Genomic DNA, 115,343 nt, shown 5'->3' with positions numbered 1-115,343 from the left:
CTCACCTTCTGAAACGATCACAGAAGAATTTGGCGAAATTTCTGGAACCAACCCGATGGTATCGTCCTCTGGGGGCTCGTGGACAGCAACCAAAACCTTTCCATCAGTGACCATCAGTTCGATCTTCTGATCACTGTTAATCTCAATATTGAAAGCCGTTCCCACGGCCTGAACCACTTTATCTCCAACAACCACGCTGAGGGGGCGAGACTTATCGTGGGCTACCTGGACGTGAATCTCCCCTCGTTCAAGGATCAGCAGTCGGTGCCGATCGGTGTAGCTTACCTTTACCTGACTGTTGGTATTGAGCACCAGTTGGCTACCGTCTGGTAAATTAACCGAGGAATGCTCTCCGATTGCCGTTTCGTATATTCGGTCGACGACTGCGGCCAATACCTGTTGCTGTTCGGTGAACCGCTCAGCAACCATGGTGGCCGCCCAGGCGCAAAACAAAGCAAGTACCACCAGTGCGGATGCCGCCACGGCCCTATAGGGCCGCGAAGCCCCCGCCGTGGGCTTATGGATATTGGGAAAGAGTTCCGATAACCGCGACAGTGCGTCCATTTTGTCCCAGATTTCAGCCATCTTAAAAAGTACCTGGCGATTTTTGCCACTGCCCGCCAGCCACTGTTTCAGGGTTTGAACTTCTTGTACATTCAAACCCCTGTCCAGTTTCGCAATCCACTGGCTGGCCTGTTCGTAGCATTCTTGCTGCGTTTCCAGTTTGTAGACAACTTTACTCATGTGAGCTTCCCTTGCCCGATACGGAGGACGAAGTGGAGGCCCGGGGCCACTGTCTACTGCGGCCATTGTTGTTTGACTCAGAACTACTTCTCTGCATCATAAAATAGGTACACCGCTTGATGCCGGTGGCAATGTGTTTTTCTACAGTGCTTTCGCTCAAATTCAATTCTTTTGCTATTTCCCGCTGGGAGTAGCCATAGACTTTCTTGAGTACAAAGACCCTGCGGCAACGCAGGGGCAATTGACGAACGGCTTCGCAAAAATGTGAGAACTCCTCGTCTAACGCAACCCGCTCGTAGGTTTCGTCAGAAAAATAGTCAGTTTGGCTATAGGCTGTTTCCGGGTCTTCATCAGCGCTTACGGTCATCCGTGTTTCCGACCGCTTCAGGTAGTCCAGCGCCAGGTTTCTGGCCGTCCTTAGCAAAAAAGAGCGCGGATACAATATCTCGCCTTCCCGCTTAACCTGGCAAACCCTGACATAGGTCTCCTGAACGATATCCTCTATCTCTTTAGGTGGCACAATACGCGATACCGCCCGCACAAGGGTCGCCCGCAGTGCGATATATAAACCGCTTATAGTATCTTTTTCTGACATCTCTCCCTTACACCGTGACTATTCAGCGGTTTGCCAAATTGTTCAAATTTTGCCCTTCAAATTCAGTGTTTGGAACCGAATCCACTCTATTTTTTGGTTAAAAGTCATTTGAGTCATTTGTCGCTGATCACTGCGGCCGGGTGCTTATTCAGTTATGCTCGGCCCTGTTAGTGATCAATACCCCTCTATAGTAAGTCCAGACGAATGGAGAGAGGTTTTCCGCTATAGAGAAGCGATTTTTATATGTTTTGGGGAGCCCTGTCCCAATGGAACTGTCCACCCTTGTAATTGGTTAACGGTAGGTCATGAGTGAATCTCAAGCGTCACAAACCGCAGAAAATTGTCACCAAATTGCTGTAAGTTGAGTTGCTATATGGCCAAGAGATTACTGTCTCGCACCATGAAACCAGGGCTGTGCACTATGTGGAAAAGGAGTAGGGTAAGTATCCTGAATAGCCAACCGGGATAAGGAGTGATAAAAACCACAAGGGTCAGTGCACTCAGCTGGACCACAAATGCTATGAAGGCAGGGCTGATAGATGGATGGCTGAAATACGATGATATTTTCAACCACCCTCTTGGAACGAAAAAATGCACCGATGTAAATCGCTATTTGGCTGATCCAAGATTCATTCAATTGGCTCCAAACAGGGTTCAGTGCGGCAGCCACCGTCGCTGTCCTGCAATACTACAGAACAAGTCATGTAGTCCCTATTTCAAAAGCCGTCAGTTACAGTTAACCGAGCTGTATGTGTGGAGTAGCTTTTCTGAAAAGGCGCATAAAATGTGGATGAAAAAGGACCCTTACCAGTAAAACTTGAGTCATTTGATAACACCCAATTGTAAGACGTCGAATCTGTACCACTTCGACTAAAAGAACCGTTATCCTGAAAAGTCACATTAACGACGGTACCCTCAATAAAAGAAGGCGTTATTATGCATTTCGCCTCTGGAGGCATAGTTTGCTTTCGTAAAGCAGAAAAATTTTGATTAATATCAACCAAACTATTGTAAATAAACCAAGTATTCAAACTTGCCATGCCTGCATGACTTCTATCAAACCAATACTTCCGATACCAGTCGCTTATGCCTCCGAAACTGACGCCATTTGTATTTAATTCAGCAAGAGCACGGATTTTATGAGTCGCGGTTTCGGATAATAAGTGCAATTGGATAGGGAGAGGGGCCAGCTGGTAGACTCCGCGCTTCTCCCGACCAAGAGACGAAGCACTGATGAGTTACCACCGACTGAACGAAGAAGAAAGATACCAGATTTACGTATTATTGAAAGCAGAACATAGCCAGAAAGAGATCGCTGCTTTGTTGGGGCGCTCACCTTCAACGATTAGTAGAGAATTGAAGCGCAACTGCGGTTTACGAGGTTACAGACCCGCACAGGCGCAGCGGTTCAGTAATAATCGCAGAACGACGGCCCATAAAGCGATCAAAGTGACCGATGAAGTGAGAGACTGGATAGAGAAGCTGCTTCGCCAGGAGCTGAGCCCTCAACAAGTAGCGGGCTACTTATTGAGACACAAGCAGGTGTCGTTGCACCATGAGACGATTTATCAAATTGTTTACGCTGATAAGGCTGAGGGTGGCGACCTTTACAAACATTTACGAGTTCTCTCCAGGCCCTACCGAAAACGCTATGGCCATTATGACCGGCGTGGGCAGATCAAAAACCGAGTAGATATCGATGATCGTCCAGGGGTAGTTGATAGTCGTTGCCGAGTCGGTGACTGGGAGGGCGATACCGTCATGGGTAAGGGGCGCAAAAGCGCATTGTTTACCATGGTAGAGCGCAAAACGCTGCATACAGTGATCACCCGGTTAACCGGCAAGCGGGCAGACTTAGTTGCAGAGGCGGCTATCGTGGCCATGAAGGCCCTGAAATCTAAGGTCAAAACCATTACCTTTGATAACGGTTTGGAGTTTTCGGAACACGGGAAAATTGGCGATGGACTTGGTGCCGATGTCTACTTCGCTCATCCGTATGCTTCCTGGGAGCGTGGGATCAACGAAAATACCAACGGCCTAATCCGACAGTATTTTCCTAAAGGCACCGACTTCAATGAAGTCACGGATGAAGAGGTGCAAGCGGTGATGAATCGACTCAGCGACCATCCGAGAAAGACGAGGGGTTGTCGATCGCCAAACGAACTATTGATGGGGCATCGAGCAGATTTACTCGCTACGTAACGAAATTGCAGTTATTACTTGAAACCGCAAGCTGGATATTATTAGATTCTTAACGTTAACCCGACTTTACATATCTAATAAAGATTGGGATAATTGCGAGCGCAACCAGTATTAAAGAATCGCTTATTTTGGATAGAGTGAAGATGTATGAGCCTATTAATAAAACATGCCATCGTAGTTTTTATGGCATTTTTCGCAATTATGAATCCTATAGCAAATACGACTGTATTTGCGGGCCTTAGCGGTGATAGAAATAAACTGGAAAAGACTAAAATTGCGCTAAAGGCGTTAACAATCACGTTTATTATTATTTTATTGTTTGCTCTCCTTGGAAAATCTATTTTCCACTTATTTGGCATCACTCTCCCGGCACTACGTATAGCGGGAGGAGTTATAGTTTTCCTGGTGGGATATCATATGCTCCAGGGGGCAAATTCAAAATTGCATACGTCTCAAAGCGATGAAAATTCTGATATTGCTGTATCACCTATGGCCGTACCCCTTCTGGCCGGTCCGGGCACTATAGCCACAGCAATGAGCTATTCGGCAGCAGGGGGTTGGGCAGAGGCTATTGTAACGATCGTTGTATTTGCAATTTTATGCGTTATTACTTTTTTCTGCTTTATTTCTAGTTCCAAGATTTTATCAATCGTTGGCAAGAGTGGTCTTGACATTATTACTCGCCTGATGGGGCTGATTTTGGCGGTAATTGGTGTGCAGATGATGATCGTAGGTGTACAGGCTGCAATGCACAGTCCACTTCTAAATTAATCTTTTGCAGTACTAGTGACTCGGCAAATAAATTCGGCGTTAATGGTGCACAAGGGTAAGCCGCCCCCGAATGAACTCCGCACGAGTCACTGAATAGAAGTAATTCCATGTCATTGCACGAGCTTTCAGGAGTGACATTTCATTCGTTGAAGACCATCCTTAGCATTGCCAGGTCAAGTAATGTACCAATGTATAATAGAGCGCTTGTGGTTTAGGAGGCTCGCCGCTAGCGAAACGGCAGTACTAAACCTGCCTCTCTATTGTATATTCATAGGACTCCCCTATCCCTACTGCTGGTCCTGATTATGAATCCGGTGATAATTGCCGTCTAAGTCAAGTAACCGCAGAAATTTAGAGACTAGAGGAGTGAAGTCTGGTCATGCACAACACTTTTAGTCCAGCTTGGGAGCCGGCAATGGCTACTGAATGGCCAGTCAGGTCACTTGCGTCTAATCTTGAGCCTAGGTGGCATCTATTTCTGCCATACGGTTTCCATCCCTGATCGCTGTTCCTGTGAGGTTTGCCATGAGGAAGACGGCAATAGAAGCACTGCGCACCAAAGAGCATGCTCTGCTGAATACTCCGACCGATTTAGGCGAAAGCGCTCGCATTGATATTAGCGCTGCTGTCAATTTACTGCTGGCTGATACTTTCGCCCTGTTTATCAAAACCAAGAATTTTCATTGGCATGTAAGCGGTCCGCACTTCCGCGATTACCACCTGCTGTTTGATGAACAAGCGGATGAAATTTTTGGTATGACCGACATATTAGCCGAGCGGGTACGCAAGCTGGGTGGCTCTACGCTTCGCTCTATTGGCCATATCGCCAAACTACAGCGCTCTTCTGATAACGACGCTGAGTATGTGGATCCACAGGATATGCTGGCAGAATTGCGCGAGGACAATCAGGCAATGATCGCTCGCATGCGCGAGGTACACAAACTCTGCAGCGATCAACACGATGTGGCAACCACCAGCCTACTGGAGGAATTTATCGATCAGGCCGAAAGACGTACCTGGTTTTTGTTCGAGGCAAGCCGCAGCCCTGGCTCGGTCCGACATTAGGCCTGACGTTACCCCCTGAGTGTCACAAGCATATCCATACGACGGAATTATGGTCAATTCAGAGAAATTAGCGCTGTCAAGTGGAAAGATACCGGATTAGATAAGGGTAGCCCAAACCCTTAGACGGTATTATGCTGCAAAGTAGGCAGTATATTGACCATTGCCTGGCGTCAGGTGACATAGGTACAGCCAGTTCCCCCGCGCCTCCCCAGGCCTATCAAGACATCTGGCCTGCCCCCCAGTTTCAGCCTGCTGGTGCAGTGTCTGTACTAACCTTTTGCGCCTCTTCGGTAAGTTGAATCAGATTGGTTTCGATCGGCCCATGCTGTTTGAGCATCCTGGCCATCCAAACGGTACTGCTCGCAAGAAAGCGAGCTGTGCGATTTGTATAGAGATGTCCCTGCCCCTGCTCGATATAACTTGGCCCCGGCCCGGCATCACCGACCCAATAGCAATCGGCATTTGGCGGAACTGTACATCCGTAGTGGGTGAAATTGTAGAGTGTGGTGGCGCAACAATCGTGAGCGCCATCCTCATTCCCGGTAACGATAACACCCACCACCTTGCCATACAGTGGATACTGGCCAGTTTTGGGATCAAGATCCCGGTAGGAGCCATCCAAGCGTTCACACATTAGCTGGCAAGGCGATGCCCTGACGCCCATCCATATGGGCATCGACGGCACCAGTATGTCGGCTTGCTTGATCTTGTCATAAATCCTGGGCCATTCATCTCCGTTCCCCATGTCGGATTCAACGCCATACTCAATTCTGTAGTCGACCAGGCGGAGCGTCTCACACTCAACGCCCATTGGCGTCATGAGATCTGCGACTTTGTTGATTAGCGCCTCTGTATTTGAAGTTTCCGGAGATTTTTTGAGGGTACAGTTGATAAATAGCGCCTTGAGTTTCACAGACTCCTCCCTGGATTGAATGAAAGTCACTTGCTATGGGCTCTCGTTTGATAAGGATGATTCGATATATTGAAGTGTTTTGTCAATGGAACTTCTTCGAATCGCCCAGGCCAGTCAACTACCTGACAGCTAATACCACCAATTTTCACAATGACGGCCGCAGAAGCTAAATTGTCCGCAAAGGGCTGGTCAATCTTTGAGCAATATATTGCCTTAGACAAATATGGATTTAAATATTTATTTACCCAAAGCAATGCAATATTTCGACCAGGGTATAAAATAGATGAATCGGTTCCATTAGCGTTAAAAATAGCGTTGGCTTGTGAGCGCTTTTTAAGGCGGGAATATCCACTATTTATGTTTAAAGGAAGTGCCAACCCGGCAGGTTTTATTTTTATCAGGGAGAGACACCATGGGCAGCTACCCGAGGACTTTTTCACATATAGGTATCTCCGTTCCCGATGTGGATAGAGCTGTTGACTTCTACAGCCAGGTAATGGGTTGGTATTTGATCATGAAGCCCACTGTTATCGACGAGGAAAATAAGACAGCAATAGGAAAGATGTGCATTGATGTATTCGGTACTGGCTGGAAGTCCTTCAGGATTGCCCATATGTCAACCGGTGATAAAATCGGCATCGAAATGTTTGAATTTTTGAATAACGAGAAGCCGGAAGCATTTGAGTATTGGAAAACGAGCACCTTTCATTTTTGTATCCAGGACCCGGATATAGAAACACTGGTGGAATCTATAGTGGCTCATGGAGGTAAACAGCGGATGCCGATCCGGGAATATTATCCCGGGGAAAAACCCTATAGAATGTGCTATGTGGAGGACCCTTTTGGCTTGATCTTTGAAGTGTATTCGCATAGCTATGAACTCACCTATTCTCAGGGCGCCTATTAGAGTAATCGATTTTCAAATTGCCACTCGTAGTTCATATAGATGTCTTTATCGTCCTAACGGTATGCGACATGATGATTGAAGACGCACATTGCTGAATATTTTGTTCAGCCGGTCTGAATCTATATTACAGTCATGACATTCCGCTATAATTACTATATTTGGGAGTCAGTCCTCAAGTCTGAAGGAATATAATCTGCAAGGTGGCAACAGTACAAATTTTTATCCTGTCGGGTCACGAATTTTTATCGCGAATCTTCTTAAAAATCTATTGCACGGTAATACAAAATCATACAAAAAGAAATTAGGGCTGCAGTTCGACAACCAGCTATACGATAAATACTTCCTTTCACGGTATAAAATTAGATCCAGTTTCCCCAAATTGATTGATATTACTGGTCCTTCAGATATTTTAAAAACACGTATTTTTCTGAGGAAGCCAAGACATGCAATACCTACCGTTCCCAGGGTTAAATGAAGCATTGAAAAATTGACCCGCCAGATTGGATAAATAATTTAAGCTCAAAGCGATTGGCGCGTTTTTATAATACCAATTATCGAATTGTAGGAATTAATTCTATTTATTTCATCAAGCCCAAGCTGTACAATTGCCCAATCATGAGATTAGCTATCTTGTTAAATGACCTTTTATTTACTGAAAATGAGATTGATTTGCATGTTTAGGTTTGTTGGCAGTTATTTTGACAGTAAATTTTCACCTGTTACCAAATACCTACATTTTTCTTTAATAGTTTTGGTAATTTTACAGATAGTGATCAGTAATTTTATGGAAATCCACGCCGATGGGACCATTGGTCAGAATTTAGTTGAGTATGTTTCCACCTGGCTTCATATAGGTGTCGGCCTGCTGGTTCTGGGGTTATCTTTTATTTTTGTCACCGTAGAATTGAAAAGACGAGGCTTCCTTTATTTTTTTCCTTATATTAGTGGTAATTTCCACCAGCTGAAATCAGATGTAAACAGGTTAAAGAAAGCTGAGTTACCTGAATCCGCTCCGGGAGGTTTAGCTGCAATAGTCCAGGGCCTTGGTTTCGGCGCAATCCTATGTGTTGCCACCTCTGGTTGCATTTGGTTTGTCCTTTGGCTTAATGATGTGTCTTTTTCTGATACATTCAGAGAAATTCACGAGGTGTTAACCGGGTTAATTGAGGCTTATATTGTTGGCCACGGACTACTAGGGGTAATTCATATAACCTCAAGCTATCTGAAGAGAGATGCTATTGACACCCCATCCTAGTAAATGGAAAGTAGTAAAGACTAAAAACTTTGAAATTTGAAAAAATTTTTTCAAATTTTATATTTACTGTTTTTATCTGACAATATAAACTACAAATGCTAACTGCGAGTAAAAATTTTAACTGTTACTCTTGATTTGATTAACTTTAATCAATTAAAACTTTCCAACTAATTAATACAGTCAGCGATAATAGTATTCTCTGTATGAGTGAAAAACTGTGCAGAAGCGTTGATTTTCTAAGTGTAAAATTCAAACTTCCTACTGCTCTCTATTTTTTATAGCAGGAGTCGATAGAGATCAGTTCTTGGGCGTGTCTATTCTTTCTTTTTACCATTCAATTTGAAGGAGAAAACAGCTTCTTACTGGTTGCTGTATATTCATATGCGATTCTGTATGAGTATATCGAAATTTTAATTAGGAAAAGTTCTGACAATTATATCACAAACCAAACCCGTATTGTTTCAGTCTTATTTCAGCTATGCTAGTGTTTGCCCTGCCAGCCAACCGGATGGCCAACACTAGCTTATTTCCCAACGCGGCCAAGCGTTTAAATAATAAAAATAAATCTGGATGGCCAAAAGAATAGCTTTGTTTCAGGTCGAACCTCTAAATTTGTCCAGCTTATTATTATTTAAATTTTTTTGATGTCTTGTATCGCTGTTTTGTCAGTTTTTACAGGCGTTATCCAATCTGGGTAGTTTTAAAAACAACGATTTGCGTAGGGAGTAACTTTTACACTGGAGAGAGTAATGAAAAAAATAATTTGTACACTGCTAGTAGTTTCTTTTGTAACCCCCGCAGCATTATTGGCGCAGGAACTATGGATAACCATCGGTAGCGACGGTTACCAGACTCTTAGGGAAAAGCCTGAATTTATAGCCCGGCAGGCGCTGGAGGCTCATGGAGAACGCAATGGCATTACAATACTCAAAGTGGACGAAAGCAACCTGTCCGGCATTTCCACAATCATGCACAAGAGTCACAATCGCTGTGGTGGTTTTATGGTGCATCAATCCCTTGCGGAGGCCCAGGCAGCGCAGCTTTCTCCGCCACCCACCGCGGCCAACCGGCTCGCGAGTTATACGATAGACAACTCTGCTACTGTCAGCGCATTGCAAAGCCAGATCACAGAGGCAAATATCCGCGCTACCATACAGTCGCTTGCAAACTTTACCAACCGTTATTACACCACTTCGACCGGCGTTGCCGGCGCACAGTGGATCAGGGATAAGTGGCAGTTGTTGACCAGTTCCCGCAGCGATGCCTCAGTGCAGCTCTATGGCCACAGCTGGGCGCAACCTTCGGTGATCCTCACCATTCAGGGGCAGGTGCAGCCGGACGAGATAGTCGTGCTGGGCGCACATCTGGATTCCACGGCTGGGTTTGGCACCGGGGAGGGAACCCGGGCCCCCGGAGCCGACGACGATGCCTCGGGAATCGCGACGCTGACCGATGTCATCAACGCCATAGTGGCAACAGGCTATCGGCCGGACAAAACCCTCAAGTTTATGGGGTATGCGGCTGAAGAGGTGGGTCTGAGAGGATCTGCCGCTATCGCCAGTAACTACCGGAGCCAGGGCAGCAACGTGGTGGGGGTCTTGCAGCTGGATATGACCAACTACTTTGGCTCCAACAGCGACATTTACATGACGATCGACTATACCAACAGTGCCCAAAATACCTTTCTCAGAGATCTGGTGCAGACTTACCAAAGTCATCTAAGTGTCGGTAACGTCAACTGTGGTTACGCCTGCTCAGATCACGCGTCCTGGCACAATCAGGGTTTTGTCGTATCCTACCCGTTTGAAGCTGACAATAGTGGCTACAACCGCTACATCCATACCATCAATGACACCCTGGCCAATAGTGGGGGAAATGCCAACCATTCAGTCAAGTTCGGCAAGTTGGCGGCAGCTTACGTTGCGGAGCTGGCCAAGGGCAGTATCGGCGGCAGCCGGCATTCCAGTGCCTGGTAAACTGAGTCAGTTTTCAGCAGCTTGATCTACGGGGACTGCCGCTGTTGAAGGTGTGCAGTCCACCGCTTACCTCACAGCCCTGGATGGCGTTACCTCCCAGTGACGGCCCTCCCCTAGCGACCCCGCTTTTTTGGACCCTACAAGCCTTCCCGGGGCCCGAAGTGTCCAAACCGCCTTATACCTATCACGAAAAATCAATCAATAGCCTGTTTCTATCTATTGGAATAAAAAAGACTATTTCAGCCCCCGACTTCCCCTCGCTACTATGCTGCAAATGCATTTAGCTGGAGGGGAAGATGCAAACCATTGTTACCTTGATCCATAGATTCTTTGCCACAGAGAGGTATGTCTCAATCCGTTGTGAGGAGTGTAACTATTTCGACGACTACTATGGCGATCAGAGCTGCCGGCCTATAGCCAATCTATCGACAGGAACAGCGCAAAAATTGGCCACTGGGAATACCAGAGCCCGATAATCCATGCGATCATTTGCCTGCACTATCCGGCTTTAAAACCTATAGATACGTCGCTCTCGGCCAAAGCATTAAATTCGCCAACAGGCCTTCCCAGGTATCTGCTACCTGGGCCCTTAAGTCCCCGGACCGACAGGTTCCTAGCCGACTGACGTAGATGGATGTTGGGGGCGGCAATCCAGTCGCGGAAGGGTCATTTACTGGATTGCCGGGTTGGCAGTCCGGTGAATAATCTGTAACTGTCTGACCAAGGGTCATATTTCCATCGTTTCCGGCCGCATATGTGGAAACAACAGCACATCGCGGATGGAGGGCGAGTCAGTCAGCAACATCACCAGGCGGTCGATACCGATACCTTCACCGGCCGTCGGCGGCAAACCGTATTCCAGTGCGCGAATATAGTCGGCATCGTAGTGCATGGCTTCGTCATCACCGGCCTCCTTCTCCGCGACCTGGGCCTTGAAGCGTTCCGCCTGGTCCTCCGCATCGTTCAATTCGGAAAAGCCGTTAGCAATTTCCCGGCCGCCGACAAAGAACTCAAAGCGGTCAGTGACGAATGGATTCTCATCATTGCGCCTTGCCAGGGGCGAAACCTCGGTCGGATACTCGGTGATAAACGTGGGTTGATCGAGGCGGTGTTCCACAGTTTTTTCAAAGATTTCGATCTGTATTTTGCCCAGTCCCCAGCTGCTTTTCAGCGGAATTCCAAGCTTTTCCGCGACCGCGCTGGCACTCTGCAGGTTATCAATATCCCCCGGGTTTAAGCCGGGGTTGTACCGCAGGATGGAATCGAACACGGACAAGCGCGCAAACGGCTTGGCGAAGTCATAGCAACTTCCCTGGTATTCAACGGAGGCACTGCCCAGCACGTCCTCACAGATCCCGCGCAGCATTTCCTCCGTAAGGTCCATCAGGTCATTGTAATCGGCGTAGGCCTGGTAAAACTCCAACATGGTGAATTCGGGATTATGGCGGGTGGAGAGGCCCTCGTTGCGAAAGTTCCGGTTGATCTCATAGACGCGCTCGAAACCGCCCACAACCAGGCGCTTCAGGTACAGCTCTGGTGCAATGCGCAGGTACATATCGATGTCCAGCGCATTGTGGTGGGTGATAAACGGACGTGCCGTAGCGCCACCCGGAATCACCTGCAGCATAGGCGTCTCCACCTCCATAAAATGGTGCTGATTCAAAAACTGGCGGATATAGTCAATGATCATTGAACGCAGGCGAAAAACTTCACGGGATTCCGGCGTGGCTATCAAGTCCACATAACGCTGGCGGTAACGCAATTCCTGATCGGCAACACCGTGAAACTTTTCCGGCAGGGGACGCAACGCCTTGGTCAGCAACTGATAATCTTCGCAAGTGACATAGAGGTCGCCTTTACCGGATTTGTGCAACTGGCCGCGCACGCCGACAATATCACCGATATCCCAGGCACCGTGACGCTCTTTGATCTCCTTTTGTGCCGCCTTGTCTGCGTACAGCTGGATGCGCCCGCTCACATCCTGGATCACCATAAAGGGGCCCCGTTTGGCGAGAATGCGCCCAGCGACACAGACCTCTTTGCCCAGTTCCTGCAACTCCTCCTTGGATTTTTCCCCAAATTCCGTTTGCAGTTCCGCCGCTAAGTTTTCGCGACGAAAGGCATTTGGAAAGGGATTGCCTTTCTCCCGCAGGGCCGACAATTTGGTCCGGCGCTCGGCTATCAGTTTGTTTTCATCTTGCTGGGTATGGGTATCGGTCATAGCGCTTTTTCGCTTGCGAGTTTTCAGCCCTCTCTTTCACGCGAGGGCCGGTTGGGAATAGATCTGGATCAGAGACCGGCTTTGAGACTGGCTTCAATAAACTGGTCCAGTCCGCCATCCAGTACCGCCTGGCAGTTACTGGTCTGCACCCCGGTGCGCAGATCCTTGATGCGCTGGTCATCCAGCACATAGGAACGGATCTGGCTGCCCCAGCCGATGTCGGACTTGCTGTCTTCCATCGCCTGCTTTTCAGCATTGCGTTTCAGTATTTCCTGCTCGTAGAGTCTGGCACGCAGCATTTTCCAGGCCTTGTCCCGGTTCTGGTGCTGGGAGCGTTCGCTCTGGCAGGCTACGACAATACCGGTTTCTATATGGGTCAGGCGCACGGCGGAATCGGTTTTGTTCACATGCTGCCCGCCGGCACCGGAAGCGCGGTAGGTATCTTCCCGCACCTGGGATTTGTCCACCTCTATCTCGATGTTGTCGTCGATTTCCGGCGCCACGAATACGGAGCTAAATGAAGTGTGGCGGCGATTGCCGGAATCGAAGGGCGATTTGCGTACCAGGCGGTGCACACCGGTTTCAGTACGCAGCCAGCCGAAGGCATGGTCGCCGGAGAAATGGATGGTGGCACTTTTGATCCCCGCCACTTCCCCGGCAGAGACTTCTTCCAGGGTGGTCTTGAAACCGTGGGCTTCGCCCCAGCGCAGGTACATGCGCAGTAACATTTCCGCCCAGTCCTGGGCTTCGGTACCGCCTGAACCGGCCTGGATATCCAGATACGCGTTGTTGGCATCGTTGTCGCCGGAGAACATACGGCGGAATTCCAGTACACCCAGCTGCTCCTGCAAGTGCTGAAGTTCCTGCGCAACGTCGCTTACGGAATCCTCATCGTCCTCCTCGGCGGCCATTTCCAGCAGTTCGCGGCAATCCGCAATGCCGCTGTCCAGGGCTCCAATGGTATTAACAACGACTTCCAGCGAGGCCCGTTCGCGCCCAAGTTCCTGAGCGCGGGCGGGATCATCCCATATACTGGGCTCCGCCAGTTCCAGTTCGACTTCGGTCAGGCGTTCTTTCTTGCCAGCATAGTCAAAGATACCCCCTGAGAACGCCAGTGCGCTCTTCGAGGTCTTTCAACTGGTTCAGTAGAGGATTGATTTCCATGGATTCCGGGCTTCCGAGCTAACTAAAAGCGGCGCGCATTCTACCCCAGCGCGCCCGCTTCAATCCAGTTGACCCAACAGGGCACGGGTCGGCCTGTGCAGCGCCCTCCCCAGCCTAGTTTTAGTAGCGCTCGCCCTTTGCGCCGGCGGGGGCACAGCTGCGCCGCTGATACTCTATCCGGGATACCGGGTCGAAGCCGAGTTCCAGCGACGCGTCCAGGGAATCCCGGTGAATCAGGTGCAGCAGAATATCGCCGGTAGGCCCGCCACAGACAGAGGGATACAGTCTGTCGGTGCGACCTCCGCAGCTGGACTCCTGCACCGCTATACCATTTTCGGTCAATTTGCCGGCACTCTCCTCCAGGGATATACCGCCCCCTTCGCACTGGCGATTGCCCCGCGCCTGATAGACCCAGAGCATTTGCTCCGGCGAAACCGCCGGGGCCGCCGTCACCTCGGACTTATCGATGCTTTCAGCCGCCTCCCCTATTGGCTCTTCAAGCGGCTCTTCACCGTCCGGTTGTTTACAGCCACTGATCAGGACCAGCACCGCCAGCAGGTACCACCAGATACGTCTATCCATAAAAATTCCTCCCCGGGAATACACACTCTGCCGGCGTCCCCGCCTCAGCCAAGCGCCAGCCAGGCTCCGACGGTGAGCATCAGGCTACCCGCCACACGGTTGATCAAGCGTACATTGGCACTACTTTGCAGCAGGCGGCCAAGTGTTTTGCCACCGCACGCATAGATCATCATGCAGACGGTTTCCAATAGCAAGATGATAGCAACCAATATTGTCAGTTGCGGCAACAGGGGCAAACGATCATTGATAAAGGGTGGCAAAAGGGCCACAAAGAAGGCCCAACCCTTGGGATTGGCAACGGCGGTGACAAAGCCCTGCAGAGCCAGGGCGGCCCGAGGGGGTGCTTCCCTGTCGGCCCCCTGCTCGGGTGCAACCATCACCATACGCCCGCGGGCGCGCCACATCTGAATGCCCAGCCAGGCGAGATAGGCACCCCCGGCATATTTGAATAATTGAAACCCTTGGGGATACTTGAGCATTAGCGCGGCGATGCCGAGAACCGCGGCCACCGCCACCAGCGCCACACCCACCAGCTCCCCCAGCATCATCCACAAGGTGCGGCGTATACCCAGCGTCATGCCCATGGTCAGCGCCAGGGTCATGCACAGGCCCGGTGTGGCCGACACGAAGAAAAACGTGGGTACGAACAGCGCGAGTACCGACAGATCGATTGCGCTCATTTAGTGATGGGTCCCCGAATGGTTGCCGTAGTGGCTCACCAGCATACCAGCCAACATAAACGCACAGCCAAGCAGCTCGTGCACCGTCAGCAGTTCGTGTAGGAACAGCCAGCCAGCCGCCAGTGCAAACACGGCTTCGAGGCTCATGATGACGGTGGCGTGGGATGGGGCCGCATGGCGCTGTGCCAGCAGCTGGAAGGTAAATGCTATGGCGGTGGAGAAGACCGTCATGTAGGCGATGGGCCAGGCCGCGTCCAGTGCCGAACCCAGGTCGGGGGTTTCGGCAATCGCTGAAGCCACTGCCGACAAAATTCCACAAACCAGAAATTGGATACAGGCCAGACGCAGCGCATCATACCGGCGCACAAAGTGGTCTGCCGACAGCACCTGAACCGCGAATACAAATGCGCTGGCGAATACCATGAGATCGCCAATCAGCTGTGACTTCTCACTAAAATCGGCCAGCTGGTATAGCCCCAGCAAAGCCAGGCCAATCCCCCCCCAGGTCCAGCGGCTGGTGCGGTGGCCCAGCGACAAGCCTATCACCGGCACCAGCAGCAAATAGAAACCGGTGATAAAGCCGGCGCGGCCGGCGGTGGTGTAGAGCAGGCCGGCCTGTTGCAGGGCCGCCCCCAAAAACAACCAAAAGCCCAACACTGCCCCACCCGGCAGGCAGGCGTACCAGCCGCGTTCAAGCCTTTGGCCACCGGTCGCCACAGCTGGCTGGTCGCGACGCGATGACAACCAGCTGACTATGGGTATCAACAGCAAGCCGCCGAGGATAAAGCGCCATGCATTGAATGCCAGAGGCTCCATATGCCCCATGGCGATTTTTTGCGGTACAAAGGCCAGCCCCCACAACAAGGCCGCCACGAGCAGCAATAATTCCGCCCGCAATTGGTTGCGATTCATCGATTGGGTTTCCGTTACGGCTGGAAGTTGATCGGGAACACTCTGTTGCGACCCAGCAGGTTGCTAGGCCGGCTCCAGATAGTCCACCAGCAGTTGCAGCGACCGGCGGCCGCGATATTCATTGATGTCCAGCTTGTACGCCAGCTTAACTTTCTTCGCCTCCCGCGGCCACTCTTCAGTGTCCACATTGAAGGCGATGGCGTCCAGCGGGCACTGCGGATCCGCCTGCGGAGCCACCACCATTTTCAGGTGGCGCTCACCGACAATACGCTGCTGCAGCAACAGGAAATCCCCATCAAACAGTGGCTCGGGAAATGCCTGTCCCCAGGGTGCGCAGCTGCGAAGCAACGCGGCGGTTTCCAGGCTGATCTCCGCCGCCTCCAGCTCGCCGTCGGATTCGAGCACGGCCTGCAGCTGCGACGGATGCAGCCGGTCGCGCACGGCCTGTTCGAAGGCGTTGCGGAATTCCGCCAGATTCTGCAACGGCAGACTCAGCCCGGAAGCCATGGCATGGCCCCCGAATTTGCTGACCAGTCCCGGATTGCTGGCGACTACGTCGCTGATGGCATCGCGAATATGCAAACCGGGAATAGAGCGCGCCGAGCCCTTGATAAGTCCATTGTCCCCGTCGGCAAAGGCAATTACCGGACGGTGGAATTTGTCTTTGATACGGCCGGCCAGAATACCCACCACGCCCTGGTGCCAGCGCGAATCGTGCAGACACAGACTCCAGGGAATTTCCCCCTCGAGCCGCAACTGTTCCATCGCCGCCATGGCTTCCCTTTGCATGCCCTGCTCTATGGCTTTGCGGTCGCGATTCAGAGCGTCCAGTTCCGCGGCCAGAGCGCGGGCTTCCCCGGGATCGTCGGTCAACAGGCAGCGAATACCGGTACCGATATCGTCGAGGCGGCCGGCGGCGTTGATGCGGGGTCCAAGTACAAAGCCGATATCGCTGCTGCACAGCCGGCGCTGATCGCGCCCGGCAATTTCCATCAGTGCGCTGATTCCCGGACGGCAGCGGCCTGCGCGAATACGCGCTATGCCCTGGTGCACGAGAATGCGGTTGTTGTGATCCAGGGGTACCAGGTCCGCGACGGTACCCAGTGCCACCAGATCCAGATACTCGGCCATATTGGGCACCACTATGCCGCTGTCGCGGAACCAACCGCTCTCCTCCAGGGCGGTGCGCAGTCGGCTCATCAGGTAAAAGATCACCCCCACCCCCGCCAGATGCTTGCTGGGAAAATCACAGCAGGGCTGGTTGGGGTTGACGATGGCATCCGCGGCGGGCAACTGCTCCCCCGGCAAATGGTGATCGGTAATGACGACTTGCATACCCGCCGCCTTGGCGGCAGCGACACCGTCCACACTGCTGATGCCATTGTCCACGGTAATCAGCAGGTCCGGCTGAAAATCCCCGGCCACCGCGACGATTTCGGGGCTGAGACCATAGCCATGGTCAAAGCGGTTGGGCACCAGGAATTCCACCTGCCCCCCCATGGCGCCCAGTGCCAACACCCCCAATGCACTGCTGGTGGCACCGTCTGCGTCAAAATCGCCGACGATCAGGATCTTCTCCCGCTTCCTCACTGCCCCGGCCAGCAGCTGCACGGCGGTTTCCAGGCCCCGCATGGCACCGGGCGACTGCAGTTTTCCCAGGCTATGTTCCAGCGCTTCCGCGCCGGTGACGCCGCGGCCGAGAAGTATCCGCTGCAGAATCGGCGGGGTGCCAGATGCAAAACGGCCAGCGCACAAGTCCACTGGCCGTCGTTGAATTATTCTTTTCATTTTCACTCGATCTTGGACTGTGAAATCAGAGGGCCCCGGCTATCCATCGGTGTACAAGCGCCAGGTCCCCTGGCAGTACCTCCAGGCGCTCCTCGCGCTGCAACAGGTCCTCCATGTGCGACGGCAGTGCTACCTGGTGGGATGGCAGTGCCTGGGCCACGGCTGCGGAGAATTTTGCCGGGTGCGCGGTGGAGAGGCAAACCATCGGTTGTTCCCGCGAGCAGCGCACTTGTCGCGCAGCCTCCACACCGATGGCAGTATGCGGATCCAACAGATAACCGTTGGCTTCATAGAACTCCCGAATCACGCTGACGGTACGCTGGTCATCGACCCGGTGGGAGGAAAACAGCTGCTGCGCCCGCTGCAGAACGGACTGGGGCAGTTGCACCGCGGCACTGCGATCAGCCAGCAGCGCCGCTACCGCGGCGCCATCCCGATCATAGAGGTCGAACAGCAGCCGTTCAAAATTGCTGGATACCATTATGTCCATGCTCGGTGACAGGCTGTGTACCAGGGGCCTCGGCGAGAGGTCATTGTCACTCAGGCAGCGATGCAAAATATCGTTGGCATTGGTGGCAATCACCAACTGGTTGACCGGCAGGCCCATTTGGCGGGCCAGGTAACCGGCATAGATATCACCAAAATTACCGGTCGGTACGGAAAAATTAACGCTTCGGTCCGGAGCCCCGAGATTGAGCGCGGCGTAAAAGTAATAGACGATCTGGGCCATGATGCGCGCCCAGTTGATGGAGTTGACGGCCACCAGCCGGCGCCCGGGGGGCAGGAAAGACTGATCGGCGAAGCTGGCCTTGACCATATTCTGGCAATCGTCGAAGTTGCCCTCAATGGCAATGTTGAACACATTGTCAGAAAGGACGGTGGTCATCTGCCGGCGCTGAACCTCCGACACCCGATTGTGGGGGTGGAGGATAAAAATATCGATATTGTCACAGTGGCGACAGCCCTCAATGGCCGCCGAGCCGGTATCCCCCGACGTGGCACCCAGCACCACTGCGCGTTCACCGCGCTTGTTGAGCAGGTGATCGAACAGCTGCCCGAGAAACTGCAGAGCGAAGTCCTTGAATGCCAGGGTGGGTCCGTGGAACAACTCCAGTATCCACTCACCGGAGGCGGACTGCACCAGCGGCGCCATCGCCTCGTGCCGGAAACCGTCGTAGGCCCGCTGGACAATAGCGCGCAACTCAGCTTCAGTGAGGTCTTCGCCCACAAACGGCTGCATAATGCGCACCGCCAGCTCCCGATATTCAAGTCCCGCCATCCCGCGAATCTCCTCCTTGGAGAATGTCGGCAGGGTTTCCGGCACATAGAGGCCCCCGTCACTGGCCAGGCCGGTGAGCACAGTGTCGGCGAAAGAAAGGGACGGCGCACGGCCGCGGGTGCTGATGAATTTCACAGTCTACTCTGCTTTGCTGGCAGTTCAGGAATTCCCGCCGGATCACCGGCGGGGGCGGGTAGGAATGGCTCAGCCCAGGGTTTCGACGCGAATGCGCACAACTTCACCCTGGACGCTATCCAGGGCCTGGATCTCCGCCACCGCTTGATTCAGCCGCACTTCCCTGGCGCGGCTGGTGAGTATCACCACCGGGACCAAAGTTTCCCCCGGCTGTGGCTCATGCTGGATCAGGGCCTCGATACTGATGCCCTGATCACTGCAGATTTGTGCCACTTGGGACATCACCCCCGGCTTGTCCTGTGCAGAAATACGCACATAGTAGCTGGTGACCACGTCTTCCATAGGCAGGACCCGGGTTTCACTTCTGCAGCCCCCCTGGGCCACCCCGGCGGAGGGCACCCGCTGGTGGGGTGCAGCTTCGAGGGTGCGCGCCAGATCGACGATATCGGCAATCACGGCCGAGGCCGTGGCCTCAGCGCCGGCTCCGGGGCCATAGTACATAGTGGGGCCGACGGCATCCCCCTGTACCAGTACCGCGTTCATTACGCCATCGACATTGGCGATCAGGCGACGCCGGGGGATCAGGGTCGGATGAACCCGCAGTTCAATCCCATCCTCGGTGGCTCGGGCAATACCCAGGTGTTTGATACGATAGCCGAGTTCATCCGCATAGCGGATATCCTCGATGGCAATACCACTGATGCCCTCGGTGTATACCTTGTCGAATTGCAGCGGCATGGCAAAGGCCAGAGAGGCCATAATCACCAGCTTGTGGGCCGCGTCGACGCCTTCAACATCGAAAGTGGGATCCGCCTCCGCATAGCCCAATACCTGCGCCTGTGCCAGCGCCTCATTGAAGCTGCGGCCCTGGTCGCGCATTTCGGTCAGGATATAGTTGCCGGTACCGTTGATGATGCCCGCCAGCCACTGGATGCGATTACTCACCAGCCCTTCGCGCAGGGATTTTATGATGGGAATACCACCGGCTACGGACGCCTCATAGGCAATAGACACCCCCCGCTCCGCTGCGGCGGCAAACAATTCATTGCCAAACTCGGCGATCAGCGCTTTGTTGGCGGTGACCACATGCTTGCCATTGGCGATAGCGGCAAGTACCAGCTCGCGCGCTACCGTGGTGCCACCGATCAGCTCCACCAGCACGTCCACCTCCGGATTGCTGGCGACATCGAAGATTTCCCGGGTGACATTCAAGGCGCTGGTGTCACAGTCGGGATTGTCACGGCGGGCACCTATCTGCACGATTTCCACCAGGCGGCCGCAACGGGCGGCGATCCCCTCGCCATTGCGCGCCATGACATTTACCGTACCGCTGCCCACGGTGCCAAGGCCACAAATGCCAACGCGCACCGGACGACGGCGGCTGTCCGCCGGGATCTCCTGTGATTCTTTAACAGCTTGTTCGATGGCTGCGCTCACTAGACTCCTCCGCGCTGCTGGCCACCCATTCGGCGGCGGTACCCGGCCTTCCCGGGATTACACTATCGCCGAATTCAGACCCGGCGCCAGGGCAACAAATAGTAACAAAAACGAAAAAGCGACGACAGTCTTACCGAGGCAGAGGGCAAAAGACCAATTAAATTGCGCGACGACCGCAGTCAGTCAGGCGGGAAAAGGAATGGAGGGGCCCGGCGGGTCACACAAACCCGCCGGGCATAAACGCTATTGACCCGGCAAACCAGTTGCCGGGTCAATGCGGAACAGGGATGTAGCGTCTCTGGGCGAAGGCCGGCTCAAGCCCATCCGCTTGATTGCGCAGGTTTTCAAGGGCCGCAATCCAACGGATGAGGGACCATCAATTGGATTGTCGGGTTAACAAGAGAAAAAGCTTCAGATCCCGAGTCCCTTGCTCAACAGTTCCGGTGGCTGGTAGCCGGGGATCAATGTACCGTCTTCCAACACTATGGTGGGCGTGCCGCGAACCTTGATGGCCTCACCGCCCAACTTGTATTGGGCCGCCACCGGATTGTCGTCGCATACTTCTAAGGGCACATTCTCACGATTCTTCAGCGCCGTCAGGGTACCGTTGGGATCCTTGGCGCACCAGGCGGTGGCGAGTTTGCGGTAGCCGAGAGAGTCCAGGCCCGCGCGCGGAAAGGCGAGATAGCGCACCTCGATACCAAGTTTGTTCAGCTCCGGTACGTCATTGTGCAGTTTGCGACAGTATCCGCATTCCACGTCGGTAAACACGAAGATATGCGCTTTGGTCTCACCCTTCTCGGGGGAAAACACGATCATGTCGTCAATATCCTGCTCTTCCATCACCCGCGCCCGCTGTTTGGCACGATTCTCTTCGGAAAGGTTGACGACACCGGCGTTGTCGACGCGATAGAGATCACCATAAACGAAATGACTGCCATCCGCGGACACAAACAGCGTGCTCCCAGAAACTTCCACTTCATAGAGCCCGGGGATGGGGCTCTGGCGAACTTCGCCATAGGTGGCTTGAGGGTTACTGGCGGAGAGGCGAGCCTTGATGGTCTCGGCCACTTTCGCGTCCACCTGTGCATTGGCACCGGCTGCTACCAGTGCCAGTAGCGCACCAACCAGCACCAGCGGTTTGTTGAAATAAGTCATTCCCAATTGCTCCTTGTTCTGCTCCCTGGTTTCGACTTGCAGGTCTCGGACCGGTTCCCGCCAGTAGCAAACCGGTTGGCGGCAATTGCCCGCCGATGGCGGGCCCAGCGCCTTTTTACCCCATTCTCCTCCAAAGCACCAGCGCCGCCCGCAACTCGACAGCTAAGTGTAGGACCTGTGTCACAGACCCGGAGACAAGGCACCTCCCTGTCTGACAATATACGACCAAAACGCCCACCCTCGCGGGTGTGTTGAGCGCCATCCACCTTTTGGCAGCCCGCAGTTTTCCCGCGAACAAAAAAAAGCCGGAGCAATAATGCTCCGGCTTTTTTGACCAGCAATGCCAGTCTTATTTGAGTTTTTCCTTAATACGCGCCGCTTTACCGGTAAGATTGCGCAGATAGTACAGCTTGGCCTGACGCACATCCCCGCGACGTTTGACAGTAATAGTTTCCACCAGTGGGCTGTGGGTCTGAAAGGTGCGCTCGACACCGACGCCGTGAGAGATTTTACGCACGGTAAACGAAGAGTTCAGGCCCCGGTTGCGACGGCCTATAACGACACCTTCAAACGCCTGCAGGCGCTCGCGGTTACCTTCCTTTACTTTTACCTGGACAACGACAGTGTCACCCGGGGCAAAGGCGGGAATTTCTTTTTTCAGCTGTTCCTGTTCCAGGCTCTGAATCAGTTTGTTGGTCATTTGGAAGACTCCCAAATCCAGTTTATGTAGCTTCTCAGCTAGGTCGCCGGACCTCTCCCGCCTCCCGGCGAGTCCGACCTGTTCTCGACCGCCCAGCGGGCTCAGCGGTCATCGTCCTGTGCGGCGCCTTGCCGCCGGATTTCATCCAGCAGCTCGCGCTGCTCGTCATCCAGCTCCAGCCGCTGCAGCAAATCCGGGCGGCGGTGCTGGGTGCGCGCCAGTGCCTGCCTCAGGCGCCAGCGGCGAATTTCTTCGTGGTTGCCGGAAAGCAGGACATCCGGCACCTTGCTGCCCCGGTATTCCTCCGGGCGGGTGTAGTGCGGGCAATCCAGCAACCCCTGTGCAAAGGAGTCCTCCACGGCCGACCGGTCATGACCGAGCGCGCCGGGAATGAAGCGGGTAATGGCATCCACCACCACCATGGCGGCAAGTTCCCCGCCAGTCAGCACATAGTCGCCGATGGACCACTCCTGATCTATCAGCAGGTCCGCGATGCGCTCGTCGATCCCTTCATAGCGACCGGCCAGCAATACCAGATTGCCAGCCTGTGCCAGCTCTCCGACACCACCCTGGTCCAGTTGCCGCCCCTGGGGCGAGAGATAGATGGTCTGCGCTTCGGCGCCCCCCTCCTCTGCCCAGGTGCGGGCCTCACTCAATGCCCGGAACAGCGGCTCTGCGAGCATGACCATACCCGGACCGCCACCGTAGGGCCGGTCGTCCACGGTCCGGTGCCGGTCACTGGTGAAGTCCCGTGGATTCCAACAGCGCACTTCCAGCAGGCCATCCCTCACCGCTCGACCGCTGATACCATAATCGGTCAAAGCGGCGAACATCTCCGGAAAGATAGTGACCAGCGCGATTCGCTTAGCCGCCATCAGTTCAAAATTCCGGATCCCAGTCCACGGTGATCACACCGGCTTCCAGGTCGATATCAGTCACAAAGTCACCCGGCAGATAAGGGATCAGGCGCTCGCGCCGATCACTGCCGCCGCGCACCACCAGAACATCGTTGGCACCGGTTTCCATCAATCGGAACACCCTGCCAAACTCGTATTCACCACCGCCAAATGCGCTGATCACACGCATTCCCTCCAGCTGGTGCCAGTAGTACTCGCCTTCGCCCAGCTGCGGCAGGTCCGAATTGATGACGGCGATATCCCGCTGGCAAAAACGCGCCGCCGAATCGCGGTCATCGATACCCTCAATATGCGCGATCAGCCCCTTGCCGTGACGCCGGCAGGCATCGATGTGGAGCCTCTCCCAATCCCCGTCCCCACGCAGAAACCAACGCGAAAACTGCAGGACATTATCCATCGGCTCCGTAAAGGACTGGATTTTCACCCAGCCGCGCACACCGTAGACCGAGGTTATGCGTCCAACGGTGACCAGCCCGGCTGAATCCGGCCCCTTTTGCACCACAGACGCACTCTTTGTCCGCAAGCCGTGCCTATGCGGATTCTTTCAGCAGCTTGGAAACGCGATCGGATACCTGTGCACCCTGACCTACCCAGTAGTCGACACGCTCACGATCTACACGCAGACGCTCTTCCTGACCACGGGCAATCGGATTGAAGAAACCGACACGCTCAATAAAACGACCGTCGCGGGCGTTGCGACTGTCGGTAACGGTCAGGTGATAAAACGGGCGCTTCTTAGCGCCACCACGAGCCAAACGAATGGTTACCATGTAGCTTTCCTGTATGTTCACACATCGGACTGCCGCACTGTGATCCACACATCAAGCGGACAGCCGACCCGGCTGAAAGGCGGCGTATTCTAATGGAATGCCCGGGCTTTGTATAGCGTCCAAAAGCGCCCCATCGACGCCCTGCGCTTACCCCTCATTTCTTGCGAAAACCCGGCGGCAGGCCACCGGGCATGCCACCCACACCACCAGCTCCGGGCAAACCGCCCATGCCCGGCATACCGCCCATGCCGCGCATCAACTTGTCCATGCCGCCGCCCTTGAGCTTTTTCATCATCTTGCCCATCTGCTTGTGCTGCTTCAGCAGGCGGTTCAGATCCTGGACCTGGGTGCCGGAACCGGCAGTAATGCGGCGTTTGCGGGAACCGTTGAGAAGATCCGGGTTGCGCCGCTCGGCCACTGTCATGGACCCGATGATGGCGTCCATGCGCTTGAACTCTTTGCCCATGTCCGCCTGCTGCGCCATCTGCGCCATGTTGCCCATACCGGGCATTTTGTCCAACAGGGAACCCAAGCCACCCATATTCTGCATTTGCTGCAACTGATCGCGCAGATCCTCCAGGTCAAAGCCCCTGCCCTTCTGCACTTTCTTGACCAGCTTTTCCGCCTTGGCCCGGTCGATCTTCTGCTCCGCCTCTTCAATCAGCGACAGAATGTCACCCATACCGAGAATGCGGGAGGCAATTCGGTCCGGGTGGAAGGCCTCCAGGGCATCGACCTTCTCTCCGACTCCAACAAATTTGATCGGCTTGCCGGTCACATGACGCACCGACAAGGCCGCGCCGCCGCGGGCATCGCCGTCGACCTTGGTGAGGATGACACCGGTCAGCGGCAGGGCGTCATTAAACGCACTCGCGGTGTTCACCGCATCCTGGCCGATCATGGCATCGATGACGAACAGGGTCTCGGCCGGGTCCAGTGCGCTGTGCAACTGGCTGATCTCGTCCATCAATTCCCGGTCTATGGCCAGGCGGCCCGCGGTATCCACGATCAACACGTCGGCAAACTGCTTGCGCGCGGCGTCTACAGCGCCCCGGGCGATATCCAGCGGTTTCTGCTCGGGAGCCGAGGGGTACAGCAGTGCGCCGACCTCATCCGCCAGGGTCGCCAGCTGCTCGATGGCCGCGGGGCGGTAAACGTCCGCACTGACCATCATCACTTTCTTTTTCTCTCGGGTCTGCAGATAGCTGGCCAATTTGGCTGCAGTCGTGGTTTTACCGGCCCCCTGCAGGCCCGCCATCAGAATGACTGCCGGTGGCTGGGCGGAGAGGTTGAGTGGGACTGCCGCCTCTCCCATCACCGTAACCAGTTCATCCTGCACCAGCTTGACGAACTGCTGGCCGGGGTTCAGCGCCTTGCCCACCTTCTGCCCCACCGCCGCAGTGCGCACCTGCTGCACAAACGTCTTGACTACCGGCAGGGCCACATCCGCCTCCAGCAGCGCCTTGCGGACTTCGCGCAGGGTATCGCGGATGTTTTCGTCGGTCAGCCGCGCCTTGCCGGTGACTTTTTTCAACGCCCCTGACAGGCGGTCGCTCAGGTTGTCGAACATAGCTACGTCTTGATCCCTTTCATATTGATCCGACCGCGCTCACCACACCGGGTTTCCGGGTTGCGCCGGGGTTCCGAAGCGCGGCAGTATAGCGTAGAGTGGCGGCCTGCTGAACACGGGTGCCGCAACGGTATCTGGCGGGGAAATAGGCCCGATGTCGGGCGTCGCTGCGCAAGCACGGACAGTCTTCCCAGCTTCGGCGCGCTGTGCCACACTGCCAAGCCAGGGCCTGTTCACACTAACCGGGCTGGCCCTAAAGCAACCGGATACGGAATCATCGATGGCGACTTTTGCCCACTGGACGGCAATCGCTTTGTACCTGGCCACTGCCGCAGTGGCCGCACTGAGCCTTAAGCCGCACATCAGGCCGAATAAAGTGCTGCTGCTGGCCCTGCTTGCGGGGGCTGTAGTCCTGCACGGCTGCTCCCTGGTCACCACTCTGGCCGACCCGTCCGGGTACCGTTTCGACCTGCTGGCAATGCTTTCGCTGGTGGCCTGGACAGTCAACCTGCTGATTCTCATCCTGGCCATCCGCAATCCCCTGCAATTGCTGATCCTGGTGCTGGCGCCCGTCGGTGCGCTGACGGAGTTTGTCTCCGGCCACCCCTGGGGCGCAGCCGCAGTGCGCCACCAGCTGTCAGCGGGACTGGCTGTGCACGCGCTGCTGTCCATCTGTGCCTACTCACTACTGACCATCGCTACCCTGCAGGCCATCTATCTCCACTACGTCAACCAGCAGTTGCACAATCACAATCCGGGCCTGATCACCCGGCGGCTGCCACCCCTGCAGACCATGGAGTCGCTGCTGTTCGGCCTGATCACCTTTGGGCAGTTGTTGCTTACTGCATCCCTTGTCACCGGCTTCCTGTTCGTCGACGACCTCTTTGCCCAGCACCTGGTTCACAAGACAGCACTGTCCATACTGGCTTGGCTGCTGTACAGCATCCTGTTGTGGGGGCACTGGCGGTTGGGCTGGCGCGGCAACACCGCGGTGCGCTGGGCGCTGTCCGCTTTCGCGGCGCTGCTGCTGGCGTATTTTGGCAGCAAACTGGTACTCGAGGTCATTCTGCAGCGCGGCTGAGATTGCACACCCCCACCCTAGTCGCCGGCATACTTGCGGTGACAGGAAATCTGTTTCACTATTTCCACCTGCCAATAACTAGAGTTCCCCCTTGAACGAGATGCCCCCGGGTCTGCTATTCTGTCTGCTGGCCCTACTGATCGTCATTTCCGCCTTTTTCTCCAGCTCCGAAACCAGCATGATGGCGCTTAACCGCTATCGCCTGAAACACAGGGCCAGGAGCGGACACCGTGGGGCCAGACGGGCCGCACAACTGCTCGAGCGCCCCGACAAACTGATCGGCTCCATTCTTATCGGCAATAACCTGGTCAATGTCCTGGTGTCAGTGATTGTCGGATCGGTGTTCGCTCACCTCTATGGAGAAATCCTCACTACCATTGTCCTGACCCTGGTGCTGCTGGTATTCGCTGAAGTCACCCCCAAAACCATCGCCGCTCTGCATCCGGAAAAAGTCGCATTCCCAGCGTCGCTGATTCTGCGCCCACTGCAGTGGCTGCTAACCCCACTGGTGTTACTGGTCGGTGGAATTTCCAACGGACTGGCCCGTCTGGTGGGGGTTGAGGCAACAGCGGCACAGGATGTGGAGCACCTGGCCCCGGAGGAGTTGAGAACTGTGGTGTTTGAGTCCGGCGCCCTGCTACCCAGCAGGCACAAAGGTATGCTGCTCAACGTGCTGGACCTGGATCAGGCGACGGTAGAGGACATCATGATCCCCCGCAACGATGTGGCCGGTGTGGATTTGCAGGATAGTGCCGAGGAAATCCTGCAGCAACTGGCGGACAGTGATTACACCCGCCTGCCGGTATTCGAGGGGGATATCAATCGTGTAGTGGGCATTCTGCATCTGCGGCGAGCGACGCAATTTCTGCGCAAAGGCCCTACGGCCTTTGCTGCAGAGGAACTCAAGCGCTATACCGATGAACCCTATTTCGTCCCCGAGGCCACACCGCTGCCGACGCTGCTGATGAACTTCCAGAACAGCAAGCGGCGCATGGCGCTGGTTGTGGACGAGTATGGGGAGGTGATGGGTATCGTAACCCTCGAGGATCTGCTGGAGGAAATTGTCGGTGACTTTACCACCAGCTCCCCTGCGGTTGAGAGTGAGGAAATCGCCTCCCGGGGCGGTGGCTGGTATGCGATCCAGGGGAGCACTTCTATTCGCGATATCAACCGCACCCTGGGCTGGGAACTGCCCACCGAAGGCCCCAAAACCTTCAACGGCCTCGCGGTTGAGCACCTGGAAAGTATTCCCGACGGCAATATCTGTTTTTACATTCTCAATTATCTGGTGGAGATAGAAGAGGTCTCAGACAAGCGGATTACGCGGGCGCTGGTCAGAAAAATAAATCCCTGAGGGACCCTTTCCGCCAGTGGCCAGACCAGCCGGCAACAGCAGTCAGGCGGGATCCGCAAGCAACCGCCTGACCGGAGCGAAGCTGCGCCGGTGAATGGGGCTGGGGCCCAGGCGCTTCAGCGCCTCCCGGTGCACTCTGGTTGGGTAGCCTTTATGCCCCGCCAGACCATACCCCGGATATTGATCGTCCAGGGTGATCATCTCCCGGTCGCGGGTCACCTTGGCCAGAATCGAGGCGGCGGCGATAGCCGCCACCCGGCTATCACCTTTCACCACTGTCTCGCACGGGTAGGACCAGTCCGGCTTGCGATTCCCGTCCACCAGCACATACTCGGGCTGAGTATCCAGCTGCTCTACCGCGCGCCGCATCGCCAGCAGACTTGCGTGCAATATGTTGAGCCGGTCAATCTCCGCCACCGACGCCCGCGCTACGGCAAAACTGAGGGCGCGCTCGCCGATCAGCTCAAACAGTTGCTCGCGCTTTTTTTTACTCAGTTTTTTCGAATCCGCAAGCCCCTCGATAGGTCTGTCCGGATCGAGCACGACTGCCGCCGCAACCACATCCCCTGCCAGTGGCCCGCGACCCACCTCATCGACACCGGCGAGCAAAGTGCCACCATAGGCGCACTCATAGGGACCCGGGCCCAATACACTGGATTGAACAGCCATTTCCTCAGTTGTCCTTTTGACTGCCTCGATCAACCAACTGGCACAGCGCCTGAGCCGCGCGGCTGGAGGCATCGCGACGCAGCTGCTGGTGAAGGTCGTCAAACTCCCGCTGCAGCTGATCGCACAACAGCGGATCGTCAAAATAATTCAGCAATGCGGCGCCGAGATTTTCAGCGGTGGCGTTCTCCTGCAATATTTCGGGCACCAGCTCACGCTGTGCCAGGAGATTCGGCAATGCCACCCAATCGGTGTGCAGCATCCGGGAGAAAATAGCGTGGGACAAGCGGGCCATCTTGTAGGCCACCACCATGGGTTTCTTTAGCAGCAGGGCTTCCAGGGTGGCAGTACCGGAGGCGATCAATATATTATCTGCCGCCGCCAGTGCCTTGTGCGACTGACCCCGAAGCAGCGTCACCGGCAGGTCCGCAAACGCTTCCAGCTGCGCGGCCAGCTCCCGGTAGCGCTGTTCACTGGCGGCGGGCATCACGAACTTCAGTTCCGGCCGCCGCTGGTGACACCAGCGGGCACTATGCAAAAACAGCGGTCCCAGCAGGCGCACCTCACCGCCGCGGCTGCCCGGCAACAGGGCGATCAGTTTATCATCGACGGCAAAACCCAGTTCGCGCTTCGCCACCGCCGCATCCACGTGTAAAGGTATGTCATCGGCCAAAGGGTGGCCGACAAAGGTCACCGGTACCTTATGCTGGCGGTAAAAATCCGCCTCAAAGGGCAGCAGTGTCAGCATATGATCGACGGCGCGGGAGATTTTTTTGATGCGCCCGGCACGCCAGGCCCAAACCGACGGGCTCACATAGTGGACAGTGGGAATTCCCGCTGATTTCAGCGACCTCTCCAGGGAGAGATTAAAGTCCGGCGAATCGATACCCACAAACACATCCGGAGGATCGGCGAGAAACTGCTCACGCAGTGAGCGGCGAATCCTGAGCAGCTCCGGCAGACGCTTCAGCGGTTCCACCAACCCCATCACCGACAGGCGCTCCATGGGAAACAGTGTCTCCGCACCCAGCTCCAGCATGCGCGGCCCCGCTATCCCTCGCACCTCTACCCGGGCGAAGCGCCGCTGCAGGGCAGCGATCAGTCCGGCACCGAGAATGTCACCGGAAGCCTCACCGGCTACCATACCGATACGCAAGGTGTCGCCAGCTACACTCATGGGCACATCAGCGGACAATGCCGCGACTGGAGGAAGTCAGGGAATCGATCCAGGGCTGAATCACCGGTGATTGTTCGCGCAGCTCCCCCAGTGCATCCAGTGCTTCCTGCATGGTGAGCCCACGGCGATAGACGACTTTGTAGGCCTTGTTGATCCACGCAATGTCCTCACGTGAAAAACCGCGGCGGCGCAGCCCTTCGGCATTGATGGTTTTCGCCTCGGCGGGATTGCCGGCCACCATCACGTAGGCGGGAACATCCTTGCCGATGGCAGCCCCCATGCCGGTAAATGCGTGTTCGCCGATAGTGCAGTACTGATGCACCAGGCTAAATCCGCTCAGGATCGCCCAGTCCCGCACCTCCACATGACCCGCCAGTGCCACATTGTTGACCAGCACTGTATTGTTGCGGATCAGGCTGTCGTGACCCACATGGGCATAGGCCATGATCAGATTGTCATTTCCGATGGTGGTTTCACCCCGGTCCTGCACAGTGCCGCGGTGAATAGTGACACCCTCGCGGATCACATTGTTGTCGCCAATCACCAGGGTGGTTTCCTCGCCCTGATACTTCTTATCCGGGGTGTCCTGGCCTACGGATGCAAACTGGTAAATGCGGTTATTTCTGCCGAGCCTGGTAGGTCCACTGAGCACGACGTGGGAGGCGATTTCACAGCCATCGCCAATATCCACACCGGGGCCCACGATACTGTAGGGCCCGACACTCACCCCCGCACCCAGTGTTGCCGACGGGTCGACAATAGCCGTGGGGTGGATATTCGTCTGCATTCTGCGACCTACTCCTACAAGGCTGAAAAACCCGGAACCCGCGCTCTGCGCGAAGATAGAAGCACTGCCATAGCCACTGCACCGGCCGGCAACTTTTTAATTTATCAATCCGGCAATCCACCAGGTAATCCCTCACCCATTGGATTACCGCCCCTGGAAATCAGCGCAATTACGCGGAATCGCTTGCTTTCCAAGGGCCCACGCCGACCTTTGGCCGCCACATCCCTGTGCCCTATTAACCGGGCAACTTATCCAGCTGTCGGGTCAATAGTTAGCCGTGAATCACACCTGCTTCACAGCACAGAGTACATTCGCTGTGGTCGCCAGCTCACCATCGACACTCGCCTTGCAGGCAAACTTCCAGATGCCGCGGCGCTCAGATACCACTTCGGACTCCAGCTGTAAACGGTCACCTGGGACCACCTGGCGCTTGAAACGCACGTCGTCAATACCGCCAAACAGATACAGGTATCCGTCCTCCGGCTTCTGGCCAAGGGTCTTGAAGCCGAGGATGCCGGACACCTGCGCCAATGCCTCGACAATCATAACACCGGGGAAAATAGGCACTTCGGGAAAATGCCCGTTGAATACCTCTTCATTCACGGAGATATTCTTATAGCCCTTGATGTACTTCCCCTCTTCCAGCTCAACCACGCGGTCCACCAGCAGAAACGGGTAGCGGTGTGGCAGGTATTGACGAATTTCGCGAACATCCATCATTCCAAAAACCCCCAGAAACCACTTCGGGGCGCAACACGCCCCGAACAGACAAACTTCATCAATTATCAACCGGCGTTGAAGCTGGTCAACTCCCATCCTCCAAGGGCTGCGCCTCAGTGGATGCCCCCGGCCCCAGTTGCTCGAGCCGCTGTTCAACTTCGCGCAGACGTCTCGCCATCTGATCCAGCTGCGTATACCGCACTGCATTCTTACGCCACTTGCGACTGTCGGAGAACGGTGTGCCGCTGGAGTAGGATCCAGCACTATCGATCGACTTGGTCACCAGTGTCATGGCGCTTATATGAACACCATCCGCCACGGTCACATGGCCGACGACCCCAGCACCACCTGCGATAGTGCAGTGCTTTCCGATTACCGCACTGCCCGCCATTGCAGCACAAGCAGCGATGGCTGAGTAGTCACCAATTTGTACATTGTGCGCGATTTGCACTTGATTGTCGATCTTCACCCCACGCCCAATGACAGTGTTGCCAAGTGCACCCCGGTCGATACAGGTACAAGCGCCCACTTCCACTTCATCACCAATTTCCACCGAGCCCAGCTGATGAATCTTGACCCAACGGCGCTGGTGGGGAGCAAAGCCAAAGCCGTCGGCTCCAATTACCGCCTGACTGTGAATGATGCAGTTCCGGCCAAGAATGCAGTCGTGGTAAAGCGTTACACTCCCGTGCAGACGGCTGCCATCACCAATCTCGCTGCCGGCGCCAATGACACAGTTTGGCCCTATGACAACATTAGCCCCCAAACGTGCGCGGGCTTCAATCACCGCACCCGGTCCGACACTGGCACTGGAATCCACTATCGCCTGCGGGTGGACCACCGCCGAGGGATGGACACCGGAATTGATCGGCGGCGCACAAACAAACAGCGCTGTGGCTTGTGCAAATGCATGGTAAGGATCGTCAACCACCAGCGCCGATACCGGGCATTCATCCACCCAGTCAGCTCGCAACAACACCGCCGCAGCGCGGGTGCCGGGGAGAAACCGCCGGTAACTGGCGCTGGCCAGGAAAGAGACCTCCGAGGGCCTCGCTTCCGGCAGAGTGTTGAGCCCGGATATTTCCTGTGCCGGGTCTGCTTCAGGCACGAGACGCAGGTCCGCACCAAGCTCCCGCGCCAGCCGGGACAGGGGCAGTTTTTGTATCATTTAAGCGGTGCGCCGACTATTACTTGTCGGCATTCATCCGCTCAACCACTGCCGCCGTCAGGTTAACTTGCGGGCCAGCATAGTAGGCGGAATTGGCATCCAACACCAGGTCCAGCATCTGCTCTTTGATGATGGCATTCAGCGCAGCCTGCGCTTTGGGAGCCATCTCCCGTTGAATCTCCTGGCCCACCTGCCCTTCCAAAGCCCGCAGTTTTTTCGCCACTGTATCAAAGTCCGAACGCTTGAAATTTACCTTGCGCTGGTATTCCGCCTTCTGCTCGTCGGACCAGGTCATGCCATTTTTTTGCATATCTTCAGCCAGCTTCTGAACCTCTGCACGAATCGACTCGGCATCGCTCTGCAATTTGGAATACTCGGAGCTGGTTTTCATGGCATTCACTTTCGACTTGGCCATTTCGGTGCTCATAATGGCAGCCTGTAAATTGAATACCGCCACCTTGCTCTGTGCCGCGGCCACCCCGGACAGCAAAATACCTGTCACCAGCACTGCGATAATTTTTACGGAATTAAGCACTTTCAGTTCTCCATAGTTGCTTTTCTTACAATTGTCGAGTCGCATTTCGCATTCAGCGTTAGAGCGCAAAAAGCGCATTGCCACGGCGGCCACACCCTCTTAAAAACTATTTCCCAGTGAGAATTGGAATACCTCCACCTCATCTTCCTCGTTCTTCTCCAGTGCCTTGGCCAGGCTGAAAGTCAGCGGACCAAACCCTGTAATCCAGGTCAGGCCGATGCCCGCGGAAACATTGATATGATTGAGGTCGACATCATAGCAATTGAGCTGCGTAGCACCGCAGCTGGTATCAAATACGTTGCCGGCATCGATAAAGAAGGCGGATTGCATAGAGCGTTGATCCTTGACGAACGGCAGTGGAAATATCACCTCGGCACTGCCCTCAATCAGGATGTTGCCGCCAAAGGGATCAGGATCCTGGAATTGGGAAGTCACCTCCAATTCCCCAGCATTGGCATTCTGCACATAGCAGTTGGTAACGAAGCCCTCGGCGTCCACCTCACACGGGTTAATCCTATACTGCTGGAAAGGTGTCGACCGTGGGCCCAACGAATTGCGCTCGAAACCGCGCACAGAACCAAAGCCACCGGCGTAGAAATTTTGAAAAAATGGCAATTCTGTGGTGGTGCCATAGCTGTCTGCATAACCCAGCCTGGTGCGCAGACGCAACGTCAGATCCCTGGTCAGGGGGCGGAAATACTGGCCGGTATAGATAAGCTTATAGTACTCCAGGTCGCCACCGGGCAAAGTAAACTCGAACGACATACGCTGGGAAGTGCCGCGCGTGGCGAGAATACCGCGGTTGAGGGTGGAGCGGGCATAGGAGCCGGTCACGGAAAGGGAATCGAATGTGTCGCCATTCAAATCGATAAAGCCATCCGGGCTCGTATTGAGCAGTGCCGGATCTAGAGGCTCGCTAAGATTCAGTGCCTCTCCCTCTTCCACCGCCTCTTCCAACTCGGCGTTGATGGTAGCGAGATCGGACGATAAAACCACACCGTCCAAACCTTCGATGGGCACCGGGCTATCCCGGATTTCCTTGACTGGAAAATCGCCGACACCCAGTTCCAGGTGACTGAAACCTAGATTCAGACCAATCCGGGAAATCTCCGAGATTGGGTAGCCAAAACTCAGGCTGGCACCATACCTTGTGCTGTTATAGTTGGTAACGCCAAGCTCGGAATAATCCTGCTCCTGATAATAAATAGAGAAACCGCGACTGACCCCGTCCGGGGTAAAATAGGGATCCGTATAGGAGAAATTCAACGCTGTCTGAAACCGCGAGGTATTGACCGCCACACCCACCGATTTGCCAGTGCCAAGCCAGTTGTTCTCCTGAATGTTGGCACCTAGCACCAGACCGCTGTTTTGGGCATAACCAACAGTACCGCCAATGCTGCCGGAGGGCTGTTCCTCCACCGTATACTCCACATCGATTTGATCGGAAGTTCCGGGTACTTCCGTGGTTTCGACCTGTACCTCCTTAAAGTAACCCAGGCGCTCCAGGCGGACCTTGGACTGTTCGATACGCGCTGACGACGCGGAGGAGGACTCCATCTGGCGCATTTCCCTGCGCAACACCTCGTCGGAGGTACGGGTATTGCCGCGAAAATTGATGCGCCGCACATAGGCGCGCTTGCCCGGGTCGATAAAGAAGGTCACCTTGACCGTCTTGTCTTCTTCGTTGGGTTCCGGGATACCGTTCACCTCGGCGAAGGTGTAACCCTCGTTGCCGAGGCGCTTGGTGATATAGTCGGATGTGGTAGTCATCAATACCTGGGAGAAGGTCTGTCCCTCCCGCACCAACAATAGGCGCTGGATTTCCTCTTCCGGGACCACCGGGTCCCCGGCCAGGTCGACCTCACTCACCGTATAGACATCGCCTTCGCTGACATTGACAGTGATAAACACACTGCGCTTGTCCGGGCTCAGTGAAACCTGGGTGGAGTCGATGCGGAACTCGAGATAGCCCCGGTCCAAGTAAAAGGACTCCAGCCGCTCCAGGTCGCCGGTGAGTTTCTCGCGGGAATACTTGTCGTCGCTGCGCAGCCAGGATAGCCACCCGGTAGTTTGCAGCTCGAAGATCTCGCCCAGTTCCTCGTCCGAGAAAGCCGTGTTACCGACGATATTAATATGCTTGATCGCGGCTACGGAGCCTTCGTCCACAACCACTTTGAGTTCGACCTGATTGCGCGGCAGCTCCTTCACCTCGGTGGTCACACTGGCTCCGTAGCGGCCCTGAGCGACATACTGACGCTCCAGCTCCTGGGCCAGCCCCTCCAGTGTGGCGCGTTTGAAAATCTGGCCTTCCGCGAGACCGTTTTCCTCCATCCCCTTGAGCAGATCCTCGGTCTTGATAGCCTTGTTGCCGGTAATCTCTATTTTTGAAATTGCCGGTCTTTCGCGCACCGTGACAACCAGGACGCCGTTTTCGCGGCCGATCTGAATATCCTGGAAATAGCCGGTGCGAAACAGGGCGCGGGTGGCACTCTGAATCTCCAGGCTTTCGATCTGGTCTCCCACGCGCACCGGCAGGGCGGCAAACACTGTGCCGGCAGACACCCGCTGCAGACCCTCGACACGGATGTCGTTGACCACAAACGATTGCGCCAAAGCACTGATGGGCAACGCCAGCCCCAGCGAGGCCGCTTTGAGAAAATCTTTCATCTAGTAAATCCGACTTTTTATTCGCAATTCCACTGACAGTCCAAACCAACCCGGCAGGGCCCTAGTTTCCATCACTATCTCTACAAACTGCGCGGTTTCAGGCTACCCGGAGGAGTATCGCGCTATACCTGCGGGGCCCGTCAAAGGCGCAATATATCGTTGTACAGGGCCAGCCCCATGATTCCGAGCACCAGCACCATCCCAACCTGCAGCCCGATCACCTGCACCCGCTCTGATACCGGCGAGCCTTTGATTGCCTCAATACAATAGTAAAGAAGGTGACCACCATCGAGGATGGGGATTGGCAGCAGGTTGATCACTCCCAGGCTGATGCTCAGTAATGCCAGCAGTGACAGGAACGACTGCCATCCGGCGTCGGCAGAAGTGCCCGCCACTTTAGCAATGGTGATTGGGCCGCTCAAGTTTCGGGTGGAGAGCTGCCCCAAAATCAGTTTCTTCAGGCTGCTGAGGGTAAACTGGGTCTTGTCCCAGGTTTCCTGCAACCCCTTGCTCAAGGCACCGAAAACACCATAGTGATAGGTGCGAATCCACTCCGGGGGCCATTCCTCTCCTCTCGGCAATACACCGATGCGGCCGATGGTGTCACCGTTGTCCAGCGTGACCGGCTCCGGCGTGACCGTCAATAACTGACGCTCACCGTGGCGATCCAGCGCCACCTGCAACGCCTGTCCAGGTCGCGCGCGCAAATACTTGGTCCAGTCACTCCAGTCGTCGAACGGCTCGCCATCGGTGGCCAAAATTTTATCCCCCGGGCGCAACCCCGCCAGTTCGGCCGGACTGTCAGCGGTGACTTCCGCAAGGGTCATGGTGATATCGGGAGTCCACAGCTGAACACCAATTTCCCCCAGCGGGTCGGCCACTTCCCGCCCCGCCAGCCAGCGCCGGATATCGGCAGCTGAGTGGTATTCCAGGTTGGAGTCCGCATAGCGCACGGTAAATTCAATCCTGCCAGTGTCCCCCAGGCGGTTGGCCAAACGCCAGTTCAGCGCCTGCCAGGTGGGTGTCGGCTTGCCGTCCACGGCGATAATCTCCTGGCCGGCTTCCAGTCCCGCGGCGGCGGCGACAGAGCCCGGCTGAACCCCCGCCACTATGGGAACCGGGCCCGCAGTACCACCCATGAATACAAACCAGAAGAGTACCGCGGCCAGCAGGAAGTTGGCCGCCGGACCCGCGGCGGCAATGGCCATCCGGGCCCATACACTCTTGCGGTTGAAGGCCTGTTCCAACTGGTCCTGAGGCACCGGCCCCTCCCGCTCGTCCAGCATCTTGACGTAGCCGCCGAGGGGGATCAGTGACAGGGCATATTCAGTGCCCCGACGGTCGTAGCGGGACAGCAACCGGCGCCCGAACCCCACCGAGAAGCGCAGCACCTTGACGCCGCACAGTCGCGCCACCAGAAAGTGTCCCAGCTCGTGAAAAGAGACCAGCACTCCGAAGGCCAGAAGCGCCCAGATTACTTTTTGCAAAACATCCATAATTTGGCCAGAAGCTCACTCAGTTGCAGATATGCGCCACCAGGGGTGCGTCGATATGCAATCATATGGGTCAAACGGCGCCAAGTACCTCCAGCGCCAACTCGCGCGCTCTGCAATCCGCTGTTTCGACTGCATCCAGCCCTGTCAGTTCAACGGCTTCTGCGCGCTCCAGGACCCGCTCTATCACCGCGGGGATGCCGGTAAACGCCAACTGGCCCCGCAGAAAGGCCTCCACCGCGACTTCATTGGCTGCATTCAAGCTGGTGGGAGCGCTGCCGCCGGCACTCATGGCGTCCCTCGCCAGCCCCAGGCAGGGGAAGCGTCCCATGTCCGGCGCCTCGAAATCCAGGCGTCCCAAAGCCACCAGGTCCATAGCCGCAACGCCGCTGTCTATGCGCTCCGGAAACGCCAGCCCGTGGGCGATCGGGGTCCGCATATCCGGGTTGCCCAATTGCGCCAGCACCGAACCATCGCGGTATTGCACCATAGAGTGCACGATACTCTGGGGGTGAACCACCACTTCGATTTGCTCCGGGCCGGCGCCAAACAACAGACAGGCCTCGATGAATTCCAGCCCTTTGTTCATCATGGTGGCAGAATCCACCGAAATCTTGCGCCCCATGGACCAGTTGGGATGGGCGCAGGCCTCATCGGGCGTGACCCGGTGCAGATCATCGTTCACCCTTGTCCGGAAGGGTCCCCCGGACGCGGTGAGCAGGATCTTCTCCACGCCGACGGATTCCAGGCTGCCGCAGGGCTGCGGCAGACACTGGAAAATCGCATTGTGCTCACTGTCGATGGGCAGCAGTTGCGCACCACTGGCATTCAGCGCGCGCATAAACACAGGGCCGGCCATCACCAGTGACTCTTTGTTGGCCAGCAGGACCTTTTTACCCGCTTCGACTGCTGCCAGTGTCGGCCGCAAACCGGCGGCACCGACAATGGCGGCCATCACTGTGTCCACCTCCGGATCTGCCGCCACCCGGCACAATCCCTCGACACCACAGAGGACCTGGGTGTCCAGTTCAGCACCGCGCAGTAACTGGCGCAGCTCCTCGGCGCCCTGCTCGGTGGCCGCGACGGCGAAGCGGGGTGCGTAGCGACGGCACTGTTGCGCCAGTTCGGCGATACGCTTGCCGGCGGTGAGGGCAAAGACGGAATAGCGCTGCGGATGGCGCGCCAGCACATCCAGCGTGCTGGTGCCGATGGAACCGGTGGAACCGAGTACCACCACTGACTGAACTACTGCGGGCTGCATGGCGCTTACTTACCTCGCGGGCCTCTCATTGCAAGGGTACAAGTGCACGATTCACAGGTATTTGGGCAGTTCCGCCGCCAGTGCCGCCAGGGTAAACACCGGCAGCGCCGCGGAAAGGCTGTCCAAACGATCCAGCACACCACCGTGTCCCGGCAGGATACCGCTGCTGTCCTTGATACCCCGATGGCGCTTCAACATGCTCTCCACCAGGTCCCCGATCACCGAAGCCAGTGCCGTCACCAGAATGCCGAAGCAAAACAGCAGTGTATTTTTAAGCGGCAGTTCCAGTAGCAGGGAAACCGCCAGCGCCAGTATCAGGCAGGTGGCCAGGCCGCCGGCGAAGCCCTCCCAGGATTTGCCCGGGCTCACCTCCCGCGCCAACTTGTGCCTGCCGAAGCGGCGCCCTACAAAATAGGCTCCCACATCGGCACACACCACCACTGCCACCACGAACAAGACCAGCCAGGCACCGTGGTCCTGGCCGCGCAAAATCACCACGGACAACCAGGCCGGAACCAGCACCACCAGGCCGATCAGGCCGCGCGCCCAGCGGTTGCCCCACAGCATGGCACTGGCGGGATAGCTCTGCACCCAGAGGAACGCCAGCGCCCACCAGCCGCAGGCAACAGCGAGGATCTGCCGCGCGCGATCGGTATCGGGATTGCCAAAATCAAATCCAAACACATGGCGGGCAGTCACCATAAGGGCGATGCCGAGAGCGGCGAGAAAGACCAGGCGCAGGGCGCGATTGAGATTGGACAGGTTGGCCCACTCCCACCCCCCCACCAGGATCACCGCCACGGTGACCACAGAAAACCACTGGATGGGCAGGAGGAACAGGGCCCCGAGAAACAAGAAAACCAACACCAGCGCAGTAATTATTCTTTGTTTTAGCACCGTTATACCCTTCGTTGTTTAAAGCTCTTGGTGTCGGGCATCCGCGCCAGCCTACTGTCGTCACCGCGGCCACCGAAGCGTCGCTCCCGCGCGCGGAAGGACTCGATGGCCGCATCCAGCTCGCGTTCGCCAAAGTCGGGCCACAACGCAGGTGTAAAGTAAAATTCGCTGTAAGCCGCCTGCCACAAGATAAAGTTACTGATACGCTGTTCGCCACTGGAACGAATCAGCAGATCCACGGGCGGGAGGTCCGCCAGTTGCAGATGCGCTGCCACAGCCTGCTCAGTGATGGAGTCCGGTGTGCGCTGTCCCGACGCCACCTCCGCGGCCAAAGCCCGCGCAGCCTGGGTCATATCCCACTGCCCCCCGTAGTCCGCCGCGATCACCAGGTTGCCCCGCTCGCCATCGCGGGTGATCCGCTCCGCCTCGGCAATAGCCTTCTGCAGGCGCCCTGAAAAACGGTCGCGCCGGCCAATGACCCGCAACCGCACTCCCTCCTCGCTCATGCGCAGGGCCTCTTTGCGCAGATAGGAGTGAAACAGCCCCATCAGCAACTCCACCTCCTGGGGTGGGCGCCGCCAGTTTTCGCTGGAAAAGGCGAACAGTGTCAGCGCCTCTACAGCGCGCTCCCTGCACGCGGACACCAGATCGCGTATGCGCTCGACACCCGCCTTGTGGCCCGCCGAGGGCGGCAATCCCCTCCGGGCGGCCCAGCGGCCATTGCCGTCCATAATAATGGCGATGTGGCGCGGACCGGGCGGCACAACCTCGCCGCAACCACTGCCCCCCATCAGATTTCCATCAGGTCTTTTTCTTTTGCCGCCAGCTTTAAGTCCACATCGGCAACGTATTTGTCGGTAATCTTCTGGATTTCGTCCGCAGCGCGGCGCTCATCGTCTTCCGAGATCTCTTTTTCTTTTTCCAGCGCCTTGATCTCAGCCAGCGCATCGCGGCGCACATTGCGTATGGAGACACGCGCTGTCTCCGCCTCGCCCTTGGCCTCGCGGATAAAACCCTTGCGGGTCTCTTCGGTCAACATTGGCATTGGAATGCGGATCACCGATCCCGCGGTACTCGGATTCAGTCCCAGGTCAGACTTCATGATCGCTTTTTCGATCTCCGGCACCAGGCCCTTTTCCCAGGGGGTCACGGACAGGGTGCGGGCGTCCTCCACCTTGATAGCGGCGACCTGGGACAGCGGCGTCTCGGAGCCGTAGTAGGAAATACGGATACTGTCGAGGAGGCTCGGGTGCGCGCGGCCAGTGCGGATTTTGTTGAAATTGCCGGCCAGCGCGTCCAGAGTCTTGTCCATGCGCCCTTTGGCGCTTTTTTTAATATCTTCGATCACTGTTTCACTTCCTCCTCGATTAGCGTGCCCTCTTCACCGCCCACCACGATATTGAGCAGTGCGCCCGCCTTGTTCATACGGAAAACCCGCACGGGCAGGTTGTTGTCGCGACACAGACAGATTGCGGTCAGATCCATAACCCCCAGCTTCTTGTCCAGCACCTGGTCGAAGGTCAGGCGGTCAAAGCGCTTCGCACTGGCATCCAGCACCGGATCGGCGGAGTAGACACCATCCACTTTGGTAGCCTTGAGCACCAGCTCCGCATCTATCTCAATCCCCCGCAGGCAGGCCGCGGAGTCGGTGGTAAAGAAGGGGTTGCCGGTTCCCGCCGCGAAAATCAGTACTTCGCCGCGCTCCAGGAAGCGGATGGCCGCGCGGCGGTCATAGTGATCGACTATGCCACTCATCTGAATAGAGGACATAACCCGCGACGAGATATCGGAGCGCTCCAGTGCGTCGCGCAGAGCCAGGGCATTCATCACCGTGGCCAGCATTCCCATATGGTCCCCGGTAACTCGGTCCAGGCCGGCCGCGTGTAAGGCGGCACCGCGAAACAGATTGCCGCCGCCCACGACCAGCCCGATCTGCACCCCGATACCCACCAGCTGCCCCAACTCCAGGGCCATCTTGTCCAGCACTTTGGGACTGATCCCGAAGCCCTGATCCCCCATCAGCTCTTCCCCGCTGAGCTTCAACAAAATTCGCTTGTACTTGCGGTCTTTGACTCCGGGCATCCTCTCGGTCCTCTCGTGGATCCTCGCGCGCCGTCGGGCGCTGCCGCCGACATTACAACAATTTCGCTCAATTACACAGAGGGGTGCCCCAACAAGACCCATCCGGGCCCGCCGAAAGCACCCCACCGCGGACAGCCGCCCTCGGGCGGCTGGGAGACATCAAGATGAAGACTTGACCTGTGCCGCCACCTCAGCGGCAAAGTCCACTTCCTCTTTCTCAATACCTTCACCCACCTCAAAGCGGATAAAAGCAGTCACGTCTGCGCCGTCACCTTTTACCAGCTTGCCCACAGTCACATCCGGGTTCTTGACAAAGGGCTGCTCAACCAGGCTGTTCTCCTTGAGAAACTTCTGTACGCGACCGCCGATCATCTTCTCGACAATCTCCGCCGGCTTGCCCGCCATATCCGGCTGCGCCTTGATGATCTCACGCTCTTTTTCCAGCTGGTCCGCCGGCATATCTTCCGGCTTGTTGACCTGAGGGTTCACGGCTGCCACATGCATGGCGACATCACGCGCCAGCTCAGTAGTACCACCGCTCAACGCCACCAGTACACCGATACGGTCGTTGGAGTGTACGTAAGCGCCGACCACCGGTGCTTCCACCAGCTGCACTCTGCGCACGCCGATATTCTCGCCGATCTTCTGCACCAGTGCCTCGCGAACTGTTTCCAGCTCACCCTCCATCAGTGCCGCCACATCCCGCTGGCGCTCGGCAAAGGCCTTTTCTGTCACCTTGTTCACAAACGCCCTGAAATTGTCATCGCGCGCTACAAAGTCAGTTTCGGAATTCACCTCAACCAGCACACCATAGCTGCCATCTTCGGCAACTTTTGTCGCCACAACACCGTCAGCGGCGGTGCGACCGGCTTTCTTAGCGGCCTTCAGGCCGGAAGCTTTGCGCAGGTCCTCGATCGCGCGCTCGATATCGCCATCGGCCTCGGTCAGCGCTTTCTTGCACTCCATCATCGGCAAGCCGGTGCGGTCTCGCAATTCTTTTACCATAGACGCAGTAATCGCCATGATTTCATCCTCGGGGTTCTGTCTCTGATATTCTGAATTTGAAAAAAAGGGGCCGGTCGCAGGGCCCCTTTTCGATGCGCGGTGCAAAGCCAGGCTCACACCACCCTGCCCCCGCGTTTACTCCGCGGCGGCCTCGTCATCACTCGCTTCTACATACTCGTCCTTTGCGCTGCTGCCACCGGCATCCGCGGCACCGGCCAAAACAGCGTCGGCAACGGCAGTGGTGTACAGCTTGATCGCACGGATCGCATCGTCATTGCCGGGGATCACATAGTCGACGCCAACGGGATCACTGTTGGTGTCCACCACACCGATTACCGGAATACCCAGCTTATTGGCTTCCTGAATGGCAATACGCTCGTGTTCCACGTCGATCACGAACAGTGCATCCGGCAGACCTGCCATATCTTTAATACCGCCGATGGAACGCTCCAGCTTATCCATGGTGCGAGTGCGCATCAGCGCCTCTTTCTTGGTCAGCTTGTCGAAGGTGCCATCCCGGGACTGGGCTTCCAGATCGCGGAAACGCTTGATGGATGCGCGGATGGTTTTGTAGTTGGTGAGCATGCCACCCAGCCAGCGGTTGCTGACGTAAGGCTGGCCACAGCGCTCTGCCTGTTCCTTGATGGATTTCTGCGCGGCGCGCTTGGTGCCCACAAAAAGAATCTTCTTCTTCTGCGCAGCCATACCCTTGATAACCCGCAGGGCTTCATTGAATGCCGGAACCGTGTGCTCAAGGTTGATGATGTGAATTTTGTTGCGGGCGCCGAAAATGTACTGATCCATCTTCGGGTTCCAATAGCGAGTCTGGTGGCCAAAGTGCACACCAGCCTGCAGCATATCGCGCATGCTGACCTGCGGCATAGTAAACCTCTATGTCTGCGGAAGGCCGCCTGCAAAGAGCAAAGTCGGCGGACGCTTCCCGGGTTATATCCTCCACACACCCCATGCACCAATCCCGTCGCGCTTTCGCGGGCGGAACACCCAGGTACATGTGCCGGTGTGTGTGTGACGTTCTTTGATCACCCCGGACCACCATGGCCCGGAGCGGCGCGCTTTATACCACATTCGGGACTGGGCGGAAAGCCCCGACTCGGCGGGGCCGCCCGCGCAGATGCCGCTGTCCGCCGAATCCGCTACAATAGCGCGCCCTGCGGGTCCTGCCCGCCTCGGCAAGTAACTTCAAATCAGCGGGAATTGGCATGAACTCAGCCATCAAGACACCGGAACAGATCGCCAAAATGCGTATCGCGGGCCATATGGCCGCAGAGGTGCTGGAAATGATAGGCGAGTATGTGGCTCCAGGCGTCTCTACGGAAGAGCTGGACCGGCGCTGCCACGACCATATAGTCGATGTACAGCAGGCCATCCCCGCCTGTCTCGGCTACCGGGGATTCCCCAAATCCATCTGCACCTCGGTAAACGAAGTGGTCTGTCACGGTATTCCATCGGACGGCAAAATCCTGAAAAGCGGCGATATCATCAATATCGATGTCACCGTGATCAAGGACGGCTGGTATGGCGACACCAGCAAGATGTATTTTGTGGGCGACCCGGCACCCCACGCCAGGCGACTGGTGAAAGTGACCCAGGAGTGCCTGTACAAGGCCATCCAGATAGTCCGCCCCGGCACCACGCTCGGCGACATTGGTCACGTGATCCAGCAACACGCTGAGAAGAACTACTACTCGGTAGTGCGCGATTTTTGCGGCCACGGTATCGGCGATGTCTTCCACGAGGACCCACAGATATTGCACTATGGCAAGCCGGGCACCGGAGATGTGCTGGAAGAGGGCATGACATTTACCATCGAGCCGATGATCAACGCCGGCAAAGCCGCGGTGCGGGTACTGGGCGACGGCTGGACCGCTATCACCAAAGACCGGCGCCTGTCCGCACAGTGGGAGCATACGATGGCGGTCACCAGTAACGGGGTGGAGGTATTGACCGCGCGGGGCGAAGAGCACTTCTAACCTGCGCGCCACCCAGATCCGCCACATGTGCCTTTGGCGGCAGCGGTTCCACCGGCGCCCATTCGCAGCCATCTGGTGACACGAGCACCCCCATGCAACTGAGCACAACCCCCTTCTTTGCGCGCCCGCTGTTCTTCTTCGACCAGGCCCGTTTTCGCCGCGACCTGGCCGAGGGCACCAGGCCCGCGCTGGAAATTTTCAAGGCCGCCGTGGGCGGAGCCAACCGGCAGATGGCGGAGCGCTTTCGCGAGGGTGAGGATGTGCGGACCCTGGTGTACGAGCGTGCACTCTTTATCGACTGTCTGCTGCACTATGCCTGGCACCAGTACAACTGGCCCGACAGTGTCAGCCTGCTGGCGGTGGGCGGCTATGGCCGCGGTGAGCTGCACCCCCACTCCGATATCGACCTGTTGATTCTCACCGACGGCAATAGCGACGCCGAAACCGTCGACAATATCGAACACCTCGTCGCCTTTTTGTGGGACCTGGGTCTGGACATAGGCCACTCGGTGCGCACCCTGGACGACTGTGTGGAGCTGGCGGCGCGAGAGATTACCGTCGCCACCAACCTGATGGAATGTCGTACCGTAGTGGGGAATGACGCCCTGGGCCGGAAACTGGCCGAGCGGATGACACCGGACAGGCTCTGGTCGGCGGAGAACTTCTTCAGCGCCAAGTCTGCCGAGCAGCGCGAGCGACATCGCCGCCAGCAGGGCGCTGAGTACAACCTGGAACCCAACATCAAAAAAGCGCCCGGCGGACTGCGCGATATCCAGACCATCGCCTGGGTGGCAAAACGCTACTTTCAGGTGCGCACCCTCCGGCAGCTGCAGGGCAAGGGTTTTTTTACCGAGGAGGAGTTCGCCATCCTGCTGTCCGGGGAGGACTTTCTCTGGCGCGTCCGCTACGGCCTGCACCTGCTCGCCGGGCGCGCCGAGGAGAGGCTGCTGTTTGACTATCAGCGGGAACTGGCGCGGCAGTTTGGCTATGTGGACAGCAGTTCACAGCTGGCCGTAGAGCAGTTCATGCACAACTACTACCGCGTCGTCCTGGCATTGCGCGAACTCAACGACGTGCTGCTGGAGTTTCTCGGCGAAGCGATACTGCAGCGGGGACGCCGCCAGACTGTCACCCCCATCAATGAACGCTTCCAGCTGCGGGAAAACACCATTGAAGTGACTCATACGGGAGTCTTTGCGGACACCCCCTCCGCACTGCTGGAGGTATTTGTACTGATGGCGGAACACCCGGACATCGAGGGTGTACGCGCCTCCACCATCCGCCTGATTCGCGAGCAGCGCCATCTGATCGACGACAGCTTCCGCCGGGACCCGCGCAATGCGGCCCTGTTCATGCAACTGCTGCGCTCCCCCCGCGGCCTGTCCACACAACTCAGTCGCATGACCCGCTACCAGGTGCTGGGCCGCTACCTGCCGGAGTTCGGCCAGGTCACGGGGCAAATGCAGCACGACCTCTTTCATATCTATACCGTGGACGCCCACACACTGCAGGTTGTGCGCAACATGCGCAGCTTCCGCGGTGCCGAAGCGCAGGACAAATTCCCCATTGCTGCCGATATCATGGGTCGCCTGCGCAGCCCGGAGCTGCTCTATATCGCCGGCCTCTACCACGATATCGCCAAGGGCCGGGGCGGCGACCACTCCAAATTGGGGGTGGCGGATGCAGACGCCTTCTGCCTCCGCCATGGTATCCCGGCGCGGGACCGCAGACTGGTTTGCTGGCTGGTGGAAAAACACCTGTTGATGAGCGCCGTGTCGCAAAAACAGGACATCAGCGATCCCGAAGTGGTACACAGCTTCGCCCGCGAAGTGGGGGACCGGGAACACCTGGATTACCTCTATGCCCTCACCGTGGCCGATATCACAGGCACCAACCCGGAATTGTGGAACAGCTGGCGCGCCAGCCTGATGCGCCAATTGTACGAAGCCACCCAGAGCGCCCTGCGCCGCGGCCTGGAAAACCCCATCGACCGCGAGGAAATCACTGAGGAAACCCGCGGCCAGGCCCTGGAGGTACTGCTGGCCCAGGGACTCAACGCCCAGTCGGTGGAAAAAATCTGGGGCCAGATGGGCGAGGATTACTTTGTGCGCGAAAGCGCCACCAGCATTGCCTGGCACACCGCCGCCATTCACCAGCTGCGACAGAACGGCGGCCCGGGCACAGACCGGGATACACTGGTATTGACGCGCAACTCGGGCCCCGCGGAACACGAGGGCGCCACGCAGATATTCGTATACACCCCGGACAGACCCAACGTATTCGCGGCGGTGGTTACCAGCCTCGACATGCTCAATCTCAATATCCAGGATGCGCGTCTGTACAGCTCCGCCGCCGGCTACACCCTGGACACCTTCTACGTCCTCGATGCGTCCGGTCAGCCGTTGTCGGGGGACCCCGGGCAAATTGGCGCCACTATCCGCAAAGAACTGTCCCTGGCCGAACATTACTCCAAGGTAATAAAGCGCCATACCCCGCGCCGCCTGAAAATGTTCAGCTTTGCCAGCCGCGCCTCACTGGCCACCGAACCCGGTGACCCTCACAGTACACTGGAAATCATCAGCGCCGACCGGCCCGGGCTGCTGGCGCGTATCGCGCGCATATTTATCGCTCACGACCTGCGCTTGCACAACGCCAAGATTTCCACCCTGGGAGAGAGAGTGGAGGATATCTTTCACATTACTGACGCCACCGGTGAACCCCTGCGGGACGAGGCCGGTAACCGCGCGCTGGAGCGGGCCATCTGCGACGAACTGGATGCCCACCAGGCCAGATCCCGGTCCCGTTGGCGGCCCGGTGATTGAGCCGGTTTCCGCTTGACCCGGCGCTGGCAGCCCGCTGTCCCGAACAGGGGGTGTTCGGGCCGCAAACCAAGCATGTAACCGCTTGATTTGCTCTGGAGGAATAATGAATCCAAATCTGCAACAGCTGCAACCCTACCCGTTTACCAGGCTGGCTGCACTGACATCGGGACTAACACCGGCGGACAAGCCCCACATAGGTCTATCCATCGGGGAACCCAAACATGAGCCGCCCCAGTCAGTGCGCCATGCGCTGGCGGACAACCTGGACAAGCTGGCCACCTATCCGGCCACCAAAGGCATAGACCTGCTGCGGCAGACCATCGCCGGCTGGCTGAGCCGGCGCTATCAACTCAAAGGGGTGGATGCCGACAGCCAGGTATTGCCGGTGAACGGTACCCGCGAAGCACTTTTTGCCTTTGCCCAAACGGTGATTGCTCCAGGCACAAGGGTGTTGATACCCAACCCGTTTTACCAGATTTACCAGGGCGCCGCCCTGCTCGCCGGCGGTGTCCCCCACTTCGTCAACTGCACCCCACAGACCGGGTTCAAGCCGGATTTCGACTCTGTTCCCGATCACGTCTGGCGCCAGTGCGGCCTGCTCTACCTGTGCACACCCGGCAATCCCACCGGCGCACTGCTGGAGAGCGAAGACCTGCGCCGGCTGATTCGCCTGGCGGACGACCATGACTTCGTAATCGCGGCGGATGAATGCTATTCCGAACTCTACTTCGACGAGGAAAACCCGCCCGCCGGGCTGCTGCAGGTCTGCGCCGAAATGGGCAGAGACGATTTCCGCCGCTGCGTCGTCTTCCATAGCCTTTCCAAACGGTCTAATCTACCCGGCTTGCGCTCGGGATTTGTCGCCGGCGACGCCCACCTGCTGGAGCGGTTTCTGCTCTATCGCACCTACCACGGCTGCGCCATGCCACTGCCCACCCAGCACGCCTCGGTGGCCGCTTGGAGGGACGAACAGCATGTGCGGCGAAACCGCGCCCTCTACTGCAAGAAATTCGCGGCAGTGCTGCGGATTCTGGGCGGCCTCCTGGATACAGCCCATCCCCAGGCCGGCTTTTATCTCTGGCCCAGAGTCGGTGCCGGTGAAACCTTCGCGCGCGAACTGTTTCTCCAACAAAACGTCACGGTTCTGCCCGGCCGCTACCTAGCGCGGGAAGTGGGAGGGACAAATCCCGGCGATGCCCATGTGCGCATAGCGCTGGTGGCGACCCTGGAGGAGTGCGAGGAAGCCGCATATCGCATCAGGGAATTTTGCAGTTAAACCGGAGTACCATGGAACAACCACGCAATCTACTCAAAGCGGAAAGGGTCGCTTTTATCCAGCGGCGGCTGGAGGAGCTCTACCCGGAAACCCCTGTCCCGCTCGACCACAGCGACCCCTATACCCTGCTGGTGGCAGTGCTGCTATCGGCACAGTGCACCGACGAGCGGGTCAATCAGGTGACGCCTGGGCTCTGGCAACTGGGGCGCACTCCGGAAGACATGGCCGGGGTTCCCGTAGACGAGATCCGCGCAGTCATCCGCCCCTGCGGCCTGTCTCCGCAAAAGTCCAAAGCCATCAGCCAGCTGTCGAAAATTCTCGTCAACGAGTATCACGGCAAGGTGCCGGAAAACATGGCGGCACTGGAAACGCTGCCGGGCGTCGGCCACAAAACCGCCAGCGTGGTCATGTCGCAGGCTTTTGGGCATCCGGCTTTTCCGGTGGACACCCACATTCACCGCCTGGCCCAGCGCTGGGGGCTGACTAGTGGCAAAAACGTCGCCCTGACCGAAAAGGATCTGAAACGGCTGTTTCCACAGGACAGGTGGAACAAACTCCACCTGCAGATCATTTTTTACGGCCGCGAGTATTGCACCGCCCGCGGCTGTGATGGCACCGTGTGTGAGATTTGCACCAGCTGCTACCCGGCACGAAAAAAACCCAAGTTAACCAGAAAGGCTTGATTTAATGGCAAGGATCACTGTCTACGGCATCAAAAACTGCGACACCGTTAAAAAGGCCCGCAAATGGCTGGAAACCAACGGTGTAAACTACCACTTCCACGACTTCCGTGAAGACGGCATGGAAGGGGTCCCACTGCAGCAATGGCTGGATAGCTTCGGGTGGGAGCAGGTACTCAACCGGCGCTCCACCAGCTGGCGCGCACTGAGCGGGGAGCAGCAGGCATCCATGGACAACGCCGCAGCCGCCTCCATTGCCCGCAAGACCCCAACACTGATCAAGCGCCCGGTCACTGTCAGCGCCGGCGGCGTTCAGTTTGGATTTCAAGCCAGTGCTTTTGCGGATTTATTAGGGCGACAATCCAGTCAGTGAGGGATCATCTATTGGATTGCAACAGTAGAGTAAGGAGCAGTCACCACATGAGCGAGATGTACGGAATCGGATTTGGCATAGGCACCTGCAACCGACGGGGTGAATGGCTGGAGGTCTATTACCCGGCCCCGCTGCTGGCTCCCTCCGCGGACGTCAGCAGTGCTGTCGCCACTGTGTTGAAAGTCGACGGCGGCAACCGGGCGATTGCCCTGGACCCCACCCACCTGCAACCCCTGGCGGAGGGACTGCAAGCCGCCGGCGCGGAGGAACAGGCGCAACTCCTGCGACAATTCTCAAGCAGCCAGTGCCCTTTGGTGGCGACACTCCTCTACACCGACGACGCACCGGCATCGGTGCCCGAGGCCTACCTGAAACTGCACCTGCTGTCCCACCGGCTGGTCAAACCACACCAGACCCGACTGGAGGGAATTTTTGCCACACTGCCCACGGTGGCCTGGACAAATCAGGGTGCCATCGACCTGGAGGAACTGCCGCAACGTCAGCTGGAGGCGAGGCTCCAGGGCGAAACCCTGAATGTGGCCTGCGTGGACAAGTTCCCCAAAATGACCGACTACGTGGTACCTCAGGGTGTGCGCATCGCACACACGGCACGGGTGCGCCTCGGTGCCTATCTCGGTGCCGGCACCACCATCATGCACGAGGGCTTCGTTAACTTTAATGCCGGTACCGAGGGACCGGGCATGGTAGAGGGCCGTATTTCCGCCGGAGTATTCGTGGGCGCCGGCTCCGACCTGGGTGGTGGATGCTCCACTATGGGCACCCTGTCCGGCGGCGGCAACATAGTAATTGCCGTCGGAGAGAACTGCCTGCTGGGCGCCAATTCCGGTATCGGAATCCCACTGGGCGACCGCTGCATAGTGGAGGCCGGGCTCTATATTACCGCCGGTACCAAAGTGGCGCTGCTGGACGATAGCGGCGAACTGGTGGAATACATCAAAGCCCGCGATCTGGCCGGTGCATCGGACCTGCTGTTCCGGCGCAACTCTACCAACGGCGCCGTGGAATGCCTGACCAACAAGAGTCGGGTAGCGCTGAACGAGGCACTGCACAGCAGCTAAACGGATGGCCCGACAACCCTATTCCGGGGCCCTGCGCCCATCAGCACATCACCCGGGCGGACAGCGGGTTCGCACCGGGGCCAGGAGGCCGCCCCCATGACCCCCACGCTGCAACTCGCCTGCGATCTGATCCGCCTGCCTTCCCTGACCCCGGACGACGCCGGCTGCATGCCCTTGATCGCAGAGCGCCTGGCGAGCATCGGCTTCGAGATCACCAGTCTGCGCCGCGGCGATACCGACAACCTCTGGGCAGTGCGTGGTGAAACCGGCCCGCTGTTCGCATTCGCCGGCCACACCGATGTCGTCCCCACAGGGCCGGCGGAGAGCTGGCAACACCCGCCCTTTGAACCGGTCATCGAGGATGGCCGCCTCTACGGGCGCGGTGCCGCCGATATGAAAGGCTCACTGGCGGCCATGGTTGTGGCCTGCGAGGAATTTGTGCAATCGCACCCGGACCACAGGGGCCGTATCGCTTTTCTACTCACCAGCGACGAGGAGGGGCCCGCCAAAGACGGCACCGTAAAAGTGGTGGAGTGGCTGCAGGAGCGGGGTGAGAAGATCGACTGGTGCCTGGTGGGGGAACCCTCCAGCAGCGAGCGGGTCGGCGACACCATCAAAAATGGCCGCCGGGGATCCCTGGGGCTGGAACTGACAGTGTTCGGGGTCCAGGGTCATGTAGCCTATCCACACCTGGCGGACAACCCCATACACCGGCTGGCCCCGGCCCTGGCAGAGCTGGCCGCCGAGCAGTGGGACCAGGGTAACGACTGCTTCCCCCCCACAAGCTTCCAGGTATCCAATATCAACGGCGGCACCGGCGCTACCAATGTCGTTCCCGGTGAGGTCCGGGTGATATGCAACTGGCGATTTTCCACCGAAACCAGCGCCCGGGAGCTGGAGCAGCGCGCCCGGACAATCCTCGACCGCCACGGGCTCAATTACGCCGCCGACTTCAACCTGTCCGGGCAGCCATTCCTCACTGCGGAGGGAGCCCTGGTGGCGGCGGCCCAGACTGCCATCAAATCCACTGCTGGAGAGGCCGCGCAACTGTCCACCGCCGGCGGCACCTCCGACGGACGATTCATTGCGCCGACCGGCGCCCAGGTGGTGGAACTCGGGCCGGTGAATGCAACCATCCACCAGGTGAACGAGCATGTCACCGCATCGGATCTGGACCAGCTCAAAGACATCTACCGGGGGATACTCGACGAACTGCTGGGTTGAGATACCATTCCGGACCTAAGTCGGCACTGGCCGTTTAGTGGAGGACTGCCGGACGGGATAGAGAAGAGGCGTAGGGGCGAGCGCCACAAACGCGGCAACTCAGTGCAGGCGTCCGTGCTCCCCGTGGGCACCCTGCTCCGCCTGCTCGAACCCGTGACAGAGGACAAAGTAATAAATGACCTGGGGCTGTCCCTGTACATCGGACAACAGATCGAAGTTGAACTCGCCGCGCTCACCCTGTGTGATGCTCACCGAAGACACATGCTCCGGCTCGACAAACATCTCCGCCACCGGCCGCTTGCCACGCATCACCTGCACCAGCAGAGTGCGTGGATCCTCCTGCGTCAGGCGCCAGTGATAATCTTCCGCATCATAGATCACCGAGTCGGAGGTGCCGGCACGCACAATGCAGTTCAGGTGTTCCACCAGCCAGGTCCAGAACTCAGTAAAAGCCAGAGAGTCTTTCATGGGGTTAGTCGTCCAGCTCTTTAATCGCGCCGGCGCCACCTTTCAAGCCAAACTCCTCGGCAATCTGGCGACACCAGCGATTCATTCGCTCGCCGGTCAGCTCCTCCTGCTGGTCCTCATCGATACCCAGACCGACAAATTTGCCCTCGCCTGGAATTTCCGCTTTGGATGCCTCGTATTCGTATCCCTCAGTGCACCAGTGGCCGACAACGGCAGCCCCATTGGCCGTGACCACATCGTGGAGCATACCCATCGCATCCAGAAAATAGTCACCGTAGCCGAACTGGTCACCCAGACCAAACAACGCGACTGTCTTGCCACTGAAGTCGATTTCCTGCAGATCCTGCCAGAAATCCTCCCAGTCCGACTGCAGCTGGCCAAAATCCCAGGTAGGGATACCGAAAATCAGCTGCTGGTAGCCCGCAATCTCCAGCTGAGTCACATCGGCAATATCGTACAGGTCCACCCGCTCTACCCCGAGACGGGCGCAAATCCGCAGTGCCACGCCTTCGGTGTTGCCGTCGTCACTGCCAAAAAACAGGCCGATATTACTCACAGTCACTCCTACGATTGGATCCTCCAAGACAGCCAGGCGCTTACGCATCATGGGGCCGGGACAGTGGATCGGGGCCGGGGAAAGGCGCAGTATTTTCCCAACAAAGAAGACCGACAGCAAGCCGGAAATCTACCCGTCCGCCGGCGCCGCCGATGCCGGGCCCCAGCGGACCGGGGACGACCCACCCCAGGGGCAAACGGACACTATAACAGCCGCTTTCCCGCGACCATAAATCTGGCAGCCATGACTGCCGGGGCGGTATAGGGACGCGGCAATCCCGCGCTACGGAAAAAGCCCCCGCGGGCGCGGGGGGGTCACAAGCACAGAAGCGGCCGGGCGATACTGACTTAAGAACCCGGCCAGTCGCACAGGAGTTTTAAATAAGTCGCCGGGTTGATGGTGTACAAGGATGTACCGCCACCGGGTGGAGACCAGCGCAACCCCTTGAAAAATGAGCGATCCGGCGAATTTGCCCAGCTTTTCAAGGACCACAATCCAGTGGATGGGGAATCACCTTTTGGATTGCCGGATTAGCAGTGTGAACGGGCCCTAACGCGGTTTTTGCAGACGATCCGCGCTGCGCTTTTGCCAGCGCTCTTGGCGCTCGCTGCGTATTTGCTGCAGCTTGGCTTTTTGCTCGTCGGTGAGAATCGCTTCAAACTGTTGCTGCATCAACTGCGTCTGCCGCATGCGCGCCACTTCCAGGCGACCCAGTTCAGCCCCGAGCTTGTCCAGGGTTTGTTGATCCGCACCTGAGCGGACCGATTCCCGCACCTGCCGGCGCAGGTCTCGTATCTCCCGCTTCTGGTCCCGGCGAATTTCCCGACCGGCGGCGCGATCGGTCTTGAGCTGCGCCCTCTGCCCCTCGGTGAGGTTCAATTGCTCGGCCATCCGTTCAAACTTCTGCCGGTAGATCCCTCGGTCACCGTCTTCGCCACCGTGGGCAAGAACCGCCGCAGGTGCGACCAGGGCACCCGCCAACAGGAAACTACCCAATTTCGATATTCGATTTTGCATTGGCTCTTCCTCTAATTAAGCTGTGGTCACAACCTAGATACTAGAGTTCCCATCGGTAAATGTGGGTCCAGGGGCAGTTAACAACTGTTAAGAACAGTAAAAGCCATCACCAGAAGCAATTTTACGCGCCATCGCATTGCATATAATGGGACAACATTTTCAGGAGCATGGCATGAACCGTATTCTACTGGTGGACGACGACACCGAACTGACCGACCTGCTGAGCGAATTCCTGGTGGGAGAGGGCTTCGAAGTGAGCGTCGCCAACGACGGCGGCAGTGGCTTGCGGCTGGCCCGGGACGAGAGTTTCGATGCATTGGTACTAGATGTGATGCTGCCGGTGCACAACGGTTTCGAGCTGCTGCGCATGCTGCGCGATGAAACCCGTGGGACCAGCCGCTCACTGCCAGTGCTGATGCTGACCGCCAAAGGGGATACCGTAGACCGTATTGTCGGCCTGGAAATGGGAGCCGACGACTACCTGCCCAAACCCTGCAATCCGCGCGAACTGGCCGCACGCCTGCGCGCCGTATTGCGCCGCGGACGCCCGGAGACACCCGCTGGCCACGAGGGCGACCAGCTGACCAGCGGCGACCTGCGCCTGCTGCCGGCTGAGCACCAGGGTTTCTGGGCCGGACAGCCCCTGCACCTGACCGGCGCCGAGTTTGCGGTACTCAAGGTTCTGACAGAGCAGGCGGGCAATGTGGTGAGCAAGGAAGTGCTGACCGAAACGGCCCTGGGACGCAAACTCATGCCCTACGACCGGTCTATCGATGTGCACGTCAGCAATATCCGCAAGAAACTGTCGGAACAGGGCGCCAGCCGGGATCTGATCATCAATATCCGCGGCGCCGGTTACAAACTCACCCGGAGTGCCGCCAGCTGATGCGGAGTCTGTTCTGGAAAACTTTTTTTGGTGCCTGGATCACCGCGGCGGTCATGGTGTTGACCACCATCTATGTCACCCACTTTCGCGGCTTTGGCGACCCCAGCCGGGAGGATCGCTGGGAGGGCGCGGCCCTGTTCCGCGAAGTGTCGCGAAACCTGCGCATGACCCGCCGCCACGGCACCGATTACTTCCGCCTGTGGCTGGACAACCAGCCCCGGGAAGTACAAAACCGTATCTACGCCATCAATCGCGCCGGTGACGAAATTTTGGGCCGGTCGCTGCCAAAGAATATGGCACCATTGTTCCAACGCCTCAATTACCGCAATCGGGAAGCCCAGGCGATGATCGACAACAAGCCCACGGTTGGGTTTTTTTACCCCCAGCGGGATGGTGGCAGCCTGCGGGTGGCCTTTACCGTTGGCAGCAGCAAAGAGGAATTGTTGTTCAGGTTCATATTGCGCAGTTTCTGGCAGATTATCGCCTTGTCCATGTTGGCTTCCGGTCTCGCCAGCTATTGGCTGGCGCGCTATTTGAGCCGACCGCTGGACCAGCTGCGCGCGGCCACCCGCCGGGTGGCCGCGGGAGAACTCGACTACCGTGTCGCCCCAAGCCTGCACAGCCGCAGTGCGGAGCTGACCGACCTGGCGCAGGATTTCGACTCCATGACTGCTCAGCTACAGGAATCCACCGCGGAGCAAAGACGCCTGATCAAGGATGTATCCCACGAACTGCGCTCCCCCCTGGCCAGGTTGCAGGTCGCCCTGGGTATAGCGCGACAGAAAGACTCAGGGCTGCTGAACCAGGAGCTGGATAAAATAGGCAAGGCCGCGGACTATCTGCAGGACATCATCGCCGATGTACTTTCGCTGCCCGTGGCCGGCAGCGACCAGCGGCCGATGGATGACGTCGTAGAACTGCGCAGCCTGATCCAGGCACTGGTGGAGGACCTGCAGGCGGAGGCGGGCAGCCGGCAGCTACACTTCCAGCTCCACCTGGCCGCGGAGGAAATACTCATCGCCACCCGCGGCAGCTCGCTCACAGCTGCTCTGGAAAACATTTTGCGCAACGCGATCAAGTACAGCCCCGAGGGCGGTCTGGTGTCCATTGTGCTCGACACCCTCGGCGAAAAGTGCCGGATACGGGTGATCGATTCCGGCGCCGGGGTCCCGGAAAAGGAACTGCAGGCGATTTTCAGGCCCTTCTACCGCACGGACGATGCGCGCACCCGGGAGAGTGGTGGTTTTGGACTGGGGCTGGCCATCACCCACCGGACTGTGCTGCAGCATGGCGGCAGTATTTCTGCCCGCAACGCGCCCAGCGGCGGCCTCTGTATTACCGTCGAACTGCCCCGTATCCGCGCGGACCTGGAGTAACCACCGGCGCCGCCAGGTGCAACTACCCCGGGGCCATTAAGTAAGTTATGGGATAAACAACAGATTGCCGGCAAAGTCTTAGCGGCAATCTGTTAAAGGCGACATCCGAACCGGCCTTAGCCCACTGTCAGCACACTATTCAACCGGGGAATTGGCCCGAGGGCCCGCGAGGGATTAAACTGCCACAGAGCACGGCTGCAGTACATGCCTGACCACAACCATCAAATGAATAACAAAAGGGCTTGGCTATGCGTTGGATACTCTACACACTCGGCTTTCTCATCCTACTGGTGTTCGCCGGTTTTCTGTTTCCGCGGCAAGTTACAGTGGAACGCAGCGTCTACATCGCCAAGCCGCCGCCTGTGGTATTCCCCTATGTGAACAACTTCCATAACTTCAACCGCTGGTCGCCCTGGTATCACCTGGACCCGGAGACCCAATACAGCTACGGGGGGGCAGCCGAAGGCGTCGGGGCATCCATGAGCTGGAGCAGCGATTCCGACGATGTTGGCAGTGGCAGCCAAACCATCACCGCCAGCGAGCCTTTTTCACTGGTGCGCACCAGCCTGGATTTCGACGGCCAGGGCACGGCAGTGGCGGAATTCCGCCTGCAGCCGCAGGGTAGCGGCACCAACATCACCTGGTCTTTCAGCAGCGACATGGGCGAAGGTCCGGTGGCCCGCTGGATGGGTGTAGTGGTGAAAAACATGGTGGGGGAATCCTACGGCCAGGGCTTGCAAAAACTGAAAGCGATCGCGGAATCGTCACCGGACCCGTCCAGCCCTCCGGCCGCCACCGCCGGCGGCGAATCGGACTCTGATACCAGCCCGGGCGCCAGTACCCAGTCCCCCGCGCAAAACAGCGCTCCTGTCGAGTCCGGTTCCGAACCTGCGGATTCCACGATGCTGGAAGAAGAGGCGGAAGAGCCCGTTGAGGAAAACAGGCACTGAGAGGTCGCGCGGGCTGCTGGCGCGGCCTTTTTCAACGGCCTGCTGTCCCGAACAGGGATGTTCGGGCCGCAAATCAAGCATGTAACTGCTTGATTTGTCGTGGAGGGTTTGCGGACATGCGCCGCAAACCCTGGTTGTGGAAAGCCAGGAAGGGCTTTTTCAACAACCTGCTAGTGCTTTGGCCGGCCCCCGCGCAGGCCGGCGGCCGGCGGCTTGCGCAGCTTGCGCCTCTGGCGCTGCAGATTGCTCTTTTCGTCCTGGGTCAGCGGGCGCTGACTTAATTTGGGCAAACCCGCAGTAACGCAGAGGTCGTCGATATCCCGGGGCTCCATTTCGATCCACTGGCCGACCCGTACCTGTGAGGGGATAAACACATTGCCGAAGCGCACTCTTTTCAGGCGGCTGACCCGCGCGCCCTGGCTCTCCCACAGGCGCCGTACTTCGCGGTTGCGCCCCTCCATCACAACACAGTAGAACCAGCGGTTGTTGCCCTCACCACCACTGTCCACAATATCCGTAAAGCGCGCCACGCCGTCGTCCAGCAGTACACCGGTCAGCAAACGCTGTTTCATTTCCTCATCCACCTGGCCCTGCACACGCACCAGATATTCCCGGTCGATCACGGACGAGGGGTGCATCAACTTGTTGGCCAGCTCACCGCTATTGGTGAACAGCAGCAGTCCGCTGGTATTGAAATCGAGGCGCCCTACGGATACCCACCTGCCACTGCGCAGGCGTGGCAGCCTGTCGTACACAGTGGGGCGGCCCTCCGGATCGTGACGGGAACAGATCTCGCCCACCGGCTTGTTGTACAGGATGACTCTACAGCGGTCTTCCCGCTCGACCGGCAGCTTGCGGCCATCGAGTTCAACCAGATCGCTTCCGGTAACCCGCTCGCCCAATTGCGCCACTGTGCCGTTTACACTGACCCTGCCAGCTTCAATGGCCCGCTCCATTTCACGGCGGGAGCCCAGGCCCGCGCGCGCCAGTACTTTTTGCAGTTTCTCGCCGGCAGGCGCCGCGTCTTCAGTCATCAAGTCAGCTATTCCGTTTCTTCGGTTTCACGCAGTTCCTGTTCCGCCGGTGGCAGCGCTTCTGCTTGGTCAACATGATCGCCCCCACTATCGAACAGGCTGCTGGCCGGCAGTACAGACAAACTCGGCTCCACCACCATGCCGCTCTCCGCCGGCGCAACCGCCAGTGGTTCAAACTCGGGGGCAATTGCCGGGAAAATGGTGCCGCCGCCGGTATCGCTGCCATTGGGGACCGGCTCGTCCTGCGGTGAGTGTCGCTCCGCTTCAGGCTCCGCGGCCGCCTCTACCTCAGCTACACCCGCGTCGTCGGCAAGGGACTGTCCATCGTCGACCGGCGGTGGATTCTCATCGGCGGACTCGGGGGTATCCTCGCCCTGCGCCAACGCTACGGGGGCCAGGGCCCCGCTGTCGTCGGCGGAACCCGGCGCACCGCTCAAATCCAGGGCCTGGTTGAGGCTGTCGATATCGCGAATCTCCGCCAATGTCGGCAGGTCGTCCAGAGTGCGCAGGTTAAAGTGGTCGAGAAATTCCCTGGTGGTCGCGTAGAGCGCTGGCTTGCCCGGCACATCCCGATGTCCCACCACCTTGATCCAACCCCGCTCCGCCAGGGTTTTCACAATGTGGGAACTCACCGCCACACCGCGAATCTCTTCGATATCGCCGCGGGTGATTGGCTGCCGGTAGGCGATGATAGCCAGTGTCTCCAGTACCGCCCGGGAGTATTTTTGCGGCTTCTCTTCCCACAACCGGTTCACCCAGGGCGCCAGATCCTGGGGCACCTGAAAGCGCCAGCCGCTGGCCACCTGGCGCAGCTCGAAACCCCGCTCGGCACAACTGTCGGCAATTTCCCGCAAAGTCGCCTGCAACTGGGCCTTTTCCGGCCGCTCGCCCTCTTCGATCAACGACAGCAACTTGTCCTCGCTAAGTGACTGGCCCGAAGCCAGCAGAGCACCCTCGACGACGCGGCGCAACAATTCTGGGGCAATTGTCATGTCTTTACTCTAAACACTATATTTACCACTATTAACCCGGCAACTCGTTGAATTGCCCGGTCAGGGCTTTCGCTCAGCGCAATTCGCGGCAAAACTATCGACTTCGCATCGGCGCTCAGGAAATCTCCGCCCCTACCGCCACCGCTGGGTCCAGTCCGTCCTCAAGTGCGGCATCCTGGAATTGAGGCTCAGCTTCCTCCGGCTCCTGGCCGGCGGCGCGCACATGTATGGGCCCGAACGCCTGATTCTGTACCAGTTCCACCAGCGACTCTTTCACCAGCTCCATCACCGCGAGAAACGTCACCACCACACCGAGGCGCCCTTCCCCCACAGTGAACAGGCTGACAAAAGGCACGAACTGGCGGTGGCGGATACGATCCAACACCTGGGTCATGCGCTCGCGGGTGGACAGCTTTTCCCGCTGCACCTGGTGGCTTTCGAACATATCTGCGCGGCGCAAAACATCGGCCAGGGCCACCAGCACCTCGCGCATGGAAACCTCCGGGTCCGGGCGGGTGGCATTGCGATCAGGGCCTTTGATCACCAGCTGGTGGGTATCGCGCCCCATGCGCGGAATCTCATCCAGGTCCTCCGCGGCGGCTTTAAAGCGTTCGTATTCCTGCAGGCGGCGGATCAGGGCTGCACGGGGGTCTTCGCCCTCTTCCTCCTCGGCCTCCGGCGGTCGCGGCAACAGCATGCGGGATTTGATTTCCGCCAGCATGGCGGCCATCACCAGATACTCGGCCGCCAACTCAAAGCGAATGGCCGTCATCATCTCCACATACGCCATGTACTGACGGGTAATGTCGGCGACGTTGATCTCAAGAATATCCAGGTTCTGGCGGCGGATCAGATACAGCAGCAGATCCAGTGGCCCCTCAAAGGCCTCCAGAATCACCTCCAGTGCATCCGGGGGAATATAGAGATCCGCAGGCAGCTCGGTAAAAGCCTGGCCCCGCACCAATGCAAACGGCATTTCGCCCTGGCGGGGTGATTCCGTATCGGCAGTGACCGCCGGCTCCGGGACAGCATCGGCCTCCAGCGAGTCCCCGGCACCCGCTGGCACCCCGTTCGGCTCACCCACCTCGGCTATCAATTGTTCGTTGGACACACGGCCCCGCCTTCACAAAACACAAACGATCAATTATACATGGTACCGGCGCTGTCAGCTGGCAATTTCACCTATTTCGCCACAACCGTGGCGGATCAGCTGGGGCTCCTCGCCGGTGAGGTCCACCACGGTGGTCGCTTCCAGACCACAGAAGCCGCCGTCGATCACCAGCTCCACCTGGTGTTCCAGACTGGTGCGGATATCGAAAGGGTCGGTCAGCGGTTGGACATCCCCCGGCATAATCAGGCTGCAACTCATCAGAGGCTCGCCCAACCCCTCCAACAGCGCCTGGGCGATGGCATTGTCCGGCACACGCAGGCCGATGGTTTTGCGCTTTGGGTGCATCAGGCGGCGCGGGACCTCTGCGGTGGCGGGCATAATGAAGGTGAAAGGTCCCGGAGTGTGGTTTTTCAGCAGGCGAAACATCTGATTGTCCACCTTGGCATAAGTGGCCAACTCGGAAAGATCGCGACACATCAGGGTAAAATTGTGCTGCTTGTCCAGCTGGCGCAGCGCGCGGATACGCTCCAGCGCCAGCTTGTCCCCGAGCCGGCAACCCACCGCGTAGGCGGAATCGGTGGGGAACACGATTACCCCTCCGGAGGCGATGATATCCACCGCCTGGGCAATCAGCCTCCCCTGCGGGTTGTCCGGATGAATCTGAAAAAACTGCGCCACATTTACCCCCTTGCGTCAACACTTCCCGCCGGGCCGGCAGGCACCTCAGGTGTCGACTGGCCGGCCCCGTTCCAATGGGTTAGTGTGCCACAGATTCCACACCGGCTCGACGTCCTCCGGCAGGCGAACGCACCCCAACTCGCGCCAGCTCTGGCCCGGCTGATGGAAATCACTGCCGACTGAACACAGCAGTGGTTCCGCGTGGGTTTCCCTCGCCACCGAGGCCAGCAGCTGGCGCAGATCCCGGGTCTGGGTGGGGTTCTGACGACCGCACATCAGTTCTACCGCCGCGCCGCCAGCGCGATGGAAATCTATCAGTAGTTGGCGCAACTGTGTCCGCGTGAAGCCGTACTTGAGGGGGTGGGCCAATACTGCGGTTCCACCGGCGGCCTCGATACTGGCGATCGTCTCTGCCAGCTGCGGCCACTCCACGGCCACATCGCCCGCCTTGCCCGCACCCAGGTAGCGCCGGAATGCCCGCGCCACATCCTGCACATGGCCGGCCTCTACCAACCAGCGGGCAAAATGCGGCCGCCCCAATACGCCACTCTGCCCGGCGAAGCTGCGCGCGCCCGCCAAAGCACCCGCAAATCCGCGCTGTGCCAGTCGCGCCGCGATTCGTTCAGCACGCTTGCGGCGCAACAGGTCCCGCTCTCCAACCGCCGCCTCCAGTACCGCGGATTCAGCGTCGATATTCAGCCCCACCACATGTACCTGCCGCCTGCCCCAGCGGGTGGAAAACTCGATCCCCGGCACTATGGTCACGCCCTCACGTTGGCCCGCCCGACGCGCGGCAGCGACTCCGGACACAGTGTCGTGATCGGTCAGGGCCAATATGGTCACGCCCTGGCAACGGGCTCTCGACACCAGCTCCTCAGGACTTAAAATACCGTCTGAGGCAGTGCTGTGACAGTGCAGATCAGGCAGATCTGAAGCGGTGACTTCCATTGGGATATTTGTCTCCAGCTGCACTCAAAATGGCGGAAAATCACCGCCGGAACGATTAATACCCATCGCTGTCATACCGGCGAACGGCTTAAATTCAGGAACAGGCGCCACTACACCAGTGGGCCGGCGAGGTCCGGGAAAGCCGCTGGTAGAGGTAGCGACTGTGGAGTCGGGCGGACAATTCCCGGTTTTTCGCCAGGAGCACACTGATTTTCTTCGCGGCCATATATTACCGGAATAGAGCATGACCGAAACCGATCAGACCATATCCACCACCGAGCGGCCGAAAAAAGAAAGCCTGCTGGCAAATCTGCTGCTGAACATCGTGATCCCCACGGTCATCCTGACCAAACTGTCCGGTGACCAGTGGCTGGGTACCAAGTTGGCAATAGTGGTCGCACTGGCTTTTCCCCTCATCTACGGCGGGCGCGACCTGCTGCAATCGGGCCGGGTCAACTTTTTTTCCGCACTGGGTATCATCAGTATTACCCTGACCGGTGGTATGAGTCTGCTGGAACTGGATGCGAAGTACATCGCCATTAAGGAAGCCGCCATCCCCGGTTTGCTCGGCGCCGCCACTGTAGTCTCGCTCTATACGCGCTGGCCGCTGGTGAAAACCCTGCTGTACAACGACCGCATTCTAAACACCGCAAAAATAGCCCAGGCACTGGCCCAAAAGGGCAATGAAGGCCTCTTCGAACGGACTCTCGCTCTCGCTTCGTGGATGGTGGCCAGCTCTTTTTTCCTGTCCTCCACACTGAACTATATCCTGGCCAAGGTGCTGTTGCAGAGCCCCCCCGGAACCGAGGCATTCAACGAGGAGCTGGGTAAAATGACCGCGCTGAGTTTTCCCGTAATCGCTCTACCGGCGACACTAATTCTCATGCTGACCCTATTCTTCCTGTTTCGCCGCATCGGCAAGCTGACCGGCCTCAAGCTGGAGGAAGTGGTGGTGGCACAGTAGATGCGCGCAAGCCGGGTACAATTTCGATTATAAGGGCACAGTTTCCATGTGGTACGCCATTATCAGCGAAGACGTGAACGACAGCCTGGCGCTGCGCCAGGGCGCGCGCGCGGAGCATATTGCGCGCCTGCAACGCCTCAAGGATGAAGGCCGCCTGTTGCTGGCCGGCCCCCATCCCGCCATAGACAGTGAAGATCCCGGTGCTGCCGGCTTCAGCGGCAGTCTGGTGGTGGCGGAGTTCCCGTCGCTGGAGGAAGCCCAGGACTGGGCTGACCGGGACCCCTATGTTGCTGCCAATGTCTACGCCAACGTAACCGTTAAACCTTTTAAACCGGTTCTGCCCTGAATAAATATCTCAATTAACCGATAATAAGTTGTATCAGAAAGATGAAACGATTGACTGGCCTCACCGCGGCGATTCTGGTCGCACTCAGCACAGCCACCTCCGCCCAGAGCGGCTCAACCCGCTTTATTACAGACCAGCTGCATGTACCCATGCGCTCCGGTAAGGGCGGCGAATTCCGTATCCTTCACCGCGGCCTGCCAAGCGGCACCAGGTTGACCCTTCTGGAGGACGACCCGGAGGACGGCTGGTCCCGGGTTCGCACTCCCGCTGGACAGGAGGGCTGGGTGCGCCGCCAGTATCTTGTGTCGGAGCCGGTGGCCGAAATCAAACTGCAACAGGTGGAAGCCAGCCTGAGGCGCTTCGAACAAATGGAGGGCAATCTGGGTGGTGAAGTGCGCCGCCTGGAGACCGAGAACCGGGAGTTGAGCACTGCCCTCAGCGCGGAACAGACAAAGTCAGCCCAGCTGGCCGGAGAACTCAAAGACCTGAAGACACTGTCCGCAGATGCGGTGTCACTGAATCAGCGCCACCAGAAGCTGCTGCAACAGTACGAACTGGTGCAGCAGAAGCAGTCCATGGCAGAGGCGGAAATTCAGCGACTGTCCGACAGCGACTCCCACAAGCGCTTTATGTATGGCGCCGCGGCGGTGCTGCTGGGTGCTGTTCTGGCAATGATAGCCCCGCATTTGCGCCCCCGCCGGCGCCGCTCGGAGTGGGCCAACTGATCCAAACACAATTCTCGGGCCGCTGCGCGGCCTGACACGGTATGAGGGATAACCGATGATCGCGCGAATAGTGATTTTTTTGTTGGGAACAATTACCGGATTGTCGGCGGTGGCCGACAATCCGCAGGTGGAATTGAAAACCGATCTGGGCACCATACAGATTGAACTCTATCCAGCTCAGGCACCGGCCACCGTAGAGAACTTCCTGGGCTATGTAGACAAGGGCTTCTACGACGGCGTTATTTTTCACCGGGTGATTCCGGATTTCATGGCCCAAACCGGCGGCCTGACATTTGATTTCCAGCAAAAGGAAACCCGCGACCCGGTCACCAATGAATCCGACAATGGCCTTAAGAATTTTCGCGGCACCCTGGCCATGGCGCGCCACAACAATCCCGACAGCGCCACCTCACAGTTTTTCATCAACCTCAAACACAATGCCCACCTGGATGCGCAGGGAAGTAACACCGGCTACACAGTATTCGGCCGGGTTGTGGAGGGCATGGCGGTAGTGGACAAAATCGTCGCGCAGCCCCGCGGACTCTACCGCGCCTTTCCCAATGCACCCAATATACCGGTACGCATTCTCTCTGCACGACGCAAGGCCGCGGCGGCCACTGTCGCAACCGATGATCCGCAAGGGGGCTAAACAGTGATCGCGCTCAGCGTCAATCTCAACAAAATCGCCCTGATTCGCAATTCCCGCCCGGGCAACTTCCCGGATCTGGTGGCCCACGGCCGCCAGTGTCTCGACGCCGGCGCCCAGGGACTGACCGTGCACCCGCGCCCGGACCAGCGCCATGTCCGGCCCCAGGATGCGCGCGACCTGGCCGCGCTCTGCGCAGGATTTAGCGGAGTCGAGTTCAATGTGGAAGGCAACCCCTTCGCAGAACCCATGGGGGACTATCCGGGGCTGCTGGCGCTGGTAATGGAAGCGCGTCCACACCAGTGCACCCTGGTGCCCGACAGCAACGATCAGCTGACGTCCGATCACGGTTTTGATCTCACCCGGGACGGCGACCGCCTGGAGCCAGTGATAAGTGCACTGAAAGCGGCCAATATCCGCGTCAGCCTGTTTATGGATCCGGATCTGGAGCAGATATCCCTGGCGCGGGAACTGGGTGCCGACCGTATCGAATTGTACACCGGGCCCTACGCCTGGGCCGCAGCGCAGCAGAGCCCGGATCTCGAGCGGATTTTTGCCGCCCACTGCGCCGCCGCGGAACACGCCCTGCAACTGGGCCTGGGAGTGAATGCCGGCCACGATCTGAATCTGCTCAACCTGCCCCGCTATCGCAGCCTCCCCGGCCTGCAGGAAGTTTCCATCGGCCACGCCCTCACCGTGGACGCTCTGAATATGGGGCTGGAAAACGCAGTCTACGCCTACCTGCGCTGTCTCTCGGGCGACTGATGCCGAGCCTCAACATCATCGGCGCCGGCAGGCTGGGCAGAACGCTGGGCTGTGTGTGGCACAGAAACGGCTTCTTCAGAGTTGGCTCGGTGTGCAACCGCAACCCGGCCAGCGCCGCCGCGGCCTGCGAGTTTATCGGCGCCGGCGCGCCGGCGGAGTCCATCGGCGCTATGCCGGACGCCGACTGCTGGCTGATCGCCACCCCCGACGGCGAACTGGCCGCGGCGGCCGCCCGGTTGGGCGAGCGGGTGCGCCGGAGTTCCGCGCCTAGCGTTGTTTTCCATTGCAGCGGCGCCCTCAGCTCAACCCTCCTGGCTCCCTGTGATCCCGAGCAGGTTGCCAGTGCCCATCCGGTACACAGCTTCGCCGACCCGGCACACTCGGTGGAAACACTGGCCGGTACCAGCGTCGCCATCGAGGGCGGCGCGACCGCCCTGGCACTGTTGCGCCGCGCCTTTGCGGCAATCGGTTGCGAGACCCTGGACCTGGCGGTGGAAAACAAATCCCTCTACCACGCCGGCTCGGTGTTCGCCTGCAACTACCTGTCGGTGCTGATGGATATCAGCCTGTTGTCCTTCGCCGCCGCCGGCATCCCGCGCGCAGAGGCCCTGAAACTGCTCAAACCGATTGTGGAGCAGACGGCACAAAACAATATGCGGCTGGGGCCGGAAGCCTCCCTGACTGGACCAGTCGTCCGCGGCGATGTGGAAACTGTCAGTACGCAGCTCCGGGCCCTGGAAAAGGTGGACACCACCCTGGCGGAACACTATCGCCGGCTGGGCCTGGCCTGTGTGGGACTGGCCCGACGCTCGGGGCTGCCAGAGGGTGACGCAGAGCGCATGGTAAAAGTTTTCAGCGAAGCACAGCTGTGAAAGATTCCCCAGAGTATCTGCAAAAACGCGCCTTCTTCGATAGCCTGCTGACCATTTACGGCCGTAAACCTGTGCTGGAAGCGCTGGAAGATCCCACCCTGCCGGTGCATAAACTGCACCTGGCAGAGAGCAACCGCAGCGATCAGATAGTGGCGCGGATAGAGCAACTGGCCCAGCAGCGGCAGATAGAGGTCGCCTACCACGACCGCAAACAACTGGCACGCATCTCCAAAAACGGCCGCCAGGACCAGGGGGTGGCACTGGATCTCGCCCTGCCCAGCTATGGCTCTGTGGATACATTTATCGACACCCAGCTGAAGACTTGCACCCAACCCTGCGAATTGCTGGCACTGGATGGTATTACCAATCCGCAAAACCTCGGCATGATTATTCGCTCCGCCTGCGCCGGCGGCATGGACGGCATCATCCTGCCCCGCAAAGGTGGCGCACAGATAGACCCATTGGTTATCAAGGCAAGTGCCGGCACCCTGTTCAGGACTCGCCTGTTGCGTTGTGACGAACTGGCTCCAGCCCTGCAACAGTTCCGCCGCGCAGGTGCGCGTATCTGTGGACTCTCGTCCCATGCCGGGGACACACTGGCAGCTTTCCGCACCGATGCGGTGACAATTTTCGTGGTCGGCAATGAGACCCGCGGGGTCAGTGCATCGGTGGAACAATGTTGTTCCGACTGGGTACGGATTCCCATGCACAACAATGTGGAAAGTCTCAACGTTGCGGTCACCGCCGCACTGATCAGTTTTCGCCAGCGCGGCTGACTGTTTTCATCCCTCCCACCAGGTGGACCACAACCGCTTCTTCAGGGGTGGTTTTTGCCACACCAAAGGTGCCCCAAAAGGCCCGCATAAAAAGCTGTCCACTGTTTCAATTACCTTTAGACGTCAGTTTTATCCCGTCCGACAAAAAATTGATTGTCAAGACAGGATACCGCCGCCACCAGTCCACAGAAACTGTGGATAGCTTTGTGGGCAAATTACCCGAATTCCTGCCCAGAGCCCGTGATACCTTTGTAACCGTTTTGTGAAGAAAATTTAATCAAACCAATAAACCGATTAAAATCAATGAGTTAACAGGCACAATAAAAGGCTGATTGCAAGAACAAGAGCTAACTGCAGCCTCAGGTGCGACAAGTCAATCGCTGTGGAAAGGATTTGACTGGTGAGTGGGGAGGAACCGGCGGCGACTGCAGGTCAGAGTATCCCGCAACCACCGTTTAGCCCCGCTCAAATATCAACATGGGCTTTAACCCATCGCCGTAAAAAGAAGAATGAAAGGCTGATTTTCAACTCTAGCGTCACCACTATCGCCAGAGCCGCTAGCTCATTAATTTTGCAGATGAAGTGTCAATTTTTTCAGCGGTGGTGCCTTGAGCACCATCATCGGCCCGCACAGAGACAAGCGGATCGACCCTTCTAACACCATATTCCCGTAGATAAAACTGGTTGCTCAATGGGTTACAGGGCTACAAGGCTCATACAGGCACCGACCATGAGCGCTGCGCCGGCCGCCCATAGTGAACCGCTAAAGTCATGACTCGCCTGGTAGAGGTTATTGGCCACCAGAGGACCGAGAATCTGGCCAATGCTGTAAATAACGGTCACGGTAGCCAGCAGGTTGCCACGAACCTGACTCGCAATCCGTTGAGCTGCTGGCATTACAATGGTGACCGTGCCCAGGAAGGTACCGCCGACCAGTAGAGCGCTGGTCAGATAACCGGCGCCGTTGGGGAGAAAAACAGGCAGTACCACACCGAAAGCCTGGACAACAAGGTTCAACGCCAGCGACTTTTTCGTGCCGAGCTGCAGACGTGCCCAATGCCAAAGGAAGCACGAAGGAGCTGCACCCAGCCCAAAGACTGCCCAAACATGGGCCGGGTCCACATCCGGAAGCGCAGTCTTCACCAGCAGTGGCAGGTAGGTCGCAGTGATGATGTAGCCAAAGCCAGCCAGGCCATAAATCATCACCAGAGGCAATTGCCTGACGCTGTCATCCCCGCCCGGTGTGACCGTCACCTGAGCGAAATCCTCTTCGCCGCCCGCTTTCAATACCGGTGCCGCCAGCAGCCCCAGCACGAAACTGCTGATACCGAGCATCAGCCAGAGCCCCTGGCTGTCAGACCCCAGCTGCGCCGCAAGGACAACAAACTCAGCAGACAGGGCAATTCCAAATCCCACTCCGGCGTACAGCAGGGGAGCACCGTGCAGGTGCTTGCGATGCTCAAGCAACCACAGCGAAGCGGCGACCATGGCAACCGCACTGAAAACACCGGCGATACCTCGCACCGCGACAATCGCCCAGGTCGCCTTGAGAAGGGCCAGAACTGCCAGGCATAGGGCGGTGCCGGCTGTCGCCCATAGACAGACACGGTGGGCACTTGCCGGCTTGGCCTTGATAGCCAGTAGCGCCCCAATGAGATACCCCCCATAGTTCGCGGAAGCGGTGAGACTGCCACCGCTCAAACTGAGCACGCCGTCCTGAACCATATGTGGATAGAGCGCCGTATAGGCGAAACGACCAAACCCTATGCCAACGGCCATGACAAGCGCCGCGCCGATGGCGGGGCCCACACCAGCAGTGGGAAACTTCATGACTGTTCCCCCATGAACAACTGGACAAACTTCTGAAACGCCGGAATCCCGTAGCCGCTGCGCCATATGAGATGGATATTTATGGAGCCCAGATCCAACGACGCCAGGTCAGCCGGAACATTGCTCAGTTCCAGCACACTGCGCGGCAACAGAGTGACACAGGAACCAGCCGCAACAGCAGCAACCATCGCGTGGTAGGAACCCAACTCCTGAATCCTCCACTCACCTCCGGCCACTATTCCAAGCCGGTCCTCTGCGATGGTTCTGTAGGTGCAGCCCAATCTGAATGCTGCCAGGGATCGAGTAACCACCTGCTCGGGAGTCGTTGCCGCCACGTCAGTAGCTGGCAGTAGCAACAGGAGTTCTTCCTGCCAGACCGGGAAGCCCTGCAAGTCCATCTCGGCCAGGCCCGGCTCCCCCTTGATCGCTGGGGGCAGCGCAACGAATGCACAGTCCAGCTTCCCGTTGCGCACCTGCTCTACAAGCTGTGCTGACGGGCCTGTACTGACCTCCAGTCTGGTTGCCTGATTGGCCCGGTTGAAGGACGCCAGCGGCGCCGCGATCCGGCTTGCCGCCGTGGACTCCATGCTACCGATGCGCAGTGTTCCTCCACTGCTACCTCCACCGACGACATGTCGGGCCTCATCCGCCAGCGCGAGCAAGCGTTGCGCATACTCCAGGAAGCGCTGCCCCGCGGTGGATAGCCTGATGCGCTTACCGGAGCGAATGAAGAGATCCGCTCCCAGCTCCGCCTCCAGGTGCTGTATACGCGTGGTTACATTGGAGGGCACTCGCCCAAGCCTGGATGCTGCCCGCGTAACACTCAGTTCGACGGCAACCACATCGAATATCTTCAGGGTTTCCAGATCCACATCATTCACTTTTTGATAATAAGTGTTGCAGTATATACTCAAAATATGAATGATTGATATCCATTATTCTTCACTAGGGCCTGTTGACACTAACGGAGTTGGCCTTAGATGCCTCGATCCCCCGGTGGAGTTTTTTGACGATGAGCAATTCAACCCCACTCCCAGCTCGACTGCTTATTCATCCCATTATTCAGGCACTGATGGCCGGTGTCGCAACGCCCGCACTGGCCGCTGCGGTGTCGAATGCAGGAGGTTTGGGCTCGCTGGGCATTGGCGCGAGCAGCCTGCCCGAGGCCAGGCAGATGATCGAACAGACGCGCGCACTGACGGCACGCCCCTTCAACGTCAACGTCCTCTGCCACCAACCCGCCCTGCGGGATGCAAAGCGGGAAACAGCCTGGCTCGAGCACCTGAAGCCGCTGTTCCTCGAGTGCGGCGTCGACTTGCCGGCTTCGCTGGACGAAATCTACCGCAGCTTCATCGACAATGATGAAGCATTCGAGATGCTGCTAGAGACCCGACCCGCCGTGGTCAGTTTTCACTTTGGACTACCGGCCGCGGAGTGGATAGATGCCCTGCGGGATGCCGGCATCTATACACTGGCGACGGCTACCAGTCTCGAGGAAGCGGGGCAGATTCAGGAGCGGGGCATTGACGCGATCGTTGCCCAGGGCATTGAGGCCGGTGGGCACCGCGGTATCTTCGACCCCGATTCTGTCGACGAACAACTGAGTACATCCGTGCTCGTTCGGTTGCTGGCCAGGAATTTCGACCTGCCGATCATTGCTGCCGGGGGTATCATGGATGGTCAGGGGATCAGCGCAGCCTTGAAACTGGGCGCGGCAGCTGCCCAGCTGGGAACCGCCTTCATACTGTGCCCCGAGTCCGCCGCCAATCAGGGCTATCGAACAGACCTCAAGAGTGAGCGCGCTGCTGTAACCCGCTTGACCTCAACGCTTTCGGGACGACCGGCAAGGGGCATCCGCAACCGCTTCATCGACCATGCTGAGCTGGCGACAGCAATAAAACCGATCGCCTATCCGGTGGCCTATGATGCGGCGAAACAGCTGAACGCAGCGGCTGCCAAATTGGGAAATCATGAGTTTGCAGCGCACTGGGCGGGCCAGGGGGCTCCGATGGCACGTGAACTGCCAGCGGCACAGCTAGTTGCAACCCTGGTAAGGGAGATGTCGGTTTAAGGAATTTCTGATTAATTCGGGAGTGTCTTGGTTCGAGGAATTTGCTGTACTCAGGTTTTTCCAACAATGACTCCCACTTACCACCCATAGGTGAGGCGACGTAAATTTAATAGAATTGTAACTTTACGCCGCCTTCCCCACTGCTACCGATAGTCCTTGAAAGAGGTTTTCACTCCCACTCAATAGTGACGTTGTTTGAAAGCGTTGCTACACTAGCAGGCTGTTGAAATTCGCAGAATTTCGACGCCTGGTACCGGAATATGGATGTTCCGGAAAAATCGACGAAGCCTAAGTCGTTGATTCTGGGAGAAAAGTGAAAATCACATTTTTCGCATTTCGTGTTTTGAAACAGGCAGGATGCCTTTTTCAATAACCTGCTAGGCATTGCGAGCAGCAAAACAGAGTTTACAAGTTTTCTGCCTTATCTGCTCAACCATCACCTCTTAAAATCCCTAATAGATTCAATAGGTTAACATCAGAGCAACTTGCAAACATTACAAGTGCTATTGCCCTACTCCAAACGTGCCTTTTTCTGCTGTCTCAATGTTCGCTTGTGCTTTGTTGAGCAAGTTTTGCATTGCAACGCAATTTACTTAAATTCTACGGTGTCAAAAGACTTAGCTACAACTGAGGTCCCATAACTGGATAGATGGTTAGTGTCTGAGAAATACGATCCGTTCAAATCGCCAAAATAACAAAACTCTTCGTCGCATAAATTTTCGTAAGCCTTTATGTATCTCTTCCCAAGTCGAGCCTCAAGAGCTTTATTAATTATGCCAATTTCGGATATGAAGTGCTCAAATTTAATTTTAGAGCCCTGTTCGTATTCTATCTCAGACATCTGCTTGAATTTAAGCATGCGGCTGTAGTCGGAGGCATGTTGAAATTGCGGTATTGGTATAGGGGAAACCACAAAAACTTTAATCCCCATCCTCTCGTATGAATCAACCTGTTTAAGCAAGTCGTCTAACATATCTCTTCTTGTAGACGATCCGTCGCTCGAATAATAACTCTCCGAATACCAAGTTAAACCTATAACAATGTATTGGAGCTTAGGAAGATCTTTGATCGCTTCAAAATTAAAATAAGCTTGTCTTAAACAGCTGTCGCTTATATTGACATTGGTTGTAGGAAGGCAACTGTTTAACGGCACCAGCAATGCGTTCTGATCCGCCGTCTTTTGGCTAATTAAAGGAGCATACATTTGCGCGTGAGAGTTTCCAACTAGAACCACAGAGGTCTCTTCTGGTTTATATGCGCCTGACAAAATACAAGCTCTGCCCCCACCAAATCTTCGATAGCTACTTACGGGGCATCTATAATTTGTTTGAATTTGAGAAGACAAATTTGAAACTAGTTTAGAGTTATTAAATTCTAGAAACTTCGTATTCATGCCAATAATAGACATGCCGAATATTACGAACACTGTGGACAGCAAATATTGCTTGACTTTTTTGTCAGAAATATTGTACCTAAAAGGAACCTCTACAAATCTATAGCTTAGATAAGAAATAAGAAAAGTAAAGATTAATCCTGCGGTCGCTAATTGAATGGAAAATCCACGCACAAACACATAATTTAATAACGCCACTACTGGCCAGTGCAGCAAATAAATCGAAAACGAGATTTTCCCAAAAAATTGAGATACCCTATTGGATAAAATTGAGAAGGCCAAACCGCTAGTGGGAGTCAGCACAAGTATCATCGCTGTAAAAATAGTCACCAGAAATCCATCTGGCAAGGGACTGGGAGGCCGAACAAAAAAAGATAACGCTAGTAAAATCAGGATCACGTTTAGTAATTCATTTCTTGCTAGATACATTTTCTCCCTAACAATGCATGCTGCAAAACACCCCAGCCCGAATTGCCACACCCGAGCTGGCAACAAAAAGAAGGCCGGATTCCCTCCCCCTATCTTTATTAGAAAAATATTCAAGACAAAGCTCAAAGCTGACATCACTAAAATAGCTAGCGTAAGCGACTTCCGGCCAAATAGTTTGTGGACTAGAAAAAGTGTTAAAGGAAAGATCAAATAGAATTGCTCTTCTACTCCTAAAGACCAGAAATGCAGAAGAGGCTTCAGCGCATCTAAATCACCGAAATATCCTCCTGCTCGCCAAAAATAAATATTTGGAGTAAAAGTAAGGGCAGCAAGCTGAGACTTGAAATAAGCGACCAAGTCATAAGGAGCTAAAATATAGATGGCAGCAACTGAGGTAACGATGAGAGTCGACATAGCTGCTGGCAATATCCGCTTTACTCGTTTCCAATAAAATTTTCTAAAACTGAAGCTAGAATTTCTGAGCCCATCAATTATAAAGCTTCCGATTAAAAAGCCAGAAATCACAAAGAAAACATCAACGCCTAAATAACCTCTAAACCCTAAATCTAATGTGAAGGGATAGAAGTGAAATATCACCACTGACAATACAGCGAATGCCCTTAATCCATCGATTTCTGCTCTATATTTCACGTTGATAATTCTATTCCAATAGTCATTTGATACCCTATTCCAAACGTGCCTTTCTCTACTGCCTCAATGTTCGCTTGTGCTTTATTGAGCGACTTGTGTGTGTTGGTGTGGATACTCTGCTTTCTGCATGTTCGCTGTTCAAACGTCTTTACGTAGCCTTCCCTCAACATCGCTTCTCTGAAATGTTCGTCACCCATGTAGTCAATCCGCTCTCTGCCAATAATTGCTAAGCCACCTTTCTTTCATGCTTGTCATTTTCAGCAGCCCTATCAAAGATTGCGCCTTCTTCTTCGCCTTCTTTTGAAGTCGCTTTACTACTGTGTCGTACACCTTCCAATATTTCTTAGCGGCTTTAGCAGAGTGTGGTTCAAGTTCCGCTACGTCGTATTCTCTCCCTCTGCTTCATCCATCCTCAATCAAGCCTTTTGCTTCAGCAGTGTTTACTCACTTAACTTGTAGTCCTATCTCTAATGCTTCTAAGCCTTGCTGCTTCAAATCAATGACCTGCTCCCCACTTTCTAGTCCACTGTGATCCTAGTAATGTCCATCACTAACGAGGAAGATGAACATGAAAAAACGATTCATCGAAGAGCAGATCATCCCGATCGTGAAGGAAGCCGAGGCCGGCATCCCGGTCAAGAAGCTTTGTCGCAAGTACAGCATCTCAGATGCCGCTTTTTACACTTGGCGGAAGAAGTACGATGGCCTGGAGGTGGCTGAAGCCCGACATCTCTAAACTCTTGAAGAAGAGAATACCCGCCTGAAGAAGCTGCTGGCGGAGTCCATGCTCAATCAGGAAGCGCTCAAGGCTGCTCTCAACCGAAAGTACTAACCGTCGAGCACAAGCGCGAGGCCGTGCGAACCCTGCAGCAGGAAAGGACTATCTCGGAGTGTATGGCCTGTTCACTCGTCGGATTATCCCGCGCATCAATGCGATACCAGTCCCCCGGAGGGCCGAAACTCCCGCGCTGGCCGATCGCATCAAGGAGATCGCTTTAGAACGGCGTCGCTTTGGCTACAGGAGCGTGCACCCGCTGTGTTGCAGCCGCTTGAAAGGCAACCAGTATTCCTGCTTGACTGCGTCTAACCGGCTAACTCGACGCAAAGCGTAAGATTGCGCTAAATTTTTTAGAGGCTCCTCAAGTATTTAATATGCCTTTCGAGGTGTTCGGCCATATATTTTGAACCTTCATCACTGTAGTGATGGTAGTCAGCATATATTGGTTGGCCCCCTATGAAATTTTTACAAGATGAGTCATCACACAAATACTCATGCGGATTAAAGAAATTAATGCCAACCCTTCTTGCCATTGTTGATAGTTTTTTGTTTATATTTAGCCACTTCTCATGCACCTCAATCGGGGTAGAAAAACAATCCTCAGGCATGAATGGTCTCGTGATGCAATTTAAGGAGTTCATCATTCGACCTCTTCTCGGCGTCTCTCCAATAAGAAGTATTTTTTGATGAGGAAATTTCTTCTTTAGTGATATGAGAGAATTTTCAATAAAAATCAGCCATTCAGTTTCAGTCTTAAATTTTATAGTTTTTCCTGTAGCCGCTTCTTTTATTCCTTTTCCATTTGAATAACGGAGAACCTCGCTAATTATTATTAGAGGAAAGTTACCTCTTACTAGCTCAAGTACTTTATCTCTTTGATCAAGATACTGAGTTGTTGCAAATCTTCCGTTATCGCAATAGGGGCCAAAAAACGAGTTGCAGTCTACATGATAGAAAGTAAATGATTCTCCCTCATTTAATAGGCCATTTACAAAATGCCTTGCATGACTTCTCCCAATCAGAACAAAATTTTTAGCTTTTTCTTTGCTGGGAAACGTGCAAACGGGCCCCCTACATTGGCTGCTACCTTGCTCTACACCTGAGAAAGCGTCGTAAGCATTTTTATCATTATCTTGAAAATTAGCTATCATCTCTAATCGCTGATCTCCAAGTCTCCAGCTCCACCCATTACCTACCATTATAGTAGAGCTAGTAATAATTATAAGAAATGCTATTGCAAATGCAGGTGTTGCGAGTGCAGCGGGAGACCAAGTTGGCAGTAGCCGCCCAGCTCCCCTGAAAGGTTGCTCTACATATTTAAACATTAAGTGGGCCAACAGTATACTTGTGCATGCCACTAAAATTTTTCCATAAAATTCTAGCTCATCCGCAATGATATATTGTGCGTACACAATAAGAGGCCAATGGATTAAGTAAAGAGAGTAGCTACGAAGACCTACCCACACAAAAATCTGACAGGATAAAACTCTGTTAAATAATGCATCTGACCGACTAAAAATTATCAGAATAGTACCTAGTGTAGGTGCAATAGCATTATAGGATGGGAAAACTGAATCCTTATTTAAAGTTAGGGCCGAATATCCGATTAGCAATAGTCCAACAGCTGACCAAGCCGGAGAGGAAAGCCGTATTGCCTTTTTGGATTTAAAGTAGATTGCTAATAATCCTCCACCACCCATCTCAAATAGCCTGAAATGAGTTAGATAATATAAGGCGACATCATTGATCGGAAAAAAAATATTTGCAAAAAAACTAGCCAATATGATCGCAATTAATATGAAAGATAGATTTGTTAAACCAAGCCTACCGAATATAAACACAACTAATGCAGGCCATACTAAATAAAACTGCTCCTCAACACTAAGCGACCATGTATGTAATAAAGGCCGAATCTGATCGGAACTCCAATAATCATCACCGTAGTAAAAATAAATATTGGAAATACCGCTAAGAGAATAAACAACTGATTCGGCTACATTGGTTAAGTCCGTTGGGGCAAGAATAAATGAACCAGCAAGTAACGTTAGCGCAACTGTTGTAAGGAGTGCCGGGGCTAATCGCCTTAGTCGCCTCTCATAAAATTTAGCAAATGAAATTGTTCCTCTGCTTTTAACTTCATCAAGTAATAAAGAGGTAATCAGAAATCCAGAGATGACGAAAAATACATCTACGCCGACAAAACCTCCCGGCAAGAAGGCGAAACCGCAATGGAAAAATAAAACGAGAAGTACTGCGATGGCTCTTAGGCCGTCAATATCGGCACGGTATGACGAATTACTCATAGGTAGACAGGTTGTAATTTTGTGGATAAAATCGGTGGTTTCATCTATTTGAACAGCAAACACAATCCCATAAGTGTGTTTCTATCCAAGATTTATATCAGCAGGGTTGTGGACGTGCTTCAGGGTAAAACTGATTTGTATCTGTCGATCAATACTGCCGTATTCTTTCATGAGCTCAATATAGTTTGGTATATTTTGTCTTCGTTTTTTGAACAGCCTTTATCAAATATCCAGCGACTTCCCTTGTCAGCCCTGAAGGTTTTAGTCTGTTTCTGAGGACAACTTAACCTGACTGTGAGTTATAGTCAAATCTGATGTGTGAGCAGATCATGTTTTCCTTTCGGTTGATCAGACTTTATATCTTAACAATCCTTGTGATAGATATCTCCTCAATCACATCGACTAGCTGCTTATAGCCTCTCAGACAATGCTAAGCTTCAAATTGCCAAACACGTTATGGATCAGCATCGCATCCTCCAATTTAAGGTTTAAAGAGCATTAACAAACGTGCCAGCGTTTAAGTAAATACTTCCTTTAATATCAATGTTTTTGAATCCACCAACACCAAGATCATATGAATAATCACTGTATGAACTTCCTAAGTACAAGTATCAGCTTAAATAGCACCATAAAACAAACCATAAAAAAGCCTGCTAGATGGTACCAAGAAGGGCCTGAAACTGCTAAAACAACATTAAAAACCCGTTGAATACAATGCGTTTTGTTTGATTACTCTTTGAAACTACTTGTCAGTGCCAAACATGGATTCACTCCCACTCAATGGTTGCCGGTGGTTTGCTGGACACATCGTAAACGACACGGGAGATATGCTCGATTTCGTTGATGATGCGGTTGGACACCGTTTCAATCAGCTCGTAGGGCAGATGCGCCCACCGCGCCGTCATAAAGTCCACCGTTTCCACCGCGCGCAGGGCCACCACATACTCGTAGCGTCTTCCATCGCCGACTACGCCGACCGACTTCACCGGTAAAAATACCGCAAAAGCCTGGCTAGTTTTGTGGTACCAGTCCGCCCGGTGCAGCTCCTCGATAAAAATCGCATCCGCCCGGCGCAGGATATCCGCATACTCCTTTTTCACCTCGCCGAGAATCCGCACACCCAGGCCCGGCCCTGGAAACGGGTGACGGTAGACCATGTCATAAGGCAACCCCAGTTCCAGGCCGATCTTGCGCACTTCATCCTTGAACAGTTCGCGCAGGGGCTCCACCAGTTCAAACTGCATATCCTCGGGCAGGCCGCCGACATTGTGGTGCGACTTGATCACGTGTGCCTTGCCGGTCTTGGCCGCAGCCGACTCGATCACATCCGGATAAATGGTGCCCTGGGCAAGGTAGTTTACCCCTTCGATTTCGGCCGCCTCCCGGTCGAAAATCTCGATAAAGGTGTTGCCGATAACCTTGCGTTTCGCCTCCGGCTCGTCCACACCCACCAGGCGCGCCAGGAACTGCTCCTCCGCATCGGCGCGGATCACTTTCACTCCCATATTCTCGGCGAACATCTCCATCACCTGGTCGCCCTCGTTCAGGCGCAGCAAACCGTTGTCGACGAATACACAGGTCAGCTGGTCGCCGATGGCCCTGTGCAGCAGTGCAGCCACCACTGAACTGTCCACACCGCCGGACAAGCCCAGCAATACCTTGCCGGAACCCACCTGCTCGCGCACCCTGGCGATGGAATCCTCGATGATATTGGCCGGGGTCCAGAGCTGTTCACAGCCACAGATTTCCATCACGAAATGTGCGTAAATACGCTGTCCTTGCAGCGTGTGGGTGACTTCCGGATGAAACTGCACGCCGAAGAAATTTTTCTCCGCGTGGTACATGCCCGCGATGGGGCAGGAATCCGTGGAGGCCATCAGTTCGAACCCCTCCGGCATCCGCACCACCTTGTCGCCGTGGCTCATCCACACATCGAGCAGCGCGCGGCCTTCACCGCCCAGGTGGTCCTTGATGTCGTGCAGCAGCCGGGAGTGTCCCTCCACCCCGATCTGCGCATAGCCGAATTCGCGCAGATCACTGCCCTGTACCTCACCGCCCAATTGATGGGCCATGGTCTGCATGCCGTAGCAGATCCCCAGCACCGGCACACCCAGTGTAAACACCACCTCCGGCGCCCGCGGTGAGCCCGGCTCGGGTACCGATTCGGGCCCGCCGGCGAGAATGATCCCCTGGGGCTTATAGGCCCTGATCTCTCCCTCGCTCATGTCGAAAGCGCGGATCTCCGAAAACACACCCAGTTCGCGCACCCGACGGGCGATCAGCTGAGTGTACTGGGAACCAAAGTCGAGAATCAGGATTCGGCTGGAGTGGATATCTTTAAACATGATTTACTCGGATTGGACTGGGCTCGGGCCCGAAACTGCGAGCGGACCCCAGGGGTCCGCTCGCCATCAAATACAACTGCTGCCTGGGTGCGGTCAACGGCCGCCCACCGGGTAGTTGGGTGCTTCCTTGGTAATGGTCACGTCGTGCACATGGGACTCTCCCATGCCCGCCGCCGTCACCCGGACAAACTCGGGTCGGCACCGCATGGTATCGATATCCAGGCTGCCGGTATAACCCATGGCCGAGCGCAGGCCGCCCATCATCTGGTGCACTATCGCTGCAATGGGCCCCTTGTAGGGCACGCGCCCCTCGATACCTTCCGGTACAAGTTTTTCCGCGCCCTTGCTGGCGTCCTGGAAATAGCGGTCCGAGGAGCCCTGCAGGCGGGACATGGCTCCCAGGGAACCCATGCCGCGATAGGATTTGTAAGTGCGGCCCTGGTACAACTCCACCTCTCCCGGCGCCTCTTCGGTGCCGGCAAACATAGAGCCCATCATGACCGAGTGGGCCCCCGCCACTATGGCTTTGGAGATATCGCCGGAAAAGCGGATGCCACCGTCCGCGATCAGCGGCACACCAGTGCCCGCCAGTGCCTGGGCCACATTGGCTATGGCGCTGATCTGCGGTACTCCGATACCGGTTACGATGCGGGTGGTACAGATGGAGCCAGGGCCTATGCCCACTTTCACCGCGTCCGCACCCGCGTCCAGCAGGGCCCGCGCCGCCTCACCGGTGGCAATATTGCCGCCGATCACATCCACCTGCGGATGCATCTGCTTTATCCGGCGCACCCGCTCGATCACATTGTAGGAGTGGCCGTGAGCCGTATCCACGACCAGGACGTCAACACCGGCCTCCACCAGTGCCGCCACCCGGTCATCGGTGTCTGAGCTGGTTCCCACCGAGGCCCCGACCCGCAGGCGGCCATCCTCATCCTTGCAGGAGTTGGGGTACTGCTCCGCCTTGTTGAAATCCTTGACCGTGATCAGCCCGCGCAGTTGAAAACTGTCGTTGACCACCAGCACCTTTTCAATGCGATGCCGGTGCAGCAGTTCCTGTACCTGCTCCGGAGCCGCGCCCTCCCCAACGGTCACCAGGCGTTCGCTCGGTGTCATGATACTCGCCACCGACGCATCCAGGTCGGTCTGAAAACGCACATCGCGGCTGGTGACGATACCCACAAGGTTGCCCTTGTCCATGACCGGCACACCGGAAATATTGTGGTGACTGGTCAGGGCGGACAACTCGCGCACACTGGCGCTGGATTCAATGGTAATCGGGTCCTTGACCACGCCCGCCTCGAATTTTTTCACCGCGCGCACCGCCAGCGCCTGATCCTCGATGGACATGGACTTGTGGATAATACCGATGCCGCCCTCCTGCGCCAGGGCAATGGCCAGGCGGGACTCCGTCACTGTGTCCATGGCGGCGGACACCAGCGGGATATTCAGGGAAATATTGCGCGACAGTTTGGTTTGCAGGCTGACATCCTTGGCGGTTACCTTGGAGTAGCCGGGCACCAGCAGGACGTCGTCAAATGTGAGGGCTTCGTGCGCGATACGCAGACCGGATTCAGACATGGACACTCAAACCTCGAAGTGGCGGGATTGGGTATCGGCGCGATTATAGCCGCAACCACACTGTCAGCAAAAGCCTATTTGCTGTCGCGGCGGTGTTTTTGGCAAACGGCTTTACCTGCCGGGGGGATGCTGCAATATTGACCCACCAGATTTTCCCGAGTGAGCAAGATATGCCAGTCAGCCCGCCGACAGCGTCCACAAACCGCAGTGTCCTATCGGTCAGCGACCTGAACCGAGAGGTCAAAACCCTGCTGGAGAACAATATTCCCCTGCTGTGGGTCGGCGGCGAGATCTCCAACTTCTCCACCCCCAGTTCGGGTCACTGGTACTTTACCCTCAAGGACGCCCGGGCCCAGGTGCGCTGCGCCATGTTTCGCGGCCGCAACCGCAGCCTGCGCTTTCGGCCCAGGAACGGCCTCGACGTACTGATACGCGCCCGGGTCAGCCTGTACGAGGGACGCGGCGAATACCAGTTGATTGTCGAACACATGGAGGAGGCGGGTATCGGTGCGCTGATGCGCCAACTGGAGCAGCTCAAAGCCAGGCTCCTGGCGGAGGGACTCTTCGACCCGGCACGCAAACAGAAGCTGCCCATGCTGCCGCGCAACATCGGCATAGTCACCTCGCCCACCGGCGCCGCGGTAAGGGACATGATACAGATACTGGGGCGCCGCTACCCGGCCGCCGCAATCGAGTTGTGGCCGGTGCAGGTGCAGGGACAGGGAGCGGCGGAGCAGATTGCCGCGGCCATCGACACGGCGGGTCGACTCCGCCGCCACGACCTCCTGATCGTCGGGCGCGGAGGCGGTTCCCTGGAGGACTTGTGGCCTTTCAATGAAGAAGTGGTGGCCCGGGCACTGGCCGCCTGCCCGATACCCACCATCTCCGCCGTGGGCCACGAAACCGATACCACCATCGCGGATCTGGTGGCGGATGTACGCGCCCCCACCCCCTCCGCCGCGGCGGAAATCGCCAGCGCCGGGGCCATAGAACTGGCGCAGACGCTCGCCGCCCTCAAACACCGGCTGCAGCGGGCCGCACTGCTTCTGATACGCCACCTGCAGCAGGAAGTCCGGTTGGCGCGAAGCCATATCCGCCACCCGCGGGAACAACTGCAAAACCGCGCCCAGCGCCTCGACCACCTGGAACTGCGCCTGCGGAGTGCCGGCCAATACACCATTCAGCGGGACCGGCAACGGCTGAATTCCGCCCTGCGGGCTTTCGCCCACTGCCACCCGGAGCGATCACTGCGCGCCGGGCAAACCCAGCTGGATGAAGCGGGAAAGGCACTGCAAAGGGCGGTGGACGGTTTGCTCCAACAGCGTGGCGAACGGCTGGGCCACATGGCGCAGCTGCTGCACAACCTGAGCCCCCTTGCGGTGTTACAAAGGGGCTATGGGATTGTGCGCGACAACAGCGGCCGGATCGTTAAATGCTCGAAATCACTGGAGGCGGGCCAGCGCGTACATACCCGCCTGTGGGAGGGCGGGTTTACCGCCCTGGTGGAGCAGACCTCCGAGTGAAATAGCCCCGCCCGACCAGGCGGCCACGTCCGGCCGGGACCCGGCGCCGCCAATGGCGGTGCTTCGGGCCTGAGTCAACCGTCAAAATCCCTCACCCTCGATTGGGCTGTACGCCTATTGGCGCGGAAATGCGGCGCGTCCGGCCCCACCCTAAACTAGGCCCCATGAGACTCCCGGATTTCACCATGGCAGCGCCTAGATCGGTACCAGCAGGTCGTGCAAACCTCTGGCATTGCGCGACACTGCTGCTGGCAATCCTGACCCTAGGCACCTGGGTTTCAGCCTGCCACAGCCGGGAGGCTCTGGCGGCCGGCCCCGGTAGTTTTCGCACCGCCGCGCCGCCACAAGCCTCGGCCAAACCGGCCGGCCAGGCGAAGAAATATCGCCGCGGCCTCAACCCGGCGAGGCAGGAAGCGGCCGCGGACACAGAACCAAAGCCGGAAAATTATATCGAGCTGGGCGACCTCGAAGCGATCAAGAAGCGCGGCGTCATTCGTTTTGTCGGGCTGGCCGGGGACGCGCAAAATATTCTGCCCCGGGCGGCCATCGTCAACCAGACCCACCGCCAGCTGGCAGACCAGTTTGCAGCGCGCCTGAAACTCGAATCCCGCTGGCTGCTGGCGGAAACCATCGATCAGGCGCTGCGCATGGTGCGGGAGGGAGAAGCGGACATTGTCGCGGACAGTGTCACCGACACCCCGGAGCGGCGCGAGCAGAATATTTTTACGGTGCCCATCTCCCAGGGCGTGGACGTATTGGTGGCCTCGGCAAGGGGACCGGATATTTCCTCGGTAAGCGAACTGCGGGATATGGAGTTCATAGTCCTCGCCGGCACCACCTACGCCGAGCAGGCCCATGCCGTGGTCAAAGCACACCCCGACGCCAACCTCACTGTGCGCGAGGTCTACCTGGCCGATGACCGAGACAGCCTGCTGGACCAGGTCAGCAACTCCGACAATGCGGTCACAGTCATGCACAAAGACCTGGCGGAAGAGACGCTGGAATACCGCTCGGATTTGAAAATCGGAGCCACTCTGGGTGAAGTGCAGGATCTGGCTTGGGCCATGCGCAAAGATGCACAGAGACTCCAGCTCCGTGCCAACAACTATCTCACCCGGGTATTGGTGACCACAGTCCCCGACCGGATCTCCAGCTGGTACACGATCAAAAGGGATGGCGTGATCCGCTTCGCCACCTATAACGGGCCCAGCAGCTATTTCCTGTGGAGAGGTGTGCTGATGGGATTTGACTACGAGCTGGCGAAGGCCTTTGCCAACCGCCACAAATTACAACTGGAAATTATCGTCGTGCCCACCAGTGAGGACCTGGTGGACTGGGTCAACACAGGCCGGGCGGATTTCGCCGGTGCTTCCACCACCATCACCGCGGAGCGGCTCGCGCGCGGAGTCGAGTTCAGCGTGCCCTATTTGCGCACCGGCCAGCAGATTATCAGCCACAGGAGCAAGCCACCGATCCAAACCCTGGCCGACCTGAACGGACGTACACTGGTACTTAGGGCCTACTCAGCGCCCATCGGCGTCGCCCGCACCATCCAGCGCCACGGTGTGGACGTAACGGTGAAAATAGCACCGGACACTATGTCTTACGGCGAGATCGTCAACGATGTCGCCCAGGGGGCACTGGACGCAACCATTGAGGACAGCGACAAAGCACAGATGTACGCGGCGCTGAACCCTGATATTCTGCTGGGCATGACGGTGACGGACGCACTGCCCCAGGGGTGGATGATAGCCCAGGGCAACGAAAGCCTAAGAAAGAAGATCGACCGTTTCCTGCGCCGCTTCACCAAGAGCCCGAAATTCGACAGGCTCTACAAGACGTATTTCAAACCCAATAAACACCTGGTCCAGAAGATCGCCGCGAAGGTGGAACCGGGCAAGGACCTTTCACCTTTCGACACTTTGGTCAAAGGTTCCTCCTCGGAATACAACTTTGACTGGCGTCTGATTACCGCACAAATGTGGCAGGAAAGTAATTTCAACCCCAAGGCGAAGTCCCCCGTGGGAGCCCAGGGGTTACTGCAGGTCATGCCGCAAACGGGCCGGGACATGGGTTTTCCCCCGCCCCTGTACGAACCGGATCGCAATATCCAGGCGGGGGTGAAATATATGGACTGGATCCGCGATCGCTTCGACCAGCCACTCCCCCTGGATGAAAAACTCTGGTTTTCGCTGGCCTCCTACAACGCCGGGGTGGGCCATGTGCGGGATGCCCAGCGGCTGGCAAAGGAGCTGGGCCTGGACTCGGAAAAGTGGTTCGACAATGTCGAGTTTGCGATGCTGAAGCTGCAGGAACCGCGCTACTTCGAGAAGGCCCGCTACGGCTATGTGCGCGGGAGTGAACCGGTAGCTTATGTACGCAAGATCAACAACCTCTACAAAGCCTACACCGCAGTCGCCAGCGGCGAAACTACCCTGCTGCGCCTGTGTCCCCCCTCTGCACCGGAGACAATACAATTTTGCCGATATGAGCGCTCGACTCCATCAGGCGATGCGCTGCTGCCACTTCCTGCAAGGGAAATGTTGCGGCTATACGCGGGCGAATTCTGCCCGCTTCGAGCAACGGCCATACCTGCTGCTCCAACGACCTGGCAATGTGCGCCTTTGCCTCGGGAGACCGCGGTCTCAAGGTGGAGCCGGTGAGCGTCAAACGCTTTAGCATCACCGGCAGCATATTGACCTGTACCTCGGCCCCCTGCAGAAAGGCGATGTTGACGATGCGGCCATCAACGGCGGCGAGTTGGATATTGCGGTCAATATAATCCCCGCCCACCATGTCGACAATCACATCGGCTCCATGGCCGTCGGTCAGTTCCTTCACCACCGCAACGAAATCTTCACTCTTGTAATTAATCGCCCGCTCCGCCCCCAGCTCTGTACAGGCGCGGCACTTTTCGTCTGATCCCGCAGTGGCGAACACCCGCGCGCCCCTGCTGCTGGCCAGCTGGATCGCGGCCGTGCCGATGCCGGAAGAACCGCCGTGCACCAGCAGAACTTCGCCCTCACGCAGTTGCGCCCGGTCGAAAACATTGCTCCACACCGTAAACAGCGTCTCCGGCAGCGCCGCCGCCTCGATATCGGAAAAACCGGCCGGGATTGGCAGGCACTGGGCCCCTGGGGCCAGCGCGTATTCTGCATAACCACCGCCATTGGTGAGGGCGCAGACTCTATCGCCGACCTTCCGGCGTTTGCAGTTAGCGCCGACTTCCACCACAGTGCCCGCCACTTCCAGACCCATCACCGGCGAGGCGCCCGGGGGAAGCGGATAAGAACCGATTCGTTGCAGAACATCCGGCCGGTTGACGCCGGCTGCGGAAACCTCAATCAACACTTCATCGGCAGACGGGCTTGGGCGATCGCCTTCGGCGAGCCGCATCACGTCCGCGTCACCGTACTTCGGCAGGTCGATATAACGCATAAGTCTTTACCCCGAATTTCCTTAAGGCAAAACAAAACCTTGCTCAGCCAGGTTAGGCTGAATGGACGGATTGATCGGTTTGGCAGTATAGCTCAACCGAGAGGTTATAGGTCAACTCAGCAGCCATTATTTTCCCTTTGTTCAAAGCGGTGACGCTGGCATCCAGACCACCCAGTTCCCAACCAGCCCAAGGCCCAGTGGATTAATAAATACCGAAGACAACCTGGTCTCCAGCACCTCAACTGGCCTGCCCTGTCCATATACTTGAAAAAACGCATACCCACTTAAACCACCCACCTGGCCGAAGCCCTATACTGGCTGGTCCGCAGGGTCATCAAAACAAGTGGTAGCTTTCGCTAGGAAGCTAGCTCACTTCATTGGTTTTACACCAATAAACTCAAAGCCTTTGAGCACAAGATAGCACCCAACCCATAAATACGACCAGCCTTCGCTGCAGCTATGGGCCACTTCCGGAAACCTCCTATAAACCACAACAACCTAAAAAATTAGTTAAACAACAATAATTTTTAGATGGCCACTATCTACAATCTTTTATTCATTGAAAAATAAGATGGCGGGGAAGCGTTTTATTAGTTGGCCACTTAAATTTATTCCACACAAAGGCATTCATGAGACGCATGTTTCACTAAGAGCTATAGACCGAACAAAAATGCCAACAAGGCAACAGGAGCAAGAAACCTAAGAGGAATCAAGTGTCATTCTGTCTATTTGAAAATAAAATATGCGCGTAACAACAAAGCTCACACCAACACCGAAAGCAAAGAAATGAAATCAGTGACATAATCACTGATTTAAAATTGACAATCTGCGCAAATACAGTTTTATTTGTTCTGGGTTATCCAGGGGCTAATGCTATAGGCTGCTGCTTTTCCTGCCCCAAAGTCAATTTTTATTGCTTAACTAAACTGACGAGAAAAATTTTGGCCACTAGCACTAACAATCAAAACTGGCTGGGCGCATCAAGTATCAAATTAAAGAACTCGAAGGGGTATCAATAAGCAACTTACATAATCTTTGATTAATTCTAAAATATACCTCACAAAAAATAAAGTAGGATCCCAATATGTCTAAGCTCAAGCTATCTTTATATACATTTATTTTATTGCTCTTTTCATACAATATAATAGTTATTGCAGAGGAGCTATACGACACAGAGGACAGGCTGACAACACCTTACATGGAGTGTAATGTATACCTTACCAACCCCCGAATTTTTACTGAAGATATTTGTCTTGGTATCGAAATTAACGATCCGGGGCGAACAATTGCTTCAGTGACTTTTCAAACACAGGGGATTCCATCGGGTTCCACCATAACATGGTCTAATGAGCAGTGCACACAAAACAGCCGCAGTTGTTCTCTGCTCATTCATGCGAATACCTCTCTGACTGTGGGTGCATTGGTAGAAAACAGCAGTGGTACATCTACACTTATTTCTGCAGAGGCCACCTATATACTCAGGTATTTGTGAACTTTCAGCACCCCTTAGACGGCTAAGTAGTATATGCAAGCTATCCTGGATTCAACTGGTAAATGCAACTCAAGCGATCGAAATGGAGAGCAACCATAGTAAATTTACTCCCTGATGAAAGCTGGATATAACAAGGCGGAGATCGCTGCCGTCTTCGGGGTTCACAGCTCCAAGCTCAACCGAAAGTCGCGGCGCCACTGCGGCCTGAAAGACTATGGGCTCAAGCAGACCGTGCAGTTAGCGATCATCCGTCGGCAAGCCAAGGGGTGGCCCTACATTATCTCCGATTGACTGGCTCCAGGTTGAGCAGCTGCTACGGGGGGGCTGGAGCCCCGAGCAAATTGGCCTCTGGCCGGCTCAGGAGAAACAGATTTATATCAACCAGCAATAAATCTATCTGTTGTCGAGTCGCCAAATGCCAACTTTTGCTTTGCTCATCCCTATGTTTTCTGGGAAAGCGGACAAAACGAAGAGACCAATGGTCTTGTCTGGCAATATTTTCCCAAGGGCTGTTACTTCACCACTATCACCGGCCAAAATATGCAGCACGCCAGGACTAGATTCAGCAACCTACCGGGGAAATGTCCTGATATGAAAACACCAATTCAGGTATTTTTCGACATTGATCCGCCTTATGCCGATTGATGACATACTGACGCCGGGAGTACCGAAAAAGACACCAGCCAGCTAGTTCGGCAGAAAATCCAATCTGGCACAGTTTGCACCCGGTCAGTGATTTGTCAGCCTGAGGTAGAGCGCGGTGCGCGTCAGTTCACCGCCATTCCGCTGCTGCATCGTTTGAGCCCGAGTGCGGGCAATAAGGGTAAGCGCGCAAAGCACAGGTGTTTATCCGTGCAATATACAAGCGGTTTTGGGGTGAAATTATGCGCGTTTTGATAGACAGATGGTACATGGGAGCAGCCTGATGGGGGCTCTGCGGGATGACGGTTTTCTCTTAATCGGACAAGTGCGCAGAAATATCCGACAGTGTGGTACGCTGCCACCCCCACAAGCCGAAACAACGGGGGCGAACCGGAAAATGTGAAAGGTCCGCCCTGCTCTCGTGGGTATAGGTGGCGGGCGGCAAATGACAACCTGTCACGAGCCCTGCACCCTCGATCAAAACAAAAGGTACACATGCGAAACTCCAGAAACCTCCACCGCTCCCAACACTCGCGTATTTTCTCCTGGATACTGATGGGCACTGTCTCGCTGGCAACCCTCTGCACACTATCTGCATGCAGCTCCGGGCCCGATTTCAAAGAGCTGGATGCGTTGATGGAAAACTCCATAGCAGAAGGTTTCCCCGGGGCCGTAATCGGCGTTTGGTACAAGGGCGAGATCATCAAACTGCAGGCCTACGGATACGCCAAACGACACGACGCCAGCGAGCCAGCACGTACCATACAAACACCACGGGCAGTGTCGCCTATTCTTGAAGCGGCGACGCTGGCGGCGAGGCCGGACACCATTTACGATCTCGCCTCCAACACCAAAATGTATGCCACCAACTACGCGCTGCAATACCTTGTCAGCCAGGGATCGCTGGATCTGGATTTGCCAGTGCAACACTACCTGCCGCAATATAAGGACCGACCTCAGGATCCGGTCAAAGGCAAAGCCAGCGTGACCGTGCGCGACCTCTTGCACCACACGGCTGGCCATCCCCCGAGTATCGAGTTTTACCAGTCAGATGACCCAGACCTGTTCGCCAACGACCGCGCCACAGGCCTGCTCGCCATGCAGAGAGCCCCATTGGAAGTGCCGCCACGCACGCGTGTGAAATACTCGGATATCGACTACATGCTGCTGGGGCACCTGGTTGAGACGATTGGCGAAAGTACCCTGGACCATTTTCTCGAAGACACCTTCTACAAGCCTCTCGGGCTAAAGCGTACCGGGTTTAATTTGCTGGAATCGCCCGCCAATGGCGCCAACTTCGAGCCCAGGGATTTTGCGGCAACAGAGATCTATGGCAATTCCCGCGAGAAGCAGCGGGAATTCCCCGGTATGCGTACCCAAACCATCCAGGGCCAGGTGCACGATGAGAAAGCCTTCTATAGCCTGGGCGGTGTCGCTGGGCACGCAGGGCTATTCTCCACGGCGGAAGAAATGCTCACCCTGATGTCACTGATGTTGAGCGGCGGTGAATACAAGGGCGAAGTATTTTTTAACCAGCAGATAATAGACGAGTTCCTGACGCCCAACCCGCAATTCCCTGAGGAAGGCTTTGGCTTGGGATGGAATATCAATGTCAATGGAAAATTTGCCTATCTGTTTGGCAGGCACGCCAGTGACCAGGCATTTGGCCACTCCGGCTGGGTAGGCACGCTCAGTGTCATAGATCCGAAACACGACCTGATGGTCGTACTACTGGGCAACAAAAAGAACACACACATCCAGATGGATTGTGGTAAAGCATTGTGTGAACGTTTTGACGGCGACAAGATGGCAATCGGGGATTACGATCCGGTCATCGAAAAAGTGTATGAAGCACTCGGGCTCGCCGAGCCCGAGTGACGCGAAGTGAAGTGATTACTCCCACTCGATATCGGGAGGCCCCGGCACACCCGTAAGAGCCTGTTCACACTAAATGGGCTGGCCCTAAGACACAACAAAATTGAGCCCAACCAAAATAGTCTGATTGACCACATTGGTCGGGTCGGCAGCATAGCCCCGGCCCGCTGCCCCGAACAGGGAAGTTCAGGGCGTTAATCGAGCGTGTTACCGCTTGATTTGCGGTGGTGGGCTTGCAGACATGTGCTGCAAACCCGGGTTGAGGAAAGCCAGGAAGACTTTTTCAACACGCTGCTAGAGGCTATAGGTCAACTCGACACCCATCACCCGACCCTTGTTGAGCGGCGTAAAGGTCGCGCCCATACCACCAAGGGAGGCAGGCAACTGGGTGTTGTTACCCTCGGTCACTTCATCCAGCATGTTCTTTCCAAACAATGACAGGCGGTAGCTGCCTTCTGCCGGGCTGAACCCTAAGCTGAAGTCCAGCATATCCGCCGCGGACAAGAGGCCGAGATTATTGTCTGTATAGGCCGACTCATCGCGATGGTTGAAATTCACCCGCGATGTCAGGGTCCCGGCACTGCCCCACTGCCAGTCATGAACCAGGCCCACACCGTAGGTCAAGGGCGCCAGTCGCGGAATATCCAGGGCCAGGTCCGTCCGATCCACCAGGCCGTCACCGCTGATATCACCGCTCACACTGTCGTAGCCACCGTCCACATAGCCAACATTACCGGTAAACAGCAAATTGTCGGAGATGGCCGCCATAACCTCGAACTCCATTCCGCGGATGGTGGCGTCGGCAGTGTTGCGGATAATCTGCACCACGCCAACAACGGGATTGCTGAGATTTACCTCCCGCTGCATATTGTCGATAGTGTTGTGGAACAGCGCCAAATTGGTGCGCACCCGGCCGTCGAGCCACTCCGCCTTGGCACCTACCTCGAAACTGGCCTGCTCCTCCTGGTCCGTCGGTCCGGGCAATTCCCCTGGCCCGGTGTTGCGCATGTTATAGCCACCGCTGCGAAATCCCTTGGTCCAAAAGCCATACACCTGGGCGCCGCCGGGCAGGTTCCACTGCAACCCCACCTTGGGGGTAAAGGCATTCCAGGTCTCGCTGTCCTCGAAATCAAAGGCCGTGCAGCCATCCAGGTTGCACAGATTGACGGGGATAGTAGCGATCTGCGCGTCCTTGCTTTCGGTTGAATAGCGCCCTCCCAGGGTGAACACCCAGGAGTCGGTGAGATCGATATCCGCCTGGGCAAAGGCGCCCAACGCATTGTGGTCCTGTACACCGCCACCGGTCCAGTCCAGTCCGCCGGGTGCCGACAAGGGCAGCAGCCGGTTCTCGTAATACTCCAGATCCTGGCTGAACCAGTAGAGGCCAGCCGTCAGCGCGGTAGCGCCGAAACGACCGGAATAGCGCAGTTCGTTACTCAGCTGGCTTTGGGAAACCCTGGTGTTGGCGTGGAAACCAAAAATAGGCAGGCTATCGATATCGCCGAGACCCACCGCGTCGAACTCACGCCAGGCTAGGATATTGGTGATGGTGCCATCGCCTAAAGCGACATCCTGATTGTATTCGGCAATCACCTGGCTCCACTCGTCTTCCTGAAAACCCTCTTCATCGATTGCGACTTCAAAGGAGTCGTCGCTGTTGTCCCAGCCCGTGATTCCAAAGAGGCCGGCAATTTGCTGGGCGCCCGGGGCCACCAGGGTCCCATCGGGTGCGAAGATCGGCTGGCCGCGGTTTTGACCAACGACACCATCGGAATCCATACGACCGTGCTCGGCCCGAATCAGCAGCTCGGCAGCCTCACTGAAGGCAATGCTCACGCTCGGACGGATAAACCAGCTCTGGGATGCGCCGAGGCTGTCGTTGCCGGTAGCCACATTCTCAAACCAGCCCTGGTCGTCGTTGTAGTAAGCCGTCAAACGACCATTCACACGATCGGAAATCGCACCGTTGACGCTCATAGCGGCAACAGTATCGAGGTTGTCGGTGGTGGAGAGCTTGAACCTGGACGCGAACTCTTCCGTTGGGCGCGCGGTTTTGATCACCACGGCACCACCGGTTACGTTGCGGCCAAATAGTAGGCCTTGCGGGCCCCTCAGTACTTCGATGCCCTCGAGATCGAACATATCGGTGACCACGCCGGCATTGATCCCCATATACATACCGTCGACAAACACACCCACGGTGGGGTCGATAGAGGGAATGGAGCTGTTAACCCCCAAACCCCGCACGGTGAAATTGGCGGTATTCTTCACAGTGCCGATGTCGTCCAGCTGCACGTTGGGCATTTTGAAGGAGAGGCTTTGCAGGTCGCGGGTCTGCAGTGCCTCCAGCTGATCGCCGGAATAGGCAGTGGCCGCCACCGGCACCTCCTGCAGATTTTCCGCCCCCGCGCGCTTGCGCGCGGTGACCTCGACCTCTTCCATAATGATATCGACCGCACCTTCGGCGGCCTGGGAAACGCCCGCAGCAGTCGCCAGCCAGAAAATGGCGGAACAGACAGATAGGGTGACACAGGTATTGTTGAGAGGACGTCTCATACTCTCCCTCCATCGCTTTAGTTGTTATTCTTGACAGCAACGGACCCACGCGATCGGTACTGCCCTGCCCCTTTGCTGACGCTGCGGGACCCCGACCATTGACCGCGCTGAAGTTCTCCACCCGCCATAAAATTTCAGTTTCATTAACGGGATACACTGGAGCTTACTGTCTTCCATGCTGCATAGAAAGGGTATTTACCTTCCCAGCCACACTTTTCATCCTGTATAACAGTTGCGCAACGCCTCCGTGGCGGGTTTTTGGAAGTGAGCTTGGGCGTAAAAACCACCCACAGGGTGCGATCATTTGCGCCAAGTGCACAAGCTCTGCAATGGATATCCGGAACCACAACCAGTCCGACAATCCCATAGGCGCTTCCTAATCCATTGGACTGTCCTCCCTGGAAACGCGCTTAGTTACGCATAACAACCAGCTTTTAAGGAGATGGCGTCGGGCCGGGAAAAGCCTGAAGAGGTTTTTCCAACAAGCGGACAGGTGCAGCCGGTTGCACTCCTGCCTCAGTAGAGAATCCTCCCCAAACCCCAAAAGGTTGACTGGCGTGCCGGCTTCCTGCAAATCCAGTCAACCAGCGACCAACCTGTCTGGTGGAAGTAATGCAACTATCTGGTTTTGGCACATAACGACGATATCCAATAGCCCCAGCAGGCTGTTGAAAAAGCGCTCAATGGCTTTCCTCAACCCGGGTTTACAAAGTCCACTGTTAAGTTTTTATTAACTGACTACCGATAACCAAGTGACCTGCAGCAGGCAGGGGAAAAGTCATGTGACCGGGAAGCTAAAGGAGAAAAGGTTGGATAGAAAAAATGATTTTGAATTGCAGGGCAAACCACTTTGAAAACACCGCCCTGAAGAAGGATTCCGAGTCATCTATTAAAAACTCAAGAAGCCGCCAACCAAAGCAGCCTCTTGAGTGGATAAACTACAACCTTACCAATTGCGACCGTTACTGGAAATCAAAATCAGCAGTCTTGTCTGGATTTGGATTGCTATTTTGGTCGACTGGATCGAGGGGCAATTGATAGGCTTCACCATTCCATGTTTGGCCAACTGGAGCCCGTTGTTCATAAAGCCCTGAAGGCTCCTGATCAACCCAGCTTTCGGAAGCGGACAGCAATGCCTGGGCCTCCTCTATAGAAAGCCATTTTTGTTCCGGCTGAAGCAGTTTGAGGTAACGCTTCTGCTGGCTGTCCAGGAACTCCTCCCAAACGAACTTCTGGTTCTGAATAAACTGATAGACACGGTATCTGGGCTGGTCTTCGGCATTCAGTGGTACAGGGACCAGATTAAGTTCAGTTTTAGAGAATGGTTCGAATTTGCCGGCCTGAAAGAAATTGACCAGGTCGCCAATACCGATAGGTAACAGACTCGCGCTGGCCACACATCCTTCCGCTAGCTCCTCCGCGGGGGTTGGCTCCCAATCCAACCACTTATTGATCAAACCCTCATTCTGCCAAACCAGCCTGGTACCAATACCATTACATTGCGTACTGTGCGCTGTATTAACCGCAGCGATACGTCGAGTAGCTGCCCCTGCATTATATATCCACACGGGTGAACCACTGGCGCCACCAGTAGAGCGCTGGTCATAAGTGATGGTCCTGTTGGCCTGGGCAGTTACACTGCCAGCACCACGCCATTGATCACCAATATTGCCAGTAGAGGGTAAGTCCTTTATTGGGTATCCGGATGTATTGATATAAGATGGGCTCAAATCAAATACCATAGGCATATAGGTATTGATATCCTCAAATGGGCATACAAGTCGAATGGCTCCATAGTCAACGCCCCTTTTCGGAGAGTAACTGCTGTCAGCCCATTTATTGTTAGTTCTTTTATACTTTGTATCCGAAATAGTTCTTTCACCGTATGGGTGAACAATAGCCCCGGTAGCACTGTCATGATAGGCACCAGGCTGTATGTAGTTGCAGGTTTGATTTACTTTACCTTTAGAGCGGTTGTAAACCACATGGCCCGCGGTAAGCAGCATGTGAGGACCAACCAGCGATCCAGTCCCCCAGGCTTTGTAATTTCCGCTACAAGTAGCGTCATAGCGAATAGTGGCAATGGTATTAAACGGAAACCGCGCAGGGTTATTAATCGCCACACGATCGTCACAAGCCGGTACGGCCTGGGCCTGACTGATAAAACCGCAGAACAAGGAAGCAACAATTAATTTCTTTTTCATTTTTCTCTTCATAATCTAATGAAAGGTTTCGACCTGAGATAGGGTAGGCGCAAATTTCATCTGATGCAAGAGAAGGCGGCTTGGAGTTTTACAAATTGAAAATACTCAGCTGCAGGTTTGTCCCTGCAGGAACTATACGCGTTTTCTGTATTTGGACAGGGAAAGGAAGTGATGCAAGCTTTTTGATACATATAAACGACCAAAAGCCCATAGAAAAACACATCATAGGGTCAACAGTGCATTAAGTCAGCTCTATGCAACAGCCACTATGTCATGGGAAAGGATTAAGATTTTACATTTGGTCATTCAATGACTGACCTGACTTGCGCATGAAGCGCGACAATCTGTCTGAATTCAGAGGAGAAGTAAATTAGTGGCGGACAATTCCAATAGTAATATTTTGCAACCATCCTGTGACGCAAATTTGATGGTGGCAGTCCCCAGAGGTTTTTGACAGAAAACTTGAGCGCTTCCAAAAATTTAAAAGGAATTCTACAAACCATCCTTAGCAGGCTGTTGAAAAAGTCCTTTTCAGCAGCCTGCTGTCCCGAACAGGGATGTTCGGGCCGCAAATCAAGCATGTAACTGCTTGATTTGTCGTGGGGGGTTTGCGGACATGAGCCGCAAACCCGGGTTGAGGGAAGCCAGGGAGGGCTTTCTCAACAACCTGTTAGGGCGCCAGACATACGAGTCGGTCGTTGAGCCGCAGGCGAATCTGGATGAATGGCTCACGTACTACAATAATTACCGCACTGATCAGGACATGGAGTTGACCGGCCATACCTTGATGGAAACACCCTGAAATTACAAAATGATCTGGGTGGAAAAATTGGCAAGTCTAGCCTGACCTGGCAGAATACTTTCTGAAAAACTGGTAACTGCCAGACCAATTTGATCTATTATAGCTGACGATTCCTATACAGGAGGATTCAATTAAATTTCTCTTCAAAGTCCGAAATAGCCTTCTCCAGCTTATCAAACCCACTCGTTCTACTAAATAATTTATCTTCGAGCAGGAGTTCATGCAGCTGCGTTTCGAAAACTCTTATTTGATTATCGTCGACCGCCCATCAGGCACCGTAGATTCCAGCTGGAGAAAGCAGCCGTTCTGGCTACAAGCCTGCTTGTAGATACCCGGCATTTTTTGGATCTGGCGGCAAAAGTCTCCTTGCGCTGGCCACAACACCCCGTTGATGTCCAGCCTGCTAGCTGACTTATCCGCCATCCAGTAAGCGCCTCATTTTCCCAAACAGCTCTGAACTGTGCGCTAGTACCGCTTTTCCCAAAGTTATCAACGCCAATCGGAAATCGGCTCAACAAACCACCACTGGTTTTTTCCTGTTTAGTACTATCCGTTCGGCGTGCCAACAGAAGCTACCAAGTCCATAGAGGTGATCAATAATCCCCAGACGGCTCATTCTACTGACCTTAAAAAGTTGCACACAACTTCCAGGGCAACCCGGCAGACAGTTGAAATTCAAAGAATTTCTACGCCTGGTGCCGGAATATGGATATTCCAGAAAACTTGACGACGCTTAAGGCTTTGGTTTGAGGAGAAAAGTGAAAATCATATTTTTCAATTTTCGTGTTTTGAACCAGGCAGGATGCCCTTTTCAACTACCTGCCAGGTCTCACTGCGCAGGTTGGCGTTGCCAATTTGAAATCTGCTCTAACTCAGCTCTAAGATAATTCACCACACCGCATTTTCGGGTAAATAAGAATTGCAATTGCAGTTTAATCACGTGTCAGTTTAGCCAGACAGTTTCCAATCGCTAGTGGAGTTGGCTTATCTGGTCTTCTGATGCGCTACAAGCAGGCACGCATACTCCCCCCGGCAAGCACCGATAATAGCCTCTTGGACAATCTGTAAATCGATATATCCAAATATTAAGAGGAATGAGAATGAAAAAGTCCACCCAACCCTCTCTGTGCAAGTTGTTACTACCGATACTTCTGGTTATTGCGTCATTTGAATCGTTTGCTCACGGCTCCATGATCGTACCGGAAAGCCGCGTATATAACTGCTATCTTAACAATCCAGAAAATCCCCTAGATCCAGCCTGTGCAGCTGCCAAAGAAGTTGCCGGAACACAGGCATTTTACGATTGGAATGGTATCAACCAAAGTGGAGCCAACGGCAACCATCGCGACGTCGTGCCAGACGGCCAACTCTGTGCGGGGGGACAAGCCAAGTTCGCAGGCCTTGATCTAGCCCGCTCAGACTGGGAAGCCACGCCCCTTGTCCCCAAGGCCGATGGCACCTTTGATTTTGAATTTATAGCAACCGCAGCACACGCCACTCGGGACTGGATATTCTTTGTCACCCGGGAGGACTATGTGCCCACTGCACCATTAAATTGGGACGACCTGGTCGAGTTTTGCCGACTGGGGAGTGTACCTTTGAGTGCCAATAGCCGCTATATCCTGAATTGCCCTTTACCCCAGCTTAGTGGCAAGCATGTGGTCTACACCACTTGGCAACGATCCGACAGTGCGGAAGCCTTCTATACCTGCACAGATGTCGTCCTCAGTAATAGTGCCACCAGCAATGGATGGACGGATGAAGGTCCACTGGTGGCACAGACCGGACTCATACAAAACAATTCCATCACTCTGCGACTATTCAATCAGGCTGGAAACGATGTGGAGAGCGTGCAACATACCGTATTGAACACAGCCCTCACCCCTGTCGACTGGGCCTACGCCTTTGCACAAACCGTTAATAGCCAATCGCAATACGCCCGTATCGGTGTACTGGATCCGAATACTGGCCAAATCACTCCGATTCGGTCCAGCCATACCAACCGGATATACACCCGTTCCTCTTTGAGTCTGAGCTATGAAGTTGATATTCGGATTATCGGCGACAGGATCAATTTGAAACAGTAATGATATTCGAAGTTTCGACTATCCGGGGTAGCCTGGTCTCTCCGGATAGTCACGATTGTTACCATAGGTGATCGGGAGCATGCAATCGCATGTTTCCCCGTCAAGTGGACAACTCAAAACTAATTTAATCAATACCATGTTTATTTTTAAGGGCCTCTTCTTTTTTTAGCAACAGAGAAGTATAAATTTTATATACGTCTGACATATGACCGGGCACAGCTGAAGTCGATAGCGCAGCGCTACTTGACTCTCCCGGATTATAAATATTCGAATTAAGCTCCATCCATTGACGAAATGTTGGAAAAGATGATGATTCACAAAGATTATTTTGAAACCTGAAATCATGATACTCCCTCCAGGTAAGGCTATCATCCTGATTACAGTCCGCATAATAGAAATCAAACCTGGTACACCGCTCAATAGGGTGGTTGTGAATTGGCAAATTGTAATACGCCATCCACTCCTTATAGGTTAAATTGCCATCCGAATCCACGTCCAGAGAATTGAAGAAATCCGAATGTCCAAGATTTCCACTTTTATTCAAAAAAAATAAAAAATAAAAATTAAAGATCCCAGTGTCAACTCTATTCCAACTATGATTTTGAGTAGGATATGCATACAATTATTCCGCTTAATAATTTCCCATTTTTATAATACAAAATCATCTCTACAGAAATCTACTCTACCTTCTGGCCCAGATAATCCGCCAATTTAGATACAACTGGCTCATAAAAAAACATTAATAACTTAATTCACGCCGAGCAATAGCAGAGTTGTTGCTATGATTCGGACATATGCTCGAATATAGCGATAAGAATGAAAGCCTTCAATCACAGAAAGCAATTCAGCAGAATTACAATTGTGGATCTAAAGATTCACCAATATTAGCGCCCTAACAGGTTGTTGAAAAAGGCATCCTGCCTTTTGCAACACACGAAAACCGAAAAATGTGATTTTCACTTTTCCCCCAAAATCGACGAATTAGCCGTCGCCGATTTAGCCGGAACATCCATATTCCGGTACCAGGCGTCGAAATTCTTGGGATTTCAACAGCCTGCTAATCATTTTTTTTCGGTGGCGGTTCTGGATTTTTTGTCACTGAGTACACAACTGAACTGATCTTCCAGCCATCTCCCGTTTTTATCATGTGCCATGCCTCATCGCCCCAGTTACTCATATAATCATCAACATGGAAGCTATATTTAAAATGTACTGAAGCAACTTCATTGTCGGTTAATATTTCAATATCCCAGAATTTCTCTTCAACTTTTTCCTCAGTTGAAACAATCCATGAGATAAACTGCACATAGGAGCCAGGGTTAATACCCAATTGACTAGGCAATACTCCACTTCTTTTATGACCCAACACGCCAAGCCAAGGTATAGATTTGTCATAGAATAAATTATCAAATTTTGATTCATTCTTCTCTATTATAGACAATCGAAATGCCTCAATGACCTCCCTGATCTCCTTGTGAGATTGAAGCTGATTTTCTTTAGCATATGCAACAGATGAAATTACAAAAGCAAGGCAGACTATCGCCAATTTAATTTTCATAAAATTTCCTTTTTCATTAATCGCGGTTTCGGATAATAAGTGCAATTGGATAAGGAGAGGGGCCAGCTGGTAGACTCCGCGCTTCTCCCGACCAAGAGACGAAGCACTGATGAGTTACCACCAGCTGACCGAAGAAGAAAGATACCAGATTTACGTATTATTGAAAGCAGAACATAACCAGAAAGAGATCGCCGCTTTGTTGGGACGCTCACCTTCAACGATTAGTAGAGAATTGAAGCGCAACTGCGGTTTACGAGGTTACAGGCCCGCACAGGCGCAGAGTTTCAGTAAGAATCGCAGAACGACGGCCCATAAAGCGATCAAAGTGACCGATGAAGTGAGAGGCTGGATAGAAAAGCTGCTTCGCCAGGAGCTGAGCCCTCAACAAGTAGCGGACTACCTATTGAGGCACAAGCAGGTGTCGTTGCACCATGAGACGATTTATCAAATTGTTTACGCCGATAAGGCTGAGGGTGGCGACCTTTACAAACACTTGCGAGTGCTCTCCAGGCCCTACCGAAAACGCTATGGCCATTATGACCGGCGTGGGCAGATCAAAAACCGAGTAGATATCGATGATCGTCCAAGCGTAGTTGATAGTCGTTGCCGAATCGGTGNGCGGTTTCGGATAATAAGTGCAATTGGATAGGGAGAGGGGCCAGCTGGTAGACTCCGCGCTTCTCCCGACCAAGAGACGAAGCACTGATGAGTTACCACCGACTGAACGAAGAAGAAAGATACCAGATTTACGTATTATTGAAAGCAGAACATAGCCAGAAAGAGATCGCTGCTTTGTTGGGGCGCTCACCTTCAACGATTAGTAGAGAATTGAAGCGCAACTGCGGTTTACGAGGTTACAGACCCGCACAGGCGCAGCGTTTCAGTAATAATCGCAGAACGACGGCCCATAAAGCGATCAAAGTGACCGATGAAGTGAGAGACTGGATAGAAAAGCTGCTTCGCCAGGAGCTGAGCCCTGAACAAGTAGCGGGCTACCTATTGAGACACAAGCAGGTGTCGTTGCACCATGAGACGATTTATCAAATTGTTTACGCCGATAAGGCTGAGGGTGGCGACCTTTACAAACACTTGCGAGTGCTCTCCAGGCCCTACCGAAAACGCTATGGCCATTATGACCGGCGTGGGCAGATCAAAAACCGAGTAGATATCGATGATCGTCCAAGCGTAGTTGATAGTCGTTGCCGAATCGGTGACTGGGAGGGCGATACCGTCATGGGTAAGGGGCGCAAAAGCGCTTTATTGACCATGGTAGAGCGCAAAACGCTGTATACGGTGATCATCCGGTTAACCGGCAAACGGGCAGACTTACTTGCAGAGGCAGCTGTTGTGGGCATGAAGGCCCTGAAATCGAAGGTCAAAACCATTACCTTTGATAACGGTTTGGAGTTTTCGGAGCACGAAAAAATTGGCGATGGGCTTGGCGCTGATGTCTACTTCGCTCATCCGTATGCTTCCTGGGAGCGTGGGATAAACGAAAATACCAACGGCCTAATCCGACAGTATTTTCCTAAAGGCACCGACTTCAATGAAGTCACGGATGAAGAGGTGCAAGCGGTGATGGATCGACTCAACGACCGTCCGAGAAAGACGAGGGGTTGTCGATCGCCAAACGAACTATTGATGGGGCAGCGAGCAGATTTACTCTCTGCGTAACGAAATTGCAGTTATTACTTGAAACCGCGCATTTTTATCTCCATAAGATTAAACAAAGCGAGAGTATTTATTCTCCCAATGTTGTATGTTAGCCAGAACAATAGAAAGGTGTCAAAGTTTTTTTCAGACCCCAATTATTTTGTGCCAATTATTGAGTTGCGGGGCAAGTGCCAAGCTGCAATGGAATTAGCTCACGCAGCCTAAAATTCCAATGTCACACCAGTCAATAGCGCAGATGAATTGGCCTAGCTCTTTATAGCCTCACGCAGTGGATATAAAGATTTTATTGCGACTTTCTATTGAACCATAAATCAATCAATGATAAGCCCAAAAATACCAGAAGAACAATGACATACCCTATTGCCAGTCCAGGCGAAGAAAGATAATTCCAAAGCATTTCTAAGGAAAAGTTATCAAGTGCTTCGGAATTTGTCACTAGGATCAACAGAAAGCTGGCTATAACAATAAGTGCATAGAAATAGTTTGCTATTACAAATAATCTAATTAGAGAAATTTTTTCTTTTGTCAAGAGGTTACCCCTTAGCTAAAATAACCGACAGTAATTATTGGGAGCTTTTGGAAAATCTATTATTACCCGAAAAAAAATGAGCCAAAAGGAGGCCATAATACAGCCTCAAAAGCTTCTTCTGCTCCTGACCAGCTCTTCACTTTCTTGATTCCCAATTTTATCTCGAATACTCTGCTTCCCAACACCCTTAACGTTGACACAGTATCCCCTAACCTGAACATGCCTAGCGATAAAAGTGCTCTTTTGTAGTGGACACTGTGAGCCTTGCTCTTCCAAAAGCAAATACGAAACAGTCACACTGAAAAATTGTTGCCTCATGAGAGACAACATTTTGTACACTAAACGCCTACACAGGTGAATCAAATCTGACCATCGGAACTACCGGCCCACTGACAAGCAATTTAACATCCTTTACTATCCACTTGAGTGTCATAATCAGTACATGATCTTTCAGTCAGTGCGCTGGAAGCCCCAGAAACCCCTTGAGTAACTGACTCCGACCCAAGAGTCACTATCGTGTCGGCAGCCGCTTTACCTCCCGCGTTCAATATACCTTGTCCACCATATTTTGTTGAATTGGTAAAAACAGCATTTGCCGCTGGCCCTACTGCAACGCCAGCAGCATTACCCACGACTGAAGCAGCTCCCGCACGATGAACACCTTCCATGGGAGCCTCTGCACGAACATTAGTCACTGCTTGAGTAATGGCGCCACCAGCATAGGCGACTCCAGACGATGGTATTAGCACGGCGGCGGCCGTTTCTGCGGTCCCAAGTTTAATACTTGCTGCTCCAGCCCCAGCCGCACCTCCTGTAAGCCCGACAAGACCTCCTGCTACCATTGCTGTGCCGACAACGACCAGATCCACCTTTCCTGTTTGCCAATATTGCACACCTGCGGACGCTATCCCGCCTACCAGCGCACCAACTGCTGCACTAATGCACATTGGGCACATCCCACTTGAGTCGGTCGTATTCAGTGGATCATTATAAACATACGCATAAAGATTTAACTGATCCTCGTACCCGATGGGATCAGTCTGCATAAATCTGCCTAAATAAGGATTATAGACACGTGATTTGTAGTGATAGAGCCCAAGCTCGGGCAGATAAATCTGACCCGTGTAGCCAAAACGTCCCTCATTCCACTCAGCAGGAACACCGTATACATCGTAGCTATTTACGTTCCCTACCCAGCCATCGTTATTTGTATGCGCAACAACGGATCCTTGATGATCAGCATAAAGAAATTCACGGTCACTTTCACCAACAGTCGAACCACTGTACTGAACCAAGGGCTGGTCCATAGAGGGACCATGTACATAACGCTTAATCATTTGCTCATTGGAATTATATTCAGCAATTAAGTCATCACCATCGTACAAAAAATGTGTAGTTGCGCCTGCGCTGGTGATCTTCTGTAACCGACCTAACGGATCATATGTAAGCGTAGCTGAACTGGTTCCAGATGTGCTTATTAGTCGGTTTTCTACATCATATACATAGGTAGTAGAACCATCATTGGTCAGGTTGCCGTTAGAGTCATAGTTGAAATTTAGTCCATCTGCACTTGTATACTGATTAAGCCCGTTTGTTGCATAAGTACCAGTAATATTTCGGTTGCCCTCGTACGCGTACAGATCGTTATCTAAGGTACGACGTGTCAACTGGCTTGCAGGATTGTAGCTATACTGATTGCTAAAATCGTTAGTATCGCCATAGAAATTATTATAAACCTCGTCGAGTCGACCTATTCCATCATAATTATAATCGGTCCCCAAGCCTGACACTCGATGAAGGCCAGCAGTTTCGCCTCTATTATTATAAAGCCAGGTTGCCAGCTCGACTCCACCATTCTCCGAGAGGGAAGCCAAGCGATCGCCCCCATCGTAAGTATAGGAAAAGTAGTTACCGTCTGGGTGTGTTAACCTTGTTCGATTGTTATTCTTATCGTATTGGTAGCTTAAAGTCTTAGTAGTAGCGCCTACGACACTAGTTGTATTCGATATATTCCCAAACCCGTCATAAGCATTTGTAACACCTGCACCACTGATCGAAGCGAAGCGTGCATACAACTGCAGACCACGATTATCGTAACCATAATAAACGTCCTGACTCGTTCCTGGAACGTCTTTTTTACTTACACGATTAAGCTTGTCATAATTGAATGTGATTTCTTGCCCATCACGTTTTCGAAGATAAGTACGGTTGCCATTCGCATCGTAATTATATTGTTCATAGTCCGCGCTATTAATCTGACCGACTGTGGTTTTTGACGGAAAATACCAATGAGTTTGACGACCAAAGCCATCATATCGCATTTCAGCGCGATTTCCGTTAGCGTCAATTGTACTCTCACGATAAACACCATCATAGGTATGGGTCACGTAATCCTGTTGTACGTTAGTGCCATATGCCTTTTGAGTTTTTGTAATTTGACTTCGCAAATTATACGTGTGTTTGATGATTCGGTCCGGGCCAAAGCTGCCTTGCGTACCCAGAGTACAAGCATTGCTCGGCAATGAAGAAAAGACAGCTGGATTCATCCTGACTGTTTCGCATTCCAGCCTACCGATGCCATCATAACTAAATTGGGTAACAGCATGTGTAGTACTTCCCGAGCTAACTCGCTTCGTTAATTGCTGTCCCCAGGCATCATACGTAAACTCGACGCGACGAAATACAGTAAAATCAGCCCAATCTGATGGGGCTATTGCGTGCCCTTGCCAATTGCTGAGTTCGCCTACTTCTGTCCTAGAGAGAAGGCCTTGGGCATTGTAGGTATTCCGGCTCGCACGGAATTTAATTGGGCCACTGCTATCTGGATCAGGATAGATAATACCTGTTAGCTGCCGCTGTAGATTATAGCGTTTCCCGACAGTATATGAATCAGCATTCTCCTGGGCAAACACAGCTTGCCCATACAGCCCAGCAAACACGGCGAGCAGCATGACGAGAAAGAAATTGTTTTTGTTTTTTAATTCAATGACGATACTACTTTGCATGGGTATCTCTCTCATTTACTGACAGCTGCTTAAATTAGCATTAGGCAAGGTTTCAGCCACACGATTGCCGTAATCGTCATACTGAAAACAGGTTCGCTGAGTTTTTCCTCCGGCAGTTACTGACTCGCCTCGCAGCCACAGATTATTGGGGCCTGAGTCTGGGCCGTACTCATATTCCTTAATAACCTCTTTGCTGGCGTCAGCACAACCGGCGCCAGAAGCAGCACCGTCAGTACACGAACTTTCCTGAACCAGTAACCATATAGGAGAGGATGCTTTTACATAGGCACCTGAAGAGTTTTTATACCACGCATATTTCTGCTCATAGCTATAGCGGATCTGAGGGCGTGCACCATCGCTCCCCGCTGGCTGAGTCACCGTAGCAAGTTTCCCAGATGCACAATGGTAAGTAAAATCCGTTTGATAACCTCGCGCATCCTTCACCCAAGCCGCACCATGCTGGGCTTTTACATTACTGCTTCCGCAATTATTACTAAATCCTGCAGTAGAAGTCTGGGTAGTATTTCCACTTCCTTCCTTTGGTATCTCTCGTCTTTCGATAATATTTCCAATTCCATCGTAGTCGAATTCGATACTGCGACCAAATGCATGCCCGTTAAAAGCGTCATCATAGGTGACTTTAGTTACACGGTTTCCAAACGAAAGCTCAAATACCGCATCTTGGACTGAGTCTTCGACTTTTGATGGCTTACCATCCGGTAAAATCCACACTGCCCTATAGCCGTCAGGACCAGAAGAATAGTTTTTTACGGTCACATAGCTATATGGAGGAATTTCATAGGTATACCGCCACTCCTCATTACCGCGAGAAGCTGAGGCGACAACATTTGGTCGAATCGTAGTACAATCCCAAGCTACTCCAGCGTTAGTACACCGATAGGTATGTGAATAATCATAAGACTGTGTAGCTACGCCACTACTAGAGGCCTCTTTAATCTGAGAAATTCTTGGCTGCATGACATCCGGATTGCAAGATTGTACGCCACTACAATACAGTCCATGAGTATATATGGCCTTGGAACCATTTGGGAAAGTTATTGTGAATTTCTCACCATCATCAATTTTTCCCACCGGCCATGAGTATTTTACTGATGGCCACTCTTTAGACAAAGAACATGAATCCGCTACCGGATCGCAATATTCTACTGAGTTATTTATACCTATAATCTCAACTGGTTGAGACCACGGGAGGTTCTCCAAAAAGCCAGTATTTGTGGGTGTATTGGTCGCATATCGATACTTAAGTTGCATACCAAGATTATTGGTAACAGACTGAACGCGATAATAAATTTTATTGTCCAGCACTTTTGACTTTCTATGTACCGTAATGACTAATCCGCTAGGATATGTAGCCTTTGTTGCATAGGCCAATTCATTGTATCTATACTCACTACCAATCACGTACCCATGGGAAGAACCAATCCCGACTTTATACTCCACTAAAGTTCCATCGCCATGTGTATAAATATAATTTTCGTCGTCAAGTTTGATTAGGGAGGCTCCGGTAAAAGTAGTATCGAGAAAAGTACCATCACTACTTCTGCTAAACCGGGTCGAGAGGCCATTGAAACTTGCAACCGCAAATGAACCACGACTTTCGGAATACCCCTGCTCTATCGTTCCAATGAAATTGTCTCGAAAGTCTCGAAAATAATTTGTATAAGAATCAACTGTATGTCGCAGGGCAGAGTCACCGGCGCCTATTAACAAGTCTTCCCTTTGAATCGTTCTATATCCGGTTACTAAATTTACGTTATTCCTATCCAGAGTACTATACTCAGGCGGCCCCTGAAGCTCTTGAGAAAATGAATCTGAAGCGATAAATAAATTGAGCAAGAATATTAAAATAATGATTTCTCTATTCATTTTTAATGACTCACCTTGATCTACATTATTCATTATATCTTTCTCACCCAAAACCAGATGTAACCTTTTCTGCGTAGTGAATATATCCATTTAAGCTAACCATTATCAATACTTCCAGTAACTCAGAATTCATTACTTACTAATTCGGTATACACTCGAAATCATTTGGAGGGCACTCATCTATCCATATCACTTGCAAACTGACTGAAGCTGTAGATTCAGCGCCATTTCCATCTGATATAGTGTAGCTGAATGTGCCCGTAGAATTTATTTCAGCACCGATAATACTTACTTCATTCGCTGAATGAATAGAGACACTTGCATTTGTAGGTTGAGTTACAGAAATGATTGTTAAATCGTTGCCATCTGGATCTGTGTCATTTGACGTTAGATTAAATATACCAGAGACTCGGTCTACTAGAACGATACTGTCCTCCACAGCACTTGGAGGTCCATTGCTCACTTCCCCTCCATCCCCAACAAACGTTCGATTTCCTGCTGCGTCGTACTGGTAAAATCGGTCACCGTTAATTTGATCAGATGCGCTGGTTAAGCGTCCGAGGGCGTCATACCCAAAGTTGTAGACAGCCGCGACACCAGGAGGATTGACCTCGAAGAGCCCAAAAGTATTGGCAAGTAGCGTCGTACCGGAAGTTCCGCTTATCACAATGTCATCGCGTCCATCGCCATTTACATCTTGAATACTTACATCAGTTGGATTCACGCCAGAAAGAATATCCCCGGTATGGCTGCCAGGTGGGAATGTCTGCGCCAAAACTGGAAGATCGTGACCATTGTTGCTGTCACTGGCATGCAAGATCAGAGGAACACTACCCAGCACCAGTAAATCACCTGAGCCATTACCATCAAAGTCACCGCTGAGCGAAAAGTCGTCGGCCATCAATACAAGACCATTAACGACAGTTTCCGAGAGAGTGGTGGCAACTGGCGAGGAGTAATTTAACTTGTTACCAACCATCAGGCCATACAGCACAAAATTTGGTGGCCCCGGTAGGGCGATTGGCGTCACGACCTCGCCATGCAGCAGAATGATAGGGTGGCGGTACTCGAAGTAAAGATCCTCCAAGCTATCTCCGTCAATATCACCTTTATAGATTTTGTAACCGCCTTCTGCTATGCCGGTGGATGCCTCGGCAACCAGTGAGCCAATGCCAAGCAGAAAAACACACAGACAGACAACTGCGGAACGCATAGTGGAGAACCCCCCAACAGACAGAGCAGGCCCTGTCAACAAAATTTTTATTGATGCTTTAGTCGCCTACTCCCAACCTAGGACGGCGCGATCTGACACGAAAATCTACAAGACAACAAGCACCGATACAAGTACCGGCAGCGACAAAATTGTCAATCGGTGCAGTAGTTACTCATCGAGCAACATCATTTGTTCGATTGGGATTTCGCCTCTGTAATTTTGTGTAATTGTGTGAAACCGTTAGTTTATAAACAACTCACACCTGCCTTCCTCCTCTCGCTGCGGGTCCCTGCATCGTACTTTTCTGACAATTGGATCAATGTATAGGTGAGAAAAAATAGGACGTAGTTCACAATTTTTGCAGTTGTCCACCATATAAAATATTTATTTCTGATATTTACACTGACTATTATTTACTCAGGCTTTTACCATGGTGATTCAACGGGGATGAAAACTGGGAGGCACTGGCATTTATTGAGTAGTCACAAGTACTATCCAATGATTAAATAATGATCGCATAGGGCGGAACCAACAGCCCATAGCAGGAGAGGTCTAAGTGCGAGGCGTGGTACTCAGAGTTCGAAGCCCCAATATCACCCAATGAAAAATGGCTTATGGTCCCAGAGAACAGCACTGCTGAATGATCAGCTTATAGTGGTAAACTTTTAATCCGCTATTTGAATTTGGATGGAAAAAATCATGAGAAAAGTCTTCTTACTTACTGCGATGATAATTTCATTTGGTGCTCAAGCTGGCACACAGACGGGGCAAATTTCAGGGGTCACCGTTAGAGCAAGTGATGGGCTGCATTATTTTACCATGCACGGAACAACAACTGATAAACCTGCTTGCGCTACAAATACTTACTGGATTATAAAAGACGAAAATTCCACGGCTGGAAAATCTCAATTATCGGTGGTCTTGACTGCCTATGCTTCGGGAAAAACTGTGGCAGTTACTGGAAGTGGGGAATGCACACGTTGGGGAGATGGTGAAGATGTGAATACAATTCTTCTACAATAAATAGGCTAGCAATTATTTTAATTACATTGTAGCTACTTATGCCAAACCAGTGATTGAAACAAGAAAAGTAGTCTTGGCGCCCCAATCCCTCGGACTTGTTAGCCTTCAGACCTGTGAGAGGTACTGGACAAGGCGCTCGCGCACATCAAAGTAGGGATTGGGCACAAACACCCTGGTTAGTTCTGGGGTGTTGAGGACGCGTTCAAAACTGGTTTTGGGGTCTGTTACGGAGCACAAATACTCGCCCAGCTCCAAGCACAGCATCCAGTAGACGTGCTCTCCTTTAAAACATGTTTTTTCTATATGCAAACCGACACTCTCTTCGGTAAAGGCATCAATCAAAATATCGCCAAGTTGGCACAATCTACTTCTAAAAGGTGGAACTGGTACTCTTTGATGCCTTTGCTGATACCGCATTAATCCGCTTTTGAATCGCATCCAGCTTTAGTTGCTTGGCCTTGCGCGGGATATCCTCCGCTAAAATACGCTCGCGTCGCTTGCGTAATTCGCTAAGGCGCCGGCTGGCTTGGTTGAGGGTGCGGCGCTGGGCCAATTTGTCGCGGTGCTCTGTGACAAACTCTGCTCTCTCCTGCCCTCTTAGATCCTTGAGGCTTGCTGCCAGCTGGTTCACTTCCTGCAGCCGCTTATAAAGGTCGTCGGTATACTGGGTGCTGTAATGTGGCTTGGTGCCACGGTAAAAGCTCTTGAGTACCGGAATATCGGTGGCCAGAAATTCGCCTTGATTAGGCTTGTCCTGTGCCCAGGCCACCAGCATATCGGTGGCCGATAGCGCATAGGCACCCATGGTCCCGGTGTAGCCTGTCCAGAAGTGCTCCATCTGTTTTGGGGACCAACCCACCAGCTGTGCCAGGGACACCATGGTATCGCTGGTAAAGCTGTTGTGCCGGTTTTGCGGCAGCTTGCGCTGATCTCCCAGGGATTCAATGGGCTTGTCGAAGTGAAAGGAGCGATTGGCATACAGCTCCGCCATCGGCAGCACCGCCTGCGGTATGGGGTTGAAGGCCAGCGTATCCACCGCCCCGTGCTTCATGCTCCACAGCAGTTTTTCACTGGGCTGATTGTCCAGTACCCAGGTGTGCATCATGCGTTCGGGAATGGTGCCGGCGATAATGCCGATTTCAAAAGGCTTCGGCAGGCGGAAGTGGTGTTCGCCTACAAAGAAGTGCCAGTATGCGTCTTTCTCCCAATCCGGCAGCGATTGGTAGCGCTCATCGTCATCATTCAAGAGCGCCAGCACTGCCGAGAACATAGCAATCTTGGCCACCGCTTTGACTACCAGCGGGTCGGCCCGCCAGGTCCAGGGTTTATGCCCCTCCCCTTTCAGGTCGGCGGCGCGCACCAGTTTCGACAGGCCCTGCAGACGGGCATTCAGGAAGGGCACCACATCCGTCAGCACATTCATCGCCGCCCAATTACCCCGCAGCGAGTAATCCATCAAGTCCTTGGCTTCGAAGGCGGCCTGTGCCTTGGACTTGCCCGCCTTCAGGGCCGCCTTGTAAGTGGCCAGGCGGTTGGCGTTCTCCAGCTTGTCACCCAGTTCACGATACTTCTGCCAGACATTCTGAACCTTGGCCCAGCCGAACTCCCCGACACCGATCACGCTGTCCATATGGTTGTCGATCTCGGCGCGGGAAAGTCCCTTTTTCGCCAGGGTGCGGCGGATCAATTGGGCCGTGGCCTGCGGGTCCGCGCCATGCACGTAACCGCCCTGGAAGGAGGCGTTGGTAAACATCAGCTCGCGGTAGTGCTCGTCCTCGGCATAGGCGGCGCTGATACCTTTTAAGGTGTCCTTACCGAACGTAAAGCCGTCTTTATTAATGGCCCAGGCGTGCGCCGTATCGCGCACCAGGTTTCGCAACATAAAGCCCGGGCTGCTGGTCACACCGGTAGTCAGCAGGCGTTTGAACCAGCGGGCGGCACGCATCGGCAGCCAGTTGAGACCATCACTGGAGAGGTGCGCCATACCCCGCAGCAGCGCCGGATCATTGACCCGGTAATAGGCACTCTTGCCATTGCGTTGCACCCGGATCACCTCCGGGTCTGTGGGGGCGGTAATCGCCCATAGCTTCTCAAAGCCACTGCTGTCGAGCTGGTTCAACTCGTGCAGCACCTCCAGTTCCCCGGACCCCGGCAGCCCCAACTGGTCCGCCACCATCTCCAGGTAGGCGCGGTCGGCCTTGATCCGCTTCACTATCTCCGACCTGGGCACTATCGCGGTGGTGTATTTTAGGCTTTCATCGCTCAGGTACTCCGTGTCCTTGAGATTGTCCACTGTCTTCAGCAGCGCCATATTCTTCATGGCAGCGTCCGCCAGCTTCATCCAGTTGGTGAGGATGTTCTGCAACAGATCATTGGTGGCCGTCTCACCGCCTTTCAGGGCTTTGATACCGGCGCTCTGGTGGCTCAGCCCGCGTTTGGTGCGGGGCGCCAGCAGCCCATTGCCGTCCAGATCCTGGCGATAGAAAGGGATATACCACTCGGACGCCCACCGATTGCGGGATTGCGGGTCAATCAGCCCCGCTTCCTGGGCAAGATCCAGCATGGCTTTGTTGAGGGCGTTATAAGCCCGCTTCGCCTCCAGGAATTTGGCCTCCCGGCCCCGGTTCAACACCAGCAACTCGGCGATATCCCGCTGGGACAGATTCTTTTCGCGGCCCTGCAACTTCAATTCCCTGGCTCGGTTGCCACCCATCCAGCCCAGCCAGGCATTCAGATCCGGCCCCAGGTCCTTAAAGATTGTCAGCAGTCCCTGCGTATCGTCCCGATACTGCACCACACCGTCACGCCACTCGGGCGCCCCATAGTGCAAAATGGCGTGCATGGTGTCAGCGATACTGGATGCCAGGCGGGCGCCCACATAGCCGGAGCCGGCATAGTCCCCCGCAGAGGTCCCCTTGCCCGCGGCTTCCTCCGCACGATGAATACCCACCAGGCCGTCGAAAACGCCTTCGTAGCTGCGTTCCTTCACATTGGCCCAAGCTTGACGGAGATTGGCGGTCTGGAAACGGGTGATCAGGCGGCGGATGCCCTGGGATTCGGATTTGCCCAGGCCCAGGCGGGCCAGGGCTTCGTCGGTGCCGGGGTCAGAGAAGGCGTATTGGAGCCTTACCAGTGCCCTTGGTAGGTCTCGGCCAATTGCAGCCAGAGCCAGTCCCCATGCTTTTGAATCTGGGGTTGCCATAAAGGTAGATGTGAGCGCCGCCCTTTTAAGCGACGTGCTTCCAAATATCGACCGACCCAGATTCTCGGCTTCTCTACGTCGAGTAGAAGTCTCAACTCGTCTTCTGACCCGTTGGCTAGACTCCAGAGCCAAGTGCTTAAAGAAACCGTCAGGAACGGTGTCTCCTTCCCTTCCTCGATACTCTGTCTTTCCAACTTTGCCAACAAAGCTTCGAGCGAACGTGAATTCACCTTTTTCAAAGTCGAAGCGGACATCCTTGATCTCCGGCAGCAGGTTGGAAACATTATGATAGGACGCCTCCAGAAGCCGACGCAAATTCTCCGTGTCGGATTCCCCGAAGCGCAGGGGCTGCACCCACTCCATTCCACCATCTGGATACTGCTGTCTTGGATGTGGGTGAACATGCTTGGTGGAACCGAATTTCAAGGCGCTGGACAGCATATGCTCGGTGCGCCTCAGCAGGGCCGCGTCACTCAATCCGTCGGGGTCACCAACAAACACCTTGCCGTTGTTGTGGGCATAATTGGCCACGATGGCGTAGATATTTTGCCCGCCACCCAAACCGGCATCCAGACGGGATACATTGATCCACACTTCGCCGTCTCGGTTCTCCAGCACCTCCACCGGTTTGTACAGGGTCTTGCCATCCTTGCCCTGTTTTTGCTGGGGGACATTCAACAGCCAGTGCCGCGCCACCGCCTTGCCCCTTGCGCTGTCGTCCTCGTGAACCTGATCCAATTGAATGCCGGTATCCGTCTCGCGCAGAATGTCGGCGAAGTCTTTGGCTTCCGATGGCGGTACCCGGAACAGGTCGTCATGGCCCGCCAGTAGTTTCCAGAGGGCTACCACATAGTCGTTGGCACGGCGCTCCGCCGCATAGAGAACCCCTTGCGCTTTTCCTTTACTTTCCTTTCCCCCTCTCTTGCCCTTGACCCCTCGACGCAAAGTCCGCTTTCCCCTGGCCAGCAGCGCCACAATATCCGCTTCGGTCCACTTCGCAGTCAGACCCAGTTGACGCAACCAACGGCGCACCACGGCGATGATGCGTTGCAGCAGGCTATTTTTGGGGTCGTTCTCCGCCAGGTGCGCCACATACTCATCCGCCACCCAGCGCCTGGCCTCGGGGCCACTCAGGCCCTGCAGCTGGCTGCGATATTTGCCTTCCAGTGTATCGCGCACCTCCGCCGGCATGTCCCGATAGATTTCGGTCAACACCAGATCCAGGCGCTTGCCGGTGACCGCGCGAATGCCCTTGTGACCGACCACCTCGTGCAGGTAGACACGCACGGCATCGGCAGGATTATTAAGGTTGCCCGCTACGATATAGGTGGTGCCGGTATCCGCGTGGTAAATGCCTCGCACCCGCCCGGTGACGCCATCCAACTCAATCTGCCGGCGCAGAGCCATAGGCAGTCCGGATTCATCGGCCACCACCTTGGCATCAACACCTACCGATTGTTTAACGCGGCTCAGCGCGGCCTTGGCCAGTGCCGGTTGAATACCCTTGCCGCTACCGAGAGCGTAAGGTGCAGCGCCTCTCTCTGTGTTCTGGCGTTCAGCGACCTTTGTATGCGACTTCTCTCGCTTATTCTTCCTGGACGGCTGGCGCTTTTCCGCTGCCGATACCGATGCCGATGCCGATGCCGATGCCGATGCCGATGCCGATGCCGATGCCGATGCCGATGCCGGAAAGGATTGGCTGACAGGCCTGGAAGTGTCGCCTTTGAGCCAGTCCTTGAATCCCGCCAACTCCATGGCCGTCACCGGCCCGACTTTCCACCCCTTGTCATAGGCTCCCTTGTAACCGGCGATGGCCTTGGCTTTGTCACTGAATCCCAGCAGCACTTTGTGCTCGTCAAAGCTGCCGTCTCGGTTCACCTGATCCACTACAAACACCCGCTCCGAATCCACGTCCGGCCCCACAAAAACATCCACATGGTCGCCGTCGGCGCCTTCGGTTTTGCGGATATAGCCGTAATGATGGGGAAGTTTGTTTTGCCAGCGCTTGCCGTCCGGGCTGGTCCCGGAGCGGACAGAACCGCGAGGATTTTCGATGGACAGTTCCAGGCCGTGCAGCTTCAGTTTGCCGACCTTGTAGTTGCCCGCCTCCTTCTGCGCCTCCGTTGGTTCGGGCAGGTTGTTCAGCGGGCTGGTGGCGGCCTCGTTGGCAGCCGCTTCTATGTCTTGGACAGAATCGCCGGGCGAAGCGCGCTGCCTTTCCACCTTGTCCCAGGCAGTCTGAATTTCCGCCTTCATGCCTTCGGCAGCCTGTTTTCCGAACCGACCCCGCGCATAGCTGCGCAATTTGTCCAGAGAGCCCATCCTGGCCGCCGCCTGTTGCAATATCGTGGCGGAGTCCCCCGCGCCGGTTTCGGGTGGATGAGCTTGCGGTGAGGTAGAGGTCTCATTGACAGCGGCATCCATGTCAGAAGCTGGAACGGCATCCGCCTCCGACTCCTCCAATGCTGTCTTGAGATCCGACTCGGACAGTTCCAGCGCCTCAGATGGAAGCTCCTGAACCTCGGGCGCAGAGTCCTGGGTCTCAACCCGCGCGCCACGCTCTTCCAGGCGCCGGGCCAGGGCATCGGTACGCGACGGCGGCTCGTAAGGAATACCCTCTTCCCGCCTTTCCACCGGCTCCAGGGATAGTGCAGCCGGGTCTTTACTGCCAATTTCAGGGCGCTCAAACTCGATAGTGTTGTCGGGCTCGGCCGCAGCTGGTTCGGTCTCCAGCGGCGCCATAGCCTGGGTATAGGGCGTATAGTCAACAGTACCCTCCGGCGGCGCGCCGGCCTCCGGCATATTGGTACCGTCCAGGGAAAGATCCACATCGAAATTGGGCGCTATCTGTTGGCGTGCAGCCTCCAGGCTTTGCACATAGGACGCTTCCTCGTTCATCTTGAGGATTTCCGCCTCAATCTCGGAGTTCAGTTCCTCCGTATTCAGTGTCCGGCGGTGCTTTCTGGCTTTTACCTCCGCCTCGATTTCCCGTGGAGTCCGCGACAAGGCCCCAAGGCCACCACCGGCAATGGTGCCACCCAACCCTTCAGCTACTACGGCATTTGCCAGCCCTGCAGAGGGATCATGTTCCGCATCCGCTTCCTGAATGGAGTAACCGGCGGCAAGATGCTCCGCCGCACCTTGCGCGGCTTCAGTCGGCATCTCAACCAGGGCGCCTTTGACCGCGCGCATCCGCCGAGACCCCTGCAGTTTTCCGGTCAACGCCTTGTCGATATATCGACCTGCCACTGTGCCCAGGAGCATTGCGGGAACGCCTGCCCGGTAGAGTCCCTTCTCGCCCAATATCGCAGCGGTCGCCTCGCGCGCCTGCTTGAACGCATCCCCGTGGTCCATTGCTCCCTTGTCGCGCAGCCCCCAGTAGGTCTCCTGAAACAATGGCGCCTCGGTAAGGATTGCGTCTGGCATCTGCAGAATGTGATCTTCCACCTCCCGCGCAACCTGGCCCCCAACCATCGCGCCCTCGGCCATGCCATAGCTCAGCGCCCCAACAACGGAATTGGTCGCAGCATCCCGAGCGGCGTACTTCTTTTTCAATGCCTTGACCGCTTCCTCCCCACCTTCATCCGCAGCCTCTTTAAGACTACGCTCCCGCGCCGCTTTTATTCCTATCCTCTTGGAGATACTACCCAGCAGTCCACTAATCACCCCTTTCAGCGGACCACCCGTGGACACCATGGACCCCATGGACCCCGCCACACTGCCGATCAAGGCATTCCATGCGTGCGGATCTCCCCAGACTTCTCCCGCCTCATACCGGCTGACAGGTTCTCCGCGCATATTCATTTGCGAGCGGCCCGGATCAACATCCACCGCCCACTGCTTCCGCATCGCCTCTTTAGCATTACGACTGAGGTTTTCACGACTGCGGCTGGACGACTGGGCGAGTTCGTCCGACAGATCCCCAGCCGTCTCACTCCTGGCCAGAACCTCGACCGTTTTCAGCTCGCCGGCATAGCCGTCCTTCCACGCGCTCCAAGCATGGTTTTTCAGGTCTTCCAGCATTCCAGGCTGCGGCGCATCAGTATCAGTTGGAGCACTATCG

93 protein-coding genes and 1 pseudogene (1 of these 94 running past the window's edge) are annotated in these 115,343 nt (G+C 55.2%); 37 read left to right on the top strand and 57 right to left on the bottom strand.

Features of this window, described 5'->3' with window-relative positions; genetic code table 11:
* Both ABVT36_RS11990 and ABVT36_RS11985 read right to left on the bottom strand, forming a co-directional pair.
* On the bottom strand, positions 1-744 hold the 5' portion of the coding sequence (locus ABVT36_RS11990; RefSeq protein ID WP_368456793.1) for a FecR family protein. It extends 306 nt beyond the left edge of the window; 744 of the gene's 1,050 nt are visible here — the first part of the coding sequence; it begins with the start codon at positions 742-744; its stop codon lies off the left edge, out of view.
* Complete coding sequence (locus ABVT36_RS11985; protein ID WP_368456792.1) at positions 737-1,339, bottom strand: RNA polymerase sigma factor; 603 nt, start codon at positions 1,337-1,339, stop codon at positions 737-739. The genes ABVT36_RS11990 and ABVT36_RS11985 overlap by 8 nt, the downstream gene beginning before the upstream one ends.
* A gap of 1,233 nt (positions 1,340-2,572) precedes the next feature.
* On the opposite strand from ABVT36_RS11985, the gene ABVT36_RS11980 reads away from it, so the two are divergent.
* The 3 genes from ABVT36_RS11980 (at position 2,573) to ABVT36_RS11970 (ending at position 5,377) form a co-directional block, all read left to right on the top strand.
* A complete protein-coding gene (locus ABVT36_RS11980; RefSeq protein WP_368456791.1) occupies positions 2,573-3,541 on the top strand; it encodes an IS30 family transposase in 969 nt (322 codons plus the stop codon).
* 147 nt (positions 3,542-3,688) lie between these two features.
* On the top strand, positions 3,689-4,312 hold the full coding sequence (locus tag ABVT36_RS11975; protein WP_368456790.1) for a MarC family protein: 624 nt from the start codon (positions 3,689-3,691) through the stop codon (positions 4,310-4,312).
* A gap of 525 nt (positions 4,313-4,837) precedes the next feature.
* Positions 4,838-5,377: a Dps family protein gene (locus ABVT36_RS11970; RefSeq protein ID WP_368456789.1), complete on the top strand. Its 540-nt coding sequence runs from the start codon at positions 4,838-4,840 to the stop codon at positions 5,375-5,377.
* A gap of 244 nt (positions 5,378-5,621) precedes the next feature.
* Here ABVT36_RS11970 and ABVT36_RS11965 read toward each other — a convergent pair whose 3' ends face one another.
* Together ABVT36_RS11965 and ABVT36_RS11960 are read right to left on the bottom strand one after the other, a co-directional pair.
* A complete protein-coding gene (locus ABVT36_RS11965; protein ID WP_368456787.1) occupies positions 5,622-6,290 on the bottom strand; it encodes a flavodoxin family protein in 669 nt (222 codons plus the stop codon).
* A 26-nt stretch (positions 6,291-6,316) separates the two neighbouring features.
* Complete coding sequence (locus ABVT36_RS11960; protein WP_368456786.1) at positions 6,317-6,730, bottom strand: hypothetical protein; 414 nt, start codon at positions 6,728-6,730, stop codon at positions 6,317-6,319.
* On the opposite strand from ABVT36_RS11960, the gene ABVT36_RS11955 reads away from it, so the two are divergent.
* From ABVT36_RS11955 to ABVT36_RS11945, 3 genes are all read left to right on the top strand, one after another.
* Positions 6,703-7,197 (top strand): lactoylglutathione lyase family protein, encoded by a 495-nt coding sequence (locus tag ABVT36_RS11955; RefSeq protein ID WP_367150161.1) that lies wholly within the window; start codon positions 6,703-6,705, stop codon positions 7,195-7,197. The two genes, ABVT36_RS11960 and ABVT36_RS11955, sit on opposite strands and share 28 nt — an antisense overlap.
* A gap of 637 nt (positions 7,198-7,834) precedes the next feature.
* Complete coding sequence (locus tag ABVT36_RS11950; protein WP_368456785.1) at positions 7,835-8,452, top strand: cytochrome b/b6 domain-containing protein; 618 nt, start codon at positions 7,835-7,837, stop codon at positions 8,450-8,452.
* A gap of 749 nt (positions 8,453-9,201) precedes the next feature.
* Positions 9,202-10,428, top strand: coding sequence for a M20/M25/M40 family metallo-hydrolase (locus ABVT36_RS11945; RefSeq protein WP_368456784.1), 1,227 nt, complete (start codon positions 9,202-9,204; stop codon positions 10,426-10,428).
* 727 nt (positions 10,429-11,155) lie between these two features.
* On the opposite strand, the gene lysS is transcribed toward ABVT36_RS11945, so the two are convergent.
* From lysS to ffh, 14 genes are all read right to left on the bottom strand, one after another.
* Positions 11,156-12,649, bottom strand: a complete 1,494-nt coding sequence (gene lysS / locus ABVT36_RS11940) for a lysine--tRNA ligase (RefSeq protein WP_368456783.1) — start codon at positions 12,647-12,649, stop codon at positions 11,156-11,158.
* Positions 12,650-12,717: 68 nt separating this feature from the next.
* A protein-coding gene (gene prfB / locus ABVT36_RS11935) for a peptide chain release factor 2 (RefSeq protein WP_367150168.1) occupies positions 12,718-13,813 on the bottom strand; the annotation gives its coding sequence in 2 pieces (ribosomal slippage) (positions 12,718-13,740 and positions 13,742-13,813; 1,095 coding nt in all).
* A gap of 120 nt (positions 13,814-13,933) precedes the next feature.
* Complete coding sequence (locus ABVT36_RS11930; RefSeq protein WP_368456782.1) at positions 13,934-14,395, bottom strand: hypothetical protein; 462 nt, start codon at positions 14,393-14,395, stop codon at positions 13,934-13,936.
* 44 nt (positions 14,396-14,439) lie between these two features.
* Positions 14,440-15,075 carry a LysE family translocator gene (locus tag ABVT36_RS11925; RefSeq protein WP_368456781.1) on the bottom strand — a complete coding sequence of 212 codons (636 nt, stop codon included), beginning with the start codon at positions 15,073-15,075 and terminating at the stop codon, positions 14,440-14,442.
* Positions 15,076-15,987, bottom strand: a complete 912-nt coding sequence (locus ABVT36_RS11920; protein ID WP_368456780.1) for a DMT family transporter — start codon at positions 15,985-15,987, stop codon at positions 15,076-15,078.
* A 63-nt stretch (positions 15,988-16,050) separates the two neighbouring features.
* Positions 16,051-17,775 (bottom strand): single-stranded-DNA-specific exonuclease RecJ, encoded by a 1,725-nt coding sequence (gene recJ, locus ABVT36_RS11915; RefSeq protein WP_368456779.1) that lies wholly within the window; start codon positions 17,773-17,775, stop codon positions 16,051-16,053.
* A 25-nt stretch (positions 17,776-17,800) separates the two neighbouring features.
* The gene (thrC, locus tag ABVT36_RS11910; RefSeq protein ID WP_368456778.1) at positions 17,801-19,189 is read right to left on the bottom strand and encodes a threonine synthase; all 1,389 of its coding nucleotides are present in this window, start codon (positions 19,187-19,189) and stop codon (positions 17,801-17,803) included.
* Positions 19,190-19,258: 69 nt separating this feature from the next.
* On the bottom strand, positions 19,259-20,584 hold the full coding sequence (locus ABVT36_RS11905; protein WP_368456799.1) for a homoserine dehydrogenase: 1,326 nt from the start codon (positions 20,582-20,584) through the stop codon (positions 19,259-19,261).
* A 453-nt stretch (positions 20,585-21,037) separates the two neighbouring features.
* Positions 21,038-21,784 (bottom strand): DsbC family protein, encoded by a 747-nt coding sequence (locus ABVT36_RS11900; protein ID WP_367150175.1) that lies wholly within the window; start codon positions 21,782-21,784, stop codon positions 21,038-21,040.
* A gap of 349 nt (positions 21,785-22,133) precedes the next feature.
* The gene (gene rplS, locus ABVT36_RS11895) at positions 22,134-22,484 is read right to left on the bottom strand and encodes a 50S ribosomal protein L19 (RefSeq protein WP_368456777.1); all 351 of its coding nucleotides are present in this window, start codon (positions 22,482-22,484) and stop codon (positions 22,134-22,136) included.
* Between the two features lie 101 nt (positions 22,485-22,585).
* Positions 22,586-23,359 (bottom strand): tRNA (guanosine(37)-N1)-methyltransferase TrmD, encoded by a 774-nt coding sequence (trmD, locus tag ABVT36_RS11890; protein WP_368456776.1) that lies wholly within the window; start codon positions 23,357-23,359, stop codon positions 22,586-22,588.
* Positions 23,360-23,363: 4 nt separating this feature from the next.
* Positions 23,364-23,903, bottom strand: a complete 540-nt coding sequence (rimM, locus tag ABVT36_RS11885) for a ribosome maturation factor RimM (RefSeq protein WP_367150180.1) — start codon at positions 23,901-23,903, stop codon at positions 23,364-23,366.
* 28 nt (positions 23,904-23,931) lie between these two features.
* Positions 23,932-24,171, bottom strand: coding sequence for a 30S ribosomal protein S16 (gene rpsP / locus ABVT36_RS11880; RefSeq protein WP_367150181.1), 240 nt, complete (start codon positions 24,169-24,171; stop codon positions 23,932-23,934).
* Positions 24,172-24,325: 154 nt separating this feature from the next.
* Complete coding sequence (gene ffh, locus ABVT36_RS11875) at positions 24,326-25,741, bottom strand: signal recognition particle protein (RefSeq protein ID WP_368456775.1); 1,416 nt, start codon at positions 25,739-25,741, stop codon at positions 24,326-24,328.
* A 154-nt stretch (positions 25,742-25,895) separates the two neighbouring features.
* Between ffh and ABVT36_RS11870 the strand changes: the two genes are divergently transcribed.
* Positions 25,896-26,822, top strand: a complete 927-nt coding sequence (locus ABVT36_RS11870) for an inner membrane protein YpjD (protein WP_368456774.1) — start codon at positions 25,896-25,898, stop codon at positions 26,820-26,822.
* A 100-nt stretch (positions 26,823-26,922) separates the two neighbouring features.
* Complete coding sequence (locus ABVT36_RS11865; protein ID WP_368456798.1) at positions 26,923-28,176, top strand: HlyC/CorC family transporter; 1,254 nt, start codon at positions 26,923-26,925, stop codon at positions 28,174-28,176.
* Positions 28,177-28,218: 42 nt separating this feature from the next.
* On the opposite strand, the gene rnhB is transcribed toward ABVT36_RS11865, so the two are convergent.
* The 15 genes from rnhB to rpsB form a co-directional block, all read right to left on the bottom strand.
* Positions 28,219-28,845, bottom strand: coding sequence for a ribonuclease HII (gene rnhB / locus ABVT36_RS11860; protein WP_368456773.1), 627 nt, complete (start codon positions 28,843-28,845; stop codon positions 28,219-28,221).
* A 4-nt stretch (positions 28,846-28,849) separates the two neighbouring features.
* Positions 28,850-30,019 carry a lipid-A-disaccharide synthase gene (gene lpxB / locus ABVT36_RS11855; protein ID WP_368456772.1) on the bottom strand — a complete coding sequence of 390 codons (1,170 nt, stop codon included), beginning with the start codon at positions 30,017-30,019 and terminating at the stop codon, positions 28,850-28,852.
* A 7-nt stretch (positions 30,020-30,026) separates the two neighbouring features.
* Positions 30,027-30,806, bottom strand: a complete 780-nt coding sequence (gene lpxA, locus ABVT36_RS11850; RefSeq protein ID WP_368456771.1) for an acyl-ACP--UDP-N-acetylglucosamine O-acyltransferase — start codon at positions 30,804-30,806, stop codon at positions 30,027-30,029.
* Between the two features lie 282 nt (positions 30,807-31,088).
* Entirely contained in the window at positions 31,089-31,526 is a 438-nt protein-coding gene (gene fabZ, locus ABVT36_RS11845) for a 3-hydroxyacyl-ACP dehydratase FabZ (RefSeq protein ID WP_368456770.1), read from the bottom strand.
* Between the two features lie 85 nt (positions 31,527-31,611).
* Positions 31,612-32,694 carry a UDP-3-O-(3-hydroxymyristoyl)glucosamine N-acyltransferase gene (gene lpxD, locus ABVT36_RS11840; RefSeq protein ID WP_368456769.1) on the bottom strand — a complete coding sequence of 361 codons (1,083 nt, stop codon included), beginning with the start codon at positions 32,692-32,694 and terminating at the stop codon, positions 31,612-31,614.
* 19 nt (positions 32,695-32,713) lie between these two features.
* Entirely contained in the window at positions 32,714-33,229 is a 516-nt protein-coding gene (locus ABVT36_RS11835; RefSeq protein ID WP_367150190.1) for an OmpH family outer membrane protein, read from the bottom strand.
* 99 nt (positions 33,230-33,328) lie between these two features.
* Complete coding sequence (gene bamA / locus ABVT36_RS11830) at positions 33,329-35,896, bottom strand: outer membrane protein assembly factor BamA (RefSeq protein ID WP_368456768.1); 2,568 nt, start codon at positions 35,894-35,896, stop codon at positions 33,329-33,331.
* 140 nt (positions 35,897-36,036) lie between these two features.
* Positions 36,037-37,392 carry an RIP metalloprotease RseP gene (rseP, locus tag ABVT36_RS11825; RefSeq protein WP_368456767.1) on the bottom strand — a complete coding sequence of 452 codons (1,356 nt, stop codon included), beginning with the start codon at positions 37,390-37,392 and terminating at the stop codon, positions 36,037-36,039.
* Between the two features lie 70 nt (positions 37,393-37,462).
* Complete coding sequence (gene ispC, locus ABVT36_RS11820) at positions 37,463-38,650, bottom strand: 1-deoxy-D-xylulose-5-phosphate reductoisomerase (RefSeq protein WP_368456766.1); 1,188 nt, start codon at positions 38,648-38,650, stop codon at positions 37,463-37,465.
* A 51-nt stretch (positions 38,651-38,701) separates the two neighbouring features.
* Positions 38,702-39,547, bottom strand: coding sequence for a phosphatidate cytidylyltransferase (locus ABVT36_RS11815; protein WP_368456765.1), 846 nt, complete (start codon positions 39,545-39,547; stop codon positions 38,702-38,704).
* Between the two features lie 2 nt (positions 39,548-39,549).
* Positions 39,550-40,338: a polyprenyl diphosphate synthase gene (gene uppS / locus ABVT36_RS11810; RefSeq protein WP_368456764.1), complete on the bottom strand. Its 789-nt coding sequence runs from the start codon at positions 40,336-40,338 to the stop codon at positions 39,550-39,552.
* Positions 40,338-40,895 (bottom strand): ribosome recycling factor, encoded by a 558-nt coding sequence (gene frr / locus ABVT36_RS11805; protein WP_368456763.1) that lies wholly within the window; start codon positions 40,893-40,895, stop codon positions 40,338-40,340. The genes uppS and frr overlap by 1 nt, the downstream gene beginning before the upstream one ends.
* The gene (pyrH, locus tag ABVT36_RS11800; RefSeq protein ID WP_367150197.1) at positions 40,892-41,629 is read right to left on the bottom strand and encodes a UMP kinase; all 738 of its coding nucleotides are present in this window, start codon (positions 41,627-41,629) and stop codon (positions 40,892-40,894) included. The genes frr and pyrH overlap by 4 nt, the downstream gene beginning before the upstream one ends.
* A 159-nt stretch (positions 41,630-41,788) precedes the next feature.
* Positions 41,789-42,652, bottom strand: a complete 864-nt coding sequence (tsf, locus tag ABVT36_RS11795; protein ID WP_368456762.1) for a translation elongation factor Ts — start codon at positions 42,650-42,652, stop codon at positions 41,789-41,791.
* A 117-nt stretch (positions 42,653-42,769) separates the two neighbouring features.
* On the bottom strand, positions 42,770-43,516 hold the full coding sequence (gene rpsB / locus ABVT36_RS11790) for a 30S ribosomal protein S2 (protein ID WP_368456761.1): 747 nt from the start codon (positions 43,514-43,516) through the stop codon (positions 42,770-42,772).
* A gap of 338 nt (positions 43,517-43,854) precedes the next feature.
* Between rpsB and map the strand changes: the two genes are divergently transcribed.
* The 7 genes from map (at position 43,855) to dapE (ending at position 52,079) form a co-directional block, all read left to right on the top strand.
* Positions 43,855-44,625, top strand: coding sequence for a type I methionyl aminopeptidase (gene map, locus ABVT36_RS11785; protein ID WP_368456760.1), 771 nt, complete (start codon positions 43,855-43,857; stop codon positions 44,623-44,625).
* Between the two features lie 92 nt (positions 44,626-44,717).
* Positions 44,718-47,447 (top strand): [protein-PII] uridylyltransferase, encoded by a 2,730-nt coding sequence (locus ABVT36_RS11780; RefSeq protein WP_368456759.1) that lies wholly within the window; start codon positions 44,718-44,720, stop codon positions 47,445-47,447.
* A gap of 103 nt (positions 47,448-47,550) precedes the next feature.
* A complete protein-coding gene (gene dapC / locus ABVT36_RS11775) occupies positions 47,551-48,723 on the top strand; it encodes a succinyldiaminopimelate transaminase (protein WP_368456758.1) in 1,173 nt (390 codons plus the stop codon).
* An 11-nt stretch (positions 48,724-48,734) separates the two neighbouring features.
* Positions 48,735-49,406 carry an endonuclease III gene (gene nth / locus ABVT36_RS11770; RefSeq protein WP_368456757.1) on the top strand — a complete coding sequence of 224 codons (672 nt, stop codon included), beginning with the start codon at positions 48,735-48,737 and terminating at the stop codon, positions 49,404-49,406.
* A 4-nt stretch (positions 49,407-49,410) separates the two neighbouring features.
* Positions 49,411-49,776 (top strand): ArsC family reductase, encoded by a 366-nt coding sequence (locus ABVT36_RS11765; RefSeq protein ID WP_368456756.1) that lies wholly within the window; start codon positions 49,411-49,413, stop codon positions 49,774-49,776.
* A 47-nt stretch (positions 49,777-49,823) separates the two neighbouring features.
* Positions 49,824-50,855: a 2,3,4,5-tetrahydropyridine-2,6-dicarboxylate N-succinyltransferase gene (dapD, locus tag ABVT36_RS11760; protein WP_368456755.1), complete on the top strand. Its 1,032-nt coding sequence runs from the start codon at positions 49,824-49,826 to the stop codon at positions 50,853-50,855.
* 96 nt (positions 50,856-50,951) lie between these two features.
* Positions 50,952-52,079 carry a succinyl-diaminopimelate desuccinylase gene (gene dapE, locus ABVT36_RS11755; RefSeq protein ID WP_368456754.1) on the top strand — a complete coding sequence of 376 codons (1,128 nt, stop codon included), beginning with the start codon at positions 50,952-50,954 and terminating at the stop codon, positions 52,077-52,079.
* 99 nt (positions 52,080-52,178) lie between these two features.
* Here the strand turns inward: dapE and ABVT36_RS11750 are convergent, their stop codons facing one another.
* The 3 genes from ABVT36_RS11750 to ABVT36_RS11740 all read right to left on the bottom strand — a co-directional run bounded on the left by ABVT36_RS11750 (position 52,179) and on the right by ABVT36_RS11740 (position 54,120).
* Positions 52,179-52,547 (bottom strand): hypothetical protein, encoded by a 369-nt coding sequence (locus ABVT36_RS11750; protein WP_367150208.1) that lies wholly within the window; start codon positions 52,545-52,547, stop codon positions 52,179-52,181.
* A 4-nt stretch (positions 52,548-52,551) separates the two neighbouring features.
* Complete coding sequence (locus ABVT36_RS11745; protein WP_368456753.1) at positions 52,552-53,103, bottom strand: flavodoxin; 552 nt, start codon at positions 53,101-53,103, stop codon at positions 52,552-52,554.
* A 549-nt stretch (positions 53,104-53,652) separates the two neighbouring features.
* On the bottom strand, positions 53,653-54,120 hold the full coding sequence (locus ABVT36_RS11740; RefSeq protein WP_368456752.1) for a Spy/CpxP family protein refolding chaperone: 468 nt from the start codon (positions 54,118-54,120) through the stop codon (positions 53,653-53,655).
* Positions 54,121-54,292: 172 nt separating this feature from the next.
* Here ABVT36_RS11740 and ABVT36_RS11735 point away from each other — a divergent pair, with 172 nt between their 5' ends.
* The 3 genes from ABVT36_RS11735 to ABVT36_RS11725 all read left to right on the top strand — a co-directional run bounded on the left by ABVT36_RS11735 (position 54,293) and on the right by ABVT36_RS11725 (position 57,332).
* Complete coding sequence (locus ABVT36_RS11735; protein WP_368456751.1) at positions 54,293-55,006, top strand: response regulator; 714 nt, start codon at positions 54,293-54,295, stop codon at positions 55,004-55,006.
* Positions 55,006-56,382 (top strand): ATP-binding protein, encoded by a 1,377-nt coding sequence (locus ABVT36_RS11730; protein ID WP_367150212.1) that lies wholly within the window; start codon positions 55,006-55,008, stop codon positions 56,380-56,382. Before ABVT36_RS11735 ends, ABVT36_RS11730 begins: the two co-directional genes overlap by 1 nt.
* A gap of 248 nt (positions 56,383-56,630) precedes the next feature.
* The gene (locus ABVT36_RS11725) at positions 56,631-57,332 is read left to right on the top strand and encodes an SRPBCC family protein (RefSeq protein WP_368456750.1); all 702 of its coding nucleotides are present in this window, start codon (positions 56,631-56,633) and stop codon (positions 57,330-57,332) included.
* A gap of 170 nt (positions 57,333-57,502) precedes the next feature.
* Here the strand turns inward: ABVT36_RS11725 and rluB are convergent, their stop codons facing one another.
* From rluB to ABVT36_RS11695, 6 genes are all read right to left on the bottom strand, one after another.
* Positions 57,503-58,366, bottom strand: coding sequence for a 23S rRNA pseudouridine(2605) synthase RluB (gene rluB, locus ABVT36_RS11720; RefSeq protein ID WP_368456749.1), 864 nt, complete (start codon positions 58,364-58,366; stop codon positions 57,503-57,505).
* 8 nt (positions 58,367-58,374) lie between these two features.
* Entirely contained in the window at positions 58,375-59,358 is a 984-nt protein-coding gene (scpB, locus tag ABVT36_RS11715; protein WP_367150216.1) for an SMC-Scp complex subunit ScpB, read from the bottom strand.
* Between the two features lie 115 nt (positions 59,359-59,473).
* Positions 59,474-60,400, bottom strand: coding sequence for a ScpA family protein (locus ABVT36_RS11710; protein WP_367150232.1), 927 nt, complete (start codon positions 60,398-60,400; stop codon positions 59,474-59,476).
* A 123-nt stretch (positions 60,401-60,523) separates the two neighbouring features.
* Positions 60,524-61,147 carry an L-threonylcarbamoyladenylate synthase gene (locus ABVT36_RS11705; protein ID WP_367150217.1) on the bottom strand — a complete coding sequence of 208 codons (624 nt, stop codon included), beginning with the start codon at positions 61,145-61,147 and terminating at the stop codon, positions 60,524-60,526.
* 45 nt (positions 61,148-61,192) lie between these two features.
* A complete protein-coding gene (locus ABVT36_RS11700) occupies positions 61,193-62,095 on the bottom strand; it encodes a PHP domain-containing protein (RefSeq protein WP_368456748.1) in 903 nt (300 codons plus the stop codon).
* 94 nt (positions 62,096-62,189) lie between these two features.
* On the bottom strand, positions 62,190-62,321 hold the full coding sequence (locus ABVT36_RS11695; protein WP_367150219.1) for a hypothetical protein: 132 nt from the start codon (positions 62,319-62,321) through the stop codon (positions 62,190-62,192).
* Between the two features lie 18 nt (positions 62,322-62,339).
* On the opposite strand from ABVT36_RS11695, the gene ABVT36_RS11690 reads away from it, so the two are divergent.
* From ABVT36_RS11690 to ABVT36_RS11660, 7 genes are read left to right on the top strand one after another with little or no spacing between them, the layout of a single operon-like run.
* Positions 62,340-63,059 (top strand): VC0807 family protein, encoded by a 720-nt coding sequence (locus ABVT36_RS11690; protein ID WP_368456747.1) that lies wholly within the window; start codon positions 62,340-62,342, stop codon positions 63,057-63,059.
* Between the two features lie 46 nt (positions 63,060-63,105).
* The gene (locus ABVT36_RS11685) at positions 63,106-63,405 is read left to right on the top strand and encodes a YciI family protein (protein WP_368456746.1); all 300 of its coding nucleotides are present in this window, start codon (positions 63,106-63,108) and stop codon (positions 63,403-63,405) included.
* 41 nt (positions 63,406-63,446) lie between these two features.
* A complete protein-coding gene (locus tag ABVT36_RS11680; protein WP_368456745.1) occupies positions 63,447-64,130 on the top strand; it encodes a TIGR04211 family SH3 domain-containing protein in 684 nt (227 codons plus the stop codon).
* 55 nt (positions 64,131-64,185) lie between these two features.
* Positions 64,186-64,779 (top strand): peptidylprolyl isomerase, encoded by a 594-nt coding sequence (locus ABVT36_RS11675; protein ID WP_368456744.1) that lies wholly within the window; start codon positions 64,186-64,188, stop codon positions 64,777-64,779.
* Between the two features lie 3 nt (positions 64,780-64,782).
* Positions 64,783-65,541, top strand: a complete 759-nt coding sequence (locus ABVT36_RS11670; RefSeq protein ID WP_368456743.1) for a pyridoxine 5'-phosphate synthase — start codon at positions 64,783-64,785, stop codon at positions 65,539-65,541.
* The gene (locus ABVT36_RS11665) at positions 65,541-66,413 is read left to right on the top strand and encodes a Rossmann-like and DUF2520 domain-containing protein (RefSeq protein ID WP_368456742.1); all 873 of its coding nucleotides are present in this window, start codon (positions 65,541-65,543) and stop codon (positions 66,411-66,413) included. Before ABVT36_RS11670 ends, ABVT36_RS11665 begins: the two co-directional genes overlap by 1 nt.
* The gene (locus tag ABVT36_RS11660) at positions 66,410-67,189 is read left to right on the top strand and encodes a TrmH family RNA methyltransferase (protein ID WP_368456741.1); all 780 of its coding nucleotides are present in this window, start codon (positions 66,410-66,412) and stop codon (positions 67,187-67,189) included. The genes ABVT36_RS11665 and ABVT36_RS11660 overlap by 4 nt, the downstream gene beginning before the upstream one ends.
* Positions 67,190-67,885: 696 nt before the next feature.
* Here ABVT36_RS11660 and ABVT36_RS11655 read toward each other — a convergent pair.
* Together ABVT36_RS11655 and ABVT36_RS11650 are read right to left on the bottom strand one after the other, a co-directional pair.
* Entirely contained in the window at positions 67,886-69,019 is a 1,134-nt protein-coding gene (locus tag ABVT36_RS11655) for a YbfB/YjiJ family MFS transporter (RefSeq protein WP_368456740.1), read from the bottom strand.
* Positions 69,016-69,891: a LysR family transcriptional regulator gene (locus ABVT36_RS11650; protein ID WP_368456739.1), complete on the bottom strand. Its 876-nt coding sequence runs from the start codon at positions 69,889-69,891 to the stop codon at positions 69,016-69,018. The genes ABVT36_RS11655 and ABVT36_RS11650 overlap by 4 nt, the downstream gene beginning before the upstream one ends.
* Before the next feature lie 140 nt (positions 69,892-70,031).
* Between ABVT36_RS11650 and ABVT36_RS11645 the strand changes: the two genes are divergently transcribed.
* Complete coding sequence (locus ABVT36_RS11645) at positions 70,032-71,090, top strand: NAD(P)H-dependent flavin oxidoreductase (protein WP_368456738.1); 1,059 nt, start codon at positions 70,032-70,034, stop codon at positions 71,088-71,090.
* Between the two features lie 589 nt (positions 71,091-71,679).
* Here the strand turns inward: ABVT36_RS11645 and ABVT36_RS11640 are convergent.
* Positions 71,680-73,563 carry an acyltransferase family protein gene (locus ABVT36_RS11640; protein ID WP_368456737.1) on the bottom strand — a complete coding sequence of 628 codons (1,884 nt, stop codon included), beginning with the start codon at positions 73,561-73,563 and terminating at the stop codon, positions 71,680-71,682.
* A 568-nt stretch (positions 73,564-74,131) separates the two neighbouring features.
* Between ABVT36_RS11640 and ABVT36_RS11635 the strand changes: the two genes are divergently transcribed.
* Entirely contained in the window at positions 74,132-74,299 is a 168-nt protein-coding gene (locus ABVT36_RS11635) for a transposase (RefSeq protein ID WP_368456736.1), read from the top strand.
* Between the two features lie 392 nt (positions 74,300-74,691).
* On the opposite strand, the gene ABVT36_RS11630 is transcribed toward ABVT36_RS11635, so the two are convergent.
* The 3 genes from ABVT36_RS11630 to guaB form a co-directional block, all read right to left on the bottom strand.
* The gene (locus ABVT36_RS11630) at positions 74,692-76,707 is read right to left on the bottom strand and encodes an acyltransferase family protein (RefSeq protein WP_368456735.1); all 2,016 of its coding nucleotides are present in this window, start codon (positions 76,705-76,707) and stop codon (positions 74,692-74,694) included.
* Between the two features lie 704 nt (positions 76,708-77,411).
* Complete coding sequence (gene guaA, locus ABVT36_RS11625; protein WP_368456734.1) at positions 77,412-78,989, bottom strand: glutamine-hydrolyzing GMP synthase; 1,578 nt, start codon at positions 78,987-78,989, stop codon at positions 77,412-77,414.
* 93 nt (positions 78,990-79,082) lie between these two features.
* Entirely contained in the window at positions 79,083-80,570 is a 1,488-nt protein-coding gene (guaB, locus tag ABVT36_RS11620) for an IMP dehydrogenase (RefSeq protein ID WP_367152490.1), read from the bottom strand.
* 170 nt (positions 80,571-80,740) lie between these two features.
* Between guaB and xseA the strand changes: the two genes are divergently transcribed.
* Positions 80,741-82,093 (top strand): exodeoxyribonuclease VII large subunit, encoded by a 1,353-nt coding sequence (xseA, locus tag ABVT36_RS11615; RefSeq protein WP_368456732.1) that lies wholly within the window; start codon positions 80,741-80,743, stop codon positions 82,091-82,093.
* Between the two features lie 128 nt (positions 82,094-82,221).
* Positions 82,222-84,333, top strand: a pseudogene (locus ABVT36_RS11610) (transporter substrate-binding domain-containing protein); the annotation flags it as partial.
* Between the two features lie 190 nt (positions 84,334-84,523).
* Here ABVT36_RS11610 and ABVT36_RS11605 read toward each other — a convergent pair.
* Complete coding sequence (locus ABVT36_RS11605) at positions 84,524-85,531, bottom strand: NAD(P)H-quinone oxidoreductase (RefSeq protein WP_368456731.1); 1,008 nt, start codon at positions 85,529-85,531, stop codon at positions 84,524-84,526.
* A 1,084-nt stretch (positions 85,532-86,615) separates the two neighbouring features.
* Here ABVT36_RS11605 and ABVT36_RS11600 point away from each other — a divergent pair.
* From ABVT36_RS11600 to pbp4b, 3 genes are all read left to right on the top strand, one after another.
* Positions 86,616-87,023, top strand: coding sequence for a hypothetical protein (locus ABVT36_RS11600; protein ID WP_368456730.1), 408 nt, complete (start codon positions 86,616-86,618; stop codon positions 87,021-87,023).
* 114 nt (positions 87,024-87,137) lie between these two features.
* Positions 87,138-87,314: a hypothetical protein gene (locus ABVT36_RS11595; RefSeq protein WP_368456729.1), complete on the top strand. Its 177-nt coding sequence runs from the start codon at positions 87,138-87,140 to the stop codon at positions 87,312-87,314.
* Positions 87,315-88,160: 846 nt separating this feature from the next.
* On the top strand, positions 88,161-89,543 hold the full coding sequence (pbp4b, locus tag ABVT36_RS11590) for a penicillin binding protein PBP4B (RefSeq protein ID WP_368456728.1): 1,383 nt from the start codon (positions 88,161-88,163) through the stop codon (positions 89,541-89,543).
* Positions 89,544-89,834: 291 nt separating this feature from the next.
* On the opposite strand, the gene ABVT36_RS11585 is transcribed toward pbp4b, so the two are convergent.
* Both ABVT36_RS11585 and ABVT36_RS11580 read right to left on the bottom strand, forming a co-directional pair.
* Positions 89,835-92,096 carry a TonB-dependent receptor gene (locus ABVT36_RS11585; RefSeq protein WP_368456727.1) on the bottom strand — a complete coding sequence of 754 codons (2,262 nt, stop codon included), beginning with the start codon at positions 92,094-92,096 and terminating at the stop codon, positions 89,835-89,837.
* 962 nt (positions 92,097-93,058) lie between these two features.
* The gene (locus ABVT36_RS11580) at positions 93,059-94,300 is read right to left on the bottom strand and encodes a serine protease (RefSeq protein WP_368456726.1); all 1,242 of its coding nucleotides are present in this window, start codon (positions 94,298-94,300) and stop codon (positions 93,059-93,061) included.
* 616 nt (positions 94,301-94,916) lie between these two features.
* Between ABVT36_RS11580 and ABVT36_RS11575 the strand changes: the two genes are divergently transcribed.
* Both ABVT36_RS11575 and ABVT36_RS11570 read left to right on the top strand, forming a co-directional pair.
* Positions 94,917-95,102 carry a hypothetical protein gene (locus ABVT36_RS11575; RefSeq protein WP_368456725.1) on the top strand — a complete coding sequence of 62 codons (186 nt, stop codon included), beginning with the start codon at positions 94,917-94,919 and terminating at the stop codon, positions 95,100-95,102.
* 1,100 nt (positions 95,103-96,202) lie between these two features.
* On the top strand, positions 96,203-97,189 hold the full coding sequence (locus ABVT36_RS11570; protein WP_368456724.1) for a lytic polysaccharide monooxygenase: 987 nt from the start codon (positions 96,203-96,205) through the stop codon (positions 97,187-97,189).
* A gap of 1,057 nt (positions 97,190-98,246) precedes the next feature.
* On the opposite strand, the gene ABVT36_RS11565 is transcribed toward ABVT36_RS11570, so the two are convergent.
* On the bottom strand, positions 98,247-98,747 hold the full coding sequence (locus ABVT36_RS11565) for a hypothetical protein (RefSeq protein ID WP_368456723.1): 501 nt from the start codon (positions 98,745-98,747) through the stop codon (positions 98,247-98,249).
* Between the two features lie 109 nt (positions 98,748-98,856).
* Here ABVT36_RS11565 and ABVT36_RS11560 point away from each other — a divergent pair, with 109 nt between their 5' ends.
* Together ABVT36_RS11560 and ABVT36_RS11555 are read left to right on the top strand one after the other, a co-directional pair.
* On the top strand, positions 98,857-99,396 hold the full coding sequence (locus ABVT36_RS11560) for an IS30 family transposase (protein WP_368456722.1): 540 nt from the start codon (positions 98,857-98,859) through the stop codon (positions 99,394-99,396).
* A gap of 56 nt (positions 99,397-99,452) precedes the next feature.
* Positions 99,453-100,421 carry an IS30 family transposase gene (locus ABVT36_RS11555; protein ID WP_368456721.1) on the top strand — a complete coding sequence of 323 codons (969 nt, stop codon included), beginning with the start codon at positions 99,453-99,455 and terminating at the stop codon, positions 100,419-100,421.
* A 930-nt stretch (positions 100,422-101,351) separates the two neighbouring features.
* Here ABVT36_RS11555 and ABVT36_RS11550 read toward each other — a convergent pair.
* The 3 genes from ABVT36_RS11550 to ABVT36_RS11540 all read right to left on the bottom strand — a co-directional run bounded on the left by ABVT36_RS11550 (position 101,352) and on the right by ABVT36_RS11540 (position 107,055).
* Positions 101,352-103,955, bottom strand: a complete 2,604-nt coding sequence (locus tag ABVT36_RS11550) for an RHS repeat domain-containing protein (protein ID WP_368456720.1) — start codon at positions 103,953-103,955, stop codon at positions 101,352-101,354.
* A gap of 15 nt (positions 103,956-103,970) precedes the next feature.
* A complete protein-coding gene (locus ABVT36_RS11545; protein ID WP_368456719.1) occupies positions 103,971-105,875 on the bottom strand; it encodes a hypothetical protein in 1,905 nt (634 codons plus the stop codon).
* Positions 105,876-105,981: 106 nt separating this feature from the next.
* Positions 105,982-107,055 carry an Ig-like domain-containing protein gene (locus ABVT36_RS11540; protein ID WP_368456718.1) on the bottom strand — a complete coding sequence of 358 codons (1,074 nt, stop codon included), beginning with the start codon at positions 107,053-107,055 and terminating at the stop codon, positions 105,982-105,984.
* A 699-nt stretch (positions 107,056-107,754) separates the two neighbouring features.
* Between ABVT36_RS11540 and ABVT36_RS11535 the strand changes: the two genes are divergently transcribed.
* Complete coding sequence (locus ABVT36_RS11535) at positions 107,755-108,078, top strand: hypothetical protein (RefSeq protein ID WP_368456717.1); 324 nt, start codon at positions 107,755-107,757, stop codon at positions 108,076-108,078.
* A gap of 105 nt (positions 108,079-108,183) precedes the next feature.
* Here the strand turns inward: ABVT36_RS11535 and ABVT36_RS11530 are convergent, their stop codons facing one another.
* Positions 108,184-108,420 (bottom strand): hypothetical protein, encoded by a 237-nt coding sequence (locus ABVT36_RS11530; RefSeq protein ID WP_368456716.1) that lies wholly within the window; start codon positions 108,418-108,420, stop codon positions 108,184-108,186.
* 28 nt (positions 108,421-108,448) lie between these two features.
* Positions 108,449-115,303: an LPD38 domain-containing protein gene (locus tag ABVT36_RS11525; RefSeq protein ID WP_368456715.1), complete on the bottom strand. Its 6,855-nt coding sequence runs from the start codon at positions 115,301-115,303 to the stop codon at positions 108,449-108,451.
* Positions 115,304-115,343 lie beyond the last annotated feature (40 nt).

The organism is Microbulbifer sp. TYP-18, assembly GCF_040932045.1.
Taxonomy (GTDB): Bacteria; Pseudomonadota; Gammaproteobacteria; order Pseudomonadales; family Cellvibrionaceae; genus Microbulbifer.
This window is presented reverse-complemented; position numbering and strand designations above follow the sequence as displayed.

Excerpts from the sequence above, each read along its gene's own strand:
- ABVT36_RS11985 (WP_368456792.1), bottom strand. The coding sequence starts at position 1,339 with ATGTCAGAAAAAGATACTATAAGCGGTTTATATATCGCACTGCGGGCG.
- ABVT36_RS11980 (WP_368456791.1), top strand. The coding sequence starts at position 2,573 with ATGAGTTACCACCGACTGAACGAAGAAGAAAGATACCAGATTTACGTA.
- ABVT36_RS11975 (WP_368456790.1), top strand. The coding sequence starts at position 3,689 with ATGAGCCTATTAATAAAACATGCCATCGTAGTTTTTATGGCATTTTTC.
- ABVT36_RS11970 (WP_368456789.1), top strand. The coding sequence starts at position 4,838 with ATGAGGAAGACGGCAATAGAAGCACTGCGCACCAAAGAGCATGCTCTG.
- ABVT36_RS11955 (WP_367150161.1), top strand. The coding sequence starts at position 6,703 with ATGGGCAGCTACCCGAGGACTTTTTCACATATAGGTATCTCCGTTCCC.
- ABVT36_RS11950 (WP_368456785.1), top strand. The coding sequence starts at position 7,835 with ATGACCTTTTATTTACTGAAAATGAGATTGATTTGCATGTTTAGGTTT.
- ABVT36_RS11945 (WP_368456784.1), top strand. The coding sequence starts at position 9,202 with ATGAAAAAAATAATTTGTACACTGCTAGTAGTTTCTTTTGTAACCCCC.
- lysS (WP_368456783.1), bottom strand. The coding sequence starts at position 12,649 with ATGACCGATACCCATACCCAGCAAGATGAAAACAAACTGATAGCCGAG.
- ABVT36_RS11930 (WP_368456782.1), bottom strand. The coding sequence starts at position 14,395 with ATGGATAGACGTATCTGGTGGTACCTGCTGGCGGTGCTGGTCCTGATC.
- ABVT36_RS11925 (WP_368456781.1), bottom strand. The coding sequence starts at position 15,075 with ATGAGCGCAATCGATCTGTCGGTACTCGCGCTGTTCGTACCCACGTTT.
- ABVT36_RS11920 (WP_368456780.1), bottom strand. The coding sequence starts at position 15,987 with ATGAATCGCAACCAATTGCGGGCGGAATTATTGCTGCTCGTGGCGGCC.
- recJ (WP_368456779.1), bottom strand. The coding sequence starts at position 17,775 with ATGAAAAGAATAATTCAACGACGGCCAGTGGACTTGTGCGCTGGCCGT.
- ABVT36_RS11900 (WP_367150175.1), bottom strand. The coding sequence starts at position 21,784 with ATGACTTATTTCAACAAACCGCTGGTGCTGGTTGGTGCGCTACTGGCA.
- rplS (WP_368456777.1), bottom strand. The coding sequence starts at position 22,484 with ATGACCAACAAACTGATTCAGAGCCTGGAACAGGAACAGCTGAAAAAA.
- trmD (WP_368456776.1), bottom strand. The coding sequence starts at position 23,359 with ATGGCGGCTAAGCGAATCGCGCTGGTCACTATCTTTCCGGAGATGTTC.
- rpsP (WP_367150181.1), bottom strand. The coding sequence starts at position 24,171 with ATGGTAACCATTCGTTTGGCTCGTGGTGGCGCTAAGAAGCGCCCGTTT.
- ffh (WP_368456775.1), bottom strand. The coding sequence starts at position 25,741 with ATGTTCGACAACCTGAGCGACCGCCTGTCAGGGGCGTTGAAAAAAGTC.
- ABVT36_RS11870 (WP_368456774.1), top strand. The coding sequence starts at position 25,896 with ATGTCGGGCGTCGCTGCGCAAGCACGGACAGTCTTCCCAGCTTCGGCG.
- ABVT36_RS11865 (WP_368456798.1), top strand. The coding sequence starts at position 26,923 with ATGCCCCCGGGTCTGCTATTCTGTCTGCTGGCCCTACTGATCGTCATT.
- rnhB (WP_368456773.1), bottom strand. The coding sequence starts at position 28,845 with ATGGCTGTTCAATCCAGTGTATTGGGCCCGGGTCCCTATGAGTGCGCC.
- lpxB (WP_368456772.1), bottom strand. The coding sequence starts at position 30,019 with ATGAGTGTAGCTGGCGACACCTTGCGTATCGGTATGGTAGCCGGTGAG.
- lpxA (WP_368456771.1), bottom strand. The coding sequence starts at position 30,806 with ATGCAGACGAATATCCACCCCACGGCTATTGTCGACCCGTCGGCAACA.
- fabZ (WP_368456770.1), bottom strand. The coding sequence starts at position 31,526 with ATGATGGATGTTCGCGAAATTCGTCAATACCTGCCACACCGCTACCCG.
- lpxD (WP_368456769.1), bottom strand. The coding sequence starts at position 32,694 with ATGATACAAAAACTGCCCCTGTCCCGGCTGGCGCGGGAGCTTGGTGCG.
- bamA (WP_368456768.1), bottom strand. The coding sequence starts at position 35,896 with ATGAAAGATTTTCTCAAAGCGGCCTCGCTGGGGCTGGCGTTGCCCATC.
- rseP (WP_368456767.1), bottom strand. The coding sequence starts at position 37,392 with ATGGATGTTTTGCAAAAAGTAATCTGGGCGCTTCTGGCCTTCGGAGTG.
- ispC (WP_368456766.1), bottom strand. The coding sequence starts at position 38,650 with ATGCAGCCCGCAGTAGTTCAGTCAGTGGTGGTACTCGGTTCCACCGGT.
- uppS (WP_368456764.1), bottom strand. The coding sequence starts at position 40,338 with ATGGGGGGCAGTGGTTGCGGCGAGGTTGTGCCGCCCGGTCCGCGCCAC.
- pyrH (WP_367150197.1), bottom strand. The coding sequence starts at position 41,629 with ATGCCCGGAGTCAAAGACCGCAAGTACAAGCGAATTTTGTTGAAGCTC.
- tsf (WP_368456762.1), bottom strand. The coding sequence starts at position 42,652 with ATGGCGATTACTGCGTCTATGGTAAAAGAATTGCGAGACCGCACCGGC.
- rpsB (WP_368456761.1), bottom strand. The coding sequence starts at position 43,516 with ATGCCGCAGGTCAGCATGCGCGATATGCTGCAGGCTGGTGTGCACTTT.
- map (WP_368456760.1), top strand. The coding sequence starts at position 43,855 with ATGAACTCAGCCATCAAGACACCGGAACAGATCGCCAAAATGCGTATC.
- ABVT36_RS11780 (WP_368456759.1), top strand. The coding sequence starts at position 44,718 with ATGCAACTGAGCACAACCCCCTTCTTTGCGCGCCCGCTGTTCTTCTTC.
- dapC (WP_368456758.1), top strand. The coding sequence starts at position 47,551 with ATGAATCCAAATCTGCAACAGCTGCAACCCTACCCGTTTACCAGGCTG.
- nth (WP_368456757.1), top strand. The coding sequence starts at position 48,735 with ATGGAACAACCACGCAATCTACTCAAAGCGGAAAGGGTCGCTTTTATC.
- ABVT36_RS11765 (WP_368456756.1), top strand. The coding sequence starts at position 49,411 with ATGGCAAGGATCACTGTCTACGGCATCAAAAACTGCGACACCGTTAAA.
- dapD (WP_368456755.1), top strand. The coding sequence starts at position 49,824 with ATGAGCGAGATGTACGGAATCGGATTTGGCATAGGCACCTGCAACCGA.
- dapE (WP_368456754.1), top strand. The coding sequence starts at position 50,952 with ATGACCCCCACGCTGCAACTCGCCTGCGATCTGATCCGCCTGCCTTCC.
- ABVT36_RS11750 (WP_367150208.1), bottom strand. The coding sequence starts at position 52,547 with ATGAAAGACTCTCTGGCTTTTACTGAGTTCTGGACCTGGCTGGTGGAA.
- ABVT36_RS11740 (WP_368456752.1), bottom strand. The coding sequence starts at position 54,120 with ATGCAAAATCGAATATCGAAATTGGGTAGTTTCCTGTTGGCGGGTGCC.
- ABVT36_RS11735 (WP_368456751.1), top strand. The coding sequence starts at position 54,293 with ATGAACCGTATTCTACTGGTGGACGACGACACCGAACTGACCGACCTG.
- ABVT36_RS11730 (WP_367150212.1), top strand. The coding sequence starts at position 55,006 with ATGCGGAGTCTGTTCTGGAAAACTTTTTTTGGTGCCTGGATCACCGCG.
- ABVT36_RS11725 (WP_368456750.1), top strand. The coding sequence starts at position 56,631 with ATGCGTTGGATACTCTACACACTCGGCTTTCTCATCCTACTGGTGTTC.
- rluB (WP_368456749.1), bottom strand. The coding sequence starts at position 58,366 with ATGACTGAAGACGCGGCGCCTGCCGGCGAGAAACTGCAAAAAGTACTG.
- scpB (WP_367150216.1), bottom strand. The coding sequence starts at position 59,358 with ATGACAATTGCCCCAGAATTGTTGCGCCGCGTCGTCGAGGGTGCTCTG.
- ABVT36_RS11700 (WP_368456748.1), bottom strand. The coding sequence starts at position 62,095 with ATGGAAGTCACCGCTTCAGATCTGCCTGATCTGCACTGTCACAGCACT.
- ABVT36_RS11695 (WP_367150219.1), bottom strand. The coding sequence starts at position 62,321 with ATGGCCGCGAAGAAAATCAGTGTGCTCCTGGCGAAAAACCGGGAATTG.
- ABVT36_RS11690 (WP_368456747.1), top strand. The coding sequence starts at position 62,340 with ATGACCGAAACCGATCAGACCATATCCACCACCGAGCGGCCGAAAAAA.
- ABVT36_RS11685 (WP_368456746.1), top strand. The coding sequence starts at position 63,106 with ATGTGGTACGCCATTATCAGCGAAGACGTGAACGACAGCCTGGCGCTG.
- ABVT36_RS11680 (WP_368456745.1), top strand. The coding sequence starts at position 63,447 with ATGAAACGATTGACTGGCCTCACCGCGGCGATTCTGGTCGCACTCAGC.
- ABVT36_RS11675 (WP_368456744.1), top strand. The coding sequence starts at position 64,186 with ATGATCGCGCGAATAGTGATTTTTTTGTTGGGAACAATTACCGGATTG.
- ABVT36_RS11665 (WP_368456742.1), top strand. The coding sequence starts at position 65,541 with ATGCCGAGCCTCAACATCATCGGCGCCGGCAGGCTGGGCAGAACGCTG.
- ABVT36_RS11655 (WP_368456740.1), bottom strand. The coding sequence starts at position 69,019 with ATGAAGTTTCCCACTGCTGGTGTGGGCCCCGCCATCGGCGCGGCGCTT.
- ABVT36_RS11645 (WP_368456738.1), top strand. The coding sequence starts at position 70,032 with ATGAGCAATTCAACCCCACTCCCAGCTCGACTGCTTATTCATCCCATT.
- ABVT36_RS11635 (WP_368456736.1), top strand. The coding sequence starts at position 74,132 with ATGAAAAAACGATTCATCGAAGAGCAGATCATCCCGATCGTGAAGGAA.
- guaA (WP_368456734.1), bottom strand. The coding sequence starts at position 78,989 with ATGTTTAAAGATATCCACTCCAGCCGAATCCTGATTCTCGACTTTGGT.
- guaB (WP_367152490.1), bottom strand. The coding sequence starts at position 80,570 with ATGTCTGAATCCGGTCTGCGTATCGCGCACGAAGCCCTCACATTTGAC.
- xseA (WP_368456732.1), top strand. The coding sequence starts at position 80,741 with ATGCCAGTCAGCCCGCCGACAGCGTCCACAAACCGCAGTGTCCTATCG.
- ABVT36_RS11605 (WP_368456731.1), bottom strand. The coding sequence starts at position 85,531 with ATGCGTTATATCGACCTGCCGAAGTACGGTGACGCGGACGTGATGCGG.
- ABVT36_RS11600 (WP_368456730.1), top strand. The coding sequence starts at position 86,616 with ATGTCTAAGCTCAAGCTATCTTTATATACATTTATTTTATTGCTCTTT.
- ABVT36_RS11595 (WP_368456729.1), top strand. The coding sequence starts at position 87,138 with ATGAAAGCTGGATATAACAAGGCGGAGATCGCTGCCGTCTTCGGGGTT.
- pbp4b (WP_368456728.1), top strand. The coding sequence starts at position 88,161 with ATGCGAAACTCCAGAAACCTCCACCGCTCCCAACACTCGCGTATTTTC.
- ABVT36_RS11585 (WP_368456727.1), bottom strand. The coding sequence starts at position 92,096 with ATGAGACGTCCTCTCAACAATACCTGTGTCACCCTATCTGTCTGTTCC.
- ABVT36_RS11580 (WP_368456726.1), bottom strand. The coding sequence starts at position 94,300 with ATGAAAAAGAAATTAATTGTTGCTTCCTTGTTCTGCGGTTTTATCAGT.
- ABVT36_RS11575 (WP_368456725.1), top strand. The coding sequence starts at position 94,917 with ATGAGCCGCAAACCCGGGTTGAGGGAAGCCAGGGAGGGCTTTCTCAAC.
- ABVT36_RS11570 (WP_368456724.1), top strand. The coding sequence starts at position 96,203 with ATGAAAAAGTCCACCCAACCCTCTCTGTGCAAGTTGTTACTACCGATA.
- ABVT36_RS11565 (WP_368456723.1), bottom strand. The coding sequence starts at position 98,747 with ATGAAAATTAAATTGGCGATAGTCTGCCTTGCTTTTGTAATTTCATCT.
- ABVT36_RS11555 (WP_368456721.1), top strand. The coding sequence starts at position 99,453 with ATGAGTTACCACCGACTGAACGAAGAAGAAAGATACCAGATTTACGTA.
- ABVT36_RS11550 (WP_368456720.1), bottom strand. The coding sequence starts at position 103,955 with ATGCAAAGTAGTATCGTCATTGAATTAAAAAACAAAAACAATTTCTTT.
- ABVT36_RS11545 (WP_368456719.1), bottom strand. The coding sequence starts at position 105,875 with ATGAATAATGTAGATCAAGGTGAGTCATTAAAAATGAATAGAGAAATC.
- ABVT36_RS11540 (WP_368456718.1), bottom strand. The coding sequence starts at position 107,055 with ATGCGTTCCGCAGTTGTCTGTCTGTGTGTTTTTCTGCTTGGCATTGGC.
- ABVT36_RS11535 (WP_368456717.1), top strand. The coding sequence starts at position 107,755 with ATGAGAAAAGTCTTCTTACTTACTGCGATGATAATTTCATTTGGTGCT.
- ABVT36_RS11525 (WP_368456715.1), bottom strand. The coding sequence starts at position 115,303 with ATGCTGGAAGACCTGAAAAACCATGCTTGGAGCGCGTGGAAGGACGGC.